Raw genomic sequence first — 92847 nt, 5'->3', positions numbered from 1 at the left:
AGCAACGCGGATTTGGGCAGTTTGACGCTAAGCGCGGGAACGTTGAGTCCAGCATTTGCGTCTGGAACAACGAGCTACACGGCGAACGTGGCAAGTGGTGTAACAGAGTTGGATGTAACGCCAACAGTAGCGGATAGCAAAGCGAGCGTAACAGTGAACGGTGTTGCTGTAGCAAGTGGCAGCGCGTCGCGAGTGCCGTTAAATGTGGGACCGAACCCGATAACGGTAGTCGTAACGGCGGAAGATGGAACGCCGAAGACGTATACGGTGACAGTGACACGTGCAACACCGCCGCAGTCGAGCAATGCGAACTTGAGCAACTTGACGCTCAGTGCGGGCACATTAAGCCCGGCGTTTGCATCTGGTACGGCGAGCTACACGGCAAGCGTAACCAATGCCGTATATGATGTAGACGTTAGCGCGATAGCATCGGATGCTGCGGCAACACTTACAATTAACGGGACGGCAGCAGCAAATGGAACTACTGTAAAAGTCCCGCTCAACATCGGAGCCAACGCGATTAGCATACTTGTTACCGCGCAGAATGGTACGACGAAAACATACACAGTAATTGTTACACGTTCAACTCCACCGCAGTCAAGCAATGCGGACTTAAGCAGTTTGACGCTGAGTGCAGGCACGTTGAGTCCGACATTCTCATCGGGGAATACGAACTACACGGCAACCGTTACGAATGCGGTGTATGAAGTAAACATCAGTGCAATTGCAGCAGATGCCTCTTCAACCATTATGATAAATGGAACAGCAGCAGCGAATGGAACTGCAGTAAAAGCTACACTAAAAGTCGGAGCGAACCCGATAGCGATACTCGTTACCGCACAAGATGGATCATCAAAGCTATACTCAGTAACCCTTACTCGTGAAGCTCCAGCATCGAACGGTGGATCCAATGGGTCAGGTGATTACACGCCAAAAGACAGTAAAGGCAGTATTCAAGTCATTGATGCAAATGGATCGATACATCAAGTTCCTGTCGGACATTTAATTGATGCTAATTTACTATTATCTGCGGATATTTACGATTCAACTAGCAATAAACAATTGCAGCAAAATATTATGATCGCGTCTGATGGTACTTTTACATTTAAGCCGTTATCAAAAGGCACGTATCGCGTACATTTATTTGTAACAGCAATAAATGGGCAACGACTTGCAGGCACAGAAGGTGAACTAGTTGTTCATTCTTCAGATAAGGCAGTCATGAGAGTAACAGCCATCGATCCATTTAGCGTTATAAGAGATGCAGCAACGAAGCAGCCTATTTCTGGAGCTAAGGTGAGTGTATATTGGGCTGATACAGAGCTTAACAAACAGAAAGGCAGAGTTTCTGGTACTCAAGTGGTGCTGCCAAGAATCGAAGCGAAGAAACTATCAGTTAACGAAAATGTCCAGTACAGTGATACAGAAGGTCGATTCGGCTGGCTGCTCTTCCCTGAAGGGGACTATTATGTCATCGCTGAAAAAGAAGGATTTAAAACGTACGACAGCCGCAAGGAACAATCTGCAACAGCTATTCATGTTAAGCATACGGCTCTGAAACTAGATATTCGTATGGTCAATGAGACGAAGGAACATGCTCCGTATATACGTGGTTATAAAGATGGTACATTCCGTCCGAATCAAGGAATTACGAGGGCTGAACTCGCTTCCATACTAGCTCGTCTTTTCCTTCAAGCGGAACAGTCTAAAAAGCAAACGATTGCTTTCACCGATGTGGAGGCATCGCATTGGGCGAATAAACATATTGCTGCAGTGGCACAAAGCAAGCTTATGATAGGGGATAAGCACGGGCGGTTCCAGCCTGATCAAACAGTGACGCGTGCTGAAATTGCTATTATTGCGAGCAAGCTGAAGCAGTTGAAGACCAGCGAAGCGCAGTCATCGGACTTTACAGATGTGAAAGGCCATTGGGCTGAGGCATATATTCAAACAGCTTCAGAAACTAACCTATTGAAAGGCTTCCCAGATGGAACGTATCGTCCACAGCAATCCCTGACACGAGCACAGGTTGTTGTGCTAATCAATAAAATACTTGGACGTACACCAGCATCTATTGATGCAATGCCAAAGTGGAAAGATGTCCAACCTACGTATTGGGCATATGACGAAATAATGGAGGCTTCTACAGCTCATCGGTATTTGTTAAAAGAAGGTCAGGAAGTTTGGCTTAAGCAGTAATAAACAATAAAATGACAAAGCGCTGTTGACTGGCTTCATGCCAATAATCAACAGCGCTTTTGTATTTCCTAGGGTATGTTCGAGGAATCCCGATTTACGTCCAACCCCAGAAGAATCCATCACGATCCCATGCGGCTCTGCCGCGGTGCAATTTTTTAAATGCTTTCTTTACTTCTTTTTCAATCGATACATTGCCATTCTCATGTGCATATATAAAAGACTCGCCAAAATGCTCTCGAATGTATGCTACTGCTTGGTCTTGGCGCAGCATGCCTGAAAATTGAAGTTCTTTCAACATCCACTCAGCAACTTGTTCTGCTGAATACTCCATGATATCGCTCCTTTATTTATCCTGAGTGACTCGAACTTTCTGCATGTTCATGCATGACGTTCCCATTACTATGATTTGACCTATCCATCATATCGTTGCAACGCACACAAATCAATTCATGGAAAGAGATGTATCCGCTTGTATGCAAAAGGAAGTAAATTATTTCATTAAATCATAAAGATCAAAACCGTGATATACTCGGAGTACATCATTTGAAAGGACGGACTTCATGAAGATTATCCGCACCATAGTATGGTTCATCTATTTCTGGGTTTATTTAATAGGTTTGCTTCCTCACCTTAACAAAGCGAAGAGGCTGCAGCGAGAAGGTCGAACGGCAGAACTTGATGCCCATGTAGCTAAGCATGTTGTAAAATGGGCGCGTTCTTTACTGCGAGTAGCAGGAGCAAAAGTGACGGTGCGTGGCGAGGAAAACTTGCCTGCTGAACCAGCAGTGTATGTTTCTAACCATCAGGGGAACTTCGATGTACCGATTTTATTAGGCTACCTTGGCAACCCGAAATCGATGTTTGCCAAGCAAGAAATCGGCAAGCTGCCGCTTATCCGTGATTGGATGAAGCTGTTCCGCTGTATATTTGTTGACCGCAACAATATGCGTCAGGCAATGAACAGTTTGAAGGAAGCGACTGAGCTTGTCGCTAACGGTCACTCTGTAGTTGTGTTCCCTGAAGGAACACGCAGCAAAAGTGACCAAATTGGCGAATTCAAAAATGGCGCATTCCGTATCGCAACGAAGACGGGCGCTCCTATTGTACCGATTCGTATTTCAGGTTCTTATAAGCTCATGGAGGCTAACGGATTCTGGATTTCTCCAGCAGAAGTTGAGCTAACGATTCTACCTCCTGTGCAAGTTGAAGGTCTATCTAAAGAAGAGATGGCTGAACTGCCAGAACGAGTAAGATCGTTGATTGAAAGCGCTGGATAGTTAGCATTTAAAAATAGTTGGCGTTGTTTAATAATGGCCCGATTTGTTATTCAATCAAAGATTATATAGGTACCTACAGGACTATAACTAAAGTCTGTATATGCGTGATTCGCATGTACAGGCTTTTTTTACATGACACAGAAAATGCCATTCAATTTCCGATCATTGGCACCGATATAGGACTATATACAAATAAATGATAATATATGTATATATTCATTTATTGTTTATATAGGTATTTTCTACTATAGGGGGAGCTTGTCAGAATGAGGAAAGCAGTATTTGGTATGGTAATCGCAACACTAGTCGTCCTAAATGTTCTTGTCGTTACCGTAATTATGAAACAAATTAATGACGCTTCATCAGCAAAAGTAGAGGCCACATCTGCGCAATCGGACTCAAAAAAGGAGTCGAATAAGTCAACAGCTGATCCATCCGCAAACACTGTAAAAGAAAAAAAGAATGAAACTCAAGAAATAGAAGAAGAAATTGAGCAACAGCGTGAAGAAAGTAACTCGAATGATTATGAAACTGACGAGACAGGGACAATTAGCGGAGTTATAACATGGCAGTATAACGAAGTTATTGGTACCAAGCCTGATGTCGGAGCTAAAATTGTACTCTTAAAGCCAAATCCTAAAGAAAAATATAATGTTCCTTTGTTGGCAGGAAGTTCAACAGGTGAATTGGTACAAGGCAATGGAGTATATGAAGCAAAGGCTGATGGATATGGTAACTATATAATCAATGATATTCCTGTAGGACAATATACTTATATTATAAACTCAAATAAAACGAAAAGTGAGTTTGATAATAAACTGCCTAAAGCAGATTCAGATTTAATTCAACAATTATTAACTGAGGAGCAGATTAAAGATATAGTGACATTTTTAGAAATATTTAATTATAAGATTGGAAAAGTTGAGATTAAGAACGGAAAAACCACAACGATTAGTCATGATTTTGGTTATACGCATCATTAGAAAATTTCTTTATGGGGCTGCTTCGTAGTTGACGGAGTCAGCTCTTTTTGTATTATAGGAGCAATCGCCATTGCGAGAGTCTTTCTCTATGCAGGTTGGAAGGGAGATCCGATCCATGATCCGGTGCTTCCGCCTCGAGAAACGATGACGATGGAGGAGTATCGGAATGGTAAGAGCACGGCAATTAATCATTTCTATGAGAAATTGCTCAATCTAAAGGACAAGCTGAACACCGCTGGGGCGAAGCGAATAGGGGTAGAGCGGCATCGATATATGGAAAGTTATTTGGCGCAATTCAAGCGTGAGTGGAAAGGTGAGCTGTAAATAAACTTTAAAGACCATGTGCAATGTTTATTTAGTATAAACTCGTAAATAAAGGGTGATATAACCTCAACCTTATCATTTGCATGAATGTAGTATGATAAGGATCTATTTTAATTAAGTTGCGAATTTATCCGCATTAGGAATGACCGCTGGTTTATCCGCGAGAATTTCTCTACGCACATTTCACACGCTGGACTTCCGCAACCGTAATCAAGGAGGGGTATCATTGTTCGAGACGATTAAGATTAAAGGTGCTAGAGAGCACAATCTGAAGAACGTTACGTTGGAGATTCCGAAGCATAAGTTTGTCGTATTAACGGGTCCATCAGGGTCCGGTAAATCTACGCTTGCGATGGAAACGTTGCAGAAAGAGTGTCAGCGACAGTACATGGAGTCAATGGGGATGATTACAGATTCCTTCACGAAGCCGAAAGTGGATTCCATTACGGGTCTTTCTCCTTCCATAAGCGTAGGGCAGCATGTAACGAATCGAAATCCACGTTCAACGGTTGGAACCGTCACGGATATCCATCAATTTCTACGGTTTGTTTATGCAAGAGCAGGTAAGCGTCCGTGTCCATCCTGCGGTGAAATGGTCGAACAGGCAACAGATGCAGCAGCAGATAGTAGTATGAATGAAGAAGAAGAGCGTGAAGGGAAGATTGTTTGTCCTTCTTGCAGCGCATCCCTTCCAAAGCTCACCATGCGACATTTTTCTTTTAATACACCTGAAGGTGCTTGTGGAGAATGCTCAGGTTTAGGCGAAGTAGCTAGTTTGAACATAGATGCGGTGTTTGATTTGGATAAAAGCTTGCGTGAAGGCGGAGTTGTCTTCCTTAATGAAGGATTGATCGAATACTATGGTCATGTATTAGTGGCAGCTGGCAAGCATTATGGATTTGAGTTCGATCTGGACGTTCCGCTTCGAACCTATACAGAAGCAGCGAAGGACTTGCTGTACTACGGGGCCGAGAGTGAAGAGTTCTCTCGTCATTATCCAACCATTCAGCCGCCGAAGACGGTATCAAAGGGCAAGTTTGAAGGTATTATTACAGGCATGTGGCGCCGATACAAAGAGAAAGACGGTGATGCAGCAGGGGCTTCCTACGGGCACTCTGGCGTATTTTTCACACAGCAAACGTGTCGGTCTTGTCACGGTAAAAAGTTACATGCAGACAGTCGATCCGTACAAGTATATGGAGCGTCCATTTCGGACATATCCAGTTGGTCGCTGCAAGATGTGTATCAATGGATTAGTGATTTATCCAGTCAGCTTACAGAGCAGGAGCAAGTCTTGCTTCAACCGATAATGGAAGATTTGCCGAATCGCCTTAAGCGGATTGTTGATGTTGGCCTTAGTTACCTTTCCTTGGATCGTCAGACGATTACGCTGTCAGGAGGAGAAGCACAGCGGCTTCGCCTTGCCACTTTGCTAGGTTCCGGACTAACGGGAGTGCTGTACGTATTGGACGAACCATCTAGAGGGCTTCACCCGAAAGATACGGAAGGTCTTATTTCAGTATTGCTGCAGCTGCGTGATATGGGAAATACGGTGCTAGTCATCGAGCATGATCCGGAAATGATGCGTGCCGCGGATCATGTTATTGATATGGGGCCAGGAGCGGGAAGCCGTGGTGGTGAAGTAGTGGGCGAAGGGACGTTGGAGCAGCTAAAAGCGATCTCTGCATCGGTTACAGGCGCTTATTTGAGAGAAGAGGAGCTTCCTTCTCCTCCACGTAAACGTAGAAAAGGTAATGGTCGTACGCTAACGATCCATAATGCGCATTTGCGTAATTTGCGTCATATCGATGTTTCGTTCCCACTTGGGGTGCTGTCCTCTGTAACAGGAGTTTCTGGCTCAGGGAAATCAACATTGATGTTCGATCTGCTTGCGGAAGGCGGTATTGAGCATGCGAAGCGTCCAGGCTGCGACCGTATTGAAGGATTGGAGCATATTGGTGAGCTTATTTTGGCGGATCAATCTCCGATTGGTCGGATGCAGCGTTCGAATGTGGCGACCTATACGGATGTATTTACGCAGCTTCGCAATCTATTTGCTGGCTTGCCTGAAGCGAAGAAGCAGAAGCTAACGTCTAAGCATTTCTCTTTCAATACAGCAGGTGGGCGTTGTGAAAATTGCCAAGGACTAGGCGTAGTGACGCTGGATATGAACTTCTTGCCCGATATGGAGGTTACCTGTACGACGTGTAAGGGCCGCCGTTTTAAAGAGGAAGTATTAGCGGTGACGTATAAAGAACATTCCATTTCCGATCTGCTGGACATGTCTATCGAAGACAGCTTGGACATTTTCGCTTCGGAGAAAAAAGTTGCGAGTATGATCGAGCTGTTGTGCGAAGTGGGGTTGGGCTATTTACATTGGGGTCAATCCGTTCGAACGCTTTCTGGTGGAGAAGGGCAGCGCTTGAAGCTGGCGAAGGAACTAAGTAAGAAAACGAAGAAGCATACGTTGTATTTGCTGGATGAGCCTTCTACAGGGCTCCATCCGAAGGATGCGGAACGTCTTCTTATTTTGCTGCAGAAACTGGTCGATGCCGACAATACGGTTATTCTCGTTGAGCATAATATGGAACTTGTACGAGAGTCAGATTGGGTCGTCGATCTTGGACCTGAAGGTGGCGCAGCAGGTGGGCAATTGATGGCGGCAGGTACTCCTGAGCAGGTAGCAGAGGTTGATCATTCACAAACAGCTAAATATTTAGAAGAAGCATTACGTAAATATAGAAGTAAATAAATTACGGAACTGAATCTGTATGTTCAACAATAGAAAGTTGCACTTGCTTCTGATGTATTGTCTAGTTCGGTGACGTATCACAGGAGCGATTATTCTCTTTTATAGGACCATTGGATAATGTCTAGATCATTTGTTGGGTTTACATCACTCTGCAATTGATGTGTAATAATATATATAGGTTCACGCTAGACATTAACAAAACGGCAGGTGAGAAGATGAGTGAGCATTCCGTTACGGTTCCGAAGTTAGGCAAGACAGCTTTAGTTGTTGAAGGCGGAGGGATGAGAGGGATATTTTCCACAGGAGTGTTGGATGCGTTCATTCAGCATTCCTTCAATCCCTTCGATATATGTATTGGTGTGTCGGCTGGTGCTAACAATACAGCTGTTTACCTTGGTCAAATGTATAAGCGCAACTATAAAGTCATTACGGATTATTCCGTAAGACCTGACTTTATAAATTGGAAAAAATTCATTCGTGGTGGACATTTGATGGATTTGGACTGGTTGTGGGATACAACAACACGAGAGCTTCCTGTACAGCGGGAGCTGTTGTTTAATGGCCCATCTCAATTTCTAATTGGGGTGACAGAGGTAGACACGGGCAAGCCTGTCTACCTAGAGCCTAACACTAATAATTTGGAACAGATGTTGAAAGCTTCTAGCGCAATTCCCGTTCTTTATCGTGGGTTTGTTGAAGTGGATGGAGTTCCTTATGTCGATGGTGGGGTCACCGATTCGATTCCTGTTCTGGAAGCGTATCGAAGGGGAGCAAGAACGATCATGGTGATTCGTTCTAGACCACATGCATTCACGATGCGTTCTAGTAAAGTCAACTATCCAACTCGATGGGTGTTACGCCAACATCCACGGCTGGTAGAGGCGCTGGATAATCGGGCCAATAAGTATCAAGAAGCGATTGATTTTATGCGCAATCCACCTAAGGATGTTCGTATGATTGAGGTGAATCCTCCGGCTGAATTCAAGACGGAGCGTCTCACAAAAGATATAGAAGTGTTGAACCGAGACTATATGCTTGGTAGTGCAATTGGAGAACAGTTGGTTCGTGAATGGAACGGATAGACAAAATAGAAATAGACTCTGTCTTGCAAGTGGAATGTCGTACTTGCAAGGGAGAGTCTATTTTTGTATCTGTGTGCATGTTTCGACGCCCGTTCAATTCTAATAATCAATGAAAGCTCTTGTATACATAATGTACAACTAGATACATATATTTTTATAATCTGAGCAGGAGATTATTGGAATATGACGAAAAAGCTATATAATATTTTTGTGATCCAAATAATGGGTCGTAAAAACGGCTGTAATCATATAGATAGAAGTAGTATGGGGGGATGTCAGGGATATGCGCTCACAAATTTACAAGACACTAGGGCTCAGCCTATTTGCAATGGTCATGCTCATCTTAGTCGTCTTATTCCCACGAGATTTGGATATTAGTGTGGTGGGATACGGTATACATGCTGAATACCATTTTAGTTGGGAGAAATACGCGAATAATATGAAGACGTTTTTACATGGAATTTTTTATGAACAGACGCTTGGTCCTACTCGTTATGAAGGGGAGACAGCTGAAGCTGCTGTAGCAAGAACGGTAATGAATAGTATGGCTGTTATCGTTACCTCTTTCGTCCTTAGTATGGGGCTAGGTATTTTGAAAGGGATCTTCGATTATCAAAGTTCGGATCGTAAAACAAAATGGCTAGGTGGTATGACGACGTGGTTATTTCAATCTATACCGGACTTTTTACTGATTTTGATATATCAGTGGATTATCCTTAATTATTTTCCGTTTATCCATATATTCGCTGAAGAAGGCTGGGAGGCTTGGGTATTTCCTAGTTTATTGCTATCCATTTACCCTACTTTCTATATCGCTCGGATTACCTCCGCTTCTATTGCGGCACAAGAAGGGTTGTTGTACATAAAAGTCGCACAAGCGAAGGGATTATCCCGTACTCGCGTTATGTACAAACATGTGTTGAAAAATTGTATGAGTACGATTTTAAGCCATCTATCAGCTTTGTTTGTGTACATGTTATCGAATTTATTGATTATCGAATATTTCTCCAATTTTCCAGGTGCAGCGAATCGCTTGTTTATCGCTATTGACTATGATCTCTATTTTGGAGCGGGGGCCAACTATGAACCGGGAGTTATTATCGGAATTTGTTTCTGTTTCATGGTCTTACTAGTTATCGCTCAATTGGTCAGCATCCTATCAAAATATAAAAGCGGATTGCGATGAAAGGGTGGTTGAGTTGAGAAATATCCCATTATGGATCGGCGGAACGATGCTCGCATTCCTTCTATTCGTTATGTTTGCAGGCCCACATCTTCCGTTTGTGAATAAAGAATTAACTCCAGAGAAGCATCGCTGGAATGCAGATCGCACCAAACTTACGATGCCTCCCTATAAACCATCTGCCATTAATCCGCTCGGTTCAGACAAAGCGGGTGTTGACAATTTAAGTAAGCTGATCGTAGGCGCAAAATCAACCGTTTTGTTTGTGTTGGCAGTGACTTTAGTCCGATACCTCATTGCCGTACCACTAGGTTTGCTTGCCCGCAAACAGAAAGGGTTCACGTATTCGGTAGTTACGAGCATGAATCAAGTCTTCTCCTACTTGCCTGCTCTCTTCTTTGCAGCATTACTATTGAGTAATCCGTTGATTCAATATGGGGATTATCGGTTGTTAAAAGTTATTACTATATTGGCTTTTATTGAAGTGTTCAGGGTAGCGTATGTCATCCAACAACAAACGCATCAAATATCGTATGAACCTTACATGGAAGCAGGTGCTTCCCTAGGATTAAGTAACAAACGTTTGGCCGTAGGCTACTATATGCCTGCGCTGCTGCCTGAACTTATTATCAACTTCTGTATCGATGTAGGAAAAGTAATGCTGTTAGTTGGGCAGCTTGGCGTACTTAGTATTTTTCTTACGCACGACTGGGTTGAAGTTGAAGTGTATACGAAGAAGTTTATTAATACGAGTACAGATTGGATGTCCTTGTTAGGAGCGCATCGTAAAGATATTTACCACAACAAATTTGGCTTTGTGTTCTTCCCAGCACTAGCTATTATGTATGTTATTTTGACGTTCAATATATTAGGAGAAGGCTTTAGACGTTACTTTAGTAGACGTTCTAATGCAAAGGTGTAAGGAATAATTGTCTCTGTATCATGCCTTGAATGGAAATAGACTCACATTTAACCTGCTGCTTGAACATGTTAGAATATAAGCTACTCTACAGTTGACGGATTGTATAAATGCTCAGTTGTTGTCGGTTCTCCGTCGCTGTTAGCAGTATAGATGTAAAAGGCAAGCAGGTGAGTGTGAAGATGAATATTTCAATTTCTATCGATATTGCTGCTCCGAAGGAAATGGTGTTTGAATCGTTTATTCGTGATTCCTATGTCATGGAGTGGAGCGAGTTTGTAGTTGAGTATAAGTTTGAAGAGGAAGAAGACCGTGATTGTATCAAAAGAGGCGTTACCTATACAAGAGCGGAAGAGTATCTAGGGAGATTTGTAGAAATTCAATCTGAAATTATGGAGTACGAACCGAATAGACGTGTCACGGTAAAAGGAGCATGTGAAGATTGGGAAGTATGGACGAATTTCCAGTTGGAACAGCATGATCCGGGTGTTATGCGTGTAACGCTAACCCATACACGTGAAGTTGTTGCGTTGTGGGATCGGTTATCTTCCCTTGTTACAAGATGGGTATTGCGCAGGCAGTTGAAGCAAGAAATGGCTCGATTAAAAGCATTCGCGGAACGGCGCTATCAGAACAGCCTTAAGCCGCCGGAAGTGTCGGAGTCTGTGGAACAGGCTGATAGCGGTGAGAATTGATAGCGAGATTTCTAACCAAATAGCGTTGTTGTGTACAACCTCTTACTATACGAAGATGAAAACTTTTTCAAATAGTAAGAGGTTTTCCTGTATCTATTTCGAATTATGAGTAGTAGTGTTGTTTAAAGATAGATTGTTCTTATTGTCCAATTGGAATGGACAACATCATGAGTAGAATGGGAGATATTTTGCGTGCAAATAACGGTATCAGCAGAAATGAATGCCTCAGTAGATAGAATCTTTCGAGCAATGAATGATGAAGAGGAAGTAAAGCGTTGGAGCAAGTTGGTTACCGGCTTTATTTATGAAAAAGAAGAAGATCGCAATCAATGCTATCCTGGTTTAACGTACATTTGCGTGCAGAAGCAATTTGGTCAAGTTTTGGAAGTAAAGGCCAGAGTTGTAGAATGCAATTTGCCCCATAGGCTTGCAGCCAGAGCTGTCATGGATGACTTTACAGCTTTGATGTCGTATTCTTTTGATAAGCATGGCGAGGTCGTGAGAGTAACTCATCAACAGGAGTATGAGTTTTCATCAGGAATGGCAAAAGTACTCTTTGTATTGACGAGTTGGATATCTAGAATAATGCTGCAAAATGAGTTGAATCGTTTGAAAAAATATGTTGAGGCACATCCACATTTAGATTAGATATTGTTGTTATACATAGATGTTTATGAAAAAGGACAGCTATCTCGTTGGAGTAGCTGTCCTTCGTATTTGTTTATGTTACAGCCGTAGCAAGGCTGTATCGAATTCAGGGACGAGCCCTTCAGCAGCAGCTCTGCTGAGCAGGGCTTCTACAGCGTTAAAGCCATCCTCACCTAGATCAGCAGTAAAGCTATTCACATAGAGATCGATATGTGCTTGCGCGACCTCAGGAGAAAGTTCCTGTGCATGCTGCATCACATAATCGCGAGATGCTTCGGGCTGTGCCCATGCGTATTGAACAGAGGCACGTATCCATTCGGAGATTGCATGTAAGTCGAGTGAACGACGAGCGATAATTGCTCCAAGCGGGATGGGCAGATTCGTATCTGCTTCCCACCAGTTTCCGAGATCGACTAGCATGGATAGCCCGTAGTTCGGATAAGTAAAGCGTGCCTCATGGATAACGAGCCCTGCATCGATATGGCCGTCGCGCACAGCAGGCATAATTTCATGGAATGGCATTACGATGATTTCGCCAACGCCGTCTGGAACATGCTTCGCTGCCCACAGTCGGAACAGCAAGTATGCCGTAGAGCGTTCACTTGGTACGGCCACACGCTTGCCGGATAACTGGGCAGGATTGTTACCTTCGGCAGCTTGTCCATTCGTAAGGACGAGTGGACCGCATCCTCTTCCTAAGGCGCCGCCGCATGGCAGCAATGCATATTCTTCGAGTACCCATGGTAGTGCAGCGTATGAAATTTTAAGAATATCAAGGTCATTTGGGCGAGTAGCCAATTCATTTGTAATATTAATATCCGCATAGGTTACATCCAGTTGAGGAGCATCAGGGACTAATCCATGTGCCCAAGCATGAAATACGAACGTGTCGTTTGGACATGGCGAATATACTATTTTCATCGTAGTACCTCCTTCAAAATGGAACTAGCGGCTTGCAGCGCTGCTAATGCATCGCCGATCCGCCATGCGTCCCGATCACGAGGCCCGATCGGGTTCGAGATCGCGCGCAGCTCCAGCACGGGAATTCCGCACTGCTGAGCAGCAACGGCTACACCGTAGCCTTCCATCGCTTCGGCAGCGGCGGTTGGAATGCGCTGCGCCAATGCCGCGGCCGTCTCGGTTGTGCCGGTAACGGTTGAGAGCGTAAGCACAGGAGCAAGTGCAACCGTCTGCGCTGCGGCTTGCAGTGCCGCCGTGAGTCGGCTGGCCAACTCTGTCTCTACAGCGACAGAGGCGGAGCCGAAGCCGAGCTCGTCCACGCGGCGGAAGCCTTCAGCCGTCTCTGCACCGAGATCGGCAGCGATAATCTCGCTCGCGACGACGAGCGTACCGACGGTGGCGCGCCCAGCGAAGCCGCCGGCTATGCCTGCACTGACAACTAGGTCATAGTTGCCGAGTGCCAACTTGGTCGCGGTGCTGGCCGCAGCGGAAGCGGGGCCGACACCACCTGCGATCACCTCGAAGCGGCTGTCGCCATCGAGGCCGCGCAGGACAGCGTCTCGCTCAACGTCAACAGCGGTGACGATGAGGATGCGCTTGTATGCGGCAGAATGCTGTGTATTTTTATGCTCTGATGATTGGGATATAAGAGAGCTGCTATTTTCAATCATAGGATTAGCTCCTTCGTCGTTTCGTGTAGCTGTTTTTAATGTATATCGATACATATAGAGTAGTAGTGATAAACAATATCATTATATATAATGCACCTTGCAGCATGCAATGTGCGATCGTAGCATAAGTCTACATCTACACCAAATGAGTTCTCGATGATCGAAGGTGATTTGGTCAGCTCACGGATTTCGAACACGAATTGCGACTTCGGGTAGAATGCGATTTTTCTCTAACGAACGCCATTAACGTTATTTTCATTAAATCGTCCATATTAGAATTCTAACGGTCGCCAGAGCGCTTATTTTAGCCATTTTGGTTGATTATATGGCTCTAACTGGCAAATAAGCTCTCTGACATTCGTTAGATTTGAAAATATATAAATATAAGCCATATAGCCTCTGTGGCAACCGTTAGCATAATCGATCTTATTAAAAGAGCTGTTGCTTATTGACTCAACCACGGTTACCTCTGTAATTCAGCCTGCAAAGGAGAAATCAGTAATTATCTTCGATCTTCGATACGGGGCGGGTTCGAGTGTTCATGTGACTATAACAAATCCATTGACTCCTGCTACAATTTTTGACACTTAGCTATTGCAATTGTGAAACGAAATTAATCTAGGTGTAATTAAAAAAGAAGACGACGAGATACCTATCTCATCTTCTTCTTTCACGGACACGAAACTGAATTTTCGAATACTCACAATGAGATACCTATGGACTTTAATAGGGGGTACTAAGGGTGCTTACATATATCACTTAACGCTTTGCGCGCGAACCGCCGCCACTGCTGTAACCTCCACTATATCCGCCGCTGCTACTGCTGCCACTACTGTAACTGCTTCCGCCGCTACGACTACTTGTACTACTGCTCTTACTGCTGCTTTTATAGCTGTTCCCCGAATTGCTCTTACTTCCGCTGCTTCCCTTGGAACCACTACTAGTGCTACCGCTTGTACGATTCGTACTGGTTCTGCTCTTGGATTGACTTCCCTTATTGCCATTCGTGCTACTACTTACTTTGTAGCCGCTGTTGCTACGTCCTTTGTTATTACTGATTTGCTTGTTCTCTTGCTGCTTATTGATATAGTTACTTTTGTTCGTAATGGCATTAGTAAAGACTGACTTTTCATTCGCACTTAATGCTAACTTATAATAGTTGCTATACTGCTGCTTCCATTGGCTTTTCGGTATGTATTTCTTTTTGTAAGCAAGAATTTCTTTATAATACGGCCCGTTATAATCAGCAGGTATGCGATACAGGAACTTTTTCATTGTTGATTTGTATCCAATATCTTCACTGTGCATAGCAAGAATATAGAGGGCAACAGCATGAGTAGCATAGTTTTCTGATTGTTCAAAATAGGATAAGGCTTCACTATAATCACCAATCTCAACTGAACTCATAGCTTTGGAATTAAGGAAGCAATCTTTTAGCTGTTGTTCAAGTTTGTCAGGACTGTATTTCACATAAGGATGGGATATAGAGATTTTTTTAATGTTGGAAATCATACCTTCAATCTCATGGCATAAGCCGGATTGCTGAGCTTTTATTATTTTCTGTTTTAGATCATTAACCCGATATTGTGCAAGGTTTTTGCTTCTTGTTACTACGAGTTCATCCTTGATCGGGATTTTTTCATATCGAATAAATGCTTCTGCATAGCGCTTAGCCACATAGTGTTTGTCCGCTTCTTTTTTGTGTGTAATAGAAGCTTCTATGTTTTTATAAAGAGAAGAGTGTGGTTGTCTGGTTGTTTCAAGGAGCTTTTCTCCTTCTTCCCATTGACCTGATTTTATGAGAGATTCGACATTAACTAGGTTTTTATAATCGGATTGCATACAGCCTGACAATATCCCTAACATCACCAATACCATTACAATGATTCCAACTAAACGTTTCATCAGTAAGACCGCCCTTAATTAAAAATAGAAACATATTGTATCTTTGTTTTCTTGCCTATTTCGGAATTATTTTCCTTTGTCCAATCGCTAGTCTACACTCGCATCATGCCGATGTAAAGGTAGATTATGGAGATGTTGACAACGGTGAATGATTTTGATCATAATAAAACTATCATTGAAAATCATTATCATTTGCAATCTCACGCAATCCATTACGCTTATATCCAAATGAGGAGGGCATCACATGGAGTACAGATTGGAAAAGGACACATTAGGCGAAATAAAGGTACCTGTTGATAAGCTTTGGGGTGCGCAAACACAGCGCAGCTTTGAAAATTTCAACATTGGTACAGAACAGATGCCTAAGCCGTTAATTCGTATGTTTGCGATTTTGAAAAAGAGTGCTGCTCTAGCAAACGAAGAGTTGGGCAAATTGGACAGCCAGAAGGCTCAAGCTATCGTTACAGCGGCTGATGAAGTCATTGCTGGCAACTGGGATGAGCATTTTCCACTCGTCGTGTGGCAAACGGGCAGCGGTACACAAAGTAATATGAACGTAAACGAAGTGATTGCACATCGCGCGAATCAATTGCTAGAAGAGAGCGGAAGCACACTTCGTGTCCACCCGAATGATGATGTCAACAAATCACAAAGCTCCAATGATACATTCCCAACAGCTATGCATATGGCGGCGCTAGTCGCTGTGGAAGAGGAACTGCTGCCTTCTATTCATAAATTAAAAGAAACACTTCTTCAAAAGAGCCAACAATCTGAATCTATCATTAAAATAGGACGTACCCATTTGCAGGATGCAACACCGATTACGCTCGGTCAGGAAATTAGTGGCTGGCATCGAATGTTGGAAAAGAGCGAACGCATGATTAGCGAAAGTGCAGCTTATTTAAGCGAGCTGGCGATTGGCGGTACAGCAGTAGGTACAGGAATTAACGCTCATCCACGCTTTGGGGATATGGTTGCAGATCAAATTAGCCAACAGACAGGAAAAGCGTTCACTTCTGCAAGCAACAAGTTCCATGCGTTGACGAGTCATGATGAGCTGGTTTATGTGCATGGTGCTTTTAAAGCGCTTGCAGCAGACTTGATGAAAATTGCGAACGACGTCAGATGGCTTTCCAGCGGTCCTCGCAGTGGCTTGGGCGAAATTCGTATTCCTGAAAATGAACCGGGCAGCTCCATTATGCCAGGCAAAGTGAACCCGACGCAGAGCGAGGCGTTGACGATGGTTGTCTGTCAGGTGATGGGGAATGATGCTGCGATTGGATTTGCTGCGAGTCAAGGTAACTTTGAACTGAACGTATTTAAGCCGGTCATTATTTATAACTTCCTGCAATCTTGCAGATTGTTGGCAGATGCTATCGTATCATTCAACGATAACTGCGCGGTAGGCATTGAGCCAAATGTAGATGTCATTAAAAGTCACCTTGATCGTTCGTTGATGCTCGTAACGGCATTGAATCCTCATATTGGGTATGAAAATGCAGCTGCGGTTGCTAAGTTAGCACATAAAGAGGGGCTAACGCTTAAAGAGGCAGCATTGCGCTCTAACTTGCTGACGGAAGAGAAGTTCGACGAGGTAGTTCGACCTGAGTTGATGATTCATCCGAAGGCGTAATTTTTTTAAAACTAGCAATAAGGCGGGTATTCTATCGTTCATAGAATCTCGCCTTTTTATTTGTGTTATACTGGAAATGTTTATATTCATTTCTACATATGAAATATACATCACAGGGATAGACAGGAGGCAATGCAAATGCTGCAGCTAGAACTGCATAATGCAATATGGTTGTTTGTCGTGGTATTTATGCTTCATGACTTCGAGGAAATTATAACGGTAGAACATTGGGCGAAGAGAAACGAGAGCTTAGTTCGCAGTAAACATAGCAAATTGGCGGATATGATATGGAAGTTTTAGAACGTAAGCTCGTATTCGTTTGCCAAACGGGACGTGTACGCTTCCGCATTAGTTAGTTGCAAGAGGCAGTATTAGGGGATGAAATTCAGATTTATCAAGCTCAAATATTGAATGAGGAAAATGAAAATGCCCTCAACATCACTGACCTGACAACAGCATGTTTCATCACCGGACAAACGGTTGAAGGCAAACGGTATTTCGATGCATATGTGCAGCTAACTGCCATCTAAGCGACAGGGGTGCCATTTGGGAGGGGGATGTCAGGTTTAAGCAAGACTACATCACTGTCACCGGGAACACCGCCTAAGACGAGAACCTCCGACTTAAAGCCAGCTATGCGCCTTGGGGGGAAGTTCACGATAGCGACAACTTGATTCCCAATCAGTTGTTCCGGTTCATAGCGGTGGGTAATTTGGGCTGATGATTGCTTCAGGCCGAGTTGGCCGAAGTCGATAGTTAGCTTGATGGCAGGTGTACGAGCCTCGGGAAAAAATTCAGCTTGAACAATGGTACCGACGCGGATGTCTAGCTTTGTAAAATCTTCAATAGTAGCCATAGTAAATACCTCCGATTTGTGCACCTTCTAAAAATGCGCGTAGTTCCTTTTTTTGCACGATGCGGTATATGCGCTTTTTTTTGCTTATTTGCAGTATATTTTATACCATTTATTAACGTTCGGCCTATTATGCAAAAAGAAAATAAATGATCGTTATGGCTGCGTATGAACGATCCTAGTGATTCCAGCGAAACAAGAAGCTGCACCGTTTTATAGATGCCGTTTTTTTCGATCTTATTTTACATAGAGTTAAAAAATAGTAGGAACCATTCCGCCGTCCATTCGGATTGGAGAACCTCTAAATGCTGATGCATAAGGGCTGCACAAAAATGCTGCGAGTTTACCTATTTCGATTGGCTTAATAAATCGTTGAATTTCAGATTGAGGCAGGTTTGTTGTCATAAATTCTTTTTCTTTTTCGGAAAAAATTCGGTCATCATTAGGGTACATGCCTTCGATGATTTGCTGCACATTTTCAGAAAGTGATGGGCCTGGCATAATCGTGTTAACGGTAACTTCCTTTCCTATTGTTAATTTAGATAAGCTTTTGGACAAAGATAGCAGCATTGATTTTGTCATACAATATTGTGGCATTAATCCTGACGGCATAATAGCTTCTTCACTTGCTATAAAGATAATGCGGCCAAAATCATGTTTCAGCATGCTCGGTAAATAAAACTTAGCTAACCCATTTGCAGCAAGAACATTGGTACGGAAGTAATGCTCCCATATTTCATCATTAATATCTTCATATTGCATAACTTCATAAATCCCCATGCTGTTAACTAAAATATCAATAGTCGGGAATTTACAAAATAAAGCTTCTCTATGTTGAATGCTAACGATATCGGCTGCAGCATTTTGAGGGAACGTAGCTGGAAAATTGGACTTGATTTCATTTACAGTTCGTTCTACCTCTTCATGATTTCGTCCATTAATAAGAACATTAGCGCCTTCTTTGGCAAGTTCAATAGCAATTGCTTTACCTATACCTCGTGTTGATCCTGTAACTAAAGCAGTCTTGTTACTCAATCCCATATCCATCGTACATGTCTCCCTTACATTGAATGTATACATTTGAAAAAGGTAATAAAATAAGTTCATAGTGTATTGCGTCATTTTTTCGGATAGGGTTATATTACTTTGTCAGGATGGTAAGGTAACTAGCGTGGTGCGCCAAAGTTCTTGCATCATACGCCAACTAATAAACATAGTCATTTTCTTTCAACATCTTATCGTATCGGGTTTTTACCTACATATTTATTCCGCCATGTTAAAGGAGTGATCCCTTCCCACAAGTGAAAAGCACGATAGAATGAGTTTTGGTCTTCATAGCCAACTAAAAACGCGACATCTTTAATATCAAGTGTAGGGTCTTGTAAGTACACCCGGGCTTGCTCATGCTTAACTTGTGCTAAGAGATGTTTAAAGCTCGTGTCTTGGGCAGCAAGCCGGCGCTGTAAAGTTCGATCACTCATACTCAGTTGTTTGGCGACAGCTTGAATGTCAAAGTTCCCTCCTGCCAGATTGCGTTTGATGATCCATGTGACCACCTCAGCAATAGAGTGGCTGTATTGCTGTTCATGTAAAGATTGATCTAGAGCTGGAGTAAGGATTTCTAGCAATTCCTCGTTATACGTTGTAAAGGAACGATCCAAGTCGCTGCGATGCAGCGTAAGTCGGTTGCACTTTGCACCTGTCTGGATACGGCAGCCGAAGTATTTTTCAAGAGTCCTCATATCTCCCATTCCATGTGAAAACTCGACAAATTGAGCTGTCAAAGGTTGACCTGTTCCTCGGCGTCCAAGCTCCAAGAGAAATGCAAGCGTGATGCCAATGAGAATATGCGGACCAGTATGTTCTTTATCCAACCATTCCAATTCTATCTTACAGCTATCATTCTCCTCGGTTATACGTAGGCTTTCAGGGGGACACCGTTTTTTGTATCGAACCATTCGGTTTAGCGCATCGCGATAGTCACGAGAGTGGTAGGTGGCTAAGACGGTTGGCGGATAGGTTGCTGTATCAAAGACAGTCGCGAGTTTGATAATCGCTTCAGCAGTATCGCCAATAAGGTCGGAATAGGCTTCCCAAATGGAAAAATATTGGGTGGTGGTGACCGTTGTTTCGGAAATAATGGAAAAAGGAAGCTGTGCTTTTCGAGCCACATCGGGAGCTGTAATACCTAATTGGCTTAATCCCGTCCAAAATCCTGGAGCAATTTTAATATAGTCAGAGGTCGGAGGCTTCATATACATACTCCTTTATGTAAACAAATTTTTATGTGTCCATAAGCAAGATGCTTCAGCATCTTTGCTTTGAACGATTATATCCTCATGCGTGCGTTTCATTCTATTCACTTAGAGACATGGTGATCAATACGCCATTCTTTTCATGGTAAAACAGATGTAAACACGAAGAAACTACTTGTTTTCTGTAGGCGACATAATGAAGGTGACAAAATTGTTACTTTTATCACGAAATTATTTTTATTAAAGCGCTTACACTTAAGTCCTGTCTCGTTTATTTAGATTACTAACATGTAATAATTTTTGTTGATCATCAGATCAATGCAGGTTATTATCAAAATAAGCCATTGTCCAGTAATTGTTAATCTCATCGAAAGGGGATCGAGAAGCTAATATAGGAGACGTACTAGAATCCACAACTATATAATCATAAAGGAGAATCCATATGATGAAGAGGAAGCTCGTCATCGGCTTATCTATGATGCTCTCATTTAGTCTTCTAACACCAGCATTCCAACCGGTAGGCTATGCAGAGCCAGGAAGTGAATCTGCTCGAACGTTGTACCTGAAGACAGGTCAAATTGACCTAAGGGAAACTTCGCCCCCACAAGAAATGCTTCATGAATCTTCACAATCTCCTAACATGTACATTGTCCAGTTCAAGGACGTGATTACGAATGAATCGAAGCAATTACTTACACAGCATGGTGTTGAAATAGGTGATTACCTCCCGGATTTCGCTTACCTCGTTCGCATGACAGATGGACAGGCAAGTCAACTATCCACTAGCAACCTCGTATACAGCGTTTCCCGTTATCAGCCTACTTGGAAAGAAGGAACCTTCGCTTCCACCGACAGCATCCCGAATCAATTTGTCATATCCACTTTCAAAGGCAGTGAAGCACGTGTAGCTGCATTCATCCAAACGATTGCTCCTCAACAACTGACCGTTAACAAAGGTGTCATCGAGGCGACATTGACGGACGCACACATTCAAGCTCTCATCCAGACAGAAGATGTAACGTATATCGAGCCGAAGCTGCAAACGGATGTGTCCAATGACTTTATTGCAAATCAAGTAAAAGCCTCTACCCCTAATGGAATGTGGAGCCGTGGTCTTACAGGAACGGGGCAAGTAGTCGCTGTTGCCGATACTGGCTTGGATACCGGTAATCTCTCTACTATGCATGCCGATTTCCAAGGTCAACTGCAAACGACTCCATTCGCTGTAGCCACACCAGGAAACTGGTCTGATCTTGATGGGCATGGAACACATGTGGCTGGTACTGTACTAGGTACTGGGGCATTGTCGAATGGGCAATATAAAGGAATTGCGCCAGGGGCCAAGCTGATATTTCAAGCAGTTGGCTGCGGACGCAGCATTTGTCCGGGAGACTTGAGAACGTTGTTTGGACAAGCACAAAGCAATGGAGCCAGTATTCATACAAATTCATGGGGAGCTCTTGTGAATACCTACAATAGCTTTGCTGTACAGGTAGATGAGTATACATTTGCTAATAAGAAATTTAATGTTCTATTTGCAGCAGGAAACTCTGGAAGCGGTCCCAATACGGTGGCTACACCTGCTACTTCCAAAAACTCTATTTCAGTGGCGAATATGCTTAAAACGTCAAATGGCATGTCACCTACTTCGAGTCGAGGGTATGCTTTTGATGGACGAGTAAAGCCGGATCTTGCTGTAACAGGAAGCAGTATTATTTCACCGCGTTCTTCGCTGTCTAATCGACCTGCTGTTCCAGATGCTAATTATACGACGATGTCTGGAACTTCGATGGCTACACCTGCTGTAGCGGGGGCAACTGCAATCGTTCGACAACATTTTATTGATGTGAAACAGGTTGATCCGACTTCTGCACTAATAAAAGCAACGTTGATTAACGGTGCTAAGGACGTTGGATTTGGTTGGGGCAGCCGTGAAACAGGATGGGGCCAAGTTGATTTAGAAGCTTCCTTGTACCCAACGAATGGCATTAAGGCGCAGCACGAAGATCATACAACCGGTATTCAAACGGGTGAAGAAAAGATCTATACCCTGACAGTGGGAGCAGGTCAACCACTAAAGATTTCTACGGTATGGACCGATTACCAAGCTGCTGTTCAATCCTCAAAGGCGCTTGTTAACGATCTTGATTTAGAGGTTACTTCCCCAACAGGCGAAGTATTCAAAGGAAACTGTTTTGTCAGCAATAATGCGAGTTCGAGCTGTGCAGCTTTCGACCGTATTAACAATGTAGAAAATGTTTATTTCCATACAGCAGCAGCTGGAGCGTATACCGTTAAAATTAAAGGCTATAACATTCCTCAAGCAGCTCAGCCATTTGCTCTTGTCGTTTCTGGTAGCAATGCAGCATTAAGTGCAGGCGGCGTTACCCAGCCGATCGAACTGCAAGCTCCGACAAATGTAAGAGTGACTGCGCAGACGCAAAATAGTGTTACTTTGACATGGGACGACACGAATCCTCATGCAAGTGCCCCAACGTATGAAGTTTACAGCAGCAATCAGCTGGTGGCGACTTCAACTACTACATCTGCTGTTATTAATCAGTTACAAGCAGGTACGACATACAACTTTACCGTTAAAGTCCGAGCTGGAACGCTCGTATCCCCTGATAGTATCCCAATGAGTGTAACCATTGAAACAGGTCCAATCCATCCCGATCCAGTCACAGCGCCGTGGAAAGCAGGACAGCAATATAAAGTAAATGATCTCGTTACTTATAGCAATGTTACGTATCGTGCCCGCCAAGCCCACGTATCGTTAGTGGGATGGGAGCCGCCTAATGTCCCTGCGTTGTGGAGTAAAGTGAATTAACAGCAGGGTAAGTTTGAAACACGTTACGTTAGCAGCATTGTTATTAATTGTTCGATCTATGTTAGCGAAAAATTACTGAAAGCAGACAATGGCTTAATGGATTAATAGAATTCGTATGATGGTGTCATGTTAAAAACAAGCATCCTGTTATCGCTACTCATTGCGCGTTGGGATGCTTGTTTTCATTTTGGTAGTAAGGACTCTCTTTTTTTAGCTTTAAATAGAACGATGTATAATAAATAATAGATGGCATTATGCATGGAATGTAGGAGTCAGAACTAGGTTGTATTCTTGTGTTCCTCTATCGAAATAAGTAGTCATGAGGAAGTGTTAATAGCTTAACATATTCATAATCCCTTGATATATAAGGGTTACCGGTGAACAAAAATAAATTTGATAAAACCTATTGATCTAGTGAGAAATAACAGGTATGATTCTAAACAAGCTATACCCCATTAAATGGTTTTTGTGGAAAGGTGGTGGATTGAAAAGTTTCTGATTAGTTTCACTAGTTTTATAGTTGTTCCATTTTGAAAGTTCAAATTTAATATGTTGGAGGTATGTGTATGAAAAGAAAGCTTGCTATGGGTCTATCGATTGCACTTACACTGAGCCTGTTTGCTCCCGTGTTCCAGTCAAATGGTTTTGCCGCCGAGCCAAGTCCCTCTCTCTCTCGTACTCTATATTTGAAGACAGGAGATGTGAATCTTCAAGACCTCCCTCAACAACAGAGCTTGAGCGAACATGCTCAATCTAATGAATCAGCACTGTACGTCGTTCAATTCAAAGATGTAATTACTCAAGCTTCTAAAGAACTTTTGAGCAAAAATGGAGCAGTCGTTGGCGATTACTTACCAGACTTTGCTTACCTCGTACGAATCAATGGCCAACAAGCACAACAAATTGCTACAAGTGACCTCGTATACAGCGTTACCCCTTTCCAAGCAGATTGGAAGGTAGGGACGTTCACTACCCCAGACAGTATCCCGAATGAATATGTGATCTCCACATTCCCAGGCAGTGAATCCAGAATCGCTTCTCTTATTAATCCTTCTGCGCCACAAGATGTTCGTGTATATGATGGCAGCATAGAAGCCACACTTACCGACCAACAAGTGTATACGCTACTGCAAGATAAAGATGTTACCTTCATCGAAACGAAGCTACGTTATGAAACTTCAAATGAATTTATTAACCAACAAATTGGCACTTCCACACCAGTTACAGGTGTTTGGGCAAAAGGCTTGACTGGTGCAGGACAAATTGTTGCAGTTGGCGACAGTGGATTAGACTCCGGTAACGTGTCTACGGTACACCAAGACTTTACGGGTCAGCTTCATGTAACTCCAATTGCCAAGGCAATCCCAGGTAACTGGTCTGATCCTGGCGGACATGGCACGCATGTAGCGGGAACGGTACTTGGTACTGGAAAGCAGTCGAGTGGCAAGTATAAGGGTGTCGCTCCAGGTGCGAAGCTTGTTCTACAAGCACTTGGCACAGGCGGAGGTGGCATTAACCCTGGTGATGTAAGGCAATTGTTCGCTGAAGCTGAGGCGTTAGGCGCCAAAATCCACACGAACTCATGGGGAGCATCCTCCAACTCGTACAATACGAATGCTCAACGCGTAGACGAGTATACCTTCAAGAACAAATACTTCAACGTTTTGTTCGCAGCAGGCAACTCGGGGAGCTTTGGCAACAATACGATTGCAACTCCAGGTACCTCGAAAAATGCAATCACGGTAGGCAGCTTGGCTAAGACAGCTCCTAACTCTATTGCATCTTACTCCAGCCGCGGCTTTACCTTCGATGGCCGTACGAAGCCAGATGTTGTAGTGACGGGTACAAGCATTATTTCTCCTCGTTCTACGATTTCAACCCTTACAGGTAACCCGAATCAACACTATGCAACGCTGTCCGGCACTTCGATGGCAACGCCAGCAGTGGCAGGTTCAGCTGCTCTCGTTCGTCAATATTTCAACACGGTGAAGAAGCTTGACCCTACAGCTGCACTTGTAAAAGCGACCCTCATTAATGGCGCTCAAGATGTTGGCTATGGCTGGGGCAGTCGTGAAACAGGCTGGGGTCGTGTTAACCTTGAAGCGACACTCTATCCGACGAACGTAACAGCTCAGCATGAAGATCATACAGCGGGTCTAAGTACGGGCAATGTGGCTACTTATACAGTAGATGTGGCAAGCGGTCAGCCGCTGAAGATTTCTACAGTATGGTCAGATTTCCAAGCAGCTGTATCGACTACAAAAGCGCTTGTAAATGATCTTGACCTTGAAGTTGTATCCCCGTCTGGCCAAGTGTACAAAGGAAACTGCTTTGTAAGCAACACGGCTAGCACAAGCTGCGCTTCGTTCGATCGTGCGAACAACGTTGAAAATGTATACTTCAATACATCGCAAGCGGGCAAGTATACGATTCGTGTTAAAGCGTACAATGTTCCACAATCCACTCAGCCATTCGCGTTAGTGGTATCGGGTAAAAATGCCGTTCTTACAAAAGGCGGTAGCGCTCCTGTAGAAGGTCCGTTGGCTGCACCTGCGAATTTGACAGCTACCGCAGATGCTGCTGGTGGTGCAGTGCTTTCGTGGACAGATTCTAACACGCATGCTGGACCAGCAACCTATGAGATCTATAACAATGCGGATCTAGTAGGCACCTCTGCTGCACCTACATTTGTTGCGCAAGGTTTAGTAGAAGGGACTACGTATACATTCTCTGTCAAAGTAAGGAACAGCCAAAATGTTCTTTCACCTGCCAGCAGCGCTGTGACATTTACTGCTCAACCGATAGAAGAGCCTGAAGATGAATTGGATCAACAACCGGTAAAAGATTTGAAGTAGGGAAGGACTAGAACTCCTAGCCTCACTCTGCATTCAAGATTAGACGTACAATTGACAGCAAGCTCTGTTCGTTGAACCATCTTACGTGGAGGCGAATAGGGCTTGTTTTCATATTTTTTTGATTATTGGTCAAATTACTGGACTTAAAGGGGAAAATAACATATACAATATAAGTTATGTATAACCTTCACTTACATAAAAGGAGAATGACCAATGACACAGTTCGAGCAAAATCTTGAAAAATATGCGGAATTGATTGTGAAAGTAGGCGTTAACGTTCAGCAAGGACAAGAGGTGGTCGTGAATAGTACGCTTGAGTCAGCTCCATTGGCTCGCCTAGTGGCAGCTAAAGCTTATGAAGCGGGTGCAAGCAATGTCCATGTCGAATGGACAGATGAAATGTTGTCTCGCTTGAAGTATGAAAAAGCATCAGATGAAGTGTTTACAAGTTACCCAGCTTGGGAAGTGGCAAAGCGTGATGCGTTTCTGGACAAGCGTGCGGCATTCATTTCGATTGTTTCGTCCAATCCAGACTTATTGAAAGGTATTGATCCACAACGAATCGGGAACTTCCAAAAGGCATCCGGTCAAGCGTTGACAAAGTATCGTCAATTTATTCAGTCTGACAAAGTGAGCTGGACGGTGGTAGCGGCATCTTCTAAGGCGTGGGCTGAGAAAGTATTCCCTAACGCATCTGCGGAGCAGGCGGTGGAACAGTTATGGGCTGCTATTTTCGATTCCGTTCGTCTTCATCATGAAGACCCGGTTCAAGCGTGGGAAGCACATAACAACAACCTTCATGCGAAGGTTGATATTTTGAACGAGAACCATTTCCACAAACTTCACTATACAGCGCCAGGCACTGACCTGATGATTGAGCTTCCAGAGAAGCATCTATGGGTAGGAGCGAGCAGCACGAATGAGCAGAAGGTGAACTTCATGGCGAATATGCCGACAGAAGAAGTGTTCACTGTGCCTTATCGCGATGGTGTGGATGGCTACGTGTCCAGTACGAAGCCGCTTAGCTATGGTGGCAACTTAATTGATAACTTCAAGCTTACGTTCGAGAAGGGCCGTATCGTGAAGGTAGAAGCAGAGCAAGGTCAAAGTATTCTTGAGCAGCTTGTGAATACGGATGAAGGAGCTAGATATCTAGGTGAGGTAGCGCTTGTACCGCATCAATCTCCTATTTCAGAGTCTAACATTTTGTTCTATAACACGTTGTTTGATGAGAACGCGTCGAATCATTTGGCAATCGGCAGTGGATATGCGTTTAACGTTGAAGGCGGCAAGGAGATGTCGCAGGACGAGCTGCGTGCAGCTGGCGTCAACACAAGTATTACGCATGTTGACTTTATGATTGGTTCAGCTGAAATGAACATTGACGGTATTCTTAAAGATGGAACGTCCGTGCCTATCTTCCGTAACGGAAACTGGGCAATATAATACAAATAGCGGCCGGGACAATTCCTGTGCCGCTATTTTTTTGTGTGGATGAGTGGATGATGAATGATGGTCTCCGTTGGCTCTTTACAGGGAGCTATCTTTATTTTTAAATAAATTGTCGATTGTCTATATTGCTTCTTTGTTGACCGATCCTTACAATGACCTTTATGGGGGGAGTCATAAGTAATGGATACGATAACACATACACTATTTGGATTATCTTTATATGCAGCTGTCGATAAAAAGCGATTTACGACAAATGAAAAACGAGCATTGCTCCTTACGACAGTCGTAGGCTCTAACATACCCGATATCGATGTCATTTCTCAGTGGTGGGACACAGCAGGACGCTATCAAATGTGGCATCGGGGCATTACTCACTCTGTGTTTCTTGTACCTATATGGGCGGCCTTGTTGTCAATCGTGAGTTGGCTGCTGTTTAGGGTGAAGGACTGGAAGTTGTTTGCGATGGCCTTGCTAGCCGTGTTTATTCATAACACGAGTGATTTATTTAATGCATGGGGTACTGGATATTTGGAACCGTTCTCTTCAATACGGGTTACGTTTGGGACGATTCCGATTATAGACTTTATGTTCTGGATCATTATGCTGGTCGGCTGGCTGCTTGTTCGGTATAAGCGTAATGTATCGTCATCACGCGTGTTTAAATGGGTATGGGCCTTGATGATCGTTCATCTTATGAGCCAATCGGTGCAAGGTTATGTGATTCATCAACAATATGCCAAGCAATATGATGAGTTTGCCTTATCAGCAGGCTTTATTCCGGGGCAGTTCCAAATTATCGGCAAAGAAAATGACAAAGTCTACATTAGCAGAACGACCGTATTCAGCGAGCCGAAGCTTCAAGTGGAGCTGACATCAGATGAGAGCGTTAGCCTTGAGCAACTGTTTGTGGTGAATCCAGAAGCGAAGACGTTGTATGAATGGTCGCCTTTTGTTGTCGTCGTGAACGACGACAAGCATATTGGTATTTACGATCCACGGTTCTACCGCAATGGTGAATCATTCCTATATGAGAAAATGGAAAAATAAGTAATATGTTACATGGGCGCTAGATTAATATTAAATATAGACCAAAGACCGTTCCATGTAATATGGAGCGGTCTTTATGTGTGTGATTATGATGTTAGATGCTGAAAAATGACATGCCAATGGCTTGTAATTATGAAAATACGCTATCGTCGTTTTTAAATGGGATATACGGCGGGGAGCATCATTGATTTTTATGTAGATACTTTTTAATGCAATCCTAGTCCCTCTGTACGTGCCTTCTCAATCGCATCTTCTCGATTGCTGACTCCGAGCTTGGAATAGAGCGTGGAGCAATAGTTCCGTATCGTTCCTTCCGACAAAAATAACTTGGCTGCAATTGATTTGTAGCGCAATCCGTTGCTTAAATGCTGCAAAATTTCTAACTCTCGTTTCGTAATTCCATACGGATTATTTTCCGGGGAATAATTTTGATTACCTAACTGTTCCCGTTGGCGCTTCATCTCCTCGAACACTTGAACGGTAATGTTCTGATCAATCCATGTTCCTCCGCTATGAATAAGCTTTATTGCCTCGATTAAGTCTCGCGGATGAATCGACTTAAGCATATATCCTTCTGCACCAAGCTCTATCGATTTGACAGCTTGCGACACATCTTCAAATGTGGTCAGTAAAACAACTTTCATTTGAGGCCAGCGCTGTTTCATTTCACGCAGCGCTTCGATACCATCCATTTCTGGCATGCGAACGTCCATAAGTACAAGGTCAGGCTGATCGAGCGCACATCGTTCTAAAGCTTGCTGACCGTTGTCGGCTGTTCCAATAACTTTGAGGTCAGGCTGTTGTTCCAGAATGCGCTGCAAACTTTCCGTAATAATAGATTGATCATCGACGAGTAGGAGTCGAATTCTTGAGTGTACAGCTTCTACTTTTACAGGGAGTGTACAGATAATGACCGTTCCTTCATTAGAGCGAGAATGTACAGCTAGACTGCCTGTGCATTCATCTAAACGTTCCTTCATTCCGGATAACCCGAAGCCGTATCGTACTTGTTCCATGCCAATGCCGTTATCTTCAATTTGCAAGCGTAGTTGCTGATTATCATAAAATAATTGAACTTGTATCGTGCTCGCTTGCCCGTGTCGAACAGCGTTGGTGAGCGATTCTTGGAGACAGCGATACAAGCAGAAACTTATCTGTTTCGTAATCGAAACTTCATTTCCGAACGTGCGGAAGTTCACGGTTACCCCAGTCGCTTTCGTGAACTCTTCGATAAGCTGTTGCAAAGAATCCGTTAAAGATTGGCTCATTGGCGTTACGGACAAATGATGCAGATGCTGGCGAATATTATCCAGCCCATTACGGGCCAATTCGACAAGGGTATCTATTCGCTCGCTTTGATTGGAAGGGAAGGACGTCTTTAACGATTCCATGCCTACGATTAGTGAGGTGAGCGTATGGCCGATCGTGTCATGCAATTCATGTGACAGTCGGTTCCGCTCCTCTTTCAGGGTAAGTTCCTCGATCTGATTAATGTGCTGCTCCAGTACTTTTTTCTGCTCTTGAATAATTCGACTCTGTTTATGGTTTAAGGCAAGCACCTGAAAGGCATAGCCAAGGGCAAATACTGCACCATGATTAAACATATAGTTGAAAATAATAACTTCAATAGGCTCGTTAATCTGCCATGCGTTGAAACCAGGGATGATAAAGATAGTGGGCAGTGCTGCCCACATATAATTGCTTCTGTCACTGTAAAATCCAATTACAAATGCAAATATGACAAATTGCCAAGATAGCTGTGGTTCATAAGAAGTAAGATACATACAAAATGAACCAGTTAGTACAATTTCCGAGAACAGATACCATTTCTTACTGAATTGCTGGATAAGGAATGGTATCGAAATGGTCAAAATGGCAGTAAAGATGATGAACCATGATGGCACAGAAAGTGGTAATTGATTTACTAGTGTGCCTATGGAAATGCTTAACAAGCTTACTGATCGAACGAAAAAAAACATCCAGTCATACCAAAACCAATGCTTCGTTATATTCCACATTAGTAATTCTCACTCCATCTTCATAATAAGCACAAATTAGGCACTGTATTATTTTGTTTTATAAATATATCCCACTTCAATCATACGACGTGTGTAGCTGACTAAGTACTTCGCAAAGGTATTGCTTACTCGGATACTAACAACTAACCATAAGCAACCTAGACCACTTACAGCCAAAGCGGCTGGGAGTGTTTTAATTGAAATGGAAAATACATGGTACGGTATGATCTTATACAGCAATGGAGCAGATAATAAGAGAAGAGGCGCGACGTATAACAAGACAGAGAGAAGTAGACTGCCCATTCCAATTACCAATTTATATAAGAGCATACTAATCATGATCCAATAACCGCGATTCGTCAACGTCTCTTTCATTTGTTCCCAAGAATCTCGTTGTATCTCATCGTAGTGGAATTGCTCCTCATTACTTTGTGAGTGAGTTAATGATATAGATGTATATTTTTCAATGATTCGAGCGTCTAGATGTACGAGTTTTGGTGCGGTTTGCAGCACATGGACCAAGATTGGAATCCCTACAATAGTAATCGATAACCCCGCGCCTAATGTGACCCCAATGCTAAAGAAGATGAAATAAAGCAGCCCGCTTACAAACGTATACAGCATAAGCTGTGCGTGATTCAGGCCTCGGATGAAATGCTCTTTCATTTTTAAACGTCCCCTTTTCATGAATAGTGTAAGTCCAGCAGTTCCGTTTCCGCTGAGTGATACCTCTAGCATAGATGAAAGGCTGTCACAGTAGGTAGTGAGGGATTGTCATATGACATTAATCATGGAGATTGTGACAAACGATCATGATGAAATGAGCGTTTTTATCACTATGGAATATGACATATCCAGCGCTATTGTCAAATCAGGAGGTGACAGAGAACACGAAGCGCACTTGCTTAGTGAATAAAAGAAAGATGAGTATGTGGAATGATCCAGGACCTATTTTACTAATAAGTGATACGAGAAAATGAAGGGCTTTTTGTTTATGGGATGTCAGATTATAGTAGATCCGCTTTGATAAAAAAGGAGGAGAAACCATGAAATTTAAAGGCTACAAATTAGGATTGATTACATTATCTGCATTAATAGCAGGAACTGTATTGCTACCTGCACAAGGAATGTTGCATGCGAAGAACATAAATGCTGTGCAGCAAACTTCTCAGCTTTCTTCCAATAACCATTCGAGTGTCGAACAAGATAGTAGAGAAGCTGTTAAGAAACTTATCGATCAAGCTGCTAATCAGAAAGACGTTCCAGGGGTTATCGCTGGTGTGACAAAGAACGGTCAAAAATGGTCCTACGCCTCAGGTGAAGCTACTATCCATGACAAAACCCCAGTGAGGACAGATTTTCATTTCCGAATCGGAAGTACAACGAAAACATTCGTAGCAACGGTCATTCTTCAATTAGCTGGTGAAAACAAACTCAACCTGGATGATTCAGTTGAAAAATGGCTGCCAGGCGTTGTGCAAGGAAATGGATATGATGCGAGCAAGATTACGATCCGTCAATTGTTGAATCATACAAGTGGAATCGCAAGCTATACAGCAAATGAGACTTTTATAAAAGACCTACATTCCAACTTGTACAAAAACTATACAGCTGAGGATCTTATCCGTATCGGAATCTCTCAGAAGCCATCTTTTGCACCGGGAGAGAAATGGGAATATTCAAACACGAATACGGTGTTAGCTGGACTTATTATTAAAAAAGTTACAGGCGAAACCTACGCTGAACAGATCAAGAAGCGTATCATTGATCCTCTTAAGCTTAAGGGAACCTCAGTTCCAGGAAGCTCTTCACATCTCCCTAGTCCTCATGCAAGAGGATATTACAAGCTTGAAGGTAAGCTTTTAGACACAACTGAAATGAATACTTCATGGGCAAATGCAGCAGGCGATATGATCTCGACGGTAGATGATTTGAATACCTTTTTTAGTGCCCTTCTAGCTGGGAAATTAGTAAAGCCAGAGTTGCTTAAGCAAATGATGACGACTGTTGAAGCCCCTCTTCTTGGAAAATACGGACTTGGTATCTACGAAACGAAATTGCCAAATGGGACTTCCTTCTGGGGACATGGCGGAAACTTGCCAGGATTCTCTACTATGGCTGGAGGGACTGCTGGCGGTGAACATGTTATAGCTTTGAGCACCAATTTACTTTCAGATAAAGATGCTCTTCATCATATGAATATTATTGCAGAAGAATTCGGTGGAACGGAGTCCAAGAAGGAGCGCGTGCATGCTCAGCTGGATAACATAACGAAGCACGGTATTGTAGGGGCTACTGCGGTTACGTACGATCACGGTAAGTTTCAAGGCTATGCGTCTGGTAAGGCGGACATTACAACTGGTCGTAAAATGGGGACGGATGCACGCTTCCGTATCGGCAGCATTACAAAGACATTTGTAGCGACTGTTGTACTTCAATTGGCAGGTGAGAACAAACTGAATCTGGATGATTCCGTAGAGAAGTGGCTGCCGGGCGTTGTACAAGGCAACGGTTATGATGGCAGTAAGATTACGATTCGCCAACTGCTCAATCATACGAGCGGCATTGGTAACTATACAAATGTTCTTTTTAAAGACCCTAACAACATAGATAGCCTCTATCGCAGCTATAAGCCAGAGGAATTAGTGGCAATAGGATTGAAAGAAAAACCTTTATCCAAGCCTGGGGCTGTCTCCAATTACTCTAATACGAATTATGTGCTGCTGGGTCAAATTATTAAAAAAGTAACAGGTGAGACTTATGATCAGCAAATCGAAAAACGCATTATAGAGCCTCTCGAACTTAATGAAACCTTTCTTCCTGGAAATAGCACCCTTATACCAGGATCCAAGCATGCTAGAGGCTACGCTCCAGTTCATATGAAATTAGTTGATGTTACACAAATCAATCCCTCTTGGGGAGACGCAGCAGGAGATATGATCTCGACTGGACAGGATTTATCCACCTTTATGTCCGCGCTTCTTGGCGGGAAGCTATTGAAAGAGGAGCAATTGAAGCAGATGTTGACGACTGTGAAGACAGTGGAAGGTGTAGAGTATGGGTTGGGCATCTTCCCAAAGAAGCTTCCAAATGGTCAAGTGCTCTGGGGGCATACTGGCGGGATACACGGGTATATAAGTTTTTCATTCGGAACGTTAGATGGCAAGCATACTATGGTCTTAAATATAAACTCAGGTCCAAAATCAGCAGAACAAGCGAAGGCTGTAGTCGATTCAATTGATACTGCGTATGCAGAGGAATTTAAATAAATAACAGTGCTCCAATTAATAGTGTGTCAAAATAAAGGAGGAGAAACAATGAAATTAAATCTTATTAAATTAAAAATGATGACACTAACGGCTATGGTGGCTGGTGCTGCTCTATTGCTGCCTGTGCAAGGAAATGTACAAGCCCAATCGGATGATTACAAGAGCCAATTCTGTATTCAAAATCCTCATCACTGCGATATACAAAATGTGCAGTCAACGCCCGCAAACTCTGTTAAACAAGTGATTGATCGTCTTGCTAATCATAAGGATATTCCAGGCATCATTGCAGCCGGTATGAAGAATGCTGAGAGATGGGCTTATGCATCAGGAGAAGCCAGCATCCATGATACACGACAAGTGAAGACAGACTTCCATTTCCGGATTGGAAGTGTGACGAAAACATTTGTGGCGACAGTGATTGTGCAGCTAGCTGAAGAGGGCAAGCTGAACTTGGATGACTCTGTAGAAAAATGGCTGCCAGGTATCGTGCAGGGCAATGGCTATGATGGAAATAAAATTACAATTCGTCAATTATTGAATCATACGAGTGGAATTGCGAATTATACGTTCCCAACATCCTTTAGAGATGGAATCAAGGACAATCCATATCGTGGCTATTCAGCTGAAGATCTCGTGGGTATAGGATTAGGTCAATCACCATTATTCGCTCCGGGAACAAGTTGGGAATATTCAAATACGAATTATATTTTAGCTGGACTTGTTATTAAGCAGGTCACAGGAGAAAGCTATGCGGAGCAAATTAAGAAGCGTATTATTGATCCGCTCCAGCTTAAAGGCACATTTGTGCCGGAAAGCTCTTCGTATATTCCGGATCAGCATGCACGAGGGTACTTTAAAGAGAATGGTAAGATTATGGATATGACAGAGTTGAATCCTTCATGGGGAGGTGCAGCGGGTGATATGATTTCGACAGCGAATGATCTGAATACCTTTTTCAGTGCCTTATTAGGAGGTAAGCTATTGAAGGTTGAGACATTGCAGCAAATGTTGACGGGGGTTGATACGCCCGTTGGGAAATACGGATTAGGAATTTATGAAACAAAATTATCGAATGGTACTTCCATATGGGGGCATAGCGGGGGGATTCATGGGTTTGCTACGATAGCTGGCGGTCTTATCGGTGGCGAACATGTCTTGGCGATGAGTACAAATATACTTGATCAAGATCAGAATGAGAATTCGGCCAATTTACTAGAAATTTTTGAAGAGGAATTCCGTACAGTCAGTTCCAAGTAGAAGGACTGGATAAAAGATTAGCTATACAGACCGGATTTGCAGCCATCAATCGGTATCGGCCAGATTGATGGCTTTTTTCTGTTCAGAGGAATAGTACAGCTGTTTCGTTTAGTAGAAGCGGGTTCCGAATGAAACTTTATTTATGCCTCTTTCATCTTGTTTTCAGGTTATAGCGATAACATTATGCACGATATGATGTTAATTGGATAACGTGACAATGGGGTGAATCTGTGACCGAATCGAGCCTGCGAACGAAGACAACGACGAACAAGATTGCTGTGATGGGCGAGACCGCAGCAGTAGAGGATGTTCCTTTCGAGAAACAGGAGAAAGATCAGAAAAATACAAATGCAGTTGCTGTCGATCATAAGAGTACATCGTCGAAGTTGAAACAAAGAATCGAAGAGCTTACGATACTACGAGCATTCGCCTTTTTAGCGATTGTGCTGCAGCACAGTATTGGTGAGTATATCGTCCGGGAAGATATTAACCGGACCGATTCCATTCTTATCAGTCTTCTCTATCATTTTACTCGCTTTGGGACGCTAACTTTTGTGTTTATATCAACGGTGCTACTATTTTATAGCCGTAGTTCAGCGGCCCAACACAGCACTTTCTTGAAGCGGAGAGCACAAGGACTGCTTATACCATTCGCATTATGGACCTTAATCTATAGTGCTTTTATTTTGCAAGGGGACCTATTTACAGTAGAGGGCTGGACAAAGGTCGCACAGCAGCTTATAAACCCGACGTATGGGTACCATCTTTGGTTTGTTTTAATGATATTCCAATTATATTTCTTCTTCCCCTGGTTGCTGAAAATTGTACATAAAGTACAAATGAGGATGCGTGCAATAACGTTGGAAAAGGGAAGGAAGATAGGCAAGCGACGGATCGCCTTATTGGTTATAGGGATTGGACTTCTCCATCTCGCTTTAATGGACTGGTCTTACCGTATCGCACCAGGATGGACAGCTGACGCGAGTGGCGCTGCAGCTTATCTATTAGGGCACCGCACAATGTTTGTAGGCATGTATATATTCTATATGGCATTGGGGATTCTCTGTGCGTACCGTCTGTCGGAGTGGAGAAAATGGGTACAGCGGGTACTGCCATGGAGCGCAGCTGTGTTCGGTGCTGCCTATTTGTACAGCAGTTATCGCTTATTCGCTGGTGGCGTAGATCCTGTGAATGTAAATATATCGACCTATTTGAAACCGTCTATCGCCATATTGGCCGTTTCACAGATGCTGCTACTGTATGTAGCTGCATTAAATATCGTAAAACGTCAGGGCACGCTTTACCGCTGTTTAAAATGGATTGGTACTTACTCCTTCCCAGCTTATTTAGTACATGCGCTGGTGTTGTCAGGGGTTGCCCTGTGGACACGAACTTTGATGCTGGAAGGGCAGCATTTTATCGTGACGATTGTAACGTGGATTGTGGTAGCGGTAGGCTCTTTGCTATTATCCAAAATGATGGAGCGCATGCCATACGGAGCATGGTTAACAGGTGCGGGAAGCAAAAGTAAAAGCCAGTCGTGCATCATAGGTCAAGAGCAGCTCAACCGTGCTGAACAGACAGATCAGCGGAAGGGGTCAAAACCCGTTTTTCAAAAATAGGGTTGACAATGTTTGGAATATCGCTTTATGATAAGTCCATATTACACGAAAGGAGGCCGACGAAGAAATGATGATGCTTATGTTTAATGAACTCAGAAATGATAAAGGTACCGGTAATGGGCTGCGAAATAATGGCCGAGGTAATCTTCAACCGCATACATTCATACGTTTCTCGTCGGTCTCGACGGAATAATCGGTGAGCAGAAGAACCGCTTCACATATGGTGACTTACTCGACATGAGTTGGAGTATAGACCTGTTTGTGAGCTGTACTTTTGCATAACATGAACGGATTATCATGAGATCATAGACGAGAAGTCTATGGCTTTTTATATGTTCCTAAGGACGCTCATCCACAAGGTTGAATGAGTGTGTTCATTAGAGATGGATAAATATCCCTCTAATTAGGATGGAAATGACCGTAGACAGAAGAGTCTGCGGTCATTTTTTTGTGCAAATATGATATTGGCAATGAACGAGAGGAATGAAGATAGTTATGAATACATGGAATATAGATACATGGAGTTCGGATTCTCAAACAGAGACAGCGTATTATCGCACGGTTGCTCTCCCAGCAGGGGAACTGCACGTTTATGCAAGCGATTCTTTATTTGCAGAGCTTCCTGCAAAAGTATTTGAAATGGCAAACAACAACTTGTTGATTCCGAATGCTGCTTATATGAGCTACACACCAGATGTTCATGTCGGCGTTGGAACGTGCATAGGTACGACAGCGGTATGGGGTGTTGAAAATGGTTACGTATCCCCTTCTATTGTCGGCAATGATATTGGCTGCGGCATGCGTGTGCATTTGACGAATATGCATCGTGATGAACTGAAAGAGGTAAAGGTACGGCGTAAGTTGATTAAACGAATGGGGAAATATGTGCCTTTGAATATGCATGAACGCGGCTATTTTTCGGATATTCGCTTGGAACATGTGCTGAAAAAAGGCGTTCATGGTCTGCCAAACAAATATGTACCTGACATTTACACGCCAAAGAAGACAACATCCTTGACGCATCTGGAATGCGGTAGATTCTCGTTCGATGAAAAGGTGCTGGATGAAATTCCAGAACCGATATGGCATCGAGCGCATAGACAGCTCGGTACGCTTGGCAGCGGCAATCATTTTGCTGAGGTGCAGGCGATTGAGATTGATGAGCATAATCGGGAAATTGCTGAAGCATGGGGATTATTCGACGGGCAAGTGGTCATTATGATCCATTCTGGATCGCGGGCATGGGGCGGAGCGGTTAGTGAGCATGGCATAAAGGCGATGGGACAGTGGATGCGCGCATCGGGTCAAGGAACGCCAGATCCAAGGTTAACGTTTGCGCCGTTGGCGCATCCATTTGCACAGTCATATGTGAATTTGATGTATTCGGCGCTAAATTATGCAGTTGTGAACCGGCATCTGATCGCATATGGCATTCGAGAAGCATTTCGTGATGTATTTGGGAATCAGGTTGAGATGCGGACGCTGTATGACCTCATGCATAACTACGCATGGGAAGAAATGCATCAAGGGCAGCGGATGTTTGTACATCGCAAAGGTGCTACTCGTGCCCTGCCGCCACAGCATCCAGATAACCCAAAGCCATATATGGACACTGGGCATCCAGCTCTTATACCGGGATCGATGGGCAGCCGCTCTTATCTGATGGTAGGGCGCGATGGGGGCAGCGACAATTATTATTCGATCTGCCACGGTGCTGGTCGGGTACGTTCACGTAGTGCAACGAAGCAGGTAGTGACAGTGGAGGAGTTTGCTGCCTCACTGAAAGTTGGCAAGAAAGATGAGATTGTAGTAAACCAGCCGATGCTGGAAAGCATCGTTGATGAATCACCACAAGCATATAAAAATGTTGAACATATAATCGAGAGCGTTGTCGGCGCAGGGCTTGCTGAAGTAGTCGCAGTATGCCAGCCGTTAGCAGCGTTAAAAGGAGCCTAATCTAATGAGTACAAATTTACACGCACAACACCCTGATGAACGGGTTTTAGTATTGTTTGAAGCAGGATTAACGGTATTTGAACGCTACGCACAAGCGGTGCAGGCGATTCAAGGTTTATTGAAAGAGCGATTCGGACGCACATGGTCGATCGTGTCCAGTCAGGGACAAGAGGATATCGTATGGAAGCAGCTAGATGCAGATGTGCGCTCTGGCAGTGATATTGTAGAATGCGCGGCGCGGGTGTTTGATATTTTCGAGGCAAAGGAATGGACGGTTGTAGCTGATGAGAAGGGAGATCGCCACACATCCCGACTTCAACTTGTGCCTTCGTCACGTAACTTGCTGTTCGTGTATCCTAAAGATCGAGTAGCATTTGTTCGCATCCCCGTATGGAGGGATGATCGCATTGATCATGAAAGTCTTTGTTTAGTTGAAAATGAGGAATCGCTTGTTCGATTTATGGAGAGAGTGAACTTGAGTGATTGTGCTAAGCACCTTTCCACGATGACGAGCAAGTCGGAGCTGCATGGTTCATATGAAACACAAGCGGTGTCTGTAATGAAGTCGCTGTCAGCTGCGCAAGCTGTATCTTTACAGCAGTATGAACTGCCAAATACGGAGTTCGGCATCGTTGGTGATCGAAACAGATGGGAATCCCATGCGTCAGAACAGACGATGGACTTAGCGTTGGATGCATTACAATTTAAATTACAGCGTGATTGTTCGTAATCAAATTTTTGCAATAGGAGTGCCGATATTCATATGGAAGCAAACAGTAATAAACATTATCAAACGATTGACGGAGTCCGTGTCTGGGGGGAACCAGATGCGGGTGCTCTGTCCCAAGCGAAAACATGTGCAGAGACAGGAAAAGTGATTCAATCTTTGCTTATGGCTGATCATCATAAAGGGTACAGCCAGCCGATTGGTGGAGTAGTCGTCTATGATGGACAAATTTCTCCTTCTGGTGTTGGCTACGATATCGGCTGCGGTAACAAGGCGGTGCGAACGAACTTGATGGCGTCAGACATATTGCCGCGTATTTCGGACATTATGGATCGGATCGCTCGGGTGATATCATTTGGTGTAGGGCGTGTAAACAACGAACGAGTGGATCATGCGCTGTTTGATGATCCAGATTGGGCTGTTTATCGAGCAATCGGACAGCAGGAGCATGACAAGCTGCTGTCATTGGCTCGTTCGCAGCTCGGCACAGTAGGCAGTGGCAATCATTTTGTTGATTTGTTTGAGGAGACAGAAACAGGGCGACTGTGGATTGGCAATCATTTTGGAAGCCGTGGTTTTGGTCATCGGACGGCGAGTGGATTCATTAACTTGGCGGCGGGCCGTGAATTTTTCGCGAAGGCTCCAGGAGAGAAGATGGACCAGCCGCCTGTACTATTAGAGCTGGAACATGAGCTTGGGGATATGTATTATCGCGCGATGCAGTTAGCTGGGCGATATGCTTATGCAGGCCGAGATTATGTAATGGATCAGGTATTGTCCATATTAGGGACAGAAGCAGATTTTGAGGTGCATAATCATCATAACTATGCATGGCGTGAGTCGCATGATGGGCGTGATACGATCGTAGTCCGCAAAGGAGCGACGCCTTCTGCGCCAGGTCAGTTAGGCTTTATTGGCGGCAGTATGGGAGATATTTCGGTCATTGTACGTGGTAAGGATACCGAGGAAAATCGTGATTCATTTTATAGTACCGTTCACGGAGCGGGTCGTGTGATGAGTCGTACTGAAGCGGCAGGTAAAATGAATTGGCGTACACGCAAACGTGCTGGCGGAAAGGTTACATCTGCTCAAATGAAGCAGGCTGTGCATGATTTTGGTGTTGAGCTGCGCGGAGCAGGTACGGACGAAAGTCCATTCGTGTACCGGAAATTGCAAACGGTATTGGATGCGCATCGAAATACAATTGATGTGATGCATGTATTGAAGCCAATTGGGGTTTGTATGGCTGGTGCTGACGAATTTGATCCTTATAAAGACTAAGGATGGATGGATTGGACTTCCTGAATGAGATACCTATTCGGGAAGTCTTTTTTGTAGTTCTGAACCGAGGATTCGCTATAATTAGCATGAATGAAGTAAATTGAAGTAAAATATGGGTAGCGATTTCTAGCAAATAGTTGACACTTTATAATAAATGTCGTATTTATATTATTAAATAGACAATTTTACATAATAAATGAAGGTAACGTTATTAGTCCGTTCCGCAGTTATAGGACAGGAAATAAGTAGGACGATATGATGTTTGATATGGAAGGGATAGATACAATCATGAACGATAACGAAGCTGACTCTTGTCAATCCAGTGCGTCTGAACATAAGGTATCTGATACAGAGATTTTGGCATCACATATAGAAGAGCAGAAAGCATCTCAGTCTGCCTCATCGCTAGAGCAGCCATCAGATGATTATGAAAAAAATTACTCACCTAATCGTTATCGTACTCCAGATGGTGCTCCAGCTGACATTGTTATATTTACGATCACGACTGAGGAGCGTCCTACGGTGAAGAAGTCGATGCCGAAGCGACAGCTAGAAGTGCTGCTTATTCAACGTAAACGTTGGCCGTTTGCAGGACAATGGGCCTTGCCAGGCGGTTTTTGCAGAGAGACGGAGACGTTGTATGAATGTGCTCGCCGCGAGCTGCAAGAAGAGACCAACGTGACGGATGTTCATATTGAATATTTGAATATATACAGCACGCCGGGCAGAGATCCGCGTGGCTGGATATTGTCGCACGCATTTTGTGCCTTGGTTCAGGAGGAAGTGTTAGCTGCTCGCCGCGCTTCTTATGATGCAGCTGACTTGAAGCTGATTCCGGTAGAAGAGGCTCTGAATATGGACTTGGCATTTGACCATCGTCTAATTATTCAGGATGCTCTGGATATGATTCGCGAGAAGATGATGACGACAACGATTGCTAAGCAGTTTTTGCCAGATGCATTTACGATAAGTGAACTGTATCAGGTGCTGCAAACGGTTGTGCCTACATTTGAAGAGCCGAATTTTGTACGCAAGCTGACCTCTACTCGGACACGCCAAGGGCTCATTGAGGAAGTGCGAGGGGACAATGGGGGGCTGCTAACTTCGAATCGTTATTCGCAGCGTCCAGCACAGCTATATCGTTTTACGGATCATACGCCCAAGCTATCTTTATACAATTGAAGCAGCAGACACTCTGGTGTATTGGTGCGCAAATGATACCTTGCGTGTATATAAAATCGCTAATTATGTACTAAAAAAACCGCTTCTTCCAAGCACACAGCTGCTTGAAAGAGCGGTTTTTTTGCATCAATAAGCCTACGTTTAATCATGTCTACTTTCCGTGTAGTACGATTCCCACTGCGAAGCGGGATGTGCTACAGGTGCTCCATGGCATACCTCAAGATGCTTCGGTTGTAGTTGCGTGATGATCGAACCGCTAGCGACCGCTTCTTTCATGTTAGCGGTAAAGGCAGACATAGGACGTTTCAAGCGGCCGCGCTTGGAGGTAAATAAATCACCTGCCAGCAAGACGCCATCTGTCTCATGCATATACACGGTATGTCCAGGAGAATGACCAGGTGTCAAATATGGCTGTAACCCCGCGATCGATTGCAGTTTGCCAGTTTCGGTCATGGGAAGAGCAGTAGCTAATCCTTGTCGTACATTTTGTTCTATTTTTCGTCGGCGGGGGTATATCATTCTACCTTCCATATACGGGATTTCTAGTTCATGGGCATATATAGGAACGTTATAAGCGCTGTGCAGCTTATGCACGGAACCAACATGATCGCTATGACCATGGGTTAGCAGAATACGCTGCAAAGAACCTGCATTCAGTTGATCGATCGCACGATGAATGCTGCGAGCCATGAACGGCATGCCAGCATCAACGAGCGTAATGCCTTCCTCATCTTTGACAAGCCATACCCGCATTGGAAACAAGAACCACGTTTTTAAAGACCAGATATGGGTAGAAATTTGTTCTAACTTCATAAGAAATCCTCCCTCTAGTTGTTCTCTATTAAGTTTCGCTATTTAGCGTTGTATATGCTGTCGAATCCCTGCTAGAAAGAGATCGATTGTCAATTCAAACGTATCGTCCAGCCGAACATACAGCTCAGAATCAGATTCATCTGATTCGAGGTACGTGGTAATAATGCCATGTATACAATAGTAGAATGCACGTGTAAACGCCAATGTTTGCGTCTCGTCTTTTGGGGCGTTAATCATGTCAGCCATGGATGATCGTAGCACAGAGAATAGATCGTTCCGCAGCTTCTGTATGACTAGATTAGGTTCTTTTTCATCAACTCTGGACGAGCGAGCAAAGAAAAATAAATGATACATGCTGCGATGAGTAAGTCCAAAATGGATGAGTGCTAGTGCCATCTGCTTCAACGTTGCATCAGGAGCAAGATTCGTGTCTTGCTGAAGTTCATGCAGGCGGTCTTGCAATTGCTGTAATGGCTGTTTAGCTAATTGGAAGAGCAGTGTTTCTTTATCTTGAAAATAAATATAAATGGCCGTGTGTGAACATCCTGCCTGCTTGGCAATCTCTCGCATAGTAACCTTCTCAAATCCAGTACTTGTGAAAAGGTCCGCGGCCGCAGATAGTATCGCTTGCTTGGTTAACTCCGATCGTTGCGCTTTGTTCATGAGATCACTCCTTGTAGCGATATTTTATGTATAAAAATGGAGAATAATATTTTATAACCATTGGTTACTAACCGTTGGTTATAAAATAGCATGATTTTCCTATTTCGTCAATGCGGATAATCACCGAACAAACAACGCAATTTTATTGTGGTAATTACAACACTAGTTGTCGGTGAATAATGCCGAAATATCGTATATGATGCAAGTAAGACAACCTTGCAGTTACGTCAGGTTCTCCTCATTCAACAGTTGATAAGGTCGTCCCTCTCCCCTAGCGACCTTTACTGTTGAAAAACTGACCCCTCTGCTACTAGAGTGACGATGCTGTAAACGGTGACCCCTGCCGTTTCGGCATCGTCTATTCATTTATAGGGGATATCTTACTGTGTACGTGATCAGGAAAGGAGTTCCCCCGAATGTGGAAGTCAATGCAAGTCTACTATTACGAAGATGATAAGCAAGCTTTACTGCTAGATGGCATTAGACCTGTCATTCAGCAAATGAAAGCGAATGGTAGCCTTGTACGAGCTTATGTACAGAGGCATTGGAGGTTCGGTCCTCATATTGCTATACATGTCGAATTCGAGCGGGAAGAGGCTGTTGAGATCTGCTTTCAACAAATCGAGCATCGATTGAAAGCCTATTTGTCCAAATATCCCTCTCAACGCAAGCTTAATGAAAGTTCTTATTTACAACTATGTGAGCAGTGGGAGAATGAGTGTCCAGGTGTTGGTCCACTTGTTCCTTTACAACCTGATAATCAGGTTGCTATATATGAACACAATTGTATTTCCGGGTTGTGGAAGCATCCGTTGCTATCTGAATTGCTGCGAAGCTTCTACGCTTATACATATGAATTAGTACATCTTGAGATTGAGCGTACACGTTCTAATCGACAAGCTCGTTATGTCCAGCTTGTACGGATGATGGCGTCTGTTAGTATGTTAGTTCCTAGACATGGATTGCATGCTGGGTACAGCATTTATAAAGATATTGCAGCGAGCTATATTGATTATATGAACCGTTCTGAACAGAAACAATTTATTCTTAAGCAGTTTCAAGAAGCCGATGGGCAGTGGGGTTCTTTAATTGACAAAGCCATACAAGAAATTGTCCAGCATTCATCTGAGACAGGCTTGTATGAAGGGCCGGACGAGCTCCTGCGAAGATGGTCGGCAGCCTTAAGAGAATTGTCTAATGCTGTAATGAAGCTTACAGAGGAAGGATTGCTGCAGGCTGAAGAAGTAGAAGCATTGTGGCTTGAACATTTATACCCACTGTCAAGCAAGACGACGGGGCAATTCGAAACCAAGGCCGAACGACTGTTGTCGGCGATTACTAGGATGCGGCAAGATAAGGATGAACAGACGACCACTGCTATGAATGCATATTGCTGTTTAATAGGCGTTCTAGACGGGCTTCTTCCTTTGTTCCATATTAGTACGCATGTCAAGCATTTATTAGCGTATTTGTTGGCAGGAAGTGCGGAGAGGGTGATGCGTATGAGTAGTCCGTATCGTGTGCAGCATGCGGAAGGCAATTAGTGTAACTCATCCCATCGAATAGTCTGATTCCGACGATAAGATGCATATAGCACGATTTTATAAATGGGTGACTAGAAGGCTGCGCATAATCATTGCGTGGATTTGTAGTTGCCCATTTTTTCCTATGTGCGCTACAATAAATGTCTGGCAAGGTAGGTGGTATATGGATATTGCTATACCCTGCAACATCGCGCAAGTAAAATCCCGCAATAATTTTGCGGTAAATACCACATCGAATTGCGGAGTGAAAGTGTTACCTACCTGTTAGATTTAGTAGTGAGGCACTGTATAAGATAAATATGGGGAGGTAGTTGACAGTATGATGCTAAATGATATCATTCAATCTTTATTAACAGACCGCAATCTGAAGGAGAGCTTTTTGCAAGGTAAAGTGCAGTTTGCGGGATTAAGTGAAACAGAGAATAAGGCGCTCTTTGATGTTATGGGTAGCAATCAACCAGCAGAGAACGTCTATGGGGCTACAGAGCGTTGGAGATAAACTCAGACCGTGCAGATAATCAGCACACAGTACATAAGATACTCTTTATGTCAGTGGTGCTGTTAATTTGCACGTTCTTTTCTTATATTACGTATGTTATCTTTACGGTGCCTATTATTGGATTAAATGGAGAATTAGACAAATCAGGTAAGGTGATTGTTACAAATGTATATTCTTTGGGGAGAGCATATGATAGTGGGTTGCAGGTAGGAGATAAGATAATCGAAATAGACGGCAAACCAGCGGCTGATTTTCATCTGTTTATCAAATACGGAATAATTGAAAAAGCTAAAAGTATATTGGTTGACTCTCATTACTCTGAACCAAAGTTATATACATTTACAGTAGATAGCATTAGCTCTATTCCGAGAAAAGAATTTATATTCGGATTTGTGATCCCGCTTTTTTTCTTTTTATCTAATTTGATTTTATCCATTGTATTGTATGTGAAGTGTAAGCATGATAGAGCGGCGGTCATTCTTGTTTTGTATTTTCTATTAATAGGTTTCTCTTATTATGCTTCTCCACTAGCCATTCGTATTGATCCCATTGGAAGATTTGTAATGTCAGGGCTTCTTCCTGTTATTCCATTTATCTTTCTTTATTTTATGAATGTATACTTGCGGCGTTATAATATTGAATTTATTTATAGATCAAGATTTACGGTGTTTGCTTTCTTATTTATTGAATTTGTGGTTATTATTAATTTTATCTTGGCAGTGACAGATGTATTCTCTCCTAAAGTGTTCGACTCAGGTTCAATTTTAACGTATTTAAGTTTAATTATAGGCTATGGGCTCTGTTTATATTGTCTAATAGATGTTTATCGTAAACCTCGGCATGCTAAGTTGAAGCCTTTGTTTAAAATCATGTTGGTTTCACATACGATAGCCTTTACTCCATTTGTAATACTAAATTTGCTTCCATTGCTATTGTTTAAAACTCAATTAGTAATGGCTCACATTACGACAGCATTTCTTATTGCTCTACCTATAGGTTATTTGTATTTATTCACGTCGAAGAAGCTCTTTGACGTTGACTTTGTCGTGACAAGATTCAAATACTACGCTTCATTAGCGTTAATTCCTTCTCTTATTGTGACGACATTACTGGTAATTAGCTTACAAACAGAGTCTTATTTTTGGGTAGGGTTCAAATTTTTCATTATTGTATACAGCAGCATGATGCTGCTGCTCTATTTAAAAGAGCAAATAGACTATCGCTATCGTCCAAAAATATTTAAACAAATGTACAGCTTGCAAGAGGGGTTGGATCGATATTCGAGCGCACTATCCAAAGTCATGAAGCGTGATGATTTGGAGCGTTCTCTATCTCAAGAAATTCGTACGTTAATGCCGGTGGAAGATATCTACTTCTTTACGATTGATAAGGGTGCTGGCTCTATAGAGCATCCTGAAGATATGCAGCTATGCGAAGAGGACCGCAATGTACTGCTTGGACGTCGTTCCTTGAAGGTGGCTGATATCGTTCATTTGGAAGATGGCTTATGTCTCATAATCGGGCGGCGTAATGATCAGCTGTATGCAATCTGGATTGGCAACAAAGTGAATAATACCACATTTAATGTGGATGAATTAAGATGGTTTAAGACCGTAGCCAATTATACAAGCATCTTGAATGAGAACTTGTATTTGATTCAAAATTTGCTGAATGATTTGGAGGCTGAGATGCAAAAGGGACGTGGGGCTTCTCCGTGGGTACTGCGGTTAATCTTCTGTCTCTCAGAGAATGAACGAAGACGCCTAGCATCTGACTTGCATGATTCGGCTTTACAAGATCAATTAATTTGGTTCCGTAAGCTGGAAACGTTCTTGACGGATTATAAATATGAATTGTCTTCAGAATCTATGCAGCAGCTCTATGATATTAAAGAAGGTTTGCTCGATGTTATTTTCCAAATACGAGAGACTTGCAACGAGCTGCGACCTCCGTTGTTGAAGGAGTTAGGCTTGCAGCAGGCTCTGGATTCTTTGCTTGATCATATGCGTCTCCATGTGAACTACGACGTGCAATTCCATGTAGAGCCGCTGCAAAGTATGCTCAGTGAAGAACAAATTACGGCTGTATATCGGATTGTGCAGGAACTTCTGCGCAATACATCGAAGCATGCACAGGCAAATAAAGTCTGGATCGAGCTAAGGCAGAAGAATGATCAAGTCTACTTTACATATCAAGATGATGGTATAGGCATGGATTTGCACCAGATGGAATCTTCCTTTAATCATATGGGGATGTCAGGTATACGTGAAAGAGTCATTAGCTTGGAAGGGGAGATTGAGTTCCATTCTGAGAAAGGGCACGGCTTTGAAGTCCAGATCATGCTGCCGACAATATTATCTAGCAGTAGAGGGGAAAATGAACATGAGCGAGATTCGTATCTTATTAGTTGATGATCATCCGTCTGTAGGAGAAGGAACAAAGACGATGATTGAACAAGATTCCAATATGAGTGTTCATGTCGTTCTATCCGCTATGGAAGCAATAGAAGCGCTCAAGCAGGAATCGTTCGATATTATTTTATGTGATTTGAATATGCCAACGATTACAGGCTTGGAGCTTACGAAGCGACTCATGCAAGAAGACCCCGACAGGCGTGTGATTATTTATACGGGTCACGATATCATCTCTCATTTTAACTTGCTCATTCAATATGGTGTCTCCGGCTTTATTTCGAAGACTGTATCTCGTGAGCAACTGCTAACTTCTATTTATTGTGCGATGCGTGGGGAAGCGGTTATTCCCGTTTCCTTACTTAAGCAGCTTCGACGTGGAGAGGTGAAGGTGACTCGCAGCGATGGAACGGTTGAAGAAGCTTCTATCAATGAACGAGAGCAGGATATTTTGCAAGAGGTGGCAGAAGGACTGAGTAACAAAGAGATTGCGGTGAAGCTCCATATGAGTCAGCGAACGGTAGAATACAATTTAACACGTATTTTTGATAAGTTAAGCGTCCGATCCCGTTCAGAAGCTATCGTGGAATCGAAGCGACTTGGACTTATTCGTTCAGAAACATTTTAATGACGTAGGCCCTTTGTCTTAATGACAGAGGGTCTTTTATTATTTGTTTAATTTCGACAAAAATGAGAAGAAATGTTCGAAATATGTTGTATATTGTATAATTATGTCTTATAATGCCTGTGTAGAGCCGTTCTCTACTAAAAATGGATTGAAATTTTAAAGGAGGAATTATAATGCCGAAAGTGTATGAAATGAGTCTTACTAGACAATTGAGCCTAGTATTCGAACAGTTAGAACCTGAATTATTAGGATTATCGGGCGGGACTTTAGTCGTGTGTCTTCGCAATGATGTGATCGGTAAGTTCGGGGTTAAGCATGATCCGCTGGAATGTCGTGACGGTGTTGTTGTTCAGTTACGTAAGGGAATGCAGAAGCGTCATGTAGCCTCTTTCCGCATGATGGCTATCGAAGCGTTGAAGCATAAGAAGAATTGGACCCATGGCGAGATGATTTTTGATTTTGCAATGAAGCAGGATAGCCTTGTTATTAGCACTTGGTTCGAATCCAACTACAATTTAACGGCATTGTTGGAAAAAGAAAATGAGAGCTATGAACGGCAGCCAAGAGCTTCAAGACAGTAAGTTAGCTGCGTTACTAATCCTTCTATGATGGGCACAATGCATGTACATACTGAAGCTAAATAGATAGGTAAAGCTCTTAGCACGAACAGCAATGCTAGTGAGAGTACGACAATGCGAACGATTATTTGATTTAAAATAATGATAGAAAATAGTGCTCTACGTCTTAATTTCTGTATTAAATCGAGCAGTAAGCTTGGTTACATGCCCATTCATAATTTCATCTAAGGATATATGGTACTTATCAGACAGAATTAACATAGTGACTAAAATATCTCCTAGTTCTTCAACTAACTGCTTGCTAGCATCGTCGTAACACATTGCCTCTTCATCAGGTCGGTCTCGCCCTATTTCAATTGCCCGAATGGCTCTAGCAGTGCTCCTACTTCTTCCATCATGAATCCAGCGCCAATAAAAGGACTATATTGAGACCATTGACGTTGCTCGTAAAATTGCTGTTCCCAATGCTCAAATTATGAAATGTTTTCTATTATAATCATGTTTATGTTTGCTCCTTTTACGTTCCAACATCTGTATAATATACTTTATCTGATAGAATGTGAGTAAGCAACGGACAACGTATGAGGGAGCGATAAGGATGAATCGCATCTGCGTATTTGCCGGCTCGAATTCAGGGAATCACCCATTATGCAATTGATGCAGCAATCAATCGAAGCAGGATTTGCTTTGCCAGGCCATCATGATTTAGTTGTGAGCGAAGTTAGAAGCTACATTTTAATTCAATACGATTAGAAACGTCGACATGGCAAGCTGGTTCCGATAACATAATGGGCCAGCTTGTTTATCTTTTTTGGGCGGATCAATAATATAGTTATTACGTGTCAGAAACATAAGTTAAAGATATGATAAAAATTGAACGCATCCCTTTTACTTTTATATCGAAACATGATGTTATTAAGAAAGTAATGCATCCTAGTCAGGTTGTAACGGAAGGAAGCGTGTAGAGAGAGATGAGACAACGAAGCACCTATATCCTAATCGGAGTAGGCAATTTGCTCATCGGAATTGGGTTTATTATGTTACTTTTACACGGACTTAAGTGGCCTTATATTTGGGCGACTTTTGTTGGTAATGCATGTGGCATTGTGTGGAGTTATATGGTTCATCGCCCCTATATGAATCATATACAAACGTTTTCAGTTGTAGTCATCGGTAAAATAATTGGTGTTTACCTTGTTAGTCATGTGGTTGCCTTTATTGTTATTCATCCTTGGATGTATCACATTATATCGATAGGGGAGCCTAATTGGGAACCTAAATTACAACTAGATGTAGTTCTATTTATGGAAGCTAGCATTTTTACGATGTTATCGATTGTGTTGGAGAAGATTATCCTATTTCCTAGAGTTGTAGAAAAGGATAGGTAGCCCTCAATGGCAGCACCTGCACCAATTCAAAAACAAGAGATATAGCCATCGACAGTTTCTGTTTCTTCCAATGCATGAATGGAGTAAGATATGCCCAAACTGACGGGGTCGAATCTTAAAAATGCGTAAACTTGAGGTGCTCAAGATGGAGTCCACATGGAGAGTCTTTATAGCGATTGAGCTTCCAATATCATTGAAGAAAATGCTGCATGATCAGGTTGATGCATATGCTCGATCCTCTGCATATACATTCCGCAAATGGACAACGTGGCAGGATTATCATATTACGGTTCAATTTTTAGGTGACGTAGAGATCGCACGAATTCCCGATATTCAAGCAAGAATGAATGAAGCTGGGGCTAACTGTTCACCATTCTTGCTGCGATTAGCAGGATGGGGAACCTTCGGAAGAGCAGACTCGCCACGAGTACTATGGAGAGATGTGGAAGGGGAGAAGGAATTGCTGTTAGGAGCTGCTGAGATGGTTGGGCGGCATCTCGCGCTGGAGGGATACGAGAGGGAGTTACGGCCATACTCTCCACATATAACAGTAGCGAGACAATTTCAAGGTAATGAACCTTTTGTACTTCCTTCCCAGCAAAATGATGAAAAGCATACTACTTGGTCAGCTGACCGTCTTGTACTTTATCGAACACATATGTACGAGCGTCCCATGTATGAGAAGATACATGTGGCGACGATGAGAGATACAAACAGCTGACGATGAACGTTACCTTGCATAGTGTGCATCTTATAGGTTTAGTCTCTCACTGCTTTGAACGTTGAGCGGGTGATGGGGCTTTTTTCTGTATTGTTTATATTTGCTTATGGTTATACAATACATATATATTACTTCCTTACTTATTGTAAGTTATTATGAGGAATCTTGCTTATCTTGAAACGTCAATTATAGCTTTATATAGCAGATTGGAGGAGATGGATTGGTGAAGAAGAAGAGGTCGTGGTTACTACGCATCATAATCAGTGTATTCCTATTGGTTATAGTGGCTGTAGCCTGTTTATATTTCTATGTTCAGCCAGATAAGCCAATAGGTTGGCAAGCTATGCCGGACGATAATCTCCCTTCAATTCTGAAGCGTGTTGCCCAAGAGCGTAGTCGAGAAATAACGATTTCAGAAAAAGAATGGAATCAATATGCTTCTATATTTGTTCAGCAATGGCTGCAACAGAAGCCGGAATGGGCTCAATGGAACGTTCAAGGGATGAATAGTAAGCTGTTGGAGGATCAACTCGATGTCACCCTTCATCTTCGTCCGTGGGATATGCTTGATGCAGAGCTTCATATTTATATGGACGTGAATTGGGACACGCAGACACAGACTTTGCTCTTGACACCTTCTCGCGTAACGCTTAAACATATTCCATTACCTGATCGTTGGTTGGAGCAGCAGAAGAAGCAGCTTGCGTTCGATCTTCGTCCTTATTTGCCGTCGCTTATTCAAGTTGATGATATTCGAGCATCAACGGGTCAATGGACGATCCGTTTTGGATTGACGAAAAGATAGGTGGAAATGAAGAAGTAAAAGGTGACTCAGCGTGGAAAGGAATACAAGCCTACCCTTATGCTAACATTAGGAATGGATAAATAAGTACGGATTGTAGTTTTGAACTCAATATACTGAATGCTGGTAAGGCAAGGAGATGTTAGTCATGACAAACTTATGGATCGTGCTGCTATGCTTAGCGGCAGCGGGGCTGTTAATCGGCCTGTTGTACCGAATGCAGCGCAAGCATGTGCCTTTTACGAAGCGTGTGTTTGCAGCGTTGGGTATTGGTATTGGATTCGGTGCTTTACTTCAACTTATATTCGGTGTTGATCATTCCGTTGTAAAATCGGTCAATGATTGGCTTAGTATCGCGGGAACGGGATATGTGAAGTTGTTACAAATGGTCGTTATCCCTCTTATTTTTGTTTCGATTATTTCTGCCATTATCCATGTGCAGTCAAAAACGGGCCTCGGTAAAATGAGTGCTACGATTATTGGTATTTTGGTTGGGACAACAGCTATTGCGGCTGTTATTGCTATCTCTGTCTCGCTGTTCTTTGGCTTATCCTCTATAGACATTCAAGCTGGAGAGCAGGAAGTAGCACGAGGCGAATATTTGGATACGAAGGTTGAAGAAGTAAAAGATCTTACACTTCCACAGCAGGTGCTGGAATTCATTCCTGTTAATCCGTTTTTGGATATGACGGGAGCACGTCGTACATCTACGATTGCAGTCGTTGTTTTTGCGGCATTTATCGGGGTGGCAGCATTAGGCGTAATCCGAAAGAAGCCTGAGCATGGCAAAGTGTTTATGTCTATCATTGATGCACTGCATGCGGTTGTCATGAGAATGGTGACGATTGTATTGAGGCTTACACCGTATGGGGTATTTGCTCTGATGACAAAAGTGGTTTCTACAACCGCCCCCGCTGAAATATTGAAATTGGGAGAGTTCGTAGTTGCTTCCTATGTTGCGCTAGCGCTTATGCTGCTTGTGCATGCACTTATGTTGGCTGTATCAGGAATATCACCGATTGGATATTTCAAACGTTCCTTATCTACGCTTGCCTTCTCGTTCACATCGCGTTCAAGCGCAGGTGCGATACCGATGAATATCGAGACGCAAGTGGATCGCTTAGGTGTGCCACAATCGTTTGCGAACTTTAGTGCTACATTTGGAGCTTCAATCGGTCAAAATGGATGTGCGGGCATTTACCCTGCCATGCTAGCGATTATGATTGCTCCGAGCGCAGGCATTAATCCGTTGGACTTAGGATTTCTAGCGCAATTGGTCGCTGTTGTCGCGATTAGTTCCTTTGGCGTAGCTGGTGTTGGAGGAGGAGCAACTTTTGCAGCACTTATCGTTCTATCCTCAATGAATTTGCCTGTTGCCTTGGCAGGGTTGCTCATATCGGTCGAGCCGCTTATTGATATGGGACGCACGCTTGTTAATGTTAATGGCTCTATGACGGCGGGAGTTCTATCCTCTCGTTGGTTAGGCCAATGGGATCGTGAGAAGTTCAACAAAGGACTTTAATTAAATAGTCATGGTTTGGGATCTGCACAATGTAGGTGGATTTATCTAAATCAATGAAACAATAAAAAGGGGTATTCGTTAGTCTTTCGAGACTAACGAATACCCCTTTTTGTACTGCTTCCATCTATGATGTGCTTGTTCGTTACTTGCAACATTAGAGCGCTATGCCCTTCTGCCTGTGATCAGGGATACAATAAATAGAATTAAGAAGATAAAGAAGACTATTTTGGCGATGGAGGTAGCGGCCTCCACAATCCCGAAAAAGCCAAATACACCTGCAATTAAGGCGATGATTAGAAACAAAAATGCCCATCTCAACATGTTAAACCTCTCCTTTGTCACTTGTTGACACATTCATAACCGTACTTACAGAACTTTGAAACAGGTAAGTTGCTCGTGTGCTGAAGTTGTTTCAGCCTAAGTTGCACAGGGTATATCATCCTATACAATCGTGTTAAAGAATGGCATCGGATACCGAAAAATTGATAATCAAATTTGTTGGATTCTTATGTAATTAAGCTAGTAGTGATAGAAGGATAGGAAGAGAACATGTGTTTACATCGTGTATAGAAAGACTTGTCTAGAAAAGAGAGGGATCGTCTATGTTATTAGAAATAAGTGTCAGTATTGCGTCTATCGCATTCGTTGTACTCGTTTATTTTATGATCCAAACGTTAAAGGCAGCTAATCAGTCATTGGAGCGTGCTTCCGCTACCCTTGAAAATGTGCAGCGTACGATTGAGTCGTTAAATGCAGATTTACAAGCTGTAGCACGCAATGCGAATGAAGTTACGGCAAGTATCCAGCATCAGATGAACAAGTTGGAGCCGATAACAGATTCGATGCAGCATGCGGGCGAGGCTTTAAGTGAGGTGACGTTGGCAGTAAAAGAAGTGTCTGCAGGATTTGCACATGGCCTTCGAGGAAAGGCAGCAGTGGGCAAGCAGCAACATTCTGGACGTCCTCAACAACAATCGGCTATGAGCTCATCGCCTATGGGAACGATAGAATCTCCCTCTTCATCAACACCTCAGCAAGCAAGTTGTCAACCGAATTGGTATTCGTGGGTAGATGCGGGAGCGCAAGTATGGAAGGTGTTCCGTGCGATTAACTCGAAATCTTAGCTGACTAGCTGATTCGTTGATGCGTATTTTTGCACAGTCATAGATTATCGATCATAGATACGCTCAGGGGGAGGCCGATTATCGCGATAAGATAGTCGGCCTTTTATGCTGAAATCGACAAGGTACTATAACCTAGCAAATATGCTTAATGTCTATATAATTCAACGATAAAGTAGCCCGATATAGATGTGCAGTGTATCATAATAAATAGAGGGTAACAGAGAAAGGAGGATTTTTCTATGAACATACTTGTTGTAGATGATAATCCAACGAACGTCATGCTTATCCGAGAAATATTGCGTAAAGACGGATACCAACACATTTCTACGGCTTCTTGCGCACAAGAGATGTACCAGCAATTAGGACTCGATTATTCAGGTGGAGTTGTAGACATTCATCCCAAAGAGCCGGATGTTGATCTTATTTTATTAGATATGATGATGCCTGAAATCGACGGTTTGCAGGCTTGCAGACATATACAACAGCTAGATCATCTGCGTGATATTCCCATTATTATGGTGACTGCAGTAGCGGATTCGAACATACTTGCAGACGCATTGGATGCAGGTGCTGTTGATTATGTGACCAAGCCTGTCAACCGAATCGAGCTGTTGGCTCGAATCAGGCTCGCTCTTCGATTGAAGCAGGAGAAGGATTGGCATAAAGAACGTGATTCCCATATTCGTCAGGAGCTTCGACTTGCTGCGAAGGTTCAAGAATCGGTTTTAACCGAGCCGTATGAAGATCAGGCCATTACGATCAAGGCCATTTATCGACCTTCAGAAGAGCTGGCAGGAGACTTGTATGCATGGTTCCCGCTTAGCAATGGTAAATATGGTGTACTTATTTTAGATATGATGGGACATGGTGTGTCATCAGCATTATTGTGTATGTACATTGCATCCGCATTACGTACAACAGTCAAAAGCGAGGCGTCTCCTGATATTGTGCTGCAGCAGTTGAATGCCAAGTTTGATCAACTATATATGAATGACAGCTTGACGCTCTATTATATGACGGCCATTTATATGATTGTAGATACGAAGAAGGACGTCATTCATTATGCTAATGCAGGCCATCCTCCTGGCATTGTAGTCATGGACAATGGTGAAGTGGTTCAAATGGAGACGACAGGTCATCCAGTCGGGATGTTCCCTGAACTGCACATTGCTGTGAAGGAAATATCGTGTACACATCGTTTCCGAATTGGTCTGTATACGGATGGGCTGGTAGAGTCAACTGTCCAATCTTTAGATACAGCGATAGCAAATTTGACACAATTGGTGAAGACAGAATCAGATGTTGATAATTCAGAAGCATGGCAGCAATTATTCGCAAATGAAAGCTTACATGAAGATGATAAGTGCCTTGTATGGGTAGACGTGCATCATAGACAAGACGTGTAGGAAAGGAGGATAACGATACCGAGTGAATGAACGTAGGCAAGAAGTAGATAATAATAGCACGGATCGAGATGAGGTTCGTGAGCGAATTGAGATTGAGCTGCTCTTGGAAGGTGTATACCGAATGTATGGGTATGACTTTAGAGATTATGCTTATCCATCTCTGAAGCGTCGAATATGGCATCAAATTTTCCGTGAGCAGCTTCATTCGATTTCAGCATTACAAGGCAAGGTACTGTCTGATCCTCATTGTGTAGATAGATTTGTACGTAATCTGTCCATTCCAGTGACAGAAATGTTTCGTGATCCTTCCATGTTCAAGACGTTCCGGGAGAAAGTAGTTCCTAAGTTGAGGTCGCTTTCTTCTATACGTATTTGGCATGCAGGCTGCTCGACTGGAGAAGAAGTGTACTCCATGGCTATTCTTCTTCAAGAAGAAGGCTTATACGAGCGAACACGGTTATATGCGACAGATATGAATAGCCTATCCTTGCAAACAGCCAAAGAAGGGATTTGTTCTTTGGACAAGATGAAACAGTATACGAAAAATTATTTGGAAGCCGGGGGTAAGCGCTCGTTCTCAGAATACTATTCGGCAACAGATGAAGGGACGGTCATATTAAATCCTTTTCTGCGTGAAAATATGATTTTTGCCGATCATAATCTTGCTACGGATATGTCGTTCAATGAGTTCAACGTAGTGTTTTGTCGCAATGTGATGATTTATTTTAATGACCAGCTGCGCAATCGTGTACACCGACTGTTCTATGAGAGTTTAAGCCACAATGGTATATTGGTACTTGGTTCAAAAGAGTCTTTGCATTTTACACAATGTGAATCTTCTTATGAAGAGCTAGATTTCAATGAGAAGATCTATCGGAAAATAAGATAAATCATTAAGGGGGGGCATGGAGGTAGCATGCCTACGTTGGAGCCTATTAATATTTTGCTGGTAGATGATTATCCCGAGAATTTGTTAGCGCTCGAAGCGGTATTGTCAGATGAGAATTACCGTTTAGTTACAGCGTCATCGGGTGAAGAAGCACTTCGGCAGTTGATGAAGGAACAATTTGCTGTCATTGTACTGGATGTGCAGATGCCTGGGATGGATGGAATTGAAACAGCCAAGTGGATTAAGTCGCGTGAGAAGACACAGCATATTCCAATCATATTTATATCGGCTAATTATACGGATACCGAGCATTTATTTGCTGGTTATTCGGCCGGAGGGATTGATTATATGGTTAAGCCATTCATCCCTCATATTCTTAAGTCGAAGATTGCTAGCTTCGTAGGGATATTTCAAGCGCAGAAAAGATTACAGGCAAAGAAGATGCTGCTTCAGCAGAAGACAGAAGAACTTGAGCGGATGAATAAGGAGCTCGAGATGGCAAAAGAAGAGGCTGAGCGTGCAGCATCCGTTCGTACACAATTTCTTACCATGATGAGTCATGAAATACGAACTCCTATGAATGGAGTGCTAGGTATGGTAGATTTGCTGCTTGATAGTGATTTGACGGAAGAACAGCGAAATTACGCTAAATATATATATAACAGTGCTGATTCGCTGGTGAAAACGATCAATCGCATCTTGGACTTTACGAAGTTAGAATCAGGCGGGCTTGAACTGGACCTGTATCCATTTTCTATCCATGAAGTGGCGCATGAAGTGTTGGCTTTGTTCGCTTCTGAAGTTATCCAGAGAAATGTAATCTTATCCTTAGATGTAGATGAGCATATCCCAACTTATCTTAGTGGTGATAGGGAACGCTTACGTCAAGTGTTGGTAAATGTAATCGGTAACGCAGTTAAATTTACAGCAGAAGGTTCAATTGAGGTAACGATCAAGTTATTGTCGCTTCATCAAGAACAAGGCGATTGTTGGATGCAATTTGAGATAAGGGACACGGGGATTGGAATACCAGAAGGGAAGAAATCAGGACTTTTTCAGCCCTTTTTCCAGTTGGATTCATCGTTGAGCAGGAAATATGGAGGAAGCGGATTAGGTTTAGCCATTTGTCATACAATCGTACAAGCGATGGATGGGGAAATAAACATTTTGCCTAGTGAAAAGGGAACATTTGTACAATTTTACGTTCGTGCAAAAATTATTGATGAAGAACAAAATAAATAGTGTTTCAAACATGGTGAAGCCTGTTTAAGTACAAAGAGATACAGCAATGAAGGTATCTGAACAGAACGAAACTATTCATGTCGTTTATTTAGGGGAGATAATTTATGAGCCACAAGTTTACAGCAGTGACGTTAAATGAAGCAGACGGTATTCGTGTCAAGCTCCAGGGTGAACTGGATCTGGCAGCAGCAGGTGAATTCCGTACAATGATGGAGCCTTTGGCGGTAGACCCTAGCACTAGACTGACATTGGATTTAAGTGAGCTGTCTTACATTGACAGTACAGGGATAGGCATACTCATCTCCATTTTAAAAGTCCGGCATGCCGAGCAGGCGCCTTTCTTTGTGGAGAATGTACCACCACATGTACAAAAGTTATTTGATGTGACAGGCATTTCTAAGTTTTTAATTCCGCAGCGCTAATGTAAAGCGAATATGAGGGTGAAAGGATAAGTAAACATGGCAGAGGTAAAAACAAAGCAGCAAGTGAAGTTAAGCTTGCCTGCACAAGCTGATTATGTCGATGTGGTGCGCCTTACTTTGTATGGTATAGCCAGCAGAATCGGATTTTCCTATGAAGAAATTGAAGATATGAAAGTAGCCGTTTCAGAAGCTTGCAACAACGCGGTGTTGTATGCGTATAGCCAAGAAGGCGGCGTGGTAGATGTTACTTTTGATATCGGTGAGCATGAATTAGAACTGACGATCCGTGATCAAGGATCAAGCTTTATGGCAAATGACAAACTTGGTCATGCAACAGGATGGCATGATACGCAGTTGGATGACGTTCAGGCAGGTGGATTGGGCTTCTATTTGATGCAGGCACTAATGGATGATGTGAGTATTTCTAGTCAAGAAGGTCGTGGTACGGAAGTTAAAATGATGAAGCGGGTTCTGGCAATTGGAGAGGTCAAATGACAATTCCACATCCCAAAATGACCGAGGATGCAAATGAACTAATCCGCCTATATCAACAAAGCCACGACAATGACATTGCTACCGTTCTCATCCAAAAATACGAGCCGATGGTTAAAATGGCCGCAGGTAAAATATCACGTAACCGACCAGATTTGTATGAAGATTTGATGCAAGTAGGGAACATGGCTATGATTCGCTTGCTGCAGCAGTTTGATCCCCTTATGGGAGTGCCTTTCGAAGCATATGCGATGAAGAGTATGATCGGCCATATGAAAAATTATTTGCGGGACAAGTCTTGGTACATCCAAGTGCCGAGGAGAATTAAAGAAAAAGGTGCAGTTGTTCAGCAGACAATCGATGAATTAACGATTCAATTAGAGCGCTCCCCAAGTATCGATGAAATTGCTGCCCGCTTGGAGCTTTCTGTGGAAGAGACAGTTGAAGTGTTGGCAGGTAGGGAGTGCTATCATTATGTATCATTGGATACGCCACTGTCTCAGGATGAGAGTGCGGCTACGTTAGGGGAATTAATTAGTTCTGAAGCGAATGACTATGAGTCTGTTGAGCATAAGATGGATTTGCTTGAGGCGATGAAGCAGTTGAAGCAAGAAGAAGTAAAGGTACTCATGCTTATATTTGAACAAGGACTATCACAACGTACGGTTGCCGAGCAGCTTGGTGTATCACAAATGAGTGTATCGCGCATACAGCGAAGGGCAACTGACAAGTTGAAGAACATTTTGACGAATCACGATCTTGTTCGATGATGATAGAACGATCAACGTTGAACGCCGTCACATCTTTTGGTAAAGATTATCAAATTATAATGTCCATTGAATCCATAACATCTACATAAGCATGCTGTTCTTGCTTAATGCATAGGACAAGCATGCTTTTTGTGTTGGGTACCCCCAACATTTGTAGGCTTCATCGTAAAAGATGGGCATGATAAAATATGACCTTACAACAACATGTTGGACATCTAGAGGGGTGCAGCAAACAACAATGAAAGATTGGTTTCGTAAAAAAGATGTGAACAAGCTGCTTGCTCAAAGCAATGACAGAAAAGGTTCGAAAACATTAGGAGCACTTGACCTAACCTTGCTAGGCATGGGTGCAATTATCGGGACAGGCGTTATGGTACTTACAGGCTTGGTCGCAGCAAGAGATGCAGGCCCTGCAGTAATTCTTTCCTTCATTTTGGCTGGTATCGTGTGCGCATTCGCAGCATTGTGCTATGCGGAAATCTCCTCAGCCGTTCCCATTGGAGGGAGTGCTTATACTTACGCCTATATAACAGTAGGTGAATTAGTGGCTCATTTAATGGGCTGGACGCTATTAGCCGTTTATGTTCTGATGATTTCAGCCGTGGCGAGTGGTTGGACAGGTTATTTAAACAATATATTAGATTCATTTGGAATCGGTATTCCTGTTGAATGGATGACCATTCCTGCTAATGGAGGGATTGTGAATCTCCCTGCTATTCTGATGGTGTTGTTTATGACATGGCTGCTATTGCGCGGTACGAAAGAAAGTAAGACTGTTAATAACATCATGGTCTTTGTAAAGCTAGGGGTTATTTTGCTCTTTATTATTGTGGGAGCGTTCTATGTAGAGCCTGCCAACTGGACTCCATTTATGCCATATGGCACAAGCGGAGTGCTGGCAGGTGCAGCAGCTGTGTTTTTTGCTTTCCTTGGATTTGATGCCATTTCTACTTCTGCTGAAGATGCGAAGAACCCGCAGCGGGATTTACCAAAAGGTATTATCGGTTCCTTGGCAATTAGTACAGTGATTTACGTATTCGTATGTGTTGTCATGACTGGGATGGCCTCTTATACACAGTTGAATGTGCCAGAAGCGATGGCATACGTTCTTCATCTTGTAGGTAGAAATGAAGTAGCGGGTATTATTGCGGTTGGTGCTGTTATCGGAATGCTTGCTGTCGTGTTGGCATACATTTATGCGGCGACAAGAGTCATGATGACGATGAGTCGTGACGGATTGATTCCGCGATCCTTCACAAAGCTGAACAAGAATGATGCTCCAACAGTGGCATTGTGGTTTATAGGCGGTGTAAGTGCCTTCATTGCAGGCTTTATGGATTTGAAGGAACTAGCTGATCTCGCTAACATTGGTGCGCTGTTGACATTCGTGATGGTTGGGCTCTCTGTTATTTTGCTTCGCCGCTCCCATCCGAATTTGAAGCGCGGATTTGTGGTGCCATTTATGCCGCTCATTCCAATATTATCGATTGCAAGTTGTGTGCTGTTGATGGTGAACTTGCCGTTCCGAACATGGATCATATTCGGAATTTGGCTGGTCATTGGGGTAGTGTGGTATATCGTGTATTCCAAAATTCGCGGTCCCATTCATAAATAGAACATGGAGTAAACAAAGAAGCTCTGGGCACGATTGCTGCCTAGAGCTTCTTTGTATTCTTTGTAGTTGGTAAAGAGATTATGATTCTGGGAAAGGCATCCGTTCGCTGTCCAATGGCTTGTAAGAGTGTGTCTCTTCCCTTGGAACAGAGCGGTCGTCTTTTAATGCAGCCAATATTTCGTTCAACTGTTCATGAGCTTGGGCTTGAATATTATCAGGAACTTGCCCATATCCAGAAAAGGATGCCTTCTCAGCTTCGATCAACAGCTTGCCATCAGGTAAGTAGATGGCAGGGACTGTGAACACATGAGAGGCGCGCAGCTCATCCATCTCTTGATCGATCCAGCCTAGGACAAACGTTTCTTTTTCCTTACAGCTAATACCTGTGAAACCATGCTGAATGAATACATGACGCACCCTCTGCGCTGGAGCGCTTACTATTGAAGTTGTGTTCATAGCGGCGCAGCCTCCCTATTTAACGATCGACCCTGGAAGTTGAGCTTCAGGGGGGAGAACGATTCTAGGATTTTGTTGTTCTTGAGATGAAGCTGCTATGTTATCTGCTGCGTCCGCAATAACTTCTTTCGTGTGCAGCACCGTTTCATCCTTTGCATCCTGAACTTGGTCAGTGATCGCTTGCGTAGCACTTTTGACATTCGTAACAACGACTTCAGCTCTTTCTCCTACGGATTTGACGATTGTAGCTGCCTTGTTACCTAAGTCGCAAGCAGCGTCTTTTGTCATTTCTCCAACGGACTGAGCCTTGTAGGATATATCTTGTCGCAGTTCACGACCAGACTTCGGTGCAAACAACAGGGCAGCAGCTGCGCCTACAAGTCCGCCAATAAGAAGTCCTTTTGCAAAATGGTTCCCGTTATTTTGATTGGTTGTGTTATATCCTACCTCATGGTTATAAGCGGGTGATTGATTGGTAAATTGATTCGTATTCATCGTACATCTCTCCTTAACGTTTTAATCGAATTTGTTGTTAAGGAGCATTTACACGGTAGAAGTGCATTTGAAACAATCACACTTTTTAAAACGGATAATTTTTAATCATTTATTCGCCTACACGCCTTTTGGTGCTGGGCCTGTTATTTAATTTACGGTACACATAAATACATACAAAAAACCACAGCATACCAGCGAATATGCCTGCTACAACATCCGTAATATAATGAACTCCCAAGTAAACACGGCTTAAAGCGATGCAAATAATAAGTATGCTCGCAAGGCATGCTATCCCGATCGTTGCTATGTTAGAGCTGATTCCCTTATCTCTAAGCCATTGAACGAGTAAATAGGCAAGAACCCCATAGAAGGCAGCTGCTACCATAGCATGTCCACTAGGGAAACTGTAACCGTCCGCGATTACCCAATGCTCCCATTCCGGCCTTGTTCGAGCAAATATTTGCTTCATCGTCTCGTTAAGCATATATCCACCACCTAAGGCAAGGATGAGCGTAAACGCAGCCTTGCGATTTTTCCAGACTAGGATGAATAAGGCTGATATTACAGCTGCCAGGGAGATAATAAAATAATCGGTTGCCATATGTGTAATGACGGTTACGATATTCGTTACTGTCGGTGTAGCCCATTGCCTTAACGTATCAGTGACGGCAATGTCGATTGGCAGGAGAACGTGTTTTAATACTTTTCTAGTTATCCAAGCCAGTAAAAATAATAATAGTGGAATGGTAATAAGACCCCACCACACACTTAGTGTGAGTTTGGTGGCCTGCTGCGTAGATTTATTACTCATTACGTTAACATCCTTTCCGACGTACATAACGATAGTATGTAGAATCTGCGAGAGCAAATTCATTGTGAATTCGGTATAATGAGAAGTGATTATAACATAATTACGATTATAAAGATAAAGGGTGCCGCATCATGTACAAACGATTAGTTGAAGAAACACGAGGTGGCTGGGTAGAATGCGAGCATTGGGGTGCTATTTGTGCAGTTGATGCATCTGGTTCGCTTCTGCATGCCATCGGTGATATGAACAGGCCTACGTTTCTTAGATCAGCAGGCAAGCCGCTACAGGCGATTCCTGTTGTAAAAAGCGGGGTGCTTGAGCATTATGGTTATGGGGACCGAGAGTTGGCTTTGATGATGTCCTCGCATCGTGGTGAAGATATGCATATGCAAACGATTGACGGCATGATGGCGGCTAGCAGGCTGGAACAAGATAGATTAGTTTGCCACCCTTCCTATCCGCTTCATGAATCATCTCGTCATAATTGGATTCGCGAAGGCGGGCAGCTTGAACGCCGCTTCCATAATTGTTCGGGCAAGCATTTTGGAGTGTTGGCTTGGTGCAAGCAGGAAGGTTATGAATTGGATACGTACACGCATCCTACCCATCCAGCTCAAATTCAGATTACCGAAGCGGTTCTCGAAATGGCAGGAGTATCGCCTGATATTGTAGGAGTAGGCACGGATGGCTGCGGCTTCCCAGTCTACGCACTGCCATTACCGACGATTGCCACCGCTTACTTGAAGTTAGGTAATCCATCGTTAATTGCTGATGAATCGACAAGACAAGCAGTTACACGTATTAATCAAGCGATGACGAGCTACCCGCTGTTAGTTGGTGGTACAGGCCGTTTAGACTCCGTGTTGATGGAGGATGACAATATCGTCGCTAAAGGTGGATTTAAAGGAGTATTTGGCTTTGCTTTGAAAGAAGAGCAGCTAGGTTTTGCTGTGAAAATTGCTGATGGCTCTGATGAAGAATGTGCTTATGTCATTGCCGAACTATTAAGACAAATCAGTTATAAACATGAAGCAACGATTCAGCGATTGGAAGAAGCGTTCCCAACTATCATTAAAAATGACCAAGGGTTAATTGTTGGAGAGCGCCATACTGTTTTTAAGCTATAAGGTTTATGAGGTGGATAACATGAATCGAGTACATTTAGAAGTAATCGCGACGACACTTAGTGATGTAAGAGCAGCTCAGGCTGGCGGTGCAGATCGCATTGAGCTGATTACGGCTGGAGCTGAAGGTGGATTGACCCCTAGCTATGCGTTAATTGAACAGGCGGTTCAAGCTGCGCACATCCCAGTTCGCGTGATGATAAGACCGCATGCTCGTTCATTTGTGTATGATAAGGATGATTGCTTGACGATTGTACGTGATATTCAAATGGCGAAGCAGGCTGGTGCAGAGGCGATTGTGTTCGGTGCACTTACTGCGGAAGGAAAAGTAGATGAGCATTTGCTTGCAGAAGTTGTTAAGCAGGCGGAAGGCATGTCGATCACCTTCCATCGTGCTATTGACGAAGCGAGCGATCTATTGGAAGCTCTGCAAATATTGAAGCGCCACCGTTCGATTACGGATGTACTGACTTCTGGCGGCCATTCGACTGCCCAGGAGGGTGCTGTGCAATTGCGGCAGCTTGTAAATGATGCAGGTCCTAACGGTTTGCATATTGTGGCTGGGAGCGGGATCGGCTCCAACAATGTGCAATCACTCATTCGTGAAACAGGAGTTCCATGGGTTCATGCCGGTTCTTCGGTTCGATATGGTGGCTTGATGGCGAATGGCGTAGATACAGAGCGAGTAACGCAGCTCCAAGCATTGTTAGGGGAAGTGAGCGTGTAGAAACTGTAGTAATATCATGTAAGGAGCTGTCCGAGAAGTAGATGATTCCGCTTGTTGGACAGCTCTTTTCTTTGGCATCAAAGAAACCGCGTACAGTTCTGTACTGTATTAAGAACGGCGCAGTTTGCCAAGCTCTTGAACAAGCGCTTCTACTTCACTAATGCTGAAGTTTGGCTTGCTAATGACGATTTCATAAATGTCCTTAATATCTTCATATTGATCGACAGAGAAGGCGGAAGCTTGCATGGCAGCAGCTGTTGCCATTTTCAAACGTTCTTTTATTGCCTCAATCATCATTTCTACTTCTGCTTGTGTTCCTGCTTCTACACTCATTAGGATCCTCCTCATCGGTTAAACAACCGTCGTTGAACGTATTGTAACATGGTAAAAGACTTCGTGCACGACTTGGCAATTATGCTAGTCATACAGTACAATAAGGCGTCATTAAGCGCATACGTATATTCATGATGCTATCTATAACAAATTGCTGTATATAAATTAAGGGGGGAGCTCATGGTTAATCCTATTCATCAAGAATGCTTGCCTATAAGTAAGCCTCGTAAATGTACGCATGCTGGCTTAGTATCCTTCTTGCAGGAGATCGTTAGTCGGTATGAGGCAAGTCGCATCGTATTTGTATGTATTGGTACAGATCGCTCTACAGGGGATGCACTAGGTCCTTTAGTAGGCACGAAACTTCAGGAACTCGGATATACGCAAGTTATCGGTACGTTGGCTGATCCGTGTGATGCTTCAAGCTTGGAGCGCTATTTAGCTTCGATAGATGGTGAAAAGATTGTGGTGGCGATAGATGCTTGCTTGGGCCATCCTTCTTCGGTAGGACAGTTTCTCGTAAATAATCAACCCTTGCAGCCAGCTGAATCTGTGGGTACAGCACTTCCAGCAGTCGGTCATTACAGCATAGCGGCTGTTGTAAACCAACATGGGCCGAAGCCTTATCTGACGCTGCAAACAACTTCGTTATTCCAAGTTATTCGCATGGTCGATCAGATTGTCGATGCGATAGATTCAACTGCAGCAATTGTAACAGAGCGTTCATAATTAGTGCTGTTATCCAATCATAAAATAGATACCACCACCATAAATTGAAGTTGTGGGCCTAAATAGAAAAGTCGGATGTGGGGCATCCGACTTAGCCTGACAAAAGCATGAATTGGGAAACTGCCAACTGCGTGCAATGGTCCGTTCTGTGCGGAGCGGACTACTTTTTGTTTCGATCAGACAACACGATCATCAGTTGAACCATTCCAATCATGAACGTACAAGTGCCGAGAAACAGTTCAAACCCTTCCATGATCAACACCCCCTTACTTGTTAGGTATGCTGAGTCCAATAGGTGGAGAGTTGGTTAGCGTTAGCTATGTTTCATCGGGTATGCAATTAGTGTATATATTCAATAAGTATGGAACATTTATGCATACTAGAATCAACAACTGTGCATTCATGAAATTTTTTTATGAATATACACAAAAATTGGCTATTTTTTCGTTTCGTGGCATACAATATAGAATGGAAAGAGGGAACAGGATGACGAAGATTGAAATTCAAAAGGAATTCCATTTACATATAGGGGATAGCGGTAAAGGAGCGGCGGTTATTTTGCTGCATGGATTTTGTGGCAATCAACAATATTGGTCAGACGTTGTTCCTCATTTACAGCAGCAATATCGAGTCATTACGCCTGACTTGCGTGGTCACGGGAAGTCTACCGCTCCAAAAGGGGCATATACGATTGAGCAGATGGCAGATGATATTATTGCGTTAGCGGACAAGCTGGAACTAGATAAGTTCGTACTGCTCGGCCATTCTCTAGGAGGATATGTCACTTTGTCTGTTGCGCAGCGCTTTGCGCATCGTCTTCATGGGTTTGGATTAATTCACTCTACAGGTTATGCAGATTCAGAACAGGCTAAAGAAAATCGCCTAAAAGCCGTTGAACGTATTCAATCACAAGGAATTGTGCAATTCGTCGATGAGCTTGTCCCGAAACTGTTCAATCCGAATAAACTTGAGCAGCATAAGGAATCTATTCATAGGGCATTGGAGATTGGCTACCATACACCTCCACAAGGTGCGATAGGAGCTGCACTGGCAATGCGGGAACGAGAAGATCGAACAGCTGTTATGACTGCAACCAAATTGCCGCTGCTGCTCGTAGCAGGTGATCAAGATCAGATTGTGCCAGCAGAGCGATTGTTTACTACAGAAGGTCCTCATGTACATCAAGTATTACTACCGAATGTTGGGCACATGGGAATGATGGAGGATTCAGAGGGAATGGCTCATGCGATTAGCCGTTTTATGGAAAGCTTGCCTCAACCGTGAACCGTGAATAGTGAAAAGAACAATGGGACTATAGGTAACCGATGAATTCTCATCCTCACATAGTTTTATGTAGGCGATCCTTCCATGTAAGGATCGCCTATTTGGATTTGGAACTGGATACGCTTGGGATGTTCTATTGCACAAAACCTTGTGAGAAAAGTGGTTATGCGGATGGCTTTCGTGTAAACTAAAGTTTAGTTGTAGAGGAAAGTTGGGAGTTATAAAAGTGGAACGTTTACGCGAATTAATAAATGAATGTATACAGTCTGGCAGCTTGCATTCTGCCGTGTTTAGTCAAGTTAGGCAGCAGCCTGAACCCGGCTGCACGAAGGTTACAGCGAAGCCGATTAAATTGAGAGAAGGCGTTGTCCTTCAGTTGACCTATCATTATGCTAACAAGGTGGCACATGAAAATACGTTGATGACGGAAGCTGTTGCTAAACTGATGCAGTTGCTTAACGATCATTTTCAACAAGCCTTGATTCGCACTACTGATGGGGAACATCATGTACTCATTAGTAAGAAGTACAAAGTCAATATCAAATCGAAGACAGATAAAAAGTCTAAGCAAGCGGATCTATCTCATAATCGCAAGAAGCAGTACATCATCGAAGATGGGGTTCCAGCTGCTTTTTTGGTCGAGCTTGGCATTATGAGTGCTTCGGGTAACGTCCTAGGTGCCAAATACGATAAGTTCAGGCAAATCAATCGCTTTATAGAGATGGTAGAGGATGTACTGGACCATCTGCCTGCTGATAGGCCAGTTCGTATTATTGACTTTGGATGTGGCAAGTCGTACCTAACGTTTGCGCTGTATCATTATTTACATGTATTGCGCGGACGTGAGGTTCATATTACAGGGCTTGATCTAAAGGAAGATGTTATTGCGCACTGTGAGAAGCTTGCCCGCACGCTTCAATATGATGGACTGCATTTTGCGCTAGGAGACATTGCGCAGTATCAATGGGCTGGCAATGTAGATATGGTTGTCACTTTGCATGCTTGCGATACAGCGACAGATATGGCCTTAGAGAAGGCAGTGCGATGGGGGGCAAATGTTATTTTGTCAGTGCCTTGCTGTCAGCATGAGCTTTATCAACAAGTCGCTGCTCCACAATTGGAGCCTTTGCTGCGCCATGGCATATTAAAAGAGCGCTTCGCTGCATTAGCGACAGATGCTGCCCGCGCTAAGTTATTAGATGTGGTAGGCTATAGCACACAGCTGCTTGAATTTATTGATCTTGAGCATACGCCAAAAAACCTGCTGATCCGTGCAGTTGCGGCCAAGCGCAAGCAGGATGAAGTGGACAAGATGTGGGCGGAATATCAATCGTATCAGCAGTTTTTGCATGTTCGTCCATATTTAGAGCGTGCGCTGCAATCGGAATGGGATCGTCTTGGTCTCGTAACAGGCAGCAATTAGTAAGAAGCTATCTCATTCGTTTGTTGTGAATGTTAGATGTGGTTGCCCTTATCGTAGGTATAACGCTGTTCAGCAGTATTTACGCTAGGGGCAACTTTATTTTAGTAAGAAGTCTCTTTACTATGTCAGCATGTATGAGATGATTTCGATTGTGATGGTTCGTAGACCATACAGTAGAACGAGGCTGCTCCAGTAGGAGTCGGTCGTTTATATTCATCGGTAATTTGAAATCCTGCTCGCAAGTACACGTTAACCGCTCGTTTGTTCCATGTGAATACTTCTAAATCGATTTCATTTTCGGGAGCACGGAACTGCGCTTCCTTTACGATCGCAGTCACAAAATCTACTCCATACCCGTTTCCGCACCATTGCGGCCGCATGCCAAGCCCAATACGAGTAACATTTACAAGCGGGAAAAATTGAGCGAATCCTGCTAAATCTTTACCTAAGCGTACAGATGCATATTGAGATGTTCGTAGGTCGGGATCACCGAATTCGATACCCTGTTCTTTCATTTCTGACCACGGTAAAAAACGATATATATCAAATGGCGCCTCATACTGCCATGAGCAAATGTCGTTAGCATCTTCCTCGGTCATAGGTTCTATTGTAAAATGATGTTCCATACAGCGTACCTCCTTTGCAACCCTCATTATAATGAATATACGAAGCGTGAGTGTCAAGAAAAAATAAGCATCTTAGTCTTCTAAATCTTTACTATAGATATTGTGTTGACGATAACATATTTATAAGACGTCATCTATTTAAATGATAGGATGAATCGAATGGAAAGGGAGCTGAACAACGTTCATGTTTGAAACATCAGCACAAGAGTCATCGCCATCTAGTCAGCAGCCTTTACGGGTTCTTCTTCATAGCCGTACAGTTATTGAGGGGGAAAGTACCGTTGCTACAGGTGTGCTATCTTATATCGAAGGGGATCTAATGGAAGTGGAGCTTCCAGAATATGAACAGTTCGAACTGGGAGAGCAGGTTAAAATCACGATGTACTCGCCGGTGGGCATGTTTACGTTTATGACCAAAGTAATAGCAAGACATTTAGGTTCACTTTTATTTGTAAATCCGCCACAGCATCAGAAAAGATTTGCGGACAAGCGAGAGCATCCTAGGGTTGAAATAAGGAACAGCGGTGTAGCCAGCATTTTTAAAAGTGCTCATGGAAATGGGCCAGATCAATTATCACAAATGGCTATCGATTTGTTGGATATTAGTTTGAACGGAGTAGGCTTCCTTGTTGCGCCGCATTGCGATTGGAAGATAGGACATAAGTTGAATGTAGAGCTGGACTTAGGCTTTAAATTGCAAGCTGAGGTTTATATTATTCGCCAAGAACATAAAGAATCGGCCTTGATGTGCGGCGGGACGTTGGAACTCATAGATGACCTGTCATCAAGAGCGCTGCGAGCGTTTATTATTCGTAGACAAGTCGAAGTCTATGTACAATCTAAGAAATCGACATTAAGCTAACATGTTGTACACAATTAACGTTATATCATAATTTGATTAGAGCGATACATAATAGGAGACGATGGTAAAGGCCTTTCCGAATGGAGGGCCTTCTTTGTTGGATGTTACACAGGGTCATAGTTGAGTGGCATTGTATGTGGTAATGAAGGGGGGATTATATGCGGAGTATTCATCAAAAGGAACGACAAAAGAAAGCGGTATTTTGGAATCTAAGAGGTAACGATATTCAACATTATGTACTTTTGATATGTACGTATTGGCTTCTGCTTGGCGGTATGCTGGACTATGGCTGGTTTTATGACAGGGATTATATGCGAGCCGCCTTTGTCATTATGCCTTTAGCTTTATGGCTTGTATCGCGAGCTCTTATGAATAGAGGGGATCTAGAAACGAAGAATCGTATGGCCATCTCCATACCGTGGCCGCTGTTATTTCCTTTCATAGCTGCGCTATTTTATGTCATCGGACTGTTAGGCAATCCTGCGAGTGTTCAAGGCACCTGGATGCAATGTATACGCTGGATAGGAGCGGGTGCATGGGTTATTGTACTCGTACAACTTAGCGCCTACAACAGCAGTATGGATTCGAGAGTTGCAAATCATAACGACTTAATTAGGTATCCGAGGCGGCAGTGGATTCACAGGCTAGTGACAGTCTGTGGTTTGGTGCTCTCAGCAGGATCTTTGTTTCAATTATACGGATGGATAAAACTTGAGGGGGCAGTCTATTTTAGTTCGGATGTAGAAATATCGGCGCTGGGGTTTCGGTTAGGTGGGTGGTTGCAGTACCCGAATACACTTGGCACGATCGCAGGAGCATTCGCCGTTTATCACCTTTTGAATACGTATAGACGCTTGTCATTGCTTCAATATTCACGACAGTCGCAATCGCTGCAAGAGCCGCAAGAGCGGCATCAGCGTGGGATAAAGCATGCTTATATGAAACTGATGCACAGCGAAATGAACAAAGTTATCCTAGCAACCGGGCTTATTTTTCTCCATCTTACGGTTTTAGGATTAACGGAGTCTAGGGGGGCTTGGCTGGCAACCATTTTCGTTTTACTCGTTACTTGGGTGCTGACACCTAGAAAAGAGAAGCTAGGCTTGTTGTTGTTTATGCTGTGGCTGGCAAGCTGGGCGATGCTATCTATATTCGCCACCGCAGGGCTATGGCTATCAGATACTTTTCGTTATGCTGCATGGACAGCATTTTTCGGCTGCCTTCTCAGCAATACGTTACTGCTGCTCATTGCTTGTTATAGTCAGCGCCGTGTAAAGCAAGGAAGGGTGCTGCTCGTTGGTGGTGCAAGTATTATCATCCTAATCGTAGCATGGCTAGCTTGGACTGTTGCACCAGATCAGGCAAATGATCGTTTAACTGGAGGGCATTATGAAACAGCATCTGCACGAGCACTTATGTATCAAGATGCAATACGGCTGTGGCAGGAGCGCCCGTGGTTCGGGAGTGGTGGAGATGCATGGCGACAGCAGTTTGCTAGTATACAGCAAGAGCCATATGTAGGCAAGGAAGCACATAGTTTATTAGTCGATAGTCTATTGGATATTGGACTAGCAGGAACTCTCGTTGTGGGAGGTATGATCGCTTTTGCAGTCATAGGAGCTTGGAGACGGAACCAAGGAGCGGCTGCAGCTGTGCTGATTGTTGTTCTGCACAGCTTAATCGACTTTGATATGGCATATGGTTTAATCATATGGATTAGCTTAGCGTGGCTTGTTATTGCTTGGCTAACTCCAATTCGTAACCAAGTGGTATCTGAACAGCGATGTGATAATAAGGCTCAGTCGTATGACGAGTCTTCATACAACGATAACGGAGATGACACTTTGAGGAGGCGGCAGTTTACTCCTTTGCACAAGAATCGATTCCACTTGAATCGTCGCTTGCCAGCAATGATTCTTACCATCGTGTTGGGCACTGGGGTTGTTATGAACTTGCTTCAGGTGGCAGGGCATAAGATATTTAGCTTTGGGTACCACGTCGATAACCCAACCTATCTACGGCTCGCTGCAAGCTTATCACCAGCTAGAACCGATATCCGGCTAGCAGCAGCGGAGCATCTGCCCCCAGATGAGTCGCTCGCCATGCTGCGCGAAGGCTTGCGCTATGAGCGCCGCGGCAAAGCGCTCTATCGTGCGCTCGCGCTCGCGTCCGAACGCAGCGGACGCGAGGAAGAAGCCGCCACCTGGTGGAAGGCGGCTGTACAAGCAGACCGCTTCGATAAGGCATTGCAGACCGAAGCGGTCGAACGTCTCGCCGCCATGAGCCTTCAGGCGGCGGAGCAAGGGCGTTTCGCCGAGGCGCGTACGCTTGCCTTGGCGACGCAAGATTGCTTCAGCCAGTATAAGGCTGAAGTGCGCCGCATGGAGGCGCTTGCCGACCCGGCGAACGATAAGCAATTCGCCATCACGCCAGAGGCGCTTCGCGCATCGGCCTCCGTCGAGAGGTTAACGTGGCCGTAAAAAGAAGATGAATGCAGCGTACTCATTCTGAAATGCGCGAATCATCCGGTACACTTCCCCAATTTGCTTTACCCACTTGTTTGCTAGGTTAACGTCCATACAGGGCGAGACTCACAAGCATACGGTATACAAATCGCTATAAGGGGGAGTCCATGGTATGAGCAAGCAGCCACCCAAGCAAGTCGTAAAGCCCACTGTGAAACAGACTGTAAAGCAAACCGTCAAATCGACTGCAAAGCAACCGCCGTTAAAAGAGCTAAAACCAACTAGCAAAACGGTAAGCCCAACGACGAAGAAGACAACGAAATCAACGAACAAGACGAGTACCGTTTTTCAAGGGCCGTATCTAAATCGGTTTACGGTAGTTTGGGTTCAGCGCAACGGTATTCCTTTCAACACAAGAGGTTTTACTGCACGGGCATTCGCTAACGGTGTTTTGATTGCTACTGCGCCATTTGATAACTTTGGTGTTGTCCAATTTAGAAACATAGGCACACCAACAAATGTACCGTTAGTAGTACGTACATTTAATGCGAACGGCGTTCAATTCCGCAGAAGTAGAGTAATACCACCTGGAAATGAAGCATTTGTCTTCATTGGGTAGTGATTAACGAAAGACTGAAGAACAACTGCTTCGTTCTGAATTCTCTTGATGTTCTTATCCATATGAGATGCTCGAAAAGGCTCATGCTGTACAGCATGGGCCTTTTATGGAGCCAAAAGCACCTCGTCGCTTATGTTATTTGCTGCTCACGTTATCCTCCGAAGGTGTGACGGAAGTTTTGTTTTAACTTTTCCATATCGACTTTCCATAGTTCGGAGAGCTCTGGGGCAACATGCTCATCCCACCAGTCACAGAGCTTTTTGCGATTTTGACCGTGTTCATGAACAAACAGTAGGTTAGCAACCACTTTTTTTACATACAACTGCTCACCTTGTTCAATAAGCGGTGCAGGAATATACACATTCATCCGTTTTACCGTTCGATACAATTCGGTAGCACAGGCACGGCGTATTTTGCGCATCGACGGTAGAGGAGTAGTATGGCGTTCTTTCGGCTTCACAGCAGGCAAGCTCCTTTCATACGTCAAGATGCTAACAACATATGCGGAAGAATGCGTCCTGCTACCGTTGGATAATTGTCTTAGTCGACAACGATATAGCCTATCATAGGCCCTTCATGTGCGGCATCTGCATGGTTAGCACAAATGATTGGGTAGATGCCTTCTTTAGCGATGAAAGTGACGACCGTTTCTTTATTTTTATAAATCGTGCCTCTGATGTCCATTCCTTCAATAAAAAAGTCATGCTGCTTGCCATTTACTCCGCGAATTCGCAGTTCAACGAGTTCTCCGTCATTGGCAGGCACTGTGCCTGGATCAAAACGATATACTTCTATCTCTTTGCCGTCTTCCGACTTCCCTTTGACCTCACTTGTAATCATATGGATGACACGTTTTTCTGTAGGTTGGGACTGAGCTGCGTTTTCTTGAATACGATTCGTTTCATAGCGCCAAAATGCGGTCACACACATAACAGCAGCAACAGAAATAAGTCCAATTCGCCAATGTTTCTTTGTTACGATCCACCAAGTCGCCATACGACTCCTCCTTATTACTTATCTATTGCAGTGTATGCGGACAGGCAGATCGCGATGACAAGCAGTAGCAGACATGTCCTTGGATATGCTAGAATAAAATGGGTTTATACCTCTGTGAGTTGATTTGAAAAGCTTGCTTTTTAAACGCTCGATTATATAGAGGAGAAACCGAGGCGAATGGTAACCGTGTTACATGAATTTGTATCGAATGTACTGGAATGGATTCAAAGTTTAGGCGGATTTGGAATTATGGTCGGTCTGATGATGGAAATGATCCCGAGTGAACTTGTACTGGCTTATGGCGGGTATTTAATTCAACAGGGGCATATTTCATACTTCTCCGCCCTGTTTTTTGCAATTGCGGGTGGTGTTGGAGCTCAGCTTGTTATCTATGCAATAGCACGATATGGCGGGCGACCTTTTTTGGCTCGTTACGGGAAGTACTTGCTTATCCGTCAGCACCATATTGACAAGTCTGAAGAGTGGTTCCATAAGTACGGTACAGGAGTTATTTTCACGGCAAGATTTGTCCCAATCGTTCGTCATGCCATATCGATTCCTGCAGGAATTAGCCGTATGCCGGTATGGAGGTTTATTTTGTTAACTACACTGGCGGCTATCCCATGGACAATTGGCTTTTTGTATCTGGGGTACGTATTGGGTGAACGTTGGCAGCATATCGATGAGGCAGCGGCACCGTATATTCAGTCATTTATTTTAGTAGCTCTAGCTGTGCTTATTATTTATTTTGTTATCAAATACACGATATCTAAGAAGAAAGAGGGTAACCCGATATGAGCAAATCAGTTGCAGCTGTTCTTGATCAAGGAATTTCGCCACAAGCATTTATTGATGGCATGGAGAAAAATAAAGACACTTTTCTAGGCTGGTACGAAGGTTTTGAATGGAGCAATGAAGAGGATAAATCCTTCTTCGAGTCGCTTCAATTCCGTGATGACCTTCGTTGTCTTATCTTGATGGCAGATTGGTGTGGAGATGTTATCCGCAACGTGCCCGTTGTTTTCCGTGCAACAGAAGCAGCAGGTATTCCTACAGAAGTGCTTATTGTCGAGAAGTTCCCAGAAGTGATGGATCAATATTTGACGATGGGCGGCCGTGCTGTACCAATTGTTATTATTGCTGACACGGGTGGACATGTACTTGGTCAATGGGGACCTCGTCCTAGCGATGTACAAGCACATATGATTGCCTTCAAGCAGGCAAATCCAGATCGGGAAGCAGCAGACTACCAAGATAATTTGAAGATAGCTCGTCAACAAATTATAGAACAGTATGGTGAAGGTGCAGAATATCAAACGCGAGTTCTTAAAGAATTGCGCGAGTTGCTCTCATCCTTTTAAAATAGAATAACGGCTCTAGTTTGATCAGATGGGAGTCTTGAAATCTTATAAAGGCGGTGTTTAACAGCTATGCTGCGCATCATTGGAATTCCACTAGGACCTTTCGAAACAAATGCATATATTCTACATGAGCAAGACACGAACGAAGCGATCGTAATTGATCCAGGAATGAATCCTGAGCCGCTGTTCCAAGCACTTGGGGACATGCACGTTAAGGCGGTATTGCTTACTCATGCTCACTTGGATCATATTGGCGGATTGGAGCTTATTCGCGAACGTTACGGCTGCCCCGTTTATATTCATGAACAGGAGCAGGAGTGGCTGACGAATGCTGAACTCAACGGCTCACTCCGCTGGCCGCAAATTTGCGGTCCGATGAGCTTTGCTCCTGCTGAGCATTTACTTAAAGACGGGGATGAGCTTGAACTTATCGGGCTGAAGCTAACGGTACTTCATACGCCTGGTCATTCTCCTGGTAGCGTCAGCTTTGTCTTTGATAAGCAGTGCATAGCAGGTGATGCTTTGTTCCGCATGTCGATTGGGCGTACTGATCTTACAGGCGGAGATCACGCCTTACTGCTCCATTCGATCCGTACGAAGTTGTTTACGCTTGGTGATGATGTCAATGTGTACCCTGGTCACGGTCCGGCAACAACGATCGGTTTTGAGAAGGAACATAACCCGTTTCTATAAGACTGAGTAGATGGAGTCCACTATCGATAAACCGACAGTGGAACCGAACGTTGTCCACATGTTCAACAGCAAAAAGCACGCATACCGTAAGGGCGCTCCCTTTATGGCTTGCGTGCTTTTTTTGGCTAGCAGCTTGTCCCTTATTCCATAACATGCTCTCAAATGTAGCGCTAGACAAGAATGGGAATGTACATGGATCGTCGTTCGCATAGGTTTACGCAACATCTTTCCGTTGGAAATAGAGCAGTCCCGTCACGAAAAATACAAGGAAGCTTCCGCCAATAACGAACAACAACGTCTCCAGTGAAATATTTAAACCTAACGTATTCATAGAACTATCACTCATCGGCAGCATAGCCAATCCAGGCTGTGCCCAAGGATAATAAGGGCCATAATCTCCTGATTGAATAATAAGCAAGTTCGGCAATGTGAAAATAACAGTAATCGTTAGGGCTGCTGCAAAGCTTGCCCACATCGTGGAGAAGAACAATTGCAAGGCAGCAAGCGGCAAAGTAGCAATCCATCCGCTAATAACGAAAGTGGCAATTTCCTTGATAGGCATCGGACTTGCAAATCCTTTGAACATCCCTGCTGCAACTACCGCTAAGAAGAATAATAGCTGCATTGTAAAAGTCATGAAGCAAATGATGAGAAATTTTCCTACGTATAGATTGGTTCGAGAGATAGGTAGAGCTAGTGTTTGCTTCCAACCGCCGTTGGCATGCTCGTAGCGGCACATCAGTGCGCCAATGATTCCTGTCATAAGCGGGAGGAACAATATAGCGTGAGATAACGCCATCATACTGTACATTTCGAGCCATGGCATATCACTGTTGGCATTATACATAATGCCAACCGAGAGCGAGAGCAGCGGGCTAATGAAGAGCAAGCTGCTGAGCTTTGAATGGCGCAATTTAACCGCTTCTGAACGTAGTACTTTGAAGATGCCTTTCATTTAACTCACGTCCTTCCGTGTAAAGTGAATGATACTGAATAGGAGAACAAGCAGCCCTGTGCCTACTCCTAATGCGATTGATAGTTCGGTTGAAATGGAATCTTTCATCAGCAGTGGCCATTTCAATGGCATCCAGTCAGGCATATCTATAGCCGACAAGCTCATAATGCTTAGTATGATTCCGGTTGAAAGAGGAATCGTCTGGTTGGCTGTACTAACAGATAGCCACAACTGGAGCGCTAAGATTGGACCTGCTGTCAGCCAAGGGTAGTAACTGCGAGCAAGCAGATCGTCCCATGGAATATCCGTGCCAAAACCAAGTAAGTAACCGAGCAGAAGTGTGCCTGCCATTAACAGGATACAAGCTAGCAGCATCAAGGTCTGGCAAACGAGCCATTTAGACATATAGACAGTCCGACGTCGAATAGGCAGTGCAAGCGTTTGTTTCCATGATCCATGCTGATGTTCCATACCTGCGAGCATAGATGCAACGAGCGTAATTCCTAATAGCAGAGCAGGAACGGATAAGAAATGAATATCCTTCATCACTGTTTCCCATAACTTTCCTGCGTGTCGGTCCGTCAAATAATCATAACGAAGTCCCCAGTTGAACGCTTGCAATCCGACAACGCCTGCTGGTCCCAAGAACACCAGTGCAACAATCCAAGTGTGGCGCAGCTTAAGCCAATCCGAGGAAAATGCCCGTGTGAGCATTAGAACCCCCCCTCTCTCGTCATCGCTAGGAAGATATCCTCCAACGATTCGCGTTTTTCTGTAATGCGATAAATATCATGTCCGTCATGGACGAGTAGATGGACAGCGGAAGCAATTTTCGTATCTGGTACATAGGAGCAGTGCAGCAATCCTTCAGACTCCAGATTGGTGCGAATCCCTGCTGCATTTAGAGTAGCAACTGCACGCTCAGGCTCGGATACAGACAGCATGATATGCTGCTTAGCTTGTTGTACCAATGTTTCAATGGAGTCTTGGAACAGCATGCGTCCGTGTTGGATGATACCAACATTCGTAGCCATTTGCTCCACTTCACTTAATAAGTGACTGGACACAAGTACCGTAATACCATATTGCTGCGGCAAGCTTTTAATCAATTCGCGAATTTCTAATATTCCTGAAGGGTCTAAGCCGTTTGTTGGTTCATCCAGCACGAGCAGTTCAGGAGAGCCGAGTAGAGCGGCAGCGATACCAAGGCGCTGCTTCATTCCTAGCGAGTAGCCTTTGACAGGACGCTTCGCATCCGCCGTAAGCTGGACGATAGCAAGTACTTCATCAATGCGTGACTTTGGTACGTCGATAATGCGGCGTATCGTTTCCAAGTTCTCAATTGCGTTCAAGTGACCGTAGTAAGACGGATATTCAACGAGAGAACCTATTTTACGAAGAATGGACAGCTTGTCTTTCTTTAGGTTTTTACCGAAAATATGTACTTCGCCATCTGTTGGTTGAATTAGGCCTAGCAGCATACGAATCGTCGTTGTCTTACCTGCACCGTTAGAACCTAGGAAGCCGTAGATTTGACCTTTTTGAATTTGTAAGTTTACTTGATCAACGGCAATTTTGCCTTTGTATGTTTTCGTTAATTGTTTCGTCTGAACGATAAAGTCGCTCATGTTCATCACCTCACAACCTACTTTATAGGCTGAAGGTTAAACAAGAGCGACTTCAAGGTTAAATCGAGTTTAAATATTCGTATTTTTTATATTTCCTCGTTTCGGAGTTAAAACTAACGTTGTTCCACTGCTGCTGCTGTAAACTTCTTGCTCCAAGCTCATCTCTTTTAGCATCATTTCAATAATGCTAAGACCAATGCCGGCCCCTTTATTAGAAGAAGCCACCTTCATGCCGGGTCCTTTGTCTTGAATGACTAGTTCGCTAATGCCGTTAGGAAGCTCATTCATTTCGATTCGAATATAACGTCCAGATGCTGCATGTCGTACGACGTTCTGATACACATTATCGAGAATGCGCTTCATCCACATCTGATCGACATTCCAAATAATTGGCGCTGAAGGCAAATTAACTTCTACCTCAAATTGATGCTTCTCCCACATGGGGTACCACGCTGCCGCACTTTCTCGCGCGAGGCGTACGACATCCACAGCCTGAGGTTGGAATGTATAGCGCTTCGCAGAAAGCAGCGTATAGGATAGCAAGTTATCGACGAGATGTGCGAGGTCTTCACATTTTTGCACGATCACATGCAAGCTTGTCTTGCTTCGTTCCTGTAGCACGTCATTTTCCTGCTGTATCGTATGGACATGCGTGCGAATGGTTGTGAGAGGGGTCCGAATATCATGGGACAGGTTGGCGATTAATTGCTTGCGCAGTTCCTCTTCCTCCTGCTCACGCTTGCGACTTGCCCGCAGCTCGGATATCATTCGATTGAACGAGTGCTGCAGTTGGCCGATTTCATCTTCTTTTGCCACCGATATCATGATAGGAATTCCATGTTCGTCTGTCATTGCCATCGCTCGTTCCAGCTCTCTCAATCGCCGCTGAATTCGATAGAAGAAGCGCCATGAGAAGAGGACGAATAGGAGAGTTAACGTCATCATGATAGCAAATGCATATTCACTGGTGTACAGTGGCTGCTGTCCATCATACGTCATTAGCTTCCGCGGTATTTGGATGGCGACGAATCCTTCTTTAGCATTTTCACCACCTATAAAGGAAACGACAGTAAATGGATCCCCCTCGAAACTCTTCTTCATAAAGCTGATGCTATCTTGCGCGGTCCATTGTTTTGGCAGTGACTTCTGCTCGGGAAGCATCTTGCGCGTGACTCCCTTTGCATCTACCCAAAATACGGTTGCTTTTGGCAGCTTGGCTTTCCAACTCACAAGATGTTTTTCAATTGCTTGCTCATTGTCGCCCTTAAGCTTTTTCGTATCGGCATGCCATGTCGTCATGAGTGTTTGACCATTCGCATACGGATTTTCTTTTTCTTTTGCTTGATCATTCCAATACATCGGAATGCCAATAATTATAGTAACCAAGGGCATAAGGAAAAAGAAAAGCAGCATGGCGCATACGACGAGTGATAGATATTTAACGAGCAAAGAGTGACGCCAACGTACGCGAGAATCTGTGAATTTCCACCATCTCGACTTTATGGGCTGCTGGATCTCGCTCAACGTATTTTTCTTGTTTCTATTAAATGGGATCTTTATCATCGTCTTACCCTGTAGCCAATGCCGCGTATCGTCTCAATAATAAGCGGCTTGCTCGGATCAAGTTCAATTTTTTCGCGCAAATAGCGAATATGGACTTGCAGCGTTTTGTCGCCCTCTATGTACGGATCGCCCCATACGCCTTCGTAGATTTGCTCCTTAGTCAAAATTTGATTGGCATTTTGGATCATATATCGGAAAATATGAAACTGCTTGCCCGTAAGGGTGAGCTCTTCGTTCGTACGGCTATCGACAATACGATTCTGCTTCGGATACATATGTATATGGTGCAGCGTGATACATTCCTCTTCTTCCTTTTCATAACGGCGCAGCAAAATTTCGATTCTTGCAGCCAATTCATCGGGATGGAAAGGCTTCGTCAAATAATCATCTGCGAAATTCAAGCCTTGCAGCTTATCATCAATGGAGCTCCTAGCAGATAACATTAAAACGGGAATATGAGGCGCGCTTTTCTTTAGACGTTGACCAACGGTAAATCCATCTAGGCCAGGCAGCATCACATCTAGTATGACCAGGCTGTATGAGTCTGCCTCGTGGAGCGCGTTTTCGCCCGATTTCCTCCAATCAACCTCATAGCCCTTGTCCTTGAGGAATTGATTCGTCCATTCTCCGATTTCTAAGTCGTCTTCTACATATAAGATAGTTGGTTTCATCGAATAACTCTCCTCGTATTGGTAAGGTATGGAATCTATTATAGCAAATTGAAAACGAAGTAGAGAAAAAATTAAGGTGAAAATATTTACATAGAAACAAGCAAATACAGTAATATACAACACAACACTCTGGAAAATAACTGGTTACGATGCGTCATACCTAACGTTTACAGCAGCTTGATTTTCTAGTAACATAGTGAAAAAAGCAAACGGCTGGGAGGCATACCAATGCTGCCATTAGGAGAGAAAGTAGTCGTTGTCGCAGACCGTTTCGAGCAACAATTGCCGATTGGGGAATACGGCTATATTATTGCATATGACCGCAATGCGGATAATGCTTTTGATTATGTGGTCCGGGTTCCTCATGCGAACCGCAATTTTTTAGTGCCGGGTTCAGACATTGAGCTTGAAGATGTGCTACTTAAAGAAGAAGCGGATCGCATTGAACGAGAAGCGTTAATCGACTATGCATTAGCTACGCGCAACGAATCATTGTTTCGTCAGTTACTGCAGGGCGAAGAACAGGAGGAAGTAGCTGAGGAAGAAGAAACAGAAACTCTTTCCCCAGAAGACTTTATCCGACAAGTAAACTTGAGAGCTTGGATATAGAGCTCATAAATAAAGACACTCATCGTATTCAACCCGAAGTGGGCTGAATGTGGAGTGTCTTTTTTTGATGCGCTTTTACTTCCTTACATAGACAATATTAAGTTGTTTCCACTACAATTGAGATTTTTCAGTTCTTCGCTATAATAAAGGGATGACTATTTGCCGAACGAAGGAGGACATCAATCCCCATGAGCATTAATTTGCATGATGTTGAGCATGTAGCTAAGCTTGCACGCTTGCTGCTGACGGATGAAGAGAAAGAACGCTATACGGATCAGTTGAACGCTATTTTGAAATATGCAGATAAGTTGAATGAATTGAATACAGATGATGTACAACCTACAACGCACGTATTGCCAATTCGCAATGTAATGCGTGAAGATGAAGTACGTCCGTCTCTAGACAGAGAACATGTTATGAAGAACGCGCCAGAGGAAGAAGACGGTCAATTCCGCGTACCTGCTGTACTAGAATAACGTTTTACTACGGTAAATTGTATAGATGACAGGCTATTCCTGTGTAGAAAATGAAGGAGGATGTTCGAAGTGACGCCATTGGATTATACATTAGCTGAGCTGAAACAGCAGTTGAGCGCTCGCACGTTGTCTGCAACTGAACTTACAGACGCAGTATTCGCGCGCATCGCAGCGACTGATGGGACCGTTCAAGCATTTCTAACGTTAAATGAAGAACAAGCGCGTGCAGAAGCTCATCGCTATGATGATAAATATGTACAAGGGGAAGGTCTTGGCGCATTAGCTGGTATCCCTGCGGGTATTAAAGACAACATCATTACAGAAGGATTGCGCACCACTTGTGCAAGCCGTTTTTTGGACAACTTTGTACCTGTGCATGATGCTTTTGTATCCCGAAAGCTTAAAGAAGCGGGAGTAATAACAGCTGGTAAGCTGAACATGGACGAGTTCGCGATGGGCGGCTCCAATGAAAACTCGGCTTATCAAGTGACTCGCAACCCTTGGGATGTTGAGCGTGTACCTGGTGGTTCCAGTGGTGGTTCAGCAGCGGCGGTTGCAGCTGGACAAGTACCATTTTCACTTGGTTCAGATACAGGTGGCTCCATCCGTCAACCAGCTTCCTACTGTGGTATCGTCGGCTTGAAGCCAACGTATGGCCTTATATCTCGCTTCGGTCTCGTTGCGTTTGCGTCTTCCCTTGACCAAATCGGTCCATTGACGCGTACGGTAGAAGATTCTGCACATGTGCTGCAAGCGATTGCGGGTCATGACACAATGGATTCAACTTCTGCCAATGTCGATATTCCTGATTATGCAGCTGCATTGCAAGGCGATGTACGCGGCTTGCGTATCGGTGTTCCTAAAGAGTACATGAGTGAAGGTGTAGACCCTAAAGTCAAACAAGCTGTCCTTGATGCTTTACAAACATTTGAGTCACTTGGTGCTACATGGGAAGAAGTATCGCTACCACATACAGAGTATGCAGTAGCGGCTTACTACTTGCTTGCTTCTTCTGAGGCTTCTTCGAATTTGTCTCGTTTCGATGGCGTTCGTTATGGCGTTCGTGCAGAGAATCCTGACAACTTAATTGACTTGTACTTCAAATCCCGCAGCGAAGGTTTCGGATCTGAAGTTAAACGTCGTATTATGCTTGGAACGTATGCGCTAAGCTCTGGTTATTATGATGCTTATTATTTGAAAGCACAAAAAGTTCGTACGCTTATTAAGCAAGACTTTGATCAGGCATTCCAAAAGTATGATTTGCTAATCGGTCCAACTGCTCCAACGACTGCATTCAAAATTGGCGAGCAAATTAACAATCCGTTGCAAATGTATATGAACGATATTTTAACGATTCCAGTAAGCTTGGCTGGCGTGCCAGCGATTAGCGTTCCATGCGGAATGGCAGACGGTCTTCCTGTTGGATTGCAAATTATCGGTAAACCATTCGATGAGTCGGCTGTTCTTCGCGCCGCACACTTGTTTGAACAGGCTACCGAACATCATAAGCTGCGTCCGCAGTTGTAAGAGGAGGAGAATCTGACATGCCGAGTACAACCTTTGAAACGGTAATCGGATTGGAAGTGCACGTAGAGCTGCATACGAATTCGAAGATTTTTTGCGGATGCTCCACATCCTTTGGTGCACCGCCGAATACACACACTTGCCCGATCTGTCTTGGACATCCAGGCGTATTGCCTGTATTGAACAAGCAGGCGGTCGAGTATGCAATGAAAGCTGCAATGGCATTGAACTGTGAGATTGCAGATATTAGCAAGTTTGACCGTAAAAATTACTTCTACCCAGACTCTCCCAAGGCGTATCAGATTTCACAATATGATCAGCCGATTGGACGCAATGGGTGGATTGATATTGAAGTAGACGGTAAGACGAAACGAATTACAATCGACCGTCTTCATCTTGAAGAAGATGCAGGCAAGCTGACGCACATGGAAGGTGGTTTTGGTTCCCTTGTGGACTTCAACCGTGTCGGTACGCCGCTTGTAGAGATCGTATCCAACCCAGATATTCGTTCTGCGCAGGAAGCAGAGGCTTATATGCAAAAGTTGAGAGCGATTATGCAGTATTGTGACGTATCCGATGTGAAAATGGAGGAAGGCTCCCTTCGTTGTGACGTGAACATCAGCTTGCGCCCTGTTGGCCAAGAAGAATACGGCACGAAGACAGAGTTGAAGAATATGAACTCCTTCCGCGGCGTTGTTCGCGGTACAGAATATGAAGTAGAACGTCAAACGGATATTCTGGAAGATGGTGGAACAATCGTACAAGAGACGAGAAGATGGGACGAATCTCAAGGCCGTACGTTATCAATGCGCAGTAAGGAAGAAGCGCATGACTATCGTTACTTCCCGGATCCGGATCTTGTTACGCTTCATATTGATGAGGAATGGAAAGAGCGCGTTCGCGCGACGATCCCTGAGCTGCCTGATGCTCGTAAAGCTCGCTATGCGTCCGAGTTTGGCTTGTCCAGCTATGATGCAGATGTGCTTACATCCTCCAAAAAGCTTGCTGATTTGTTGGAAGAGAGCTTGAACTACACGAAGGATGCCAAAGCTGTTGCAAACTGGATTATGGGAGACCTTCTCGGCTACTTGAACCAGAACAGCAAAGAAATTGATGATGTGATGTTGAATGGTCAAAATCTTGGCGAAATGATCGGTCTTATTGAAAAGGGGACGATCAGCAACAAGATTGCTAAGACGGTCTTCAAAGAAATGCTGGAGAGCGGTAAAGCTCCTCAAGCAATCGTTGAAGAAAAAGGCCTTGTTCAGATTAGTGACGAAGGTGCAATCAGAGGCATTGTTGAGCAGATTGTAGCTGCGAATCCGCAATCGGTAGAAGATTACCGTGCAGGTAAAGAAAGAGCAATTGGTTTCCTTGTAGGTCAAGTTATGCGTGAGACGAAAGGGAAGGCCAATCCTACGCTTGTTAACGAGCTTCTTGTTGATGTACTGAAGCAAGCGTGAAACGCCGTGGTTTAACTATATTTATATAAAAAAGTGGAGCAGATGACCCAATGGATCAACCGATGATCGTTGGGGAACGGGCTCCATTTTTTTATAAACGGACGACTTTTTTGAAGTATATCGCTTAGAAAAGTGGCCGCTGCAATAATTACATGCTATCCGCTTGGAGGGAGCCTACCTAGACCAAAGTCTGTGTAGCACAACTAGACTCCGGCAGGTTTTAAGCTCTTTTCGATTCCGCGTACAATAATAGTAACTTAAGTGAACGATGCAAACACCGACAATGCTATGTACGGAAGAAGAGAAAGGATGTTAACCGCCGTGAACCTATTAAATACTCGATTATATAGTCAAGAAAGCATAAAGCAAAATAAATCTGATGAGCAGCTTGTTCAACAAATTATCGCAGGGGAGCAAGAGGCGATGAATACTTTAGTGGAAAGGCATCGTCGATTTGTGTTAACTTGTATTTGTCAGACTGTTAAAGACAGACATCTCGCGGAGGACATTGCTCAGGATGTGTGGATAAAAGTATATCGCTCGCTGCATACATTTCGTGGTGAAGCGAAGTTTACAACTTGGTTGTATCGACTTACACGCAATCAGTTAATTGATACATTGCGTAAGTGGAAGTATCATCTACAAGCCGATTCCCTTCCTTATGAGGATTATCGGATGAACTTAGATAATGAGCTTGTTGCTTCAGATGAGCTGCCTGAGGAGCATGTGTTGAAGCAGGAGCGGTGTGAACAAGTGAGAGATACGCTCCGCAATATGCCGTTAAAATACCGTTCTATTATGGTTATGTATCATTTGCGAGACCGTTCGTATACAGAAATAGCGGAACAGCTATCTATGCCAGTACGTACGGTGGAGACGAGATTATACCGTGCCAAAGCATTATTTAAAAATGGCTGGGGCCAAGCAGCAGAAGTACCAGTCGTTTAATGGAAATAGGCTATCATTAAAAGATTTAGAAAGGAGGCGAGAAGGGTGTCTAAACAGAAGCGATTTAAGGAAGAGAATGAGGAAGAACGCTTCTTGCGTGAGCGTATGTATGAGATGGATTTGGCATATCGTTCAAGGCAAGGCAAGGAGGAGTGGAGCGGATTTCCGGATACCCCGTATCGACATGTTCAGGAACCGCCTTTTGCTGCACAAAAGCCGCCAAAGAAGAGTAAGTTTGTTGCTATTTTGCTGGCATGTCTATTCCCTGGAGCAGGTCATTTCTACTTAGGACTCATGCAGCGTGGCTTATTAATGATTATGCTGTTAGTGCTTGATATTGTAGCTGTCGTTTATTTCTCCACATCAAATATGGGCACTAATGTACCTTTAATTGTACTGCTGTCATTACTGATGCCTGTTATCTATTTCTTTAATCTATTTGATGCTATGCAGCATACGGATAAAGTTAACTTGAACGCACTATATGGAACTCCTGTACCAATGTCGCCAGGGCCTTGGGTTGGTGTTTTACTAATGGGGATAGGTGTAATGCTGGTGTTGTTTGCTTTGGATCCGACATGGCTAAGTTGGGTGTTTCAATACGTAGGCTCCTTCCTTGGGGCGGCTGCTCTCATTGGCTTTGGTCTGTACATTCTTCTAAAGGAAACGAGAAGCAGACGATGACACAGCAATTTGTCTCCACTTCAATCATACGAGCGGGACGGTTTACTGCTGCATTATCACTTGTATGCATTGGTGGGCTGCTTTTATGGGATGCTGCGAGTACGGGATACTCCCATGTTAAATGGTTAAAAGTATGGTGGCCGCTTATACCGATTAGCTGGGTTTTTGAAGTTGTAGTGACGGGATTGCTTATGCGTGGACGGAAGAAACAGTGGAAAGTCGACTTAATGGGTATCAGTGCATCATTGATTGTGGCTGTCAGTGTTTTTTTGGTCGCGCAGCCTAATCTATTTCAACAATGGGTACGAACTATTCAATTTGATTTCTCTATGATGAAGCAGATGGTGCTGGAAGGCGGGGTTCCTATAACGAAGGAATCCATCGAGCAGCAGCTTGCAGAGGAAATCGACCAGCTTACAGTTGTTCACGAGACGGGTGATATTTATATTGAGACGGCTGAGGTTGATACGATTGAAGTGGAATCTATTGTAACAGTATATGAGGCAACGCAGCAAGAAGCGGAAATGGCAGCTGGTGCTGTTAATTTGAACATGAAACAAACCACACCAAATAAACTTGTTCTAGATGGTAAAAGCTATGTTCATGGAAACGAATTGTCACACCCACTTCAAATGGACATTAAGATTACGATACCGGAAGAGAAATTTATAGAATTAGATATCCAAGTCGACAAAGGAAATGTGTATGCGCAGCGGCCAGTTGCGCCTATTTATGTTCAGGCGAACGAAGGCGATATAAGGATTGTCGATGCATTGGATCGTGTGGAAGCAACAACGTCAAAAGGCGATATTGAATGTAATGATATAAAAGGAATGGCCGTCCTGCATACAATGAAAGGGAATGTGTATGGTCAACGATTAGAGGCCGGTGCGGAACTTCAAGTGCAGCAAGGAAATATGGAGCTGAATGAAATAAACAGTACACTGCATGCCGTAGCTCATAACGGAAATGTTACTATTAGCTCCTCACAGCTAAGTGGCTATTGGAGTGTTGAAAATTTGAATGGTGATGTCAGTCTCACATTGCCGCAAGATGTGGATATGAACGTTGATCTGCATTCGCTTCAAGGGAGAATCATGACGAACTATTCACTTCTTGGTTCTGAGGAAACAGCTGTTATTGGCAGCGTTGGTGAAGGCGGAGTTGGTTTGAGAGTAAGGGCGTCGGGTTCTATCCTGTTACAGCACAAGGGATAGTTTTCCATGAATGTTTCATCTGACATAATTGGCGATTGACAAAAGAAAAATATTAGTCGTACAATGGATGTAAATCAATTATTTGATGAGAATTGTTATAATGTAGATAAATGAACCTAGTGCAAGAGGATAAGGGAAAGGATGGTGGTCAGGATGAAGACGCGGGTTGAACATGCTTTGGAACATCTTAAAGAGTCTGGTGTGCGTATTACGCCGCAGCGTCATGCAATCTTGGCATTTTTGATGGACGCCATGACCCATCCAACTGCAGATGAAATATACCGAGCGCTTGAGCCTAAGTTTCCGAGCATGAGCGTAGCAACGGTGTACAACAATCTCAAGATGTTCATTGAGGCGGGACTTGTTCGTGAATTAACTTATGGTGATAGCTCCAGTCGCTTTGATGCGGATATATCGGATCATTACCATGCGATTTGTGAGAAATGCGGCAAGATTGCTGACTTCTCGATGCCTGCTCTTGATGAAGTAGAGCAAACGGCGGCATCACGGACCGGATTCCATATTCGGGGACATCGGATGGAAGTGTATGGGGTTTGTCAGGATTGTTTTAAGGTAGAACAACCTTGTTAAGAGATGTATGTAGAGTAAGATGACGCGCAGCGATATTCGTATCGGTGCGCGTTTTGTTTTTATATGCTAGGATCAACTTGATATATGACCGTCACAACTACTATTGAAATCGTGTTCTGACATGACGTAATGGCAGGATGTGAACACGTCTATATAGTAAAGAGGAGGAAATATGCGAAGAGATAACCATAACAATCAATATTCAACTTATGCAGCTAGGTCGAGGAGGCGCTCCAAGCGTAGAGGGTGTCTCTTTGTGCTTATAGGCTTAACAATACTGCTATTTAGTTTATGGCAAGGTTGGAAGGCCTGGTCGCCTCATGATGCATTTCCAAAGCTAAAGCCTTCCATTACCCAACCAATTACTTGGGGTGGTGAGTACAGTCAGTATGGTGCTAAGGGGAAGGGGGAGCAGTTATTGCTTCCGCTTGCAGCTATACAAGAGCGGATTATGCCTCAAGCGATATATGAGGAGAAATCTAATCTTGTCATTTTAACGAACGATCACCATGTGGCAACGGTATCTATAGATGATGGAAACGGCACATGGAATGGCAAGCCCTATAACTGGGGTGTTGCGGCAGAGCGTGTAAAAGATGAAGTTTATGTACCATATACCGTATTAAAACAATTAGGTGTTGTGGATGTCCGTGAATACCGTGACAATGATGTTGTTCATGTTATGCTGCCAGGGCAGAAACTTCAATCCGCCAAAATAATTGACGGCAGTCATTCTACTGATTCTAATGCATCCGTTAAATTAAGAGAAGGCACTGATGATAATGCGTCGGTCATTACAGAATTGAAAAGCTCTGCACAGGTATATGCGTGGAAAAGTGAAGGGGAATGGCGGCGGATTCAAGACGATCAAGGACGAATTGGCTATGTAAAGCAAGATGAGTTAGTTATGGGCGAACAGTCCATGATCCCAAATATCCCTGAAGTTGAGATGCCTGAGTTCGTAAAGAAGCAAACGCCAGTAGCATTAGCCTGGGAAGCTGTCTATAGTCGTAATCCTGATCCTGCTAAGCTGCCACAGATGCCAGGGATTAATGTGATTAGTCCGACTTGGTTTAGTATTGCTGATGGCAGCGGGAAGATTGATAACAAAGCGGACAAGCGTCTTGTGTCATGGGCACATTCACAGCAAAAGTATGTATGGGGGCTATTCAGCAATAGCTTTGACCCAGAACGTACAACAGAAGCACTAGCTACTTATAAGAATAGAAGTTATATGACGGAACAGTTGCTTGCATTTGTGAAGCAGTATAATCTTGATGGAATTAATATTGATTTTGAAAATGTAAATGTAAAAGATCGAGATCAGCTTACCCAGTTTGTACGTGAGCTTACCCCTTTGCTGCGTAAGGAGGGGGTTGTTGTTTCTATTGATGTTACAGCTAAGTCTGGGAGTGGCAACTGGTCAAGGTTTCTTGATCGGGCTGAACTCGGACGTTCAGTAGACTACATGATTGTAATGGCATATGACGAGCACTGGGCTGCAAGCCCGAAGGCGGGTTCCGTAGCATCGTTGCCTTGGTCGCGTGAGGCTGTTACTCGAATTATGGAGGAAGACGGGGTGCCTGCTAACAAGATGGTGCTAGGAATGCCGCTTTATACTCGAATTTGGACCGAAACGCTCAAAGATGGCGAGGTTAAGGTGACATCTAAGGCACTTGGTATGACATCAACAGAAGAATGGATGAAAGAGCATAAGGCTAAGCCAGTGTATTCAGAATCAACAGGACAGAATTATGCAGAAGTAAGTGAAGGAAATATAAAGTACCGAGTTTGGCTTGAAGATGAGACCTCTATTAAAGCTCGTTTGAAAATGGCGAAGGAGCTTGATCTGGCTGGTTTCGGAGTTTGGGCACGTTCATTAGGCAATGAGACAGCTTGGGAGTTATTGCAATACTAATAATTATTAAGAAGAGCCGATCTCCGGTAAAGGGGAACGGCTCTTGTTGTATATGTTCTTATTCGTCATCATTCAATTGGTTCGTGAAATTCTGTGATTATAATTATTAATGTTGTTTATTCAGATTGATATCAGATTCAGAAATGTTGCTGTTGGGGAGCGGAGATTCGGAAGCAGATGCAGATGGTTGTTGCTGCTCAGTTGTTTCCTCATATTCAGGGATATCCGTAGCTTGTGCAATATCTAAAGTGAGAATTGTACGGCATCCCATGCAGCGATCTGTTTTGCCCAGCATCTTTGTTTGGCGGCCGCACTCTGGACATTGGAGCATAACAGCGCTGGTCGAAAGCATTCCTGCCCAAAAGTAAATAGCCACACTGGCTAGCAATAAAATCATGCCGATAATCATAAATACAGCTGCGAAAGGCTTGCCTGCTTGTCCCCATTTTACAATGCCTGCTGTTCCCAAAATCATAATTCCCATTCCGACCATCGTCAGAACGAGGCCCCATAATCGAAATTCATTAATCTTGCTCGTGCGAAATACTCGCATTGTTGTGCGTGTAGTAAGATTCGTCATCGCTATACTCTCCTATCGTTTGATCAGAATGATAGTACTTTAGAGAAGGAAAGAGACAATCTATGTAGAAGTATAAACTATCATTAGCTGTTAAAGAAAGCCAAAAAGTGTGGGATGATTGTGAAAAAAGATACATTGCCATTAAATTTTTCAATCCAACATCTTTCCCAGAATGAAGATGTTATCGGAATACTTGCAGTATACCGAAACCAACTTGAAGATGATTGGCAGACTACACTAAACTGGGATGTGTTTCTTGTAGTAGTAGGTTCGTATCCTAATTATCAAGCATGGACACCTGTTTATTTGGAAGGGGGAAATAAATGTAGAATTGTACTTCTCCATTTAACCATGCATGATTTATTGAGTGGCGATATGATGAAATATGAAGAAATGAGGCATTGGCTGCTCTATGCTTCGGTAGAATTTGATCGTGATGGAGAAATGGAACAGTATCTTCGAGATTTTCCTAAGCAATGGGACAGCTATCAAGAACAGCGGATTCTAACGAAGTTTAGTGCATTCGTTCGAGCATACGTTGAATTGAAGCGTTGCGTGGAAAGTGGAACATATCTTGATGCATTTTCGGCAGCAGAGCAATCGCTGTTGGAATTAGCTAGACTTTCTATTATTGAGCATGGGCAAATACCGAGTGCATCTTTGTGGCAGCATGTTAGGCTGCTTGATTTGGGCGTTCACAAGCTGTATGAGGAACTTGTTATGAGTACAGAAACATTGCATAAACGAGTGGAGTTAGTATTGTTAGCTTGTGAATTCATCATCACGACACGTATGTACGTTTATGTAAATCCGCTTGTTCGTATTTTGCAAGGATCACATAAGGGTATGAACTTGTTGGAGTTATGCGAACATCCAGAATTAATTTGTATTGCGAATGATATGCCTTTGTTATTGGAGAAGCTTGTGAGCCGAGGTTCTATAGCATTATCATTGGTGGAAATGAACAATACGTTCTCTTCTATAGGTGCAGTGCCATATTATCGCTGGGTAGATGAGCGAAGCCATGCATGATGGTACAGTGGAGACATGTTCATGCATGGCTTAACTGCACTAGTAATAAGTTGTGGTAATAGCATATTTTAATTACCACAAACTGGACTTGAGAAAGAGTTGACTTTCATTTGCGTTGTGTGATAAATTAATACACGTCTTCTTCGGAAGTACACAAATGAAAGACGGACAAGCAGTCGCAAGACATTAGTTTGAATCGCTTCTTTAATAGAGAGTGATTGTTCATTATGAAGGTTGCTTCTAACTAACCGACATCGAAAACAAACTAAAAACTTTTCAAAAAAAGTGCTTGACGGAAAATGAATGACATGATATATTATAAGAGTCGCCGCTGAGAAACACGGCGAACGAGAGCAAAAGAAAACGAGTCGATAAGATGAGTAATCTAGAGCGAAATTGTTCTTTGAAAACTGAACAACGAGTGAAACGTTTGATGTAAGAAATTCAGCGATGAATTTCGTCAGCATTACAAATGAGCAAGTCAAACACTTTTATGGAGAGTTTGATCCTGGCTCAGGACGAACGCTGGCGGCGTGCCTAATACATGCAAGTCGAGCGGGGTTGATGGAGTGCTTGCACTCCTGATGCCTAGCGGCGGACGGGTGAGTAACACGTAGGCA

General features: G+C 43.5%; 86 protein-coding genes, 1 rRNA gene and 1 pseudogene. 62 read left to right on the top strand and 26 right to left on the bottom strand.

Going from position 1 to position 92847, the window contains the following annotated elements; genetic code table 11:
• On the top strand, positions 1 to 2199 hold a 2199-nt coding region (locus tag H580_RS0111565), incomplete at its 5' end, for a cadherin-like beta sandwich domain-containing protein (protein WP_028594925.1).
• A gap of 94 nt (positions 2200 to 2293) precedes the next feature.
• Here the strand turns inward: H580_RS0111565 and H580_RS0111560 are convergent.
• Entirely contained in the window at positions 2294 to 2530 is a 237-nt protein-coding gene (locus H580_RS0111560) for a DUF6953 family protein (RefSeq protein ID WP_028594924.1), read from the bottom strand.
• 229 nt (positions 2531 to 2759) lie between these two features.
• Between H580_RS0111560 and H580_RS0111555 the strand changes: the two genes are divergently transcribed.
• From H580_RS0111555 to H580_RS0111515, 9 genes are all read left to right on the top strand, one after another.
• Positions 2760 to 3476 carry a lysophospholipid acyltransferase family protein gene (locus tag H580_RS0111555; protein ID WP_084509180.1) on the top strand — a complete coding sequence of 239 codons (717 nt, stop codon included), beginning with the start codon at positions 2760 to 2762 and terminating at the stop codon, positions 3474 to 3476.
• Positions 3477 to 3742: 266 nt separating this feature from the next.
• Complete coding sequence (locus H580_RS0111550) at positions 3743 to 4459, top strand: hypothetical protein (RefSeq protein ID WP_028594922.1); 717 nt, start codon at positions 3743 to 3745, stop codon at positions 4457 to 4459.
• Positions 4460 to 4609: 150 nt separating this feature from the next.
• Complete coding sequence (locus tag H580_RS26910; protein WP_211224403.1) at positions 4610 to 4783, top strand: HD domain-containing protein; 174 nt, start codon at positions 4610 to 4612, stop codon at positions 4781 to 4783.
• 226 nt (positions 4784 to 5009) lie between these two features.
• Complete coding sequence (gene uvrA, locus H580_RS0111540) at positions 5010 to 7535, top strand: excinuclease ABC subunit UvrA (RefSeq protein WP_028594920.1); 2526 nt, start codon at positions 5010 to 5012, stop codon at positions 7533 to 7535.
• 215 nt (positions 7536 to 7750) lie between these two features.
• Complete coding sequence (locus H580_RS0111535; protein ID WP_028594919.1) at positions 7751 to 8617, top strand: patatin-like phospholipase family protein; 867 nt, start codon at positions 7751 to 7753, stop codon at positions 8615 to 8617.
• 283 nt (positions 8618 to 8900) lie between these two features.
• The gene (locus tag H580_RS0111530; protein ID WP_036605111.1) at positions 8901 to 9803 is read left to right on the top strand and encodes an ABC transporter permease subunit; all 903 of its coding nucleotides are present in this window, start codon (positions 8901 to 8903) and stop codon (positions 9801 to 9803) included.
• Positions 9804 to 9816: 13 nt separating this feature from the next.
• Positions 9817 to 10722: an ABC transporter permease gene (locus H580_RS0111525; protein WP_028594917.1), complete on the top strand. Its 906-nt coding sequence runs from the start codon at positions 9817 to 9819 to the stop codon at positions 10720 to 10722.
• Between the two features lie 179 nt (positions 10723 to 10901).
• Positions 10902 to 11414 carry an SRPBCC family protein gene (locus H580_RS0111520; RefSeq protein WP_028594916.1) on the top strand — a complete coding sequence of 171 codons (513 nt, stop codon included), beginning with the start codon at positions 10902 to 10904 and terminating at the stop codon, positions 11412 to 11414.
• Positions 11415 to 11606: 192 nt separating this feature from the next.
• Positions 11607 to 12062 carry an SRPBCC family protein gene (locus H580_RS0111515; RefSeq protein WP_028594915.1) on the top strand — a complete coding sequence of 152 codons (456 nt, stop codon included), beginning with the start codon at positions 11607 to 11609 and terminating at the stop codon, positions 12060 to 12062.
• A gap of 78 nt (positions 12063 to 12140) precedes the next feature.
• On the opposite strand, the gene H580_RS0111510 is transcribed toward H580_RS0111515, so the two are convergent.
• From H580_RS0111510 to H580_RS25490, 3 genes are all read right to left on the bottom strand, one after another.
• Positions 12141 to 12983 (bottom strand): 1,4-dihydroxy-6-naphtoate synthase, encoded by an 843-nt coding sequence (locus H580_RS0111510; protein WP_028594914.1) that lies wholly within the window; start codon positions 12981 to 12983, stop codon positions 12141 to 12143.
• Complete coding sequence (locus tag H580_RS0111505; protein ID WP_051217419.1) at positions 12980 to 13693, bottom strand: futalosine hydrolase; 714 nt, start codon at positions 13691 to 13693, stop codon at positions 12980 to 12982. The genes H580_RS0111510 and H580_RS0111505 overlap by 4 nt, the downstream gene beginning before the upstream one ends.
• Positions 13694 to 14452: 759 nt before the next feature.
• Positions 14453 to 15598 carry a hypothetical protein gene (locus H580_RS25490; RefSeq protein WP_051217418.1) on the bottom strand — a complete coding sequence of 382 codons (1146 nt, stop codon included), beginning with the start codon at positions 15596 to 15598 and terminating at the stop codon, positions 14453 to 14455.
• Positions 15599 to 15842: 244 nt separating this feature from the next.
• Here H580_RS25490 and fumC point away from each other — a divergent pair, with 244 nt between their 5' ends.
• Both fumC and H580_RS25875 read left to right on the top strand, forming a co-directional pair.
• A complete protein-coding gene (gene fumC, locus H580_RS0111495; protein WP_028594912.1) occupies positions 15843 to 17231 on the top strand; it encodes a class II fumarate hydratase in 1389 nt (462 codons plus the stop codon).
• Between the two features lie 138 nt (positions 17232 to 17369).
• Entirely contained in the window at positions 17370 to 17531 is a 162-nt protein-coding gene (locus H580_RS25875) for an HXXEE domain-containing protein (RefSeq protein WP_084509174.1), read from the top strand.
• A gap of 226 nt (positions 17532 to 17757) precedes the next feature.
• On the opposite strand, the gene csaA is transcribed toward H580_RS25875, so the two are convergent.
• From csaA to H580_RS0111475, 3 genes are all read right to left on the bottom strand, one after another.
• On the bottom strand, positions 17758 to 18087 hold the full coding sequence (gene csaA, locus H580_RS0111485) for a chaperone CsaA (protein WP_028594911.1): 330 nt from the start codon (positions 18085 to 18087) through the stop codon (positions 17758 to 17760).
• A 249-nt stretch (positions 18088 to 18336) separates the two neighbouring features.
• Positions 18337 to 19131: an SDR family NAD(P)-dependent oxidoreductase gene (locus H580_RS0111480; protein WP_028594910.1), complete on the bottom strand. Its 795-nt coding sequence runs from the start codon at positions 19129 to 19131 to the stop codon at positions 18337 to 18339.
• A 188-nt stretch (positions 19132 to 19319) separates the two neighbouring features.
• Positions 19320 to 20339 carry an AraC family transcriptional regulator gene (locus tag H580_RS0111475; RefSeq protein WP_028594909.1) on the bottom strand — a complete coding sequence of 340 codons (1020 nt, stop codon included), beginning with the start codon at positions 20337 to 20339 and terminating at the stop codon, positions 19320 to 19322.
• Between the two features lie 442 nt (positions 20340 to 20781).
• On the opposite strand from H580_RS0111475, the gene H580_RS0111470 reads away from it, so the two are divergent.
• The 4 genes from H580_RS0111470 to H580_RS0111455 all read left to right on the top strand — a co-directional run bounded on the left by H580_RS0111470 (position 20782) and on the right by H580_RS0111455 (position 28523).
• A complete protein-coding gene (locus H580_RS0111470; RefSeq protein ID WP_036605109.1) occupies positions 20782 to 23169 on the top strand; it encodes a S8 family serine peptidase in 2388 nt (795 codons plus the stop codon).
• A 566-nt stretch (positions 23170 to 23735) separates the two neighbouring features.
• Positions 23736 to 26024, top strand: coding sequence for a S8 family serine peptidase (locus H580_RS24075; protein WP_051217417.1), 2289 nt, complete (start codon positions 23736 to 23738; stop codon positions 26022 to 26024).
• A 213-nt stretch (positions 26025 to 26237) separates the two neighbouring features.
• Positions 26238 to 27470 carry an aminopeptidase gene (locus tag H580_RS0111460; protein ID WP_028594907.1) on the top strand — a complete coding sequence of 411 codons (1233 nt, stop codon included), beginning with the start codon at positions 26238 to 26240 and terminating at the stop codon, positions 27468 to 27470.
• A gap of 186 nt (positions 27471 to 27656) precedes the next feature.
• Positions 27657 to 28523, top strand: a complete 867-nt coding sequence (locus H580_RS0111455; protein ID WP_028594906.1) for a metal-dependent hydrolase — start codon at positions 27657 to 27659, stop codon at positions 28521 to 28523.
• Positions 28524 to 28729: 206 nt separating this feature from the next.
• Here H580_RS0111455 and H580_RS0111450 read toward each other — a convergent pair whose 3' ends face one another.
• Both H580_RS0111450 and H580_RS0111445 read right to left on the bottom strand, forming a co-directional pair.
• Positions 28730 to 30541, bottom strand: a complete 1812-nt coding sequence (locus H580_RS0111450) for a hybrid sensor histidine kinase/response regulator transcription factor (protein WP_028594905.1) — start codon at positions 30539 to 30541, stop codon at positions 28730 to 28732.
• A 48-nt stretch (positions 30542 to 30589) separates the two neighbouring features.
• A complete protein-coding gene (locus H580_RS0111445; RefSeq protein WP_028594904.1) occupies positions 30590 to 31207 on the bottom strand; it encodes a sensor domain-containing protein in 618 nt (205 codons plus the stop codon).
• Positions 31208 to 31587: 380 nt separating this feature from the next.
• Here H580_RS0111445 and H580_RS0111435 point away from each other — a divergent pair, with 380 nt between their 5' ends.
• The 7 genes from H580_RS0111435 (at position 31588) to H580_RS24070 (ending at position 41835) form a co-directional block, all read left to right on the top strand.
• The gene (locus H580_RS0111435; RefSeq protein WP_028594903.1) at positions 31588 to 33810 is read left to right on the top strand and encodes a serine hydrolase domain-containing protein; all 2223 of its coding nucleotides are present in this window, start codon (positions 31588 to 31590) and stop codon (positions 33808 to 33810) included.
• A gap of 48 nt (positions 33811 to 33858) precedes the next feature.
• Positions 33859 to 35067, top strand: a complete 1209-nt coding sequence (locus H580_RS0111430; RefSeq protein ID WP_028594902.1) for a serine hydrolase domain-containing protein — start codon at positions 33859 to 33861, stop codon at positions 35065 to 35067.
• 230 nt (positions 35068 to 35297) lie between these two features.
• Positions 35298 to 36689, top strand: coding sequence for an acyltransferase (locus H580_RS0111425; protein WP_051217416.1), 1392 nt, complete (start codon positions 35298 to 35300; stop codon positions 36687 to 36689).
• A gap of 495 nt (positions 36690 to 37184) precedes the next feature.
• Complete coding sequence (locus H580_RS0111415) at positions 37185 to 38645, top strand: RtcB family protein (protein ID WP_028594900.1); 1461 nt, start codon at positions 37185 to 37187, stop codon at positions 38643 to 38645.
• Positions 38646 to 38649: 4 nt separating this feature from the next.
• A complete protein-coding gene (locus H580_RS0111410) occupies positions 38650 to 39375 on the top strand; it encodes a hypothetical protein (protein WP_028594899.1) in 726 nt (241 codons plus the stop codon).
• A 33-nt stretch (positions 39376 to 39408) separates the two neighbouring features.
• The gene (locus tag H580_RS0111405) at positions 39409 to 40653 is read left to right on the top strand and encodes an RtcB family protein (protein WP_036605107.1); all 1245 of its coding nucleotides are present in this window, start codon (positions 39409 to 39411) and stop codon (positions 40651 to 40653) included.
• Positions 40654 to 40941: 288 nt separating this feature from the next.
• Positions 40942 to 41835 (top strand): NUDIX domain-containing protein, encoded by an 894-nt coding sequence (locus H580_RS24070; RefSeq protein ID WP_084509182.1) that lies wholly within the window; start codon positions 40942 to 40944, stop codon positions 41833 to 41835.
• A gap of 141 nt (positions 41836 to 41976) precedes the next feature.
• Here H580_RS24070 and H580_RS0111395 read toward each other — a convergent pair whose 3' ends face one another.
• Positions 41977 to 42648, bottom strand: coding sequence for an MBL fold metallo-hydrolase (locus tag H580_RS0111395; protein WP_028594897.1), 672 nt, complete (start codon positions 42646 to 42648; stop codon positions 41977 to 41979).
• A gap of 42 nt (positions 42649 to 42690) precedes the next feature.
• Positions 42691 to 43311 (bottom strand): TetR/AcrR family transcriptional regulator, encoded by a 621-nt coding sequence (locus tag H580_RS0111390; protein WP_051217415.1) that lies wholly within the window; start codon positions 43309 to 43311, stop codon positions 42691 to 42693.
• Positions 43312 to 43727: 416 nt separating this feature from the next.
• Between H580_RS0111390 and H580_RS0111385 the strand changes: the two genes are divergently transcribed.
• The 5 genes from H580_RS0111385 (at position 43728) to H580_RS0111365 (ending at position 48974) form a co-directional block, all read left to right on the top strand.
• A complete protein-coding gene (locus H580_RS0111385; protein ID WP_028594895.1) occupies positions 43728 to 44855 on the top strand; it encodes a lantibiotic dehydratase C-terminal domain-containing protein in 1128 nt (375 codons plus the stop codon).
• A gap of 319 nt (positions 44856 to 45174) precedes the next feature.
• The gene (gene comX / locus H580_RS0111380; RefSeq protein WP_028594894.1) at positions 45175 to 45354 is read left to right on the top strand and encodes a competence pheromone ComX; all 180 of its coding nucleotides are present in this window, start codon (positions 45175 to 45177) and stop codon (positions 45352 to 45354) included.
• Positions 45345 to 47765 carry an ATP-binding protein gene (locus tag H580_RS0111375; RefSeq protein WP_028594893.1) on the top strand — a complete coding sequence of 807 codons (2421 nt, stop codon included), beginning with the start codon at positions 45345 to 45347 and terminating at the stop codon, positions 47763 to 47765. Before comX ends, H580_RS0111375 begins: the two co-directional genes overlap by 10 nt.
• A complete protein-coding gene (locus H580_RS0111370) occupies positions 47737 to 48393 on the top strand; it encodes a response regulator (RefSeq protein ID WP_028594892.1) in 657 nt (218 codons plus the stop codon). Before H580_RS0111375 ends, H580_RS0111370 begins: the two co-directional genes overlap by 29 nt.
• Before the next feature lie 173 nt (positions 48394 to 48566).
• Complete coding sequence (locus H580_RS0111365) at positions 48567 to 48974, top strand: hypothetical protein (RefSeq protein ID WP_028594891.1); 408 nt, start codon at positions 48567 to 48569, stop codon at positions 48972 to 48974.
• 156 nt (positions 48975 to 49130) lie between these two features.
• Here H580_RS0111365 and H580_RS25870 read toward each other — a convergent pair.
• A pseudogene (locus H580_RS25870) lies at positions 49131 to 49384 on the bottom strand (MazG nucleotide pyrophosphohydrolase domain-containing protein).
• A gap of 558 nt (positions 49385 to 49942) precedes the next feature.
• Between H580_RS25870 and H580_RS0111350 the strand changes: the two are divergent.
• The 4 genes from H580_RS0111350 to H580_RS0111335 all read left to right on the top strand — a co-directional run bounded on the left by H580_RS0111350 (position 49943) and on the right by H580_RS0111335 (position 53404).
• Positions 49943 to 50359: a GtrA domain-containing protein gene (locus tag H580_RS0111350; protein WP_028594890.1), complete on the top strand. Its 417-nt coding sequence runs from the start codon at positions 49943 to 49945 to the stop codon at positions 50357 to 50359.
• A gap of 121 nt (positions 50360 to 50480) precedes the next feature.
• Positions 50481 to 51080, top strand: a complete 600-nt coding sequence (gene thpR / locus H580_RS0111345; RefSeq protein WP_036605104.1) for an RNA 2',3'-cyclic phosphodiesterase — start codon at positions 50481 to 50483, stop codon at positions 51078 to 51080.
• 223 nt (positions 51081 to 51303) lie between these two features.
• Positions 51304 to 51885 (top strand): hypothetical protein, encoded by a 582-nt coding sequence (locus tag H580_RS0111340; protein WP_028594888.1) that lies wholly within the window; start codon positions 51304 to 51306, stop codon positions 51883 to 51885.
• Positions 51886 to 52030: 145 nt separating this feature from the next.
• Positions 52031 to 53404 (top strand): L-cystine transporter, encoded by a 1374-nt coding sequence (locus H580_RS0111335; RefSeq protein ID WP_028594887.1) that lies wholly within the window; start codon positions 52031 to 52033, stop codon positions 53402 to 53404.
• A 162-nt stretch (positions 53405 to 53566) separates the two neighbouring features.
• Here H580_RS0111335 and H580_RS25865 read toward each other — a convergent pair whose 3' ends face one another.
• A complete protein-coding gene (locus H580_RS25865) occupies positions 53567 to 53725 on the bottom strand; it encodes a DUF1328 domain-containing protein (protein ID WP_028594886.1) in 159 nt (52 codons plus the stop codon).
• A 281-nt stretch (positions 53726 to 54006) separates the two neighbouring features.
• On the opposite strand from H580_RS25865, the gene H580_RS0111325 reads away from it, so the two are divergent.
• The 8 genes from H580_RS0111325 (at position 54007) to H580_RS0111290 (ending at position 61364) form a co-directional block, all read left to right on the top strand.
• Positions 54007 to 54528 carry a DUF948 domain-containing protein gene (locus tag H580_RS0111325; RefSeq protein WP_028594885.1) on the top strand — a complete coding sequence of 174 codons (522 nt, stop codon included), beginning with the start codon at positions 54007 to 54009 and terminating at the stop codon, positions 54526 to 54528.
• 239 nt (positions 54529 to 54767) lie between these two features.
• Positions 54768 to 55934 (top strand): SpoIIE family protein phosphatase, encoded by a 1167-nt coding sequence (locus tag H580_RS0111320; protein WP_028594884.1) that lies wholly within the window; start codon positions 54768 to 54770, stop codon positions 55932 to 55934.
• A 22-nt stretch (positions 55935 to 55956) separates the two neighbouring features.
• Positions 55957 to 56823: a CheR family methyltransferase gene (locus H580_RS0111315; RefSeq protein WP_028594883.1), complete on the top strand. Its 867-nt coding sequence runs from the start codon at positions 55957 to 55959 to the stop codon at positions 56821 to 56823.
• A 27-nt stretch (positions 56824 to 56850) separates the two neighbouring features.
• Positions 56851 to 58065 (top strand): ATP-binding protein, encoded by a 1215-nt coding sequence (locus tag H580_RS24065; protein ID WP_051217413.1) that lies wholly within the window; start codon positions 56851 to 56853, stop codon positions 58063 to 58065.
• A 104-nt stretch (positions 58066 to 58169) separates the two neighbouring features.
• Positions 58170 to 58487 (top strand): STAS domain-containing protein, encoded by a 318-nt coding sequence (locus H580_RS0111305; RefSeq protein ID WP_028594882.1) that lies wholly within the window; start codon positions 58170 to 58172, stop codon positions 58485 to 58487.
• A 36-nt stretch (positions 58488 to 58523) separates the two neighbouring features.
• Positions 58524 to 58982: an anti-sigma B factor RsbW gene (rsbW, locus tag H580_RS0111300; protein WP_028594881.1), complete on the top strand. Its 459-nt coding sequence runs from the start codon at positions 58524 to 58526 to the stop codon at positions 58980 to 58982.
• Positions 58979 to 59749 (top strand): sigma-70 family RNA polymerase sigma factor, encoded by a 771-nt coding sequence (locus tag H580_RS0111295; protein WP_028594880.1) that lies wholly within the window; start codon positions 58979 to 58981, stop codon positions 59747 to 59749. Before rsbW ends, H580_RS0111295 begins: the two co-directional genes overlap by 4 nt.
• A 238-nt stretch (positions 59750 to 59987) precedes the next feature.
• Positions 59988 to 61364, top strand: coding sequence for an amino acid permease (locus H580_RS0111290; protein WP_028594879.1), 1377 nt, complete (start codon positions 59988 to 59990; stop codon positions 61362 to 61364).
• A 78-nt stretch (positions 61365 to 61442) separates the two neighbouring features.
• Here the strand turns inward: H580_RS0111290 and H580_RS24060 are convergent, their stop codons facing one another.
• The 3 genes from H580_RS24060 to H580_RS24050 all read right to left on the bottom strand — a co-directional run bounded on the left by H580_RS24060 (position 61443) and on the right by H580_RS24050 (position 63126).
• Complete coding sequence (locus H580_RS24060; RefSeq protein ID WP_051217412.1) at positions 61443 to 61820, bottom strand: hypothetical protein; 378 nt, start codon at positions 61818 to 61820, stop codon at positions 61443 to 61445.
• Between the two features lie 15 nt (positions 61821 to 61835).
• Positions 61836 to 62315, bottom strand: a complete 480-nt coding sequence (locus H580_RS24055) for a YtxH domain-containing protein (RefSeq protein WP_051217411.1) — start codon at positions 62313 to 62315, stop codon at positions 61836 to 61838.
• Positions 62316 to 62424: 109 nt separating this feature from the next.
• The gene (locus H580_RS24050) at positions 62425 to 63126 is read right to left on the bottom strand and encodes a phosphatase PAP2 family protein (protein WP_051217410.1); all 702 of its coding nucleotides are present in this window, start codon (positions 63124 to 63126) and stop codon (positions 62425 to 62427) included.
• Positions 63127 to 63257: 131 nt separating this feature from the next.
• Here H580_RS24050 and H580_RS0111270 point away from each other — a divergent pair, with 131 nt between their 5' ends.
• On the top strand, positions 63258 to 64253 hold the full coding sequence (locus H580_RS0111270) for an asparaginase (protein WP_028594878.1): 996 nt from the start codon (positions 63258 to 63260) through the stop codon (positions 64251 to 64253).
• Positions 64254 to 64272: 19 nt separating this feature from the next.
• The gene (locus H580_RS0111265; protein WP_028594877.1) at positions 64273 to 64977 is read left to right on the top strand and encodes a copper homeostasis protein CutC; all 705 of its coding nucleotides are present in this window, start codon (positions 64273 to 64275) and stop codon (positions 64975 to 64977) included.
• A 108-nt stretch (positions 64978 to 65085) separates the two neighbouring features.
• Here H580_RS0111265 and H580_RS0111260 read toward each other — a convergent pair whose 3' ends face one another.
• Entirely contained in the window at positions 65086 to 65310 is a 225-nt protein-coding gene (locus H580_RS0111260; RefSeq protein ID WP_028594876.1) for a DUF1128 family protein, read from the bottom strand.
• Between the two features lie 180 nt (positions 65311 to 65490).
• On the opposite strand from H580_RS0111260, the gene yyaC reads away from it, so the two are divergent.
• The 3 genes from yyaC (at position 65491) to H580_RS24045 (ending at position 68746) form a co-directional block, all read left to right on the top strand.
• Positions 65491 to 66039, top strand: coding sequence for a spore protease YyaC (gene yyaC / locus H580_RS0111255; RefSeq protein WP_051217409.1), 549 nt, complete (start codon positions 65491 to 65493; stop codon positions 66037 to 66039).
• Positions 66040 to 66525: 486 nt separating this feature from the next.
• On the top strand, positions 66526 to 67323 hold the full coding sequence (locus tag H580_RS0111245) for an alpha/beta fold hydrolase (RefSeq protein ID WP_028594874.1): 798 nt from the start codon (positions 66526 to 66528) through the stop codon (positions 67321 to 67323).
• Between the two features lie 226 nt (positions 67324 to 67549).
• The gene (locus tag H580_RS24045) at positions 67550 to 68746 is read left to right on the top strand and encodes a class I SAM-dependent methyltransferase (protein ID WP_051217408.1); all 1197 of its coding nucleotides are present in this window, start codon (positions 67550 to 67552) and stop codon (positions 68744 to 68746) included.
• 125 nt (positions 68747 to 68871) lie between these two features.
• On the opposite strand, the gene H580_RS0111235 is transcribed toward H580_RS24045, so the two are convergent.
• Positions 68872 to 69372: a GNAT family N-acetyltransferase gene (locus H580_RS0111235; RefSeq protein WP_028594873.1), complete on the bottom strand. Its 501-nt coding sequence runs from the start codon at positions 69370 to 69372 to the stop codon at positions 68872 to 68874.
• A gap of 184 nt (positions 69373 to 69556) precedes the next feature.
• On the opposite strand from H580_RS0111235, the gene H580_RS0111230 reads away from it, so the two are divergent.
• The 3 genes from H580_RS0111230 to H580_RS24040 all read left to right on the top strand — a co-directional run bounded on the left by H580_RS0111230 (position 69557) and on the right by H580_RS24040 (position 73318).
• A complete protein-coding gene (locus H580_RS0111230) occupies positions 69557 to 70234 on the top strand; it encodes a PilZ domain-containing protein (protein WP_028594872.1) in 678 nt (225 codons plus the stop codon).
• A 158-nt stretch (positions 70235 to 70392) separates the two neighbouring features.
• Positions 70393 to 72714, top strand: coding sequence for an O-antigen ligase family protein (locus H580_RS0111225; RefSeq protein WP_028594871.1), 2322 nt, complete (start codon positions 70393 to 70395; stop codon positions 72712 to 72714).
• 157 nt (positions 72715 to 72871) lie between these two features.
• The gene (locus tag H580_RS24040; RefSeq protein WP_051217407.1) at positions 72872 to 73318 is read left to right on the top strand and encodes a hypothetical protein; all 447 of its coding nucleotides are present in this window, start codon (positions 72872 to 72874) and stop codon (positions 73316 to 73318) included.
• Between the two features lie 151 nt (positions 73319 to 73469).
• On the opposite strand, the gene H580_RS0111215 is transcribed toward H580_RS24040, so the two are convergent.
• Complete coding sequence (locus H580_RS0111215) at positions 73470 to 73778, bottom strand: hypothetical protein (protein WP_036605100.1); 309 nt, start codon at positions 73776 to 73778, stop codon at positions 73470 to 73472.
• An 80-nt stretch (positions 73779 to 73858) separates the two neighbouring features.
• Entirely contained in the window at positions 73859 to 74314 is a 456-nt protein-coding gene (locus tag H580_RS0111210; protein WP_028594869.1) for a hypothetical protein, read from the bottom strand.
• Between the two features lie 177 nt (positions 74315 to 74491).
• Between H580_RS0111210 and uptA the strand changes: the two genes are divergently transcribed.
• The 3 genes from uptA (at position 74492) to H580_RS0111195 (ending at position 76368) form a co-directional block, all read left to right on the top strand.
• Positions 74492 to 75112, top strand: coding sequence for an undecaprenyl phosphate transporter UptA (gene uptA, locus H580_RS0111205; RefSeq protein ID WP_028594868.1), 621 nt, complete (start codon positions 74492 to 74494; stop codon positions 75110 to 75112).
• Entirely contained in the window at positions 75109 to 75675 is a 567-nt protein-coding gene (locus H580_RS0111200) for a thioredoxin family protein (RefSeq protein WP_028594867.1), read from the top strand. The genes uptA and H580_RS0111200 overlap by 4 nt, the downstream gene beginning before the upstream one ends.
• 69 nt (positions 75676 to 75744) lie before the next feature.
• A complete protein-coding gene (locus H580_RS0111195) occupies positions 75745 to 76368 on the top strand; it encodes an MBL fold metallo-hydrolase (protein ID WP_028594866.1) in 624 nt (207 codons plus the stop codon).
• Between the two features lie 214 nt (positions 76369 to 76582).
• Here the strand turns inward: H580_RS0111195 and H580_RS0111190 are convergent, their stop codons facing one another.
• The 5 genes from H580_RS0111190 to H580_RS0111170 form a co-directional block, all read right to left on the bottom strand.
• On the bottom strand, positions 76583 to 77323 hold the full coding sequence (locus tag H580_RS0111190; RefSeq protein WP_028594865.1) for an ABC transporter permease: 741 nt from the start codon (positions 77321 to 77323) through the stop codon (positions 76583 to 76585).
• Positions 77324 to 78037, bottom strand: a complete 714-nt coding sequence (locus H580_RS0111185; RefSeq protein WP_028594864.1) for an ABC transporter permease — start codon at positions 78035 to 78037, stop codon at positions 77324 to 77326. It abuts the gene before it with no gap.
• The gene (locus tag H580_RS0111180) at positions 78037 to 78951 is read right to left on the bottom strand and encodes an ABC transporter ATP-binding protein (protein WP_028594863.1); all 915 of its coding nucleotides are present in this window, start codon (positions 78949 to 78951) and stop codon (positions 78037 to 78039) included. Before H580_RS0111180 ends, H580_RS0111185 begins: the two co-directional genes overlap by 1 nt.
• A gap of 69 nt (positions 78952 to 79020) precedes the next feature.
• Positions 79021 to 80514 (bottom strand): HAMP domain-containing sensor histidine kinase, encoded by a 1494-nt coding sequence (locus H580_RS0111175; RefSeq protein ID WP_084509166.1) that lies wholly within the window; start codon positions 80512 to 80514, stop codon positions 79021 to 79023.
• Positions 80511 to 81185, bottom strand: coding sequence for a response regulator transcription factor (locus tag H580_RS0111170; RefSeq protein ID WP_028594861.1), 675 nt, complete (start codon positions 81183 to 81185; stop codon positions 80511 to 80513). The genes H580_RS0111175 and H580_RS0111170 overlap by 4 nt, the downstream gene beginning before the upstream one ends.
• Before the next feature lie 228 nt (positions 81186 to 81413).
• Between H580_RS0111170 and H580_RS0111165 the strand changes: the two genes are divergently transcribed.
• The 9 genes from H580_RS0111165 to H580_RS24035 all read left to right on the top strand — a co-directional run bounded on the left by H580_RS0111165 (position 81414) and on the right by H580_RS24035 (position 90615).
• Positions 81414 to 81794 carry a hypothetical protein gene (locus tag H580_RS0111165; RefSeq protein WP_028594860.1) on the top strand — a complete coding sequence of 127 codons (381 nt, stop codon included), beginning with the start codon at positions 81414 to 81416 and terminating at the stop codon, positions 81792 to 81794.
• Positions 81795 to 81982: 188 nt separating this feature from the next.
• A complete protein-coding gene (gene gatC, locus H580_RS0111160) occupies positions 81983 to 82270 on the top strand; it encodes an Asp-tRNA(Asn)/Glu-tRNA(Gln) amidotransferase subunit GatC (RefSeq protein WP_028594859.1) in 288 nt (95 codons plus the stop codon).
• 60 nt (positions 82271 to 82330) lie between these two features.
• Positions 82331 to 83797 carry an Asp-tRNA(Asn)/Glu-tRNA(Gln) amidotransferase subunit GatA gene (gatA, locus tag H580_RS0111155; protein WP_425414128.1) on the top strand — a complete coding sequence of 489 codons (1467 nt, stop codon included), beginning with the start codon at positions 82331 to 82333 and terminating at the stop codon, positions 83795 to 83797.
• 17 nt (positions 83798 to 83814) lie between these two features.
• The gene (gene gatB / locus H580_RS0111150) at positions 83815 to 85257 is read left to right on the top strand and encodes an Asp-tRNA(Asn)/Glu-tRNA(Gln) amidotransferase subunit GatB (RefSeq protein ID WP_028594857.1); all 1443 of its coding nucleotides are present in this window, start codon (positions 83815 to 83817) and stop codon (positions 85255 to 85257) included.
• Between the two features lie 321 nt (positions 85258 to 85578).
• Positions 85579 to 86205 (top strand): RNA polymerase sigma factor, encoded by a 627-nt coding sequence (locus H580_RS0111145; protein WP_245583546.1) that lies wholly within the window; start codon positions 85579 to 85581, stop codon positions 86203 to 86205.
• Between the two features lie 45 nt (positions 86206 to 86250).
• A complete protein-coding gene (locus H580_RS0111140) occupies positions 86251 to 86889 on the top strand; it encodes a TM2 domain-containing protein (protein WP_036605098.1) in 639 nt (212 codons plus the stop codon).
• Positions 86886 to 88106 (top strand): DUF4097 family beta strand repeat-containing protein, encoded by a 1221-nt coding sequence (locus tag H580_RS0111135; protein WP_028594854.1) that lies wholly within the window; start codon positions 86886 to 86888, stop codon positions 88104 to 88106. Before H580_RS0111140 ends, H580_RS0111135 begins: the two co-directional genes overlap by 4 nt.
• Before the next feature lie 153 nt (positions 88107 to 88259).
• A complete protein-coding gene (perR, locus tag H580_RS0111130; protein ID WP_028594853.1) occupies positions 88260 to 88697 on the top strand; it encodes a peroxide-responsive transcriptional repressor PerR in 438 nt (145 codons plus the stop codon).
• 256 nt (positions 88698 to 88953) lie between these two features.
• Positions 88954 to 90615: a glycosyl hydrolase family 18 protein gene (locus tag H580_RS24035; protein ID WP_245583545.1), complete on the top strand. Its 1662-nt coding sequence runs from the start codon at positions 88954 to 88956 to the stop codon at positions 90613 to 90615.
• A gap of 106 nt (positions 90616 to 90721) precedes the next feature.
• Here H580_RS24035 and H580_RS24030 read toward each other — a convergent pair whose 3' ends face one another.
• Positions 90722 to 91168: a YgzB family protein gene (locus tag H580_RS24030; RefSeq protein ID WP_051217420.1), complete on the bottom strand. Its 447-nt coding sequence runs from the start codon at positions 91166 to 91168 to the stop codon at positions 90722 to 90724.
• Positions 91169 to 91315: 147 nt separating this feature from the next.
• Between H580_RS24030 and H580_RS0111115 the strand changes: the two genes are divergently transcribed.
• Both H580_RS0111115 and H580_RS0111110 read left to right on the top strand, forming a co-directional pair.
• Positions 91316 to 92227, top strand: coding sequence for a hypothetical protein (locus tag H580_RS0111115; RefSeq protein WP_157282855.1), 912 nt, complete (start codon positions 91316 to 91318; stop codon positions 92225 to 92227).
• A 490-nt stretch (positions 92228 to 92717) separates the two neighbouring features.
• Positions 92718 to 92847 (top strand): 16S ribosomal RNA (locus tag H580_RS0111110); the annotation flags it as partial.

It is taken from the genome of Paenibacillus assamensis DSM 18201 (genome assembly GCF_000422445.1).
Taxonomy (GTDB): Bacteria; Bacillota; Bacilli; order Paenibacillales; family Paenibacillaceae; genus Paenibacillus_B; species Paenibacillus_B assamensis.
Note: the sequence above shows the minus strand (reverse complement) of the source record. Positions and strands in the feature narration are given on the sequence as shown.

Bases quoted from the DNA above. Each gene is read 5' to 3' on its own strand.
- H580_RS0111560 (WP_028594924.1), bottom strand. From the start codon at position 2,530: ATGGAGTATTCAGCAGAACAAGTTGCTGAGTGGATGTTGAAAGAACTT.
- H580_RS0111555 (WP_084509180.1), top strand. From the start codon at position 2,760: ATGAAGATTATCCGCACCATAGTATGGTTCATCTATTTCTGGGTTTAT.
- H580_RS0111550 (WP_028594922.1), top strand. From the start codon at position 3,743: ATGAGGAAAGCAGTATTTGGTATGGTAATCGCAACACTAGTCGTCCTA.
- H580_RS26910 (WP_211224403.1), top strand. From the start codon at position 4,610: ATGGAGGAGTATCGGAATGGTAAGAGCACGGCAATTAATCATTTCTAT.
- H580_RS0111535 (WP_028594919.1), top strand. From the start codon at position 7,751: ATGAGTGAGCATTCCGTTACGGTTCCGAAGTTAGGCAAGACAGCTTTA.
- H580_RS0111530 (WP_036605111.1), top strand. From the start codon at position 8,901: ATGCGCTCACAAATTTACAAGACACTAGGGCTCAGCCTATTTGCAATG.
- H580_RS0111520 (WP_028594916.1), top strand. From the start codon at position 10,902: ATGAATATTTCAATTTCTATCGATATTGCTGCTCCGAAGGAAATGGTG.
- H580_RS0111510 (WP_028594914.1), bottom strand. From the start codon at position 12,983: ATGAAAATAGTATATTCGCCATGTCCAAACGACACGTTCGTATTTCAT.
- H580_RS0111505 (WP_051217419.1), bottom strand. From the start codon at position 13,693: ATGATTGAAAATAGCAGCTCTCTTATATCCCAATCATCAGAGCATAAA.
- H580_RS25490 (WP_051217418.1), bottom strand. From the start codon at position 15,598: ATGAAACGTTTAGTTGGAATCATTGTAATGGTATTGGTGATGTTAGGG.
- fumC (WP_028594912.1), top strand. From the start codon at position 15,843: ATGGAGTACAGATTGGAAAAGGACACATTAGGCGAAATAAAGGTACCT.
- H580_RS25875 (WP_084509174.1), top strand. From the start codon at position 17,370: ATGCTGCAGCTAGAACTGCATAATGCAATATGGTTGTTTGTCGTGGTA.
- csaA (WP_028594911.1), bottom strand. From the start codon at position 18,087: ATGGCTACTATTGAAGATTTTACAAAGCTAGACATCCGCGTCGGTACC.
- H580_RS0111480 (WP_028594910.1), bottom strand. From the start codon at position 19,131: ATGGATATGGGATTGAGTAACAAGACTGCTTTAGTTACAGGATCAACA.
- H580_RS0111475 (WP_028594909.1), bottom strand. From the start codon at position 20,339: ATGAAGCCTCCGACCTCTGACTATATTAAAATTGCTCCAGGATTTTGG.
- H580_RS0111470 (WP_036605109.1), top strand. From the start codon at position 20,782: ATGATGAAGAGGAAGCTCGTCATCGGCTTATCTATGATGCTCTCATTT.
- H580_RS24075 (WP_051217417.1), top strand. From the start codon at position 23,736: ATGAAAAGAAAGCTTGCTATGGGTCTATCGATTGCACTTACACTGAGC.
- H580_RS0111460 (WP_028594907.1), top strand. From the start codon at position 26,238: ATGACACAGTTCGAGCAAAATCTTGAAAAATATGCGGAATTGATTGTG.
- H580_RS0111455 (WP_028594906.1), top strand. From the start codon at position 27,657: ATGGATACGATAACACATACACTATTTGGATTATCTTTATATGCAGCT.
- H580_RS0111450 (WP_028594905.1), bottom strand. From the start codon at position 30,541: ATGTGGAATATAACGAAGCATTGGTTTTGGTATGACTGGATGTTTTTT.
- H580_RS0111445 (WP_028594904.1), bottom strand. From the start codon at position 31,207: ATGAAAGAGCATTTCATCCGAGGCCTGAATCACGCACAGCTTATGCTG.
- H580_RS0111435 (WP_028594903.1), top strand. From the start codon at position 31,588: ATGAAATTTAAAGGCTACAAATTAGGATTGATTACATTATCTGCATTA.
- H580_RS0111430 (WP_028594902.1), top strand. From the start codon at position 33,859: ATGAAATTAAATCTTATTAAATTAAAAATGATGACACTAACGGCTATG.
- H580_RS0111415 (WP_028594900.1), top strand. From the start codon at position 37,185: ATGAATACATGGAATATAGATACATGGAGTTCGGATTCTCAAACAGAG.
- H580_RS0111410 (WP_028594899.1), top strand. From the start codon at position 38,650: ATGAGTACAAATTTACACGCACAACACCCTGATGAACGGGTTTTAGTA.
- H580_RS0111405 (WP_036605107.1), top strand. From the start codon at position 39,409: ATGGAAGCAAACAGTAATAAACATTATCAAACGATTGACGGAGTCCGT.
- H580_RS24070 (WP_084509182.1), top strand. From the start codon at position 40,942: ATGAACGATAACGAAGCTGACTCTTGTCAATCCAGTGCGTCTGAACAT.
- H580_RS0111395 (WP_028594897.1), bottom strand. From the start codon at position 42,648: ATGAAGTTAGAACAAATTTCTACCCATATCTGGTCTTTAAAAACGTGG.
- H580_RS0111390 (WP_051217415.1), bottom strand. From the start codon at position 43,311: ATGAACAAAGCGCAACGATCGGAGTTAACCAAGCAAGCGATACTATCT.
- H580_RS0111385 (WP_028594895.1), top strand. From the start codon at position 43,728: ATGTGGAAGTCAATGCAAGTCTACTATTACGAAGATGATAAGCAAGCT.
- comX (WP_028594894.1), top strand. From the start codon at position 45,175: ATGATGCTAAATGATATCATTCAATCTTTATTAACAGACCGCAATCTG.
- H580_RS0111370 (WP_028594892.1), top strand. From the start codon at position 47,737: ATGAGCGAGATTCGTATCTTATTAGTTGATGATCATCCGTCTGTAGGA.
- H580_RS0111365 (WP_028594891.1), top strand. From the start codon at position 48,567: ATGCCGAAAGTGTATGAAATGAGTCTTACTAGACAATTGAGCCTAGTA.
- H580_RS0111350 (WP_028594890.1), top strand. From the start codon at position 49,943: ATGAGACAACGAAGCACCTATATCCTAATCGGAGTAGGCAATTTGCTC.
- thpR (WP_036605104.1), top strand. From the start codon at position 50,481: ATGCGTAAACTTGAGGTGCTCAAGATGGAGTCCACATGGAGAGTCTTT.
- H580_RS0111335 (WP_028594887.1), top strand. From the start codon at position 52,031: ATGACAAACTTATGGATCGTGCTGCTATGCTTAGCGGCAGCGGGGCTG.
- H580_RS25865 (WP_028594886.1), bottom strand. From the start codon at position 53,725: ATGTTGAGATGGGCATTTTTGTTTCTAATCATCGCCTTAATTGCAGGT.
- H580_RS0111325 (WP_028594885.1), top strand. From the start codon at position 54,007: ATGTTATTAGAAATAAGTGTCAGTATTGCGTCTATCGCATTCGTTGTA.
- H580_RS0111320 (WP_028594884.1), top strand. From the start codon at position 54,768: ATGAACATACTTGTTGTAGATGATAATCCAACGAACGTCATGCTTATC.
- H580_RS24065 (WP_051217413.1), top strand. From the start codon at position 56,851: ATGCCTACGTTGGAGCCTATTAATATTTTGCTGGTAGATGATTATCCC.
- H580_RS0111305 (WP_028594882.1), top strand. From the start codon at position 58,170: ATGAGCCACAAGTTTACAGCAGTGACGTTAAATGAAGCAGACGGTATT.
- rsbW (WP_028594881.1), top strand. From the start codon at position 58,524: ATGGCAGAGGTAAAAACAAAGCAGCAAGTGAAGTTAAGCTTGCCTGCA.
- H580_RS0111295 (WP_028594880.1), top strand. From the start codon at position 58,979: ATGACAATTCCACATCCCAAAATGACCGAGGATGCAAATGAACTAATC.
- H580_RS0111290 (WP_028594879.1), top strand. From the start codon at position 59,988: ATGAAAGATTGGTTTCGTAAAAAAGATGTGAACAAGCTGCTTGCTCAA.
- H580_RS24060 (WP_051217412.1), bottom strand. From the start codon at position 61,820: ATGAACACAACTTCAATAGTAAGCGCTCCAGCGCAGAGGGTGCGTCAT.
- H580_RS24055 (WP_051217411.1), bottom strand. From the start codon at position 62,315: ATGAATACGAATCAATTTACCAATCAATCACCCGCTTATAACCATGAG.
- H580_RS24050 (WP_051217410.1), bottom strand. From the start codon at position 63,126: ATGAGTAATAAATCTACGCAGCAGGCCACCAAACTCACACTAAGTGTG.
- H580_RS0111270 (WP_028594878.1), top strand. From the start codon at position 63,258: ATGTACAAACGATTAGTTGAAGAAACACGAGGTGGCTGGGTAGAATGC.
- H580_RS0111265 (WP_028594877.1), top strand. From the start codon at position 64,273: ATGAATCGAGTACATTTAGAAGTAATCGCGACGACACTTAGTGATGTA.
- H580_RS0111260 (WP_028594876.1), bottom strand. From the start codon at position 65,310: ATGAGTGTAGAAGCAGGAACACAAGCAGAAGTAGAAATGATGATTGAG.
- yyaC (WP_051217409.1), top strand. From the start codon at position 65,491: ATGGTTAATCCTATTCATCAAGAATGCTTGCCTATAAGTAAGCCTCGT.
- H580_RS0111245 (WP_028594874.1), top strand. From the start codon at position 66,526: ATGACGAAGATTGAAATTCAAAAGGAATTCCATTTACATATAGGGGAT.
- H580_RS0111235 (WP_028594873.1), bottom strand. From the start codon at position 69,372: ATGGAACATCATTTTACAATAGAACCTATGACCGAGGAAGATGCTAAC.
- H580_RS0111230 (WP_028594872.1), top strand. From the start codon at position 69,557: ATGTTTGAAACATCAGCACAAGAGTCATCGCCATCTAGTCAGCAGCCT.
- H580_RS0111225 (WP_028594871.1), top strand. From the start codon at position 70,393: ATGCGGAGTATTCATCAAAAGGAACGACAAAAGAAAGCGGTATTTTGG.
- H580_RS24040 (WP_051217407.1), top strand. From the start codon at position 72,872: ATGAGCAAGCAGCCACCCAAGCAAGTCGTAAAGCCCACTGTGAAACAG.
- H580_RS0111210 (WP_028594869.1), bottom strand. From the start codon at position 74,314: ATGGCGACTTGGTGGATCGTAACAAAGAAACATTGGCGAATTGGACTT.
- uptA (WP_028594868.1), top strand. From the start codon at position 74,492: ATGGTAACCGTGTTACATGAATTTGTATCGAATGTACTGGAATGGATT.
- H580_RS0111200 (WP_028594867.1), top strand. From the start codon at position 75,109: ATGAGCAAATCAGTTGCAGCTGTTCTTGATCAAGGAATTTCGCCACAA.
- H580_RS0111195 (WP_028594866.1), top strand. From the start codon at position 75,745: ATGCTGCGCATCATTGGAATTCCACTAGGACCTTTCGAAACAAATGCA.
- H580_RS0111190 (WP_028594865.1), bottom strand. From the start codon at position 77,323: ATGAAAGGCATCTTCAAAGTACTACGTTCAGAAGCGGTTAAATTGCGC.
- H580_RS0111185 (WP_028594864.1), bottom strand. From the start codon at position 78,037: ATGCTCACACGGGCATTTTCCTCGGATTGGCTTAAGCTGCGCCACACT.
- H580_RS0111180 (WP_028594863.1), bottom strand. From the start codon at position 78,951: ATGAGCGACTTTATCGTTCAGACGAAACAATTAACGAAAACATACAAA.
- H580_RS0111175 (WP_084509166.1), bottom strand. From the start codon at position 80,514: ATGATAAAGATCCCATTTAATAGAAACAAGAAAAATACGTTGAGCGAG.
- H580_RS0111170 (WP_028594861.1), bottom strand. From the start codon at position 81,185: ATGAAACCAACTATCTTATATGTAGAAGACGACTTAGAAATCGGAGAA.
- H580_RS0111165 (WP_028594860.1), top strand. From the start codon at position 81,414: ATGCTGCCATTAGGAGAGAAAGTAGTCGTTGTCGCAGACCGTTTCGAG.
- gatC (WP_028594859.1), top strand. From the start codon at position 81,983: ATGAGCATTAATTTGCATGATGTTGAGCATGTAGCTAAGCTTGCACGC.
- gatA (WP_425414128.1), top strand. From the start codon at position 82,331: ATGTTCGAAGTGACGCCATTGGATTATACATTAGCTGAGCTGAAACAG.
- gatB (WP_028594857.1), top strand. From the start codon at position 83,815: ATGCCGAGTACAACCTTTGAAACGGTAATCGGATTGGAAGTGCACGTA.
- H580_RS0111135 (WP_028594854.1), top strand. From the start codon at position 86,886: ATGACACAGCAATTTGTCTCCACTTCAATCATACGAGCGGGACGGTTT.
- perR (WP_028594853.1), top strand. From the start codon at position 88,260: ATGAAGACGCGGGTTGAACATGCTTTGGAACATCTTAAAGAGTCTGGT.
- H580_RS24030 (WP_051217420.1), bottom strand. From the start codon at position 91,168: ATGCGAGTATTTCGCACGAGCAAGATTAATGAATTTCGATTATGGGGC.